The following is a 115,343-nucleotide window of genomic DNA, read 5'->3' as shown; positions in this document are numbered from 1 at the left end:
GTGGAACTGGCGGAGCTGGCGCAACTGGCGAAGGCGCGCCAGATGCTGGAGCAATTGGCCGGGCTGATGTCGGGCACCACCAGCGTTCCGGTGGCCGAGGAGGAGATGACACCGGTCAGCCTGCCGTCCACGGAGCTTCCCTAGCCGCGATGGGTGGGGTGGGCGTACTGCCCGCCGCACCTCCACCACCTGCACCCAATAGGACTCATACCAGCGGGCGCGCCCCAGCTCCTGGGCCAGGGAGTGCTCGGCGTCGCTGCGCCGCGGCGGTTCAGCGGCGGTCGGCAAAACCGCTCGGCGGCCCACCGTGATACTGGTGCCACAGGCGCCGCAGCTGCCGCGCCGATTCATAACCCACCGCCTCCGCCACCTGGTCCACTGTCCTGTCCCCCTCGCGCAGCAGCTGTTCCGCGTGGGCCAGCCGCACCTGCTGCAGATAGCGCTTCAGTGACAACCCCAACTGCTCCCTGAACAGGCGCGACAGGTGCCGGGGACTCAGGTGTACTTCGCCGGCCAGTGCCTGCACCGTCCAGGGGTGCCCGGGACTCTGCAGTATCCGGTCCTGCAGCTGGTGCAGGCGCTGGTTGGCGTGATTGCGGTGCTGCAGCCTGATATCCAGCTGCGGGTCGCTGCCGCTGCGGCGGTGATAGAGCACCAGGTCGCGGGCCACCGCATTGGCCGCCCCGTAGCCCCAGTGCTTCGCCACCAGATGCAGGCACAAATCCATGCCCGAGGCGATGCCGGCGCTGGTCCACAGGTTGCCGGCGCGGGTAAACAGGCAGTTTTCCTTTACCTGCGCCCGCGGCGCCAGTCTGCGCAGCTCGCCAAGCAGCTGGTGGTGGGTGGTGCAGCTGTGACCGTCGAGCAGGCCGGCGTGCGCGGCCAGCAGGGCGCCGGAGCAGATGCAGGCGGTCAGGTCGGACTGGGGCTGCACCCGCGCCAGCCAGCGCGCCAGTTCCCGGCCGGTGTCGCTGTGCAGCAGCTCGGTGGACCGGTGGCAGCCGATGACCAGCAGCCAGCTGTGTGGCGGCAGCGCCTGCGGCAGTGCCTCCAACTGGTGCAGCGGCAGTCCCTGGGCCGCACACACCTGGCTGGAACCGGAGATATAGTGGGGCCGCGCGGTTCCCAGGCTCGGGTGTGTCAGTACCTGCGCCGGTCCGGCCAGGTCCAGCAGGTGCACTCCGGGCGGCACCAGGAACCACAGGTGCTCAGGTCGTGGCGGCGGCGAAGTCCGCCACTCGGGCAATGCGGGCAAAGCGGTTCTCCAGTACCAGTTCGGTTTTCAGCTTGATGGTGTCGGCATCGAAGACGGCGCCGCTGCCCTGGTGGTGCATGGTGAAGGTGTGGGTGGCGTCGGTGACGAATATCACCTCGAAACCCAGGTCGCTGGCCACGCGGGCGGTGGTCTCGCAGCACTGTTCCGTGCGCAGGCCGGCGATCACCAGCTGCTCTATGCCCCGGTCCCGCAGCCACTGGTGCAGGCCGCTGTCGGTCAGGGCGTTGTGCACCCGCTTGCGGAATTCCGCATCCCCCTCCCGCCTGTCCACGCCCGCCATGGTTTTGACCAGCGGCCCGGCCGGGTCGAAGGGACTGTCGGCGCGCTCGTGCAGTATGTGTACCACCTGCCAGCCCTGCGCGCGGGCGCAACCGATCAGCAGGTTGAGTCGCTCCAGGTAGCTGTCGAAGCCGGTATCGTCCCAGTAGGGCATGTGCCGGAAGGAGTCCTGGACGTCGATGACCAATAGGGCTGTTTGTGCCATTGCTGCTCTCCTGTGTCAATTGAGGACAGGATCGTATCTATCTGTATTGGCGGTGAGAGTGGTGTTAGCGGGCGTGAAGCGGGTATTTCCGGACATGTGCGCCGTGCGCAGACAAAAAAGGCCGCCGGATTGCTCCGGCGGCCTTTTGGGCTGGGCGACACTGGGGCCGCCCCTGGAGTCGGTGGATTGTTACCAGCGGCGAACCGGGCCGGTATCCACGTGTACAAAGCCGCTCTTGGGGTAGTAACCCACACCACCAGCCTTCAGGTTGATGGCAGCCTGGCGCAGCTTGGAGGTGCTGATACCCGGGAAGCGGATATCCAGCGCCATGCCGCGGGTGTGGTAGCTGCGGCGGGCTACGCCGCGACCGGCTGCGCGCAGCTTGGCATTGGTCTTGGGTGAACGGTAACCGGAGATGATCTCGATCTCGCCGTTAAAGTTCAACTTTTCCTTCAGCTTGTACACAATATCGAACAGCTTAGGGTCCATGCGCGTCACTTCGTTGGCGCGGTGGTCGCGCAGCAGGCGGTTAAATTGTTTCAGGCCGCTGCTGTCGTAGCTGCCACCGGTCCAGTAGGCGGTATTCAGCCTCTCCCCGGTGTGCAGGTTGCGCATTTTCAAAGTGCGGGCGCTGCCCACTTTTGCGAATGTCGGCCCGGCGCTGACCGCCGCAGCTGTTGCGCAGGCCACTGCCAGGAATCGACGTCTGGATGAATTCTTCATACCTGTTTCCGCCTCGTCGTGTATCTCTCTTTATTCGCCCTTGTGGCTTTCGGTGCCACTGGGTACGGGATGCAATGTACAAAAAATAACCGATGGTTACAAACTGATCTCTGCTAATGAGTAAATGATCGTAGGGGAGTACTGGTACTTTGTTTCTCCATACACTAGGCGGGATACCGATTCACGGTTTCTGCCGTAACCAATGGGGGAAAAATTCGCGACAGCGTTGTCATGAGAAAGGAAATGCTGAAAAAAAATTTTTTTGTGACCGATCGGTGCTGTTTGGGGTTCGAAAATGGGCGGGGGTTCAGATCGGCACTAAACCAGTATCGCGACAGCTTCTGGGGCCGGGCGTGCTAGTTGGCCTCGCCGGCGGTGTCGCGATGGTAGATGTCGCGGCGGAATTGGGCCCGCCCGGCGCCATCCACCCAGGCGGTGATATAGGTGATGAAGAGGCGCGGCGGCTTCTCCACCTTGATATTGACTGTTTCGTCACCAGTGGTCGCCTGGGCGATACGGGTTCTGTCCCAGCCCTGGGCGCCCAGCAGCGCATACGCCAGCTCTTCCGGCCGCTCCAGCCGGATGCAGCCGTGGCTGAAGGCGCGCTCCCGGCTTTCGAACAGGCTCTGGGCCTGGGTGTCGTGCAGGAATATGGCCTGGTTGTTGGGGATTACGAACTTGACCCGCCCCAGAGAGTTGCCGGGGCCGCTGACCTGGCGCAGGGTGGCGTCGCCGTGGGCGGCTCGCGTCAGTCCGTCCTCGGAGATGGGTGAGGTGTCGCCGCTGCGGTAGTTGATCACCCGGTAGCCGCGCCTGTGCATGGCCTCTGGGTTGTTGCGCGCCTTGGGCAGCAGTTCCGTCAGCAGTATGCTGCGGGGCACCGTCCAGGTGGGGTTGAAGACGATATTGGTGATGCGGCTCTTCAGGGGCGGGGTGCGGCTGCTGGTCTTGCCTACCACGGTTTTCATGCTCAGTGTCACCAGTCCCCGGTCCACCAACTGCAACCGGTAGTCGGGCACATTGATCAGTATATAGCGCCCACCCGCGGGGACCGCCAGCTTGTCCCAGCGAGAGGCATTGAGTTCCAGCTGGCGCGCGCGCTCTGCCGGCGGCACCGCCAGTTCCGCCAGGGTACTGGCATCGGCGACGCCGCTGGGCGCCAGGCCGTGGCGGCGCTGGTAGTTCTCCAGTGCCCACTGCAGGGCGCCGTCGAATCTCTTCGGATCCAGGTTGGTGGCGGGCAGGGGGCCGGGCAGGCCGCGATAGTCCCCGTAGAGCTCGAGTAGCCGGCGCAGTTGGATCACCCGCTCGCCTCTGTCTCCAGGCTGCAGGAGATCGCCGCCGTCCACCGGCTGCCACTGCTCTGCCAGCCGACGGTAGCGCTCCGCCTCGCTGCGCAGCTGCTCGCCGGCCCGGGCCGGGTCCAGGGCGGGCACCGGCTCGCTTGCCGCGGTGCGCGCGGCGGCACAGGTGAGCGGGGCGGACACCGCCAGGGCTAGCAGCAGCGCCAGCCACAGACCCACGCTGCGGCCGGTCCCGGGGGCGGCCCTGAAACCGGCATGGTCGTTTGCCATGGTTTACTCCGGCTGCTGGTTATCATTGTGCTGTGCATGCTTCTCTGCGTCCTCTGGGGTGTCGCGGCCGTAGATATCCGGGCGGAACTGCAGCAGCCCCTCTTCATCCACCCAGGCGGTCCAGTAGGCGATATAGACAGGAATGGGATTTTCCAGCTCCACCCCCCGGGTGCGGCTGCTCCCGAGGGCGCGCTCTATGCGCGCGTCGCTCCAGTTGTTTTGCTGCGCCAGCATCATGCGGGCGAATTCCAGCGGCTTCTCCAGACGGATACAGCCGTGGCTGAAGGCGCGCTGGCTGCGCTTGAACAGGTGCTTGCTGTTGGTGTCGTGCAGGAATATGGCCTCGCGGTTGGGGATCACGAACTTGACCCGCCCCAGGGCATTGCCCGGCCCGCCCTTCTGTTGCAGCGTCACCTTGCCGCGGCGCACGCCGGCGACATTGCCCCGGGTAAAGGGCACGGCGCGGCCGCTGTGGTTGACCAGGCGGTAGCCCTTGGCGCTGAGCCTGGCGCTGCCCTTGGGCAGCAACTCGCGCAGGGCGATGTTGGGCGGCACCCGCCAGACGGGGTTGAACACCAGGCGGGTCATGCGCGTGGCCAGTTGCGGCGTCTTGTGCTTGGGTTTGCCCACCACCACGCGCATGCGGAACTGTTCCTGTTCACCGTCGACCAGGCGCAGGCTGAAGTCGGGGATATTGACCAGGATATAGCGCGGCCCCAGTTCCTTCGGCATCTGCTGCCAGCGCTGGAGGTTGGCGGCCAGGGTCTGTGCGCGCTCCGCCGGGCTCACGTTCAGGCGCGCGCGGGTGCGCTCGTCCACCAGTCCGTCCTCCTTGAGGCCGTGGCGGCGCTGGAAGCGGCGCACCGCGGCCGCGAGCCTCTCGTCATACTCGTCCGCGGCGGTGTTTCCCTCCGTGTGGTCCTCCAGGTGGTAGTCGCCGTACTGCATCAGCAGGCCGCGCAGCTCCGTCACGCGGGGATCGCGCATTCCCGGCGCCAGCGTCTGCCCGGCACTGAGTGGCTGCCAGCGGTCGTCCCCGGCCAGGGCGCGGTACCGGGCCAGTTCCTCGAGCATTAGCGCATACTGGCGACCGTAAGGTGTATATGGGTTACTGATGTCTATCTCGGTGAGCGCTGGCGCGGGGGGCTCCGCGTTGGCCTGGGGCAGCTCCAGGGCCAGGGAAAGCGCCAGTGTCAGCGCCAGGGCACTGCAGTGGCGGGCGGCGCTGTGGTGAGAAGAGTCGCGAAGCTGATTGCCAACACCCATGGGTCACCCCTGTAAGCCGGACGATTCGCCTGCTCACATTGGTAACCTGTGGGGGGAGTGGGTCGAAATACCTTTAGGGAATATTGGTGGCCGGTGGTTAGCGGTCAGTGGTGGCGGAGCATCAATCACCGACCACTGACCACCGGGCACTCACCACTGATTGGCGGAGAGACCGTCCTTGCCGTAGATATCGTCGCGGAAGTTGAGGCGCCCCTGGCCGTCCACCCAGGCGGTCCAGTAGGTGATGTAAACCTTGACCTTCTGCGCCAGCCTGACCTCGGTGGTCTCGTCGCCGGTGGTCAACTGGTCGATGCGCCACTGGTCCCAGTCGCCCTCGGGCCGCAGCAGCGCCTCGGCCAGGTGGCGGGGCTTCTCCAGGCGCACACAGCCGTGGCTGTAGTCGCGGTCGGTCAGGGTGAACAGGCTGCGGGCGCGGGTGTCGTGCAGGTAGACATCGTGCTTGTTGGGAATCTCGAACTTCACCCGGCCGAGGATATTGTCCTCGCCGCCCAGCTGGCGCATCAGGTAGGAACCGGCGCCGGCCGCGGACAGGTTTTTCGGGGTCAGGGGCAGGTGCTCGCCGCTGCCGCTGACCACCCGGTAGCCCATGTTCTCCATGCCTTGGGGATTGGCTCGCGCCTTGGGCAGCAGTTCGTTCACCAGGATGCTGCGCGGCACCGTCCAGGTGGGATTGAAAATCACCTTGCTGACGCGGGTGGTGATCTCAGGCGTCTCATGAATCTTCTTGCCCACCACCACGTTCATCGACAGCTTGACCCTGTCGTCTTCCACATAGTGCAGCTTGTACTCGGGCACGTTGACCTGGATAAAGCGGCTCCCCAGGTTCGCCGGCAGCTGCTCGCGGCGGCGGATATTGGTCTCCACTATCTGCGCCCGCGCGGCCGGGGACAGGTTCAGGCGCTTGCGGGTCTCGCGGCCGACGATGCCGTCCTGCTTGAGGCCGTGGCGCTGCTGGAAGCGCAGTACCGCCTCGTGCAGGCGCCGGTCGAACCTGTCGCTGTTGGCTTCGCCGCCATAGCTGTAGTAGTCGCCGTAGAGGGCCAGCATATTGCGCAGCAGGGCCACGTGGGGGTGGCGCGCGCCTATGGTCATTGCCGGTCCCGGGGGGAGGGGGCGCCAGCGGCCGCTGGCGGAGATGCCGCGCAGGCGCGCCAGTTCGTCGCGCAGGGCCGAGGCGTCACCGCCGTAGGGGGTGTTCTCCTCGATATAGGGGCCTTCGCTGTTCTCGGGCACCCGGCCTATCGGCGGCAGGCCGCCCTGGCTTCCGTCGACCTGGTTGGTGTAATTGCGGGTGCTGTAGGAGCGATTGTTGTAGCTGCGACTGCCCCAGGTCGAATAGTGGCGCGAGCGGTCGGTGCTGTAATCGCGCTCGCGGTTGTTGTAATAGCGCTGGCGGCTGTAGTCGCGCGCGTAATAGCCACTGCTGCGGCTGTCGGCGGCATCTCTGCCGCGGTTGTAGCCGCGGAAGTACTGGCGCCCGCTGAGGTTGGGGGATGTCTGCCGCGGCGCACTGAAGCGGGCCAGGCGGAAGCCGCCGTCGATGTGATAGACGGGGGTGATGTCCCGCGGCGGGCGGCTCTTGGGGTTGAGCTTGTCCAACTGGGTGTCCTGGGCGTAGGACACGAAGGCATCGGTCAACAGCACGTCGAGTACTGCGGCCATCTGCAGCCGCTGCGGGGTGTCGCGCAGGGTGCGGTCGAAATAGCCCAGGTGGTAGCGGTAGTCCACCATGCTGCTGGGGTTGCCGGAACTGGCTGCGGTGAGCTGCTTGAGCAGGTCGTTTGCGGTGTCGCTGAGGCTGTAGTTGTCGAACCACAGCAGCCGATAGTCGGTGCGCTGGTAGATGCGGCGGACGGCAGCGGGGTTGAAAATGGGGTCCTGTGCCGGCCAGGCGTCGGGATTCTCCTCCAGCCAGTGCACCAGGTGCGGGCGCACGGCATTTTCCGGCAGCACCGGCACCGTCTCCCGATTGGCGGCGAAGGCGTAGTAAAGGGCAAAGACGCACAGGCTGCCGAGGGTCAGCAGCGGCAGCGGTGATTTGCGTGTGCGGCGCTCTGGGTTGAAATACGACATGGTACCTCAGCGATACTGCAGGGCCCGGTTTGCGGTCTGCGAGCCGGACGCCAGATCGTTCATACCTTCCCAACCTGCGGCGGACCGATCCTGTTGTTCGTCGATATGTACCGACGGCCCGCCTGTGTCATGCGTCCCGCGCGACCTTCCTTTATGTAGGCCGTGGTTCGAGCCACATTGCGCGTAACTCAACCAAATTCAGCCTGTGGAAATAAGTATGGCAACAAATCCGGGATTTGCTTGGCGCTGGATTCATTTGACGCTATCGGGATTCGGGAAGAACACCGCAGCTCTGTGCGAAGGCCCTGATGCCGGGGGCCGTTCGGGAAAAGCGTCTGCGGCTGGTAGATAGACCGATGAGGCTGTTGAGCGAACGGTCCCCGGCAGCAGGGCCGCCCGGAGCGGGGCTAGTCGAGAGTGAAGTGACGCAGCGGTCCCGATGGCTCACCCTTGTCGTAGTTCTGTTCCCAGATCCGGCTGACGCCGCGGCTGTCGATGGCGATCAGGGTGCTGGCTCGGGTGCCGTAGCCGCCGGTCTCACCGCCGGCCGCGGTGGTGGGGAAGTCATCGCGTCTGTCTATCTGCACGAATACCGGCGACAGGGCCAGCTCCAGTTCCGGGCCCACCCCTGTGTCGGGCAGATCCTCCGGTCGCGCCGGGGTTCTGTCCCGCAGCAGCGCCAGGGCCGGGCGCACGAAATTGTCCTCGGTGATTTCGCCGCCCATGCGCTGCAGCAGCCCCCGCACACCGGCCCTGCCTTTCTCGACCTTGGGCCAGGGGGCGTCGGGGGCGCCGTTGGAGATGCCGTGCACGCCGTCCGTAAAGGAGAAAGGGCGGTGGCGGTTGCCGGCACAGACCAGTTCGCTGTCCGCTCCTAGCTGGAACATCAGGGTGTTGAAGCCACGGTAGCGCTGCTCATCCAGGCTCATCGCGAAGTCGCCCGGCGCTGTGTTGCCGCGCAGGAAATCCCGCGGTATATCGCCGCGGGACAGCGGATTGCGTGGGGTGGGCACCTGGGGTTCGCGGATATTGGTAACCGCTGCAGCGCGACCGCGGGCGATGCCGGCCCAAGTGCCGCCCCCCTGCAGGTCGCGCCCGGCCACCATCCCCCCTTCCTCCCAGGGGGCGGCCGGCACCGTGGGCCTGTCGTAGAACTCGTCGCGGTTGGCCAGCAGCAACAGCGGGTAGCGGGGGTGACAGCGATAGGCGAATAACAATAGGCACATGGTGGAAATGCGGAATGAGGACAAAACGGCAGGATAGCCGATTTGAGCAGCCGAAGGCTGCCCCGCAGGGGTGCAGCACAGGGATGTGCTGCGTTAATGCGGAATGGTAGCGGTGACAGTTAAGATTGTCCGCATTCATGAAGTGCGCCCCTGCGCTTCACCCGCTTCGCGGGCAGCCTTCGGCTGTGCAAATCTGCTCCCGGCAGATTTGTCCGCATTCCGCATTCCGCATTACTCTCCCCCTGTTTAGCTGGTAACATTTCGCCCAACTCAACGCACTTGCCAACAACTGTGAAGTTTCCATGATCCCCTACCCCGAAATCGACCCGGTGGCCGTGGCCATCGGTCCGCTGAAAGTGCACTGGTACGGTCTCATGTACCTGGCCGGCTTTGTCGCCGCCTGGTGGCTCGCGCTGAGGCGCGCAGCCAAGCCCTGGTCGCCGGTGATCAAGTCGGAAGTGGAGGACCTGATCCTCTACTGCGCCATCGGCGTCGTGGTGGGGGGGCGCCTCGGCTATATGTTCTTCTATAACTTCGGCGAGCTGCTGGCCGACCCGCTGTCCCTGTTCAAGGTGTGGGAGGGGGGCATGAGCTTCCACGGCGGCCTGATAGGCGTGATGCTGGCCGCGACCCTCTACGCCCGCAAGATAGGCACCACCTTCCCGGCCCTGATCGACTTTGTCGCGCCGCTGGTGCCAATCGGCCTCGGGCTCGGCCGCATCGGCAACTTTATTGGCCAGGAACTCTGGGGCCGCCCCACGGATGTGCCCTGGGGTATGGTGTTCCCGCGGGATCCGGAGCTGCTGGTGCGCCACCCTTCGCAGCTGTACCAGGCCTTCCTCGAGGGGCTGGTGCTGTTTGCGGTGCTGTGGTGGTTCTCCAGCAAGCCGCGCCCGCGCCTCGCCGTCGGCGGCCTCTTCCTGACCCTCTACGGAATCTTCCGCTTCTCGGTGGAGTTCGTGCGCGAACCCGACGCCCATATCGGTCTCGAGCTGTTCGGCTGGATGACCCGCGGCCAGGAGCTGAGCCTGCCAATGATCGCCGCCGGCATAGCCCTGCTGGTGTGGAGCTACCGCACCCAGCCGCTGCCGGAAGGCCGCACTCAGGCGAAAGGGGGAGCGCAGTAAATGAAGCAGTATCTCGACCTGATGCGCCATGTGCGCGATAACGGCACCCGCAAGAGCGACCGCACCGGCACCGGCACATTGAGCGTGTTCGGCTACCAGATGCGCTTCGACCTGGCCGAGGGCTTTCCGCTGATCACCACCAAGAAGTGCCACCTGCGCTCGATCATCCACGAACTGTTGTGGTTCCTGCGCGGCGACACCAATATCGCCTACCTGAAGGAGCACGGCGTGCGAATCTGGGATGAATGGGCCACCGGGGAGGGTGACCTGGGGCCTGTCTACGGTCGCCAGTGGCGCTCCTGGCCGGCGCCGGATGGCCGCCATATCGACCAGATAGCGCAGCTGCTCGAGCAGCTGAAGAGCCGCCCGGACTCCCGCCGCCTGATCGTCAGCGCCTGGAATCCGGCCGATCTGCCGGACGAGGGGGTGTCCCCGGCGGACAATGCCCGCGCCGGGCGCATGGCCCTGGCCCCCTGCCACGCGCTCTTCCAGTTCTACGTCGCAGACGGCAAGCTGTCCTGCCAGCTGTACCAGCGCAGCGCGGATATCTTTCTCGGCGTGCCCTTCAATATCGCCTCCTACAGCCTGCTGACGTTGATGATCGCGCAGGTGTGCGGCCTGGAGCCGGGGGAGTTTATCCACACCTTCGGCGACGCCCACCTCTATTCCAACCATATGGAGCAGGTGGAGGAGCAGTTGAGTCGCCGGCCGCTGCCGTTGCCGCAGATGCACCTCAACCCCGAAGTGACCGACCTCTTCGCCTTCCGCTTCGAGGACTTCGAACTGCGCGGCTATGAGGCGCATCCGCATATCCCGGCGCCGGTGGCGGTATAGTTGTGTGGCACCCGCGGCCCCATCCATAGGTATTAGGTATATAGATGAAGGTAACTACAGCCCCCTTTCCTGCTGCCAGTAAGAAAGTCCTAGGCGGCCCTGCTGCCGGTGGCCATTTGGGAAAAAGCCTCATCGGCAAACATTTCCCAAATGGCCCCCGGCATCAGGGCCTCAGCACCGGGCTCTGGCATTTTTACCCGGGTCCCCGGTCCCGAGGGGGTGAGTAGTTGCGATGAAGGACGTTCCAATCGCCCTGATCGCCGCCGTCGCCCGCAACGGCGCCATAGGTCGGGACAACGAGCTGCCCTGGCGCCTGTCCGGGGACCTGCAGTTCTTCAAGCGCACCACCCTCGGCAAGCCGGTGGTCATGGGGCGCAAGACCTTCGAGTCCATCGGCCGCCCCCTGCCCGGGCGCGACAATATTGTGATCAGCCGCAACCCCGACTGGCGCGCCGATGGGGTAAAGTCTGCGACGTCCCTGGAGCAGGCCCTGCAGATGGCCCGCCAGTCGGCCGCCGAGACCGGCGCCGGCGAGGTGATGGTGATCGGCGGGGCGCAGATCTACCGCCAGGCGATGCCGCGGGCGGCGCGCCTCTATATCACCGAGGTGGATGCCGAGGTGGAGGGGGATGCCTTCTTCCCGGTATTGGATGACTGCTGGCGCGAAAGTGGTCGCGAATGTTACCCGGTGTCCGACAGGGACGAATATAGCTACTGTTTAGTTCAGTATGACAGGTCAAAATAAAAACAACTTGATTAAAAGTTGATCATTCTGGTAAGTTTCACCACTGCTCACACAGGGAGCGCCGCCGCAAATGTGTGCATGTGACCCGGGTTTGTTACCCGGTTGTTACCTTGCTACCCATGCGGGCCGATACTGTCAATCGGCATTTGAATAATCAAATCGGCTGTTTACAATGTGCGGCTCTTAGCTGTCTTCACACCACTGTTTTTAAAACAAAAGGACACCGCGTTGTGGCAGCTAACTCATCGCGACCATGTTGTGAAATATTGAACCCACTGGGGGGTCTAATGAAAACCAAGCGATTCATGGCTGTGGCGCTGACCACTGCGCTCTCTGCCGGCGCGCTCTACGGCAGCGTAGCCACTGCGGATACTCTCGATAACGTCCTCGCCGTAGGCCAGCAGAAGACCACTGCTGCTCAGGCCTCTCAGAAGCGCATCGACAAGATTGCCGAAGAGACCAGCAGCCTGCTGCAGGATTTCAAGGTGGTAAACAAGGAAATCGAGGGGCTGCGCGTCTACAACCGCCAGCTCGAAAAGCAGCTGGCCAACCAGCTGGAAGTGATCAAGGAACTGGACGAGTCCATCGAAAACGTCACCGTGATCGAGCGCCAGATCCAGCCGCTGATCCTGCGTATGCTGGAAGGCCTGGAGCAGTTCGTCGAGCTGGATATGCCCTTCAAGATTGAAGAGCGCATGGCCAACCTCGAGGGCGTGAAGAACAATATGGACCGCTCCGATGTCACTGTTGCGGAGAAATTCCGCCAGGTACTGGAGCTGTACAACTTCGAAGCCGAGTACGCGCGCAAGATCGACAGCTACAGCGATACCCTGAACGTCAACGGTCAGGATCGCGAAGTCAACGTACTGCAGATCGGTCGTATCGCCCTGCTGGCGCAGACCACCGACTCCAAGATCTCCCTGGCCTACGACAAAGAGCAGAAGGCCTGGACCGAGATCGACGCCGGCGAATACCGCCGCGCCCTCATGAACGGCCTGAAAATTGCCAAGAAGCAGGCCACTACTGACATCATGACCATGCCGATTCCGGCTCCGGAGGCAGCGCAATGAAAACCTCTATCGCCAAACGCGTATTAGTTGCAGCAGCGGCTGGCCTGATCAGTGTCTCCGCCGTTGCCCAGGACAAGGCCTCTTCCCTGGACCAGCTGCTGAAGATGGTTCAGCAGTCCAAGATTGCCGAATCCAAGGAACACAAGCAGCGCGAAGCGGATTTCCGTCGCCAGAAGGCCAACCAGCAGGCCCTGCTGACCCAGGCCAAGAACACCCGCACCGCTGAAGAAGAGCGCTCCGCGCGCCTGGAAGCCAAGTACCAGGAGCAGGAAGTGATGGTTCAGCAGAAGCGCCAGCAGCTGGACGAGCGCATGGGCTCCCTGAAAGAGCTCTTTGGTCACATGAGCTCCACCGCCGCCGACCTGCGCGCCAATATCGACAGCTCCCTGGTGTCTGCCCAGTACCCGGGCCGCACCGAGTTTCTCGATCAGCTGCTCGCGAAAATGAGCTCCAATACCAAACTGCCGACCATCGAGGAAATCGAGCGTCTGTGGTACGAGATGCAGCGCGAGACCATCGAATCCGGCAAGGTAGTCAAGTTCAACACCACCGTGATCAAGCCCGACGGCGAGCAGGCCGAGCAGGAAGTGGTGCGTGTTGGTAACTTCAACATCGTTTCCAACGGCAAGTACCTGGAAATGAACGACGCCCATAAACTGGCCGAGCTGGTCCGCCAGCCCGACGGCAAGTACCTGAGCATGGCCGAGAACCTGCAGAGCGCCACTTCCGGCTTCAGTCCCTTCGGCGTCGACCCGACTGGCCCGACCGGCGGCTCCTACCTGAAGGCCATGATCAACAGCCCGAGCCTGGTCGAGCGCTGGCATCAGGGTGGCCCGGTGGGTTATATCATCACCGCCGTCGGTGTGGTCGCCATGCTGCTGGCCATCTTCCGCCTGATCGTGCTGTCCGGCGTAAGTGCCAAGGTCAACGCCCAACTGCGTTCTTCCTCTGCCAATACCAACAACCCGCTGGGTCGTGTACTGGCCGTTGCCGAAGAGAACAAGGGTGTGGACGGCGAAACCCTGGAGCTGAAGATGGAAGAGGCGGTGCTGAAAGAGCGCCCGGCCATCGAGTCCGGCCTGAACCTGCTGAAGATCATCGCCATGGTGGCCCCGCTGCTGGGTCTGCTGGGTACCGTGACCGGTATGATCCAGACCTTCCAGGCGATCACCATCTTCGGCGCCGGCGATCCGACAGCCATGGCGGGCGGTATCTCCGCTGCACTGGTAACCACAGTACTGGGTCTGTGTGTCGCCATCCCGACCGTACTGATGCACACCGTCGTGAACGGCCGCGCCAAGCGCATCCTGCACATCCTGGATGAGCAGAGCGCCGGTATCGTGGCGGAAAACACTGAGCGTAAATAACAGGAGGGCGGCAACATGCACGCATTGACTGACGCATGGGCCGCCGTCAACGCCTTTATGGCGTCGGGCGGGCCAGTACTGTTTCTGATCGCCGGCCTGACCTTCTTTATGTGGACGCTGATTTTTGAGCGGGTCTTCTACTTCCACAAATCGTTGAAGGAAGACGTTCAAGGTGCGGTGGACCAGTGGGAGGAGCGCTCCGAGCGCAAATCCTGGAATGCCCACCGCATTCGCGAAGCGCTGATTTCCCGGGTATCCGAGAAGATCCAGGACAATATGGACATGATCCAGGCCTGTGTGGCCCTGGCGCCCCTGTTCGGGCTGCTGGGCACCGTCTGGGGCATGATCAACGTGTTCGATGTTCTCGCGATTACCGGCGGCGGTGATGCCAAGCAGATGGCCAGCGGTGTCTCCATGGCGACTATCCCGACAATGGCGGGCATGGTTGCGGCACTGTCTGGCGTATTTGCCAACACCTACATCACCCGCAAGGCGCAGCGCGAAACCCAGCTGCTGGAAGACCATCTGACGATGGATCACTAAGGCACCACAGGCGGCAGATACAGCCTGGCTCTATTTGCCGCGAAGGTTTAGCCAAGCCAGAAACTTCCGCCGGGGCTCTCCGCGGCCCCGCCGAGAAAGTTGCTAAGAGAGTTGCTATGAGCAGAAATCAAAATACGGCAGAAGAAGAAGCAGGTGCTATCGACCTCACGCCCATGCTGGACGTGGTGTTCATCATGCTGATCTTCTTTATCGTCACCGCCACCTTTATCAAGGAACCAGGTGTCGATGTGTTGAAGCCGGAAGCGACACAGGCTGAACTCAAGACCACCTCTATTCTGGTAGCGATCAACGAAAACGACGAAATCTGGATTGCCAAGGAGAGAGTCGATGAGCGCCAGGTGAAACTCACCCTGGAGCGCCTCTACGCCGAAAACCCGAAAGGGTGGTTGGTAATTCAGCCCGATAAGGAAGCGAGTATCGAGAAGGTCGCCCTGATTGCGGACGCCGCCAGGAAGATTGGTATCGAGAAAGTTTCGGTCGCGACAGAAAAGAGTTAACAGCTATGAATCCGGTAAGACTATTAGGGGCGGGTACGCTGGCGGTAGCCACTACCTTCGGCCTCATCTTCACCATGCATCAGCTGATTGCGGCAAACCTTGGGGCTCCCGATGAGGAGGAGCGAATCAAGGTTGCCGATGTGGTGATGCCTGAGCAGAAGATCGAAACCCAATACGACACCAGCAAACCGGACAAGCCCGACGAGCCGGAAACCCCGCCGCCGGAAATGCCGGAGCCCGAATTCGACCAGCCGGACCTGGATGACGCCATCAGCATGTCCGCACCGCGTGCGAGTGCAGACCTGAAGATCGGTGGTCTGGGCGGAGCCTTCAGCGAGGGTGACTACCTGCCCATCGTGAAGGTGCAGCCGCAGTATCCGCGCCGCGCACTTCAGCGGGGCATCGAGGGCTATGTGATTGTCGAGTACACCGTGACCAAGAACGGTTCCGTGCGCGACCCGCGCGTGGTGGAGGCCTTCACCCTGGACGGCAACCCCACCAGCATCTTCAACTCTGCGGCGATCAAGTCCGCGTTGAAGTACAAGTACAAGCCGCGGGTGGTCGACGGCGAGGCGATCGAAGTACCTGGTGTGAAAACCAAGATCAGCTTCAACATGGCCAAGAACTAAAGAGGACGCAACTATGAATATGACGACCATGACGAAAGGTCTGTCCAAGTTCGTCTTGCGCAGCTCTTTGCGGACCGCGGTGGCGTTGCCCCTGGTATTGGCACCGGCGGTGAGTGTCACCGTGCTGGAAGCGGCCGGCGTCGAAGCGCCCTTCGCCAAGGCCGAGGCCCAGGAGAAGACACGTAAAGTGCCCGCGATGCGGGAGAATGTGTTCAAGAAGCTGGGCAAGGTGCAGGAGGCGGCCGACGCGCAGAACTGGAACGGAGCGCTGGCGGCGCTGCGGGAAATGGAAGCCGGCAAGAGCAATTACAACGGCTATGAAATAGCGCAGATGTACTATTTCTACGGCTTCGTCTACTACAGCATGGAGAAGTACCGGGAAGCGATCACCTACTACAAGAAGGTGCTGCAGCAGGGTGAAGCCAACCTGCCGGTGGCACTGGAAGTGGGTACGCTGCTGACCGTTGCCCAGCTGTATTTCGTGACCGAGGACTACGACCAGGCGATCAACTACCTGAACAAGTGGTTCGCCGCCGCCGACAAGGACCAGATCACTGCGGATTCCTACGCCCTGCGCGGCCAGGCCTATTACCAGAAGGGTGATAACGGCAGGGCGCTCTCGGACATCAACACCGCGGTGTCGATGTACGAGAAAGAGGGCAAGGTGCCGAAGGAGAACTGGTTCGGCCTGCAGCGTTTCCTCTACTATGAGAAGAATGATTACAAGAAGGTAACCAGTATTCTCGAGAAGCTGGTCAAGCACTACCCGAAAGGCGAGTACTACAAGCAGCTTGCGGGTATGTACGGCGAGCTGAAGCGCGAGAAAGACCAGCTGCACATGATGGAAGCGGCCTATATCGCCGGCGCCCTGCAGAAAGAGAAAGAGCTGCTGAATATGGCCTATCTCTTCATGGGGCACGAGGTACCCTACAAGGGCGCCAAGGTGATCAAGAAGGGGCTCGACGAGAAGAAGATCAAGCGCACCTCCAAGAATCTGGAAACCCTGGCCCAGGCGTACCAGATGGCCCAGGAGCTGCAGAAATCGATCCCCGAACTGGAAGCCGCAGCCCAGCTGTCCGACAAGGGTGATATCTATTCACGTCTGGCCGGCATTTACCTGGACCTGGACAAGAATGAGAAAGCCATCGAAATGGGCAGCAAGGCGCTGAAGAAAGGCGGCATCAAGCGCCCGGACCAGTTGTACATCGTCTTGGGTATGGCCAACACCAACCTGAAGAAGTACGACAGCGCACTGAAGCATCTCAAGGCAGCGAAAAAGGATAAGCGCTCCGAGAAGTTTGCCACCCAGTGGATTGCTTTCGTCGAGAGCGAGAAGAAGCGCGAGGAGCAGCTGGCAATTTAACGATTGCCACACTTCTCATCGAAAAGGCCGCACAGAAATGTGCGGCCTTTTTATTTGAACTCGGTTTTGATTAAAAAATGTACTTGCGATTGCGAATTATTTGCAAATTCGTATAAATCGACTAAATAGTAAAGGTAGCTGATCAGCTTTTTCCAACGCCGGCACCTGTCCCAATGAGGGGTGGGCTGCCGATTCGACACCCTAACAATAAACAGGAGAGGTGTTATGGATAGAGCTTATTCGCCACTTTCCACTACCTTGGCCAATCCCTTTGTTTTTTCCTTTCATCAACTTGCGCTCTACGGTCGCAGTTTCGTCTTGGCAGCGGCGATCACCGTGTTACTGGTGTTCGCCATGAGCCGCTTGATCGCCACCGATTACGTGGCGCCACCGCACGATCCACTGCCGAAGGTACAGGAGGTTGTGCTGCCGGAATTGAATCGCACGGAGGAGATAGTGCAGCCGCCGGTAAGGCCTGTGAATCCGCCGCCGCAACCGGTCGCACCGCCGATTGAAACCCGGGTGACGGAAGTGGACCCCACCATCACCATAGCGCCCCCCGCGCCCACCGACGATGGCGGGCCGACCATCAGCGTCAGCCGGGATCCGCTGCCCTTCTTCAAGCCGGCACCGAATTATCCCCGGGCAGCACTGCGGCGGGGCATCGAGGGCTATGTAGTGGTCGAGTTCACCATCACAAAAAACGGCAGCGTCCGGGATGTGCGCGCGGTGGCGGGCTACGACAGCGCCGGCAATCCAACGGATATCTTCAACCGCTCCGCGGTTGCGGCAGCGGCCAGGTTCAAATACCAGCCGCAGCTGGATGACGGCGTACCGGTGGAGCGCCACGGGGTGCGCAACCGGATCAGATATAAAATGGCGGATTAGTAGGCTGTAGGAGCGGTCCGGCCGGGAGCGGTCCGGCCGGGAGCGGCCCATGGCCGCGATCCATGTCCAGGAGTATTCGGGTAGCTCGATCGCGGCCATGGGCGGATGGCCGCCCCGCCGCTCCTACATTGAGTAAGGCTATTCATCGATCTCCCGCACCGCGCCCCTGTCGGCACTGGTGGCCAGCAGCGCATAGGCTTTCAGCGCCTTGCTCACCTTGCGCGGGCGCGCCTCGGCGGGTTTCCAGGCGTCCGCGCCTTTCGCTTGCATCGCCCCGCGGCGCAGTTGCAGCTCCTCGTCGCTGACAAGGACTTCGATTGTGCGCGCCGGTATGTCGATGCGGATGGTATCCCCGTTTTCAACCAGCCCTATGGCGCCGCCGGAAGCGGCCTCCGGGGACACGTGGCCGATGGACAGGCCGGATGTGCCGCCGGAGAAGCGCCCGTCGGTGATTAATGCGCAGGACTTGCCCAGCCCCTTGGACTTCAGGTAGCTGGTCGGGTAGAGCATCTCCTGCATCCCCGGCCCGCCCTTGGGGCCCTCGTAGCGCACTATCACCGCCTCACCGGCCTTCACCTGGCCGTCGAGGATATGCCGCACCGCGGCGTCCTGGCTCTCGACGATATGGGCCGGACCCTCGAATTTCCACAGCGCCTCGTCCACGCCGGAGGTCTTCACCACACAGCCGTTAGGGGCCAGGTTGCCGAAGAGTACCGCCAGGCCACCCTCGGCGGAGTAGGCGTGTTCCACCGAGCGGATACAGCCGTTCTCGCGGTCGCCGTCGAGGCTGGGCCAGCGGGTGTTCTGGCTGAAGGCGGTCTGCGTCGGAATACCGGCGGGGCCGGCGCGGAAGAAGTCGTGCACCGACGCGTCATCGGTGCGGCGGATATCCCACTGGCTCAGCGCTTCGAGCATGGAAGCGCTGTGCACCGTCGGCAGGGAGGCGTCCAGCAGGCCGGCCGCCTCCAGTTCGCCCAGGATCGCCATAACGCCGCCGGCGCGGTGCACGTCCTCGATATGGTATTTCTGCGTGTTCGGCGCCACCTTGCACAGCTGCGGAATTTTGCGGGACAGGCGGTCGATATCCGCCAGGGTGAAGTCCACCTCGCCTTCCTGGGCCGCGGCCAGCAGGTGCAGAATGGTGTTGGTCGATCCGCCCATGGCGATATCCAGGGCCATGGCGTTTTCGAAGGCGGCGCGGTTGGCGATGCTGCGCGGCAGTGCGCTGTCGTCGTCGCCTTCGTAGTAACGCTTGGCCAGGGCGACTATCTCGCGGCCGGCGCGCAGGAACAGCTGCTCGCGGTCCGCGTGGGTCGCCAGCAGGGTGCCGTTGCCGGGGAGGGACAGGCCCAGTGCCTCGGTCAGGCAGTTCATCGAGTTGGCGGTGAACATGCCGGAGCAGGAGCCGCAGGTGGGGCAGGCGGAGCGCTCGTATTCGGCCACCATCTCGTCGGAGGCGGAGTCGGTGGCGGCGATCACCATCGCATCGACGAGGTCCAGCTTGTGCTCGGCCAGCTTGGTCTTGCCCGCCTCCATGGGGCCCCCGGAGACGAAGATCACCGGGATATTCAGCCGCAGCGCCGCCATCAGCATTCCGGGAGTGATCTTGTCGCAGTTGGAAATGCACACCAGCGCATCGGCGCAGTGGGCGTTGACCATATACTCCACCGAGTCGGCGATGATCTCGCGGCTGGGCAGGCTGTAGAGCATGCCGTCGTGGCCCATGGCGATGCCGTCGTCCACGGCGATGGTGTTGAATTCCTTGGCCACGCCGCCGGCCCGCTCTACCTCCCGCGCCACTAACTGGCCCATATCCTTCAGGTGCACATGGCCGGGCACGAACTGGGTGAAGGAGTTGGCGATGGCAATGATCGGTTTCTGGAAGTCGTCGTCCTTCATACCGGTGGCCCGCCACAGGGCGCGGGCGCCGGCCATGTTGCGACCGGCAGTGGAGGTACGGGAGCGATACTGGGGCATGGCTTGAATCCGGCTGTACAAAATGGGAGCGACAGCTTAACAAAAAAAGCTTCTGGCAGGGATGGTTTCGCGCAGACCCTGTGGCCTGTGCACAGCTTTAGGATGGTTATCTTGCTGAACCGCTGGGGAGGAAAAACTATCCCGCCCAGCGGCCGCGGCTTGTGAGCTCCGAAACTTGAGTTATGAAGCAAGCCGCTTGCGCAGGACCCGCGAATTGCGCTGGATGTTGTACAGCGACTGCCGCGACGCCGGCAGGTCCGCCACCGCCACCTGGCCGAAGCCCTGTTCGATAAACCAGTGCTCCGTCTGGGTGGTCAGTACGTACAGCTCTTTCAGTCCCAACACACCGGCCTGGCGCTCCAGGTGGTGCAGCAGCTTGGCGCCGCGGCCGCCGCCGCGAAAATCCGGGTGGATGGCCACGCAGGCGATCTCTGCCGCGACCGCCTCTCCGCGTTCGTCCTGTATCGGGTAGAGGGCCGCGCAGGCCACCGGCGTGCCGTCCACCTCCACCAGGGTGAAGTGGTCTATCTCCGCCTCCAGTTTCTCCCGCGAGCGGCGCACCAGGATGCCTTGCTTCTCCAGCGGGCGGATCAGGCCGAGGATACCGCCCACATCCTCGATGCGCGCGCGGCGAATCACCTCGTAGCTGTCGCGGTAGATCATGGTGCCGGCGCCCTCGCGGCGGAACAGTTCCTGCACCAGGGCGCCGTCCTGGGCGTAGCTCAGCAGGTGGGTGCGGGTTGTGCCGGAATTGCAGGCGGCGATGGCACAGCGCAGCGCCTCGCTCTCCACCCGGTCGGCCATCTGTTCCGCCTGCACTATGCTGAGTTCATTCACTGTCTCGCCATCGACCAGAAGTTGCGGCGCCTCGCGAAACAGCACCAGCTTTTCCGCCCGCAGTGAGCGCGCCGCTTCAGTCGCCAGATCCAGGTAGTTCAGGTTGAAGAGTTCACCAGTGAGCGAGGTGCCCAGCGGCGACAGCAATACCAGTGCGCCCTGTTCCAATGCCCGTTCGATGGTGTTCACTTCCATGCGCCGCACCGAACCTGTCCAGCGCAGATCCACGCCGTTGAGTATGCCGATGGGACGCGCGGTAACGAAGTTGCCGGAGACCACTTTCAGTGCCGAGCGCGCCATGGGGGAGTCGGGCAACCCCTGGGAGAAGGCCGCCTCTATATCGAAGCGGAGCTTGCCCACCGCTGCCTTGATGACTTCCAGCGTCTCGCGGTCTGTCACGCGGGTGTTGCCGTGAAACTGGTTTTCGATACCGCGCTCGGCCAGGGCGCGATTCACCTGCGCGCGCGCGCCGTGCACCACCACCAGGCGCACGCCGAGACTGGCGAGCAGAGCCAGGTCGTGCACCAGGTTGCGGAAATTCGCGTGTTCCAGTGCATCGCCGGGAAGGCCGATCACCAGCGTGCGGCCGCGCAGGTCGTTGATATAGGGCGCGGCGTGGCGAAACCAGTTCAGGGAGGCGTTGTTGTCGCTCACTAACTTTATATTCCGTATATGTTCAGGCGTCTGTCGAATATACCGTAAATTGTCGAGGACTGGGGGCTGGCAATCGTAGGGTGCGCGTAGGTTGGGGTGAGCTTTGCGAACCCCAACATCGCCGCGACAACCGTTGGGCTTCGCTGCGCTCAGCTCAACCTGCGGACTGGCAGCCGTAGGGTGCGCCGCGCGCACCGAAAGCCTGGAACCCGCGCCGGCCCAGAGCGGTGCGCACGGCGCACCCTGCGGGAGGGAATGCGAAAAGAATCAGAGGCAGAATCTCGCGATTAGCCCGCGCAGCACTTCCACCATCGGCAGAATCCGCTCCTGACCGAGATATTCATCCGGCTGGTGCGCCTGGTCGATATCCCCCGGGCCCAGCACGATGGTGTCCATGCCCATACTCTTGAAGTAGGGGGCCTCTGTGGCGAAGGCGACGCTCTCGGCACTGTGTCCGGTGAGCCTCTCCGCCACTCTTACCAGCTCCGAATGGATGTCCTGCTCGAAGGCCTCGGTGCCGTGAAACAGCGGTGCGTACTCCAGTTTGATTTTTTCGTCCCCGACACAGGCGTGCAGGCGCCGGTCCAGTTCTGCGCGCAGATCGTCCAGCGCCATGCCGGGCAGCGGGCGCACGTCGAACTGCAGTTCGGTGAAGCCGCAGATGCGGTTGGGGTTGTCGCCGCCGTGAATACAGCCCAGGTTCATTGTCGGCACGGGTACCGCAAATCCGGGATTCCGGTAGCGCTCCTGCCATTCGCCGCGCAGCTTCAGCAGTTCACCGATGGCCTGATGCATCGCCTCCAGCGCATTGGCGCCCAGGGCCGGGTTGGAGGAGTGGCCTGACTGGCCGGTGATACGCACCGCCTCCATCATCGCGCCCTTGTGCATGCGAATCGGTTTCAGGCCGGTGGGCTCACCCACCACCGCGTAGCGGGCTTTGGGGCGGCCGGCTTTTACCAGGGCGCGGGCGCCAGCCATCGACGTCTCCTCGTCGGCGGTGGCCAGAATGATCAGCGGTTGCTGCAGAGGCCTGTCCACGAAGGACCTGGCCGCTTCTATGGCGATGGGGAAAAATCCCTTCATATCGGTGGCGCCGAGGCCGTAGAAGCGGTTGTCCCGATCGGCCAGTTTGAACGGGTCCGACTGCCAGAGACCCTCATCGTAGGGAACGGTATCCGTGTGCCCGGCCAGCACCAGGCCACCGTCCCCCTTACCTAAGGTAGCGATCATATTGGCCTTGTCCGGCCGGCCGTCGATCGGCATCAGTTCCACCGCGAAACCCAGTGTCTCCAGCCAGGCCGCGAGCAGCTCCACCACGCCGCGGTTGCCCATATCCAGCTTGGGGTCGGTGGCGCTGACGCTGGGGCAGGCCACCAGTTGCTGCAGCTGCTGTTTCAGGTCCGGTATCGCGCCGTTAGCCATGGTTTCTTCCCTGTCGTTTATTGCGCAGTTCGCTGATCACTACCGCCGCGACAATGATGCCGCCGCCCAGGGCGAGCCTGGGGAGGTCGGCGTCGCGGTTCCAGATTAACAGATTCACCAGCAGGCCCGCCGGAATCAGTGCGTTGTTCATTGCCGCCAGTGTGCCCGGCGATACCTGGGTTGCGCCCTTGTTCCAGAGGAAAAAGCCGAGGCCCGAGGCCACCAGTCCCAGCCACAGCAGCACGCCCCATTGCACTGTCGTCTGCGGGTACCGGGGTTTGCCGAGCCACAGCCAGGCGGTGACAGCCACAAGCAGGGCACCGAGAAAGAACCAGGCGAATGTCTGCCGCGCAGGCAGGGGCTGCTCGCGACGCATAAACTGTTTGTAGGCGACCTGGCCCGTGGCGAAGCAGAGGTTGGCGCCCTGTACGACTGCAAACCCGGTCCAGTAGTCTCCGTTCAACTGATCCCAGCGGATGACCGCCGCCCCCAGCACCGCCAGCGCGGCGACAAACAGGTTCCAGGGGGAGAAGCGCCCGGCCAGGAGGTCGTAGAGCAGGGAGATATACACCGGCGTGAAAATGGTAAACAGCAGCACCTCCGGCACGCTGAGCAGCAGGAACGACTGGTAGTAAAAGAGATACATCAGGCCCAGCTGTATCGCGCCTATGGTCATCAGCGTCAGTGCGGTGTGCACGTTACAGCGGCGCCACTGCAGCATGGGCAGGAACACCAGTGCCGCCAGCAGCACGCGGGTCAGGACGGAAAAATAGCTGTCCACCTGGCCGGCCAGGTAGACTCCGATCAGGCTGAAGGAGAAGGCCCAGAGCAGGGTGGTGAAAATCAGTAACGGCATTTATTCAGTGAATTATCAGTGGCCAGTGATCATTCCAAAGCGATAGCGCAACTGTGGGCGCGGCTGGCAAGGGTAACCGAGTTCAGCTTTAACGCCAGCAACGGCCCGGGCTCCGCTACCGACTGGCGCGGCCACGGCCGCGGCAGTGTCGAGGTGCGAGCGAATGGGGAACAGCTGCTGTTCCGCGAGGCGGCGCTCTTTACCCACAGCGACGGGCGCGGGGTGGAGCTGCAGAACAGCTATCGCTGGACGCTGCTGCGATCATCGCTGCGCCTCGAGCACCTGCGCCGCGACGCGCCGGTGCTGCTGTTCGAGTTGCAGCCGGTGACCGAGCACGGCTTTCGCCAGGCGGCGCCGCATATCTGTGGCGGAGACAAGTACACCGCCGAGCTGTTGCTGCACGATGGGGAAATAGAGCTGATCTGGCAGATTCGCGGGCCGCGCAAGAATGAGCGGCTGCACTATCACTATTGGTAATGCCTAGAGGGTGATCTGCCCGCGCAGGTAGGTCATCGCCCGGCCGCGCATCAATACCCGCTCGCCGGCCAGTTCACACTCCATCTCGCCACCGCGGGCGGAAATCTGCCGAGCATTCAGGCGGACCCTGTCCAGTTTTTCCGCCCAGTAGGGCGTGAGCAGGGTGTGCGCGGAGCCGGTCACAGGGTCCTCGTCGATACCGATGGCGGGCGCGAAGAAGCGGCTGACAAAGTCGCAGTCGAAACCGTCGCCGGGGGCGGTGCAGATGACGCCCCGATAGGGGAGCTGCGCGATGGCGCGGAAGTCCGGCTGCAGCTCCGCCACCACGGCCGCATCGGTGAACTCCAGTACCATCATGTCGCTGTTGCCCTCGCGGGCCAGCGCGCGCTGCGGCTCTGCGCCCAGGGCGACCCCGTATTCGGGCGCCAGTGGAATCTCCTCCGGCGACTGCGCCGGGAAGTCCATCTCGATCAGTTCCTCCGCGCGACGCACGCGCAGTTCGCCGCTCTGGGTAAAAAAGCGGATTACTTCCTCGCCGCAGTCCAGTTCCGTCCACATCAGGTGCGCCGTCGCCAGGGTGGCGTGGCCGCACAGGGGTACTTCCGCCGCGGGGGTGAACCAGCGCAGCTCGAAACCGCCGGCGGCGGGCACAGTAAAGGCGGTTTCGGCCAGATTGTTTTCCGCGGCGATCGCCTGCAGCAGCTCATCCGCCAGCCACTGCTGCAGCGGCACCAGCGCGGCGGGATTGCCGCCGAAGAGTTTGGAGGTGAAGGCGTCGGCCTGGTAAATGGGCAGTTGCATGGGAAATTCCTTTTCGCAGGGGAAACAAAAAAGGGGAAGCGCAGAAGGCTTCCCCTTTTTATCAGAGCGGATCGGTTGTGGCCAGCCGCCGTTAACCAAAAACGCCCTTGAAGAAAAAGAAGAACAGAATGGCGATACCGGCGCCGGCGGGCAGGGTGACCACCCAGGAAACGGCGATGGTGCTGATCATGCGCAGGTTCAGTGCGCCGATACCGCGCGCCAGGCCCACTCCCAGCACCGCGCCGACCAGGGTGTGGGTGGTGGAGATCGGCAGGCCGGTGCCGGAGGCCAGAACCACGGTGGAGGCGGCGCCCAGTTCGGCGGCGAAGCCGCGGCTCGGGGTCAACTCGGTGATCTTCCTGCCGATGGTGGCCATCACCTTGAATCCGTAGGTGGCGAGGCCGACGACGATACCCAGGCCGCCGAGCAGCAGAATCCAGGAGGGCATGGTGGCCTTGGCCACCACCGCGCCGCTCTGCACTGTGTTGACCACTGCCGCCAGCGGGCCGACGGCGTTGGCCACGTCGTTGGAACCGTGGGCGAAGGCCATGGCGCAGGCGGTGAAGATCATCAGTATCGCGAAGACCCGCTCCACATTGGCGAAGCGGTTGTCCTTCTCCCGCGCCGGGTCGCGCTTGATGCGCTTCAGCATGGCCATGCCGACAAACATCACCAGCAGTCCCACCAGCGCGGCTATGCCCGCGTCCTGCCAGAAGACCAGCTTGATATCCAGGTCCTTGAATACGTGTTTGAGGCCCTTGGTCAGGGTGACCATGGCGATCATCCAGCCCACCGCAAACATGTAGAAGGGGATGTAGCGCTTGGCGTTGGCGAAGGGATCCTCGGTGTTGAGGATCAGCCGCTGCACACTGCGGAACAACAGGAAGGAGATGACGCCGGCGAGCACCGGGGAGACCACCCAACTGGCGATGATTGAGCCCACCTTGCCCCAGGCCACCGCGTCCGTGGAGATGCCCACCGCGGAGAAACCGACGATGGCGCCGACGATGGAGTGGGTGGTGGATACCGGCCAGCCGAGGATACTGGCGATCATCAGCCAGGTGCCGGCAGCCAGCAGCGCCGACAGCATGCCGTAGACGAGCAGCTCGGGGTGCCCGGCGAAGACCTCGGAATCGATGATGCCCTTGCGAATGGTGGCGGTCACCTCGCCGCCGGCCAGATAGGCACCGGCGAACTCGAAAATCATGGCGATGAAGATCGCCTGGCGGATGGTCAGTGCGCGCGAGCCCACCGAGGTGCCCATGGCGTTGGCCACGTCGTTGGCGCCCACGCCCCAGGCCATAAAAAAGCCGAACACACAGGCCAGGATCAGCAGGATAGTGCCGTATTGACTGAGAATTTCCACGGTTAGCCCCCCTAACGCGCCAACAACAGCTGCAATCGGTTACCCACGCTGTGGGCGCGGTCGGCCAGGTCGCCGACCCATTCAATGACCCGGTAGAGGAACATCACGTCCACCGGCGGCAGGTCTTTTTCTATTTTGAACAGTGCCGCGCGTATCTCCACCTCCAGCTTGTCGGACTTGCGCTCCAGTTCGTCCAGCTCCTCGGTCATGCGTTGGGCGATATCCACCTCGCGCCCGGCGAAGCCGCTTTCCAGCAGTTCGTCCAGTTCGTTGATGGCACGCAGGGCCTGCTCGGACGTGGCCACGGCACTGTCGACGAAGGTCTTCATCAGCGGCTGCAGTGCTTCGGGGATCTGCATCTTGCGGCCTATGGCCAGGCCGGCGATATCCTGGGCGGTGTTGGCCACCTCGTCCTGGGCGTGCAGCAGTTCCAGTAGGTCGGTGCGGGACACCGGCATGAACAGGCTGTCCGGCAGGTGCAGGCGCAGGTCCTTCTTGAGGTCGTCGGCGCGGTTCTCACTGGCGGAGATGCGCTGCTGTATCTTCTCCGCCTCGGGCAGGTCGCCCCGCATCAGGGCCTCGAAGAAGGGGATCAAGTCCGCCGAGGCCTCGTGGGCCGTGGCCATATGCTTCTCGATCGGTTTGATCGGCGAGCGGCCAAACAGGTTGGCGATATTGGACAGGGGCATGATTAGCTCCTTTTTGGGTCCTAAAATGGGGCTCTGGGTTCGAAGTGGGCGGCATGTTACCCCAAGTCAATGCAATTTCGGTAATCTGGTGGGAATTGTGCACTGTCGCAGGTCGTCGATAGAGCTACAATGCGCCCTCGGGCATAAGAAAGAATAGGTGACGGGCTTCCCCAATGGCAGTGAGCAGAGCGGCGGACAGATTGCTGGATTTACCGGGATTGCTGGAGGACCTGGTGTCCCAGGGCTATGTGAGCCGCCTGGATGCCAACCGCCTGATCGGCACGCCGCGCACCGCCGAGCAGGCACAGATGCACCCCCTCTCCTATATCGCCAGCTGCGAACTGGAGAACCACAAGCGCCCGGGCAAGCTGCTGGATGCGGCCACCCTGACCCAGTGGCTGGCGGATACTTCCTCCCACGGCCTCTACCATATCGATCCCCTCAAGGTGAACGTGGGCGCGGTGACCGAGGTGATGAGCTTCCAGTTCGCCAAGCGCCACCAGATTCTCTGTGTAGAGGCGAGCCCGGAAATGCTGCTGGTGGCCACGGCCCAGCCCTATACGAGTGGTTGGGAGGAGCAACTGGAGCACACCAGCGGCCGCGCCGTGCAGCGGGTGGTGGCGGACCCGGCGGATATCCGGCGTTACTGTGTCGAGTTCTACTCCCTGGCCAACTCCATCTCCGGCGCCAGCGGCCTCAAGGGCAGTTCCGCCGCCGGCAACTTCGAACAACTGCTGGAACTGGGCAAGCTCAAGGACCCGGACGCCGACGACCAGCATATCGTCAATATCGTCGACTGGCTGCTGCAGCACGCCTTCGACCAGCGCGCCAGCGATATCCACATCGAGCCGCGCCGCGAGGTGGGGCGCATCCGCTTCCGCATCGACGGCGTGCTGCACCCGATCCACGAGCTGCCGGACCAGGTCAACGCCGCCGTCACCAGCCGCCTGAAGATCCTCGGGCGCATGAACGTGGCGGAGAAGCGCAAGCCCCAGGACGGCCGCATCAAGACCAAGCGCCCGGATGGCAGCGAGGTGGAACTGCGCCTGTCGACCCTGCCCACCGCCTTTGGCGAGAAGCTGGTGATGCGAATCTTCGACCCGGAGGTGCTGGCGCGCTCCTACGCCGACCTGGGTCTCGGCGGCGACGACCTGGCCCGCTGGCAGAAGATGCTGTCCCGTCCCAACGGCATAGTGCTGGTCACCGGCCCCACCGGCTCGGGCAAGACCACCACCCTCTATACCGGCCTCAAGCAGCTGGCCACCAGCGAGGTGAATGTCTCCACCATCGAGGACCCCATCGAAATGGTGGAGGAGAGTTTCAACCAGACCCAGGTGCAGCACTCCATCGGCCTGGACTTCGCCGCCGGCATCCGCACCCTGATGCGCCAGGACCCGGACATCATCATGGTGGGCGAGATCCGCGACCTGGAGACGGCGCAGATGGCGGTGCAGGCCGCGCTCACCGGCCACCTGGTGATCTCCACGCTGCACACCAACGACGCCCCCACCGCGGTCACGCGCCTGCTGGACCTGGGCCTGCCACACTATCTGCTCAAGTCGACGGTGCTCGGCGTCATGGCCCAGCGCCTGGTGCGCACCCTGTGCCCGGCCTGCAAGCGCAAGGACGGGGTCAGCGAGGAGGACTGGCAATCGCTGGTGCGCCCCTGGAAGGCGCCGCTGCCGGAGACCGTCTACCGCCCGGAGGGCTGCCTGGAATGTCGCAACACCGGCTACCGCGGCCGCCAGGGCATCTACGAGATACTGCCGTTCACCGAGTCGATCCAGGCGCTGGTGACCGCCGACTGCGACCTCCAGGCGCTGCGTCGCCAGGCGATGCGCGAGGGTATGAACAGCCTGCGCCTTTCCGGCGCGCGCAAGGTGGCCGCCGGTATCACCACTGTGGCCGAGGTGCTGCGGGTGGCGCCGCCGCCGGATATTGCGTTTTAAATAGCTCCCCTCTCCCGCTTGCGGGGGAGGGGCTGGGGGAGGGGGCAACTGCTGGGTAGCCACCAAGCCGGTTAGGTGGCGGCCCCGGCATCAGCGCCTTCGCATTGAACGTCAGTATTCTTCCCTGCCGCGATAGGAAGTCAAAAAATGCCACTAGGATTTGAATCCTGCCCACCACAGTTCCAGCAACAATTCGATGACCGGTGGAACCACTGGCGCGAATCCGCGGGCGACGAACTGGCCGCAAAAACCGAAGCGCTGTTAAAGGATGAATCCTCGCAACTGACCCTGGCGCGCAGCTTCGCCGGCTCCGATTTCTTCTACCGCCAGTGCTGCCACAATCCCGAACTGCTGCCGGAACTGCTGCAGAGCGAGGACCTGGGCCTCGCCACCATCGACACAAATCAATTCGACAGCGAGGAGGCCCTCGACCGGGCACTGCGCCGGCTCAGGAACCGCGTCACCGCCGAGGCCATCTACCGCGACTTCGCCGACCAGTGGGATATACCGCGGGTCTGCCTGCGCCTGACCGAGCTGGCGGAAACCTGCATCCGGGCCGCGCTCGCCTGGCACCACCGCGAACTGTCCGCCCGCTACGGCGAGCCGCGGGACGCCGACGGCAGTGCCCAGTCCCTGGTGGTGCTGGGCATGGGCAAACTGGGCGCCCGCGAGCTGAACCTGTCCTCGGACATCGACCTGATCTTCGCCTATCCGGAACCGGGCGAGACAGATGGCGACAACAGCATCGAAAACCAGAAATTCTTCCAGCGCCTCGGCCAGCGCCTGATCAAATCCCTGGATGCGATCACCGCCGACGGCTTCGTGTTCCGTGTCGATATGCGCCTGCGCCCTTACGGCGACAGCGGCCCACTGGTGAGCCACTTCGCGGCGCTGGAGGACTACTACCAGACCCAGGGCCGGGAGTGGGAGCGCTACGCGATGGTCAAAGCGCGCCCCGTGGCCGGCGACGAGGTCGCCGCCGCGGAACTGATGGAGCTGCTGCGGCCCTTTACCTACCGCCGCTATATCGACTTCAGTGCGATCGATGCGCTGCGCGAGATGAAGGCGCTGATCCAGCGCCAGGTGCGCGCCCGCGGTCTCAGCGACAATATCAAGCTGGGCCGCGGCGGCATCCGCGAAGTGGAGTTTATCGCCCAGGCCTTCCAGCTGATCCGCGGCGGCCGCGAGCCGGCCCTGCGCGAGCGCAACCTGCTGAAACTGTTGCCGCTGCTGGAGAGCGACGGCCATCTGAAGGCGGGCGTCGCCGGGCAGCTGGCGGACGCCTACCTGCTGCTGCGCAGGGTGGAGCACGCGCTGCAGGCGGAGCGCGACCGGCAGACGCAGACATTGCCGGCGGAGGGGGAGCGGCGGCAGAAGCTGGCCTTCGCCCTCGGCCGCGACGGCTGGGATCAGCTGTTGACGGAGCTGGCGGCGCAGCGCGCGGTGATCGAACGGGAGTTCGACGCGGTCATAGCGCCGCCGGAGGAGATAGCCGAGCCCAGCGCGGCGGAGGAGTGGGAGGGCCTCTGGGCCAGCTGCGTCGGGGAGCTCGCCGCGGAGGCCAACCTGCAGACCCTGGAAGCTTGCGGCTACGCGCCGGCACGGGAGGCGCTGGACCTGCTGGCGGACCTGCGCGGCGCCCCGCTGGTGGCAACCCTGCCCACAGCGGCGCGCGAGCGCCTGGACCAGTTTATGCCGCTGCTGCTGGCCGCCGCCGCGCAGGAAGAACCGCCGCTGCTGGCCCTGACAAGGGTGCTGCCGCTGGTGCGCGCGGTATTGCGCCGCAGCGCCTACCTGGTGCTGATCAACGAAAACCCGCCGGTGCTGAGCCAGCTGCTGCGCCTCTGCTCCGCCTCCCCCTGGATCGCCGGGCAGCTGGCGCGCCATCCGATACTGCTGGACGAGCTGCTGGACTCGCGCCGCCTGCTGGCGCCGGCCAGCGCCGCCGATATCGCCGACGAACTGCGCCGCGAACTGCTGCGGGTGGATCCCTCGGACCTGGAGGCGCAGATGGAGGCGCTGCGCCACTTCAAGCAGAGCCAGAGCCTGCGCATCGCCGCCCAGGAGGTCAGCGGCGCCCTGCCGCTGATGAAGGTCAGCGATTCCCTGACCTGGCTGGCGGAGGCGATACTGCAGCAGTCCCTGCAACTGGCCTGGGCGCAGCTGGCGGAAAAACACGGTCTGCCGGAGGGGGCCTCGGCGGAGGATATGCGCTTCGCGATCATCGCCTACGGCAAGCTCGGCGGCCTGGAGCTGGGGCACGGCTCCGACCTGGATATCGTCTTCGTGCACGACGCCGACCCGATGAAAAACACCGATGGCGAAGCCAGCATCGACAACCTGCGCTTCTACACCCGCCTGGCCCAGCGCCTGATCCATATTCTGCAGACCCGCACCCTGAGCGGCCCCCTCTACGAGGTGGACACGCGCCTGCGCCCGTCCGGCAACTCCGGCCTGCTGGTGACCTCGCTGGCCGCCTTCGAGAAGTACCAGCGCGAGAGCGCCTGGACCTGGGAGCACCAGGCCCTGGTGCGCGCACGGCCGGTGGCGGGAAGCGCACGGCTCAGCGCCGCCTTCGAGCAGCTGCGCCTGCAATTGCTCTGTGAGGCGCGGGACGAGAAAAAATTGCGCGGGGAAGTGGTCGCCATGCGCGACAAGATGCGCGCGCACCTGGATAAGAGCAACGATAAAAACTTCGACCTGAAGCAGGGGCCGGGCGGTATTGTCGATATCGAATTTATGGTTCAATATGCAGCACTGGCCTGGGCGCACAAAGCGCCGTCGATAGTGCGTTTCACCGACAATATCCGCATTCTCGAGAGTCTTAGCGACACGGGCCTGATGCCGGCCCACCAAGCCGAGCATCTGATCGACGCCTACAAAGCCTACCGATCTGAAGGTCATCGCCTGGCACTACAACAATTGCCGGGAGTGGTTAACGGTGACCAATTCACAGCGGAAAGAAAGACCGTTCAAACAAACTGGCAGCAATTACTCGGCTGAAGCCGGCGCAAGTGCCCGCGGCCAATCAAGGTTAAGCGCCCGCGGCCGACTAAGGTTAAGAGTGTGTTGCCTGATTAAACTGTTTTTCAGGATCTGTAGGAGTTTCCCCATGTCTTTTGCCGACCGCGACGGCGTTATCTGGTTTGACGGCGAGTTGGTTCCCTGGCGCGACGCGCGCGTTCACGTACTCACCCACACCCTGCACTATGGAATGGGCGTCTTCGAGGGCGTGCGCGCCTATCAAACGAAATCCGCCGCAGGCGCTCAGGCAGAGGGCGGCACCAGCATCTTCCGCCTGCAGGACCACACCCGGCGGCTGTTCCGTTCCGCCAAGATCATGAACATGCCCATGCCCTTCGACGCCGAGCAGCTGAACGAGGCCCAGAAGCTGGTGGTGCGCGAGAACAACCTGAGCGAGGCCTACCTGCGCCCCATGGCGTTCTACGGCTCCGAAGGCATGGGCCTGCGTGCCGACAGCCTGCAGACCCACGTGATCGTCGCCGCCTGGGAGTGGCCCAGCTATATGAGTCCGGAGGCGCGGGAGTTGGGGATCAAGGTGAACACCTCCTCCTACACCCGCCACCACGTGAACATCAGCATGTGCAAGGCCAAGGCCAACGGCAACTACATCAACTCGATGCTGGCCCTGCAGGAGGCGATCCGCAACGGCTGCGAGGAAGCGCTGCTGCTGGACCCGGAGGGCTATGTGGCCGAGGGCAGCGGCGAGAATATCTTTATCGTCAGCGACGGCGTCCTCTACACGCCGGAGCTCACCTCCTGCCTGGACGGCATCACCCGCAACTCGGTGATCGAGCTGGCGCGGGAGTGCGGCTACCAGGTGGTGGAGAAGCGCATCACCCGCGACGAGGTCTATATCGCCGACGAGGCCTTCTTCACCGGCACCGCCGCCGAGGTGCTGCCGATCCGCATGCTGGATGGCCGCACCATAGGCGCCGGCCGCCGCGGCCCCATCACTAGGCGGCTGCAGCAGCTCTACTTCGACGTGGTGCAGGGCAGGAGCCAGGCGCACCTGGGCTGGTTGAGCGACGTGGCCGAAGCCAGTCTCGGCGAAACGGGCCGCCTGGCGGCGGTCTAGCCCCCTCTCCCGGTGGCTGTTGCCGCCGGTGTGCAATCGCTCACATCGGCTTCAGCTGTCTGTAGAGCCGCCGATCATCTTCTCATAGAATGGCCGTCCTTCGGTCGCCGCTTCGCCGGCTATCGAAGGGCGGCTTTGTCCATTCGCCAATGCCCCGCCCAATGTTTCCATGCGTCGCTCCGATTTTGTCCAGAGGGGGCGGCGGTGGCCTATATATTGGGATTGTCTCCAGGGAGGAGTGCTGAACATCAAGGATAAAAAGTGCAAGCGTAGACATGGACGGCCGCGAAAGAGCGGAAAATCAACAGTTACTGGCCTCCCTTATGTTCCAACACTTCCTGAAAAAACGCCTGCAAAAACACGATGCCAGAAACAACCTGGCGCTCGAATCCATGGTGCGCGCACAGCTGTTGACGCAGCAGGCGCTGGCTGGAAGTGAGCCCGGTGTGGGCAATGATAAAGAGCACAACATCGTCGTATCCCTGACCTCCTTCGACAAGCGCATCGACGATGTCTACCTGACCATCGAGAGCCTGTTCCGGCAGTGGGTGAAAGCGGATGCGATCGTGCTGTGGCTGTCCACTGAGCATTTTCCCGGCAAGGTACTGCCGGAAAGCCTGGTCCGCCAGCAGCGACGGGGGCTGCAGGTCTTCTTTGTGGAGGACCTGGGGCCCTACACAAAATATTTCTACGCCTTCGACCGCTTTCCCGGCAGCCTGATCATCACCGTGGATGATGACACCCTTTACCCGCCGGACATGATCGACCAGCTCTATCGCGCTTACCTGCGGGAGCCCGCGCATATCCACTGCCTCCGGGCCCACAAAATGGTTCTAGATGGGCGGGGAGGCCTGTTGCCCTATCGCGACTGGCAGCTGGACTGGCGCTGGGGTGCCGGCGAGCCGGCACCCTGGCAACTGGTGTTTCCGACGGGCGTGGGCGGCGTGCTGTATTTCCCCGGCTCGCTGCACGAGGACGCCTTCGACAAGGAGAAATTCATGGCGCTCTGCCCGGGCGCGGACGATGTGTGGCTGAAGGCGATGAGCCTGTTGAAGGGGACCCCTTGCTCCAGGGTGGTGGACCCGCGCGACTGGACCCGGCGTTTTTTTACCGTCGGCGGTTCGCAGCTGGTGGCCCTGCAGGATGAGAACTGGGGGAAGCGCGGCGGCAACGATGCCAAGATCCGCGCAGTGTTCGACGAATACGGGCTCTGCGAACTACTGAAGTGATGCCCGACACGAGCGGCACTCAGTTAAGCGGCCAATAAACCTTTTCCTCGGCACAATGTAAGCCGGGTCGAAGCCCTTGACCTGGCGGTATTCCCTATACCTTCACCTGCGGCCGGCCGACGCAGTAGTACTCTATGCCGTCTCGCGCCAGCTGTTTCGGGTCGTACAGGTTGCGGCCGTCGAAGACGACCGGCTTCTTCAGGCCGGAGGTGACGGCCTTGACGTCTATGGCCTTGAACTGCTGCCACTCGGTGGCGACGATCAGGGCGTCGGCGCCGGCCAGGGCGCTCTCCTTGGTGCCGCACAGCTGCAAATCCTCACGCACGCCGTAGATGCGCTGGCACTCCTCCATCGCCTGCGGGTCGAACGCCTGCACCCTGGCGCCGCGCTGCCACAATGCCTCCATCAACACCCTGCTCGGCGCCTCGCGCATGTCGTCGGTGTTGGGCTTGAACGCCAGGCCCCAGAGGGCGAAGGTCCTGCCGCTGAGGTCCCCGCCGAAGTGCGTTTCTATCTTGTCCATCAGATAGTGCTTCTGTCGCTGGTTTCTCTGTTCCACCGACGCCAGTATTTCCGGGGCTATGTCCAGGTTGCTGGCGGTGGTAATCAGCGCCTTGACGTCCTTCGGGAAACAGGAGCCGCCGTAGCCGATACCGGCGTAGATGAACTGGTAGCCGATGCGCGGGTCCGAGCCTATGCCCTGGCGCACGTGTTCGATATCCGCGCCGACGCGATCGGCGATCTCCGCCATCTCGTTCATAAAGCTGATCTTGGTGGCCAGCATGCAGTTGGCTGCGTACTTGGTCAGCTCGGCGCTGCGCACATCCATGGCCATGATCTTTTCGTGGTTGCGGTTGAAGGGCGCGTACAGCTGGCGCAGCGCCTCCGCCGCCTCTGCGCTGTCGGTGCCGATGATGATCCGGTCCGGGCGCGTGCAGTCGGCGACCGCGGAGCCCTCCTTGAGGAATTCCGGGTTGGAGACCACGTGGAACGCCAGGTCTCCCTCGCCGCGCTCTTCCAGCTCGCCTTTGATGGTCTCGCGCACCTTGTCGGCGGTGCCCACCGGTACGGTGGACTTGTTGACGACGATCTTCGGCTCGCCCATATGCCCGGCGATGGTCCTGGCCACGGTCAGCACATGGCGCAGGTCCGCGGAGCCGTCCTCGTCCGGCGGCGTGCCCACGGCGATAAAGATGATCTCGCCGTGCTCCACGCCGGTTTTGGCGTCGGTGGTGAACTGCAGGTTTCGCGTGGACAGGTTGCGCTCCACCAGCGGTGTCAGGCCGGGCTCATAAATGGGGACCAGGCCCTTGTTGAGCGTCTCTATCTTGCCCTCATCGATATCGATACAGATGACCTTGTGGCCGGCTTCGGCCAGTACCGCCGCCTGAACCAGGCCCACATAGCCGGTGCCAAATACAGTTACATTCATTCGCTTGTCTCAACTCCAGTCGATGAGGTGATGGATCAATTGCCTTGCCTGGCGCCAAATCGCGGCAATTGTACCCGAGTTTGATGGAGATTCCCGAATGGCCCGGGCTTCAATTGCGCCGGGCAGCTGGGCTATGCTTCCACCCCTTCCCGATAGTTTGAGGCTATTTCCTTGCATTTGACGGTCTGGCGCTTCCTGGACGGCAACCGCGCCCACGAAAAGCAGAGTGCGGCGCTGGTGGCCGGCCTGCGCGGCAGCTTTGCCGGGCCTCTGGACGCCTTCGATATACCCCCTGCGATTTCAGCCTCCCGGTTGTTGCTCAGTGATCCACTGGAGCTGCGCGACCTGCCGCCGCCTGACTTTTTGGTCGGGGCCGGCAGCGGCAGCCGCTGGCCGATGCTGATGGCGCGCCGGCGCTACGGAGGCCGCGCGGTGCCGATCAACCTGCCGTTGCTGCCGTTTCGCTGGTTCGATTTCGCCATAGTGCCGGAGCACGACCGCCCACCACCGCTGGCCAATATCATCCTCAGCCAGGGTGCGCTGACCGAGCCGCTGCAACTGGACAGGATGCAGCCGGGACGTGGCTTGATACTGATCGGCGGGCCGAGCAGGCACTTTTCCTGGGATGCGCAGTCGCTGCAGCAAAAGGTGCAGCGACTGCTGGCGGAGCCGCTCGAATGGCATCTGTCCGACAGCCGCCGCACGCCGGCGGGAAGCCTGGAGTCGATCATCGGCGCGCAGCTTGTGCACTGGCGTGATTGTCCACCCGGATGGGTGCAGGAGCAGATGGCCGCCGCGGAGCAGATCTGGGTCACCGAGGACAGCATCTCCATGGTGTTCGAGTCGCTGCAGAGCCGCGCGCGGGTGGGCATCATCCGTGTACCGAGCAAGGGCCGCGCGAACAAGGTGCGCGCCGCGGTGCAGAGGCTGGTGGATCAGGGGCTGGTCACTGACCGGGTGGAGGAGGTGACCGCGCCCTTCGAGCCGACCCGCGAACCGCTCAACCAGTACCTGGTGTGCGCGCGGGCCCTGCTGCATCGCTGCGGCCTGCCGGTCCGCTGATTTCGAATCAGCGCGGACGCTTCAGCCCGCGCGCCTCAAATTTGCGCCAGGGCACCTTCTTGTCGGAGATCTCCCACTCCACCCGCAGCCACATGCGCTCGATGCGGCGGCGGATATAGCGTTCGGCAAAGTAGTTGGATATCTCCGGCAGCGGCAGGGCGGCGGCACTGCCGAGGCCGTCGATCAGGTAGAGTTCCAGCTGTCCGCGCTCCTCGCGTAGTACCAGGTTGTGCGCGATCAGGTTCTTGGTCAGTACCTTGTTTTCCAGAAGCCATTCGGCAAAGCGCTGCAGCGATGCGCGCACCTCGCGGTCCAGCCCGTGCCGGTTCAGGTATTGGCGCAGGGTCGGTGCCGGTTCTCCCTCACTATCGAGGATCATATCGGTGACAGCACCCGGCCCCAGGCTGGTCTCCCGAATGCCATACCAGCGCGGCAGGTGCCGCCACAGGGCCTCGCCTTGGTGATGCAGGGCGCGCTGGCTGTAGCCCTCCAGTTCGCGCAGGTTATCGTCGAAGCTGCCCTCGCCGCGCCAGCGCTTGTACCAGGGCGCGCGCGCGCGCAGCTCCGCGGTGCGCCCCGGGCGCATTACCTTGACGCACAGATTGGGATCCTGCGGGTGGCGAAAGCAGAGGCGGTTGCCGCCGCTGGCGAAGGGCTCGCTGTGGCTCAGGTCAATCACGGTGCGCCTCATGTAAATCACGGCGCGCCGCTCGCTCGGCGAGCAGCGACTGATAGATCTCAATGGTGTGTTTGGCCTGTCTCTCCAGGGTAAATTCCGCTGTGAGTTGCGCCTTTGCGCTGGGATTTTCCAGCAACCTGCACACCGTCTCGCAGAGGGCCTCCGGATCTGATTTGTCCACCAGCCCCGGGGGAAAGCAGGCGCGCAGGGATTCCGCCGGCCCGCCGATATCGTATCCGACCACCGGTGTGCCTATGGCCGCGGCCTCGATCACGGTGCGGCCGAAGGGCTCCGGGCGCTGGGACAGGTTGAACACCAGGGTAGACTGCCTGTACCAGTAGCGGATATCCGCGCGGTGGCCGACAAAAGTCACGTGATTCTCGATGCCGAGATTGTGCACCCGCTGCTTTAATTCTTCCTCGTAGTGCGCCTTGTCCGGCTCGCTGCCGCCGAGAATCACACCGTGGATATCCGCATATTTATCCGCGAGACGCGCCATCAGGTCGACAAAATCCTCCTGGCCCTTCCAGCGCGTCAGGCGTCCGGGCAGCAGCAGCCAGCGCTTGCCGCGCAGCTGCGGGAACTCGCCGCAGGTATTTTCCAGCCAGTTGTCCGGCAGCTGCAGTTCGGGATAAAACTCGCGCGTGTCCACGCCGCGGTAAACAATCTGCGGCGGCCTCTGCAAATCCTTCGGGTAATTTTCCAACAGGTAATCGCGCACGCACTCGGAAATCGCGATCACCTGCTCACCCTTCGCCATGATGGCGCTGTAGCGGTTGATCGAATAGAGACCGTGAGCGGTGCTGACCAGGCGCGGGCGCGTGGCCGCCGGCATTTTTCTCCAGGCCAGGTAAGTGAGCCAGGCCGGTACCCGCGAGCGCACGTGCACTATGTCCGCCTGCAATTCGCCCAGCAGTCTGCGCAGCGGGCGCACCTGCAACAGGCTGGTGAGGGATTTCTTGTGGATCGGCATGACGATATGCCGCGAGCCCTCGCACTCCAGCTGTGCGACCATGCGGCCGCCGCTGGAAATGACGATGGACTCGTGCCCGGCGGCGACCAGGGCGCGGGCAAAATCCACGGTGCCGCGCTCAACCCCGCCCGAGTTCAAGGCGGGCAGCAGTTGCACTACCTTCAAAGGCTCAACTCCGATTGCAGAAGTGGTAATTGTCCGGTCGATGGTATGATGGGCGATTCCCGGAAAGGGCGATCATTATAGGCAGCGGAGCCGCATCGCGTACAGGCGGCGCCTCCGCCGCTCTGGGCTGAAGGATTAATCGAGTTTAATTTCCCACCGATGCGCACTCTCTACACCTGGTTATTTCGTGCCGCCATTCCCCTTGCCCTGCTGCGTCTGTGGTGGCGCGGGCGGGACGACCCCGCCTATCGCAAGCGCTGGCGCGAGCGCTTTGGCCGTGTGCCTGCGCGGGCCCCGGGCTACCGCCGCCGCTGGTACGAGCGCTTTGGCGTGGTGCCGGCGCGGCAGAGCAAGGCGCCGCTGTTGTGGGTACACTCGGTATCCGTTGGGGAAACCCTGGCGGCGGTGCCGCTGATCAGGGAGCTGGTGGCGCGCCACGGCGACTGGCAGTGGCTGGTGACCACCACCACGCCCACCGGCTCCCAGCGGGTGCACGATGCACTGGAGCCGTTGCTGGGGGCGCGCCTGCTGCACTATTACCTGCCCTTCGATCTTCCCGAGTGCCTCACCCCGTTCCTCAATGCGCTGCGGCCGAACGCCCTGGTATCGATCGAAACCGAGCTGTGGCCAAACATGCTCGCCAGTTGCGCGGAGCGGGGAATCCCCACCCTGGTGGCCAACGCCCGCCTGAGTGAAAAATCTGCGAAAGGCTACGCCCGCTTTCCCGGCTTCAGTCGCTCCATGCTCGGTAACCTGACCCGCGTGGTGGCCCAGTACCCGGCGGACGCCGAGCGCTTCGTGTCCTTGGGCCTGCCGCCCGAGCGGGTGAGGGTGGCCGGCAATATCAAGTTCGACCTGCATATCGACAGCGGTATGGTCAGCGAGGCACAGGCGCTGGCCCACCAGTGGCGGGGGCCGGGGGAGCGGCCGATCTGGCTGGCCGCCAGTACCCACGCCGGGGAGGATGAAATCGTCCTGGACGCCTTCGAGACGTTGCGCCGGGAATTCCCCCAATTGCTATTGGTGCTGGTGCCGCGCCACCCGGAGCGCTTCGACGGCGTTGCGCGCCTGTGCCGCGAGCGCGGCTTCAAATTGTTGCGCCGCAGCGACGGCGGCCCGCCTGGCCCGGATTGCCAGATACTGCTCGGCGACACCATGGGCGAACTGCTGAAATTCTATGGCGCCTGTGACCTGGCCTTCGTGGGCGGCAGCCTCGTGCCGGTGGGTGGGCACAATATGATCGAGCCCGCCGCCTGGGGTGTGCCGGTTGTCTGCGGTCCCCACCTGCGCAACTTCTTAACCGTTTCCGGGCTGCTGAGGGATGCCGGCGCGATGAAAGTGGCGGAGGATACGGGGCAACTGGCGCGGCACTCGGCGGCATGGCTGCGCGATGAAAGTGCGCGCTGCACCGCCGGCGAGCGCGGGCGCGAGGTGGCGGAACAGAACAGCGGCGCCCTGGCGTGCCTGGTGGAGGAAATCGAGGACCTGATGTGCGGCGCCGCCAGCCGCTGAGTCCGTTGCGTAGCTTTTACTGTCAGGCACCGGTATATACAATAAATGATTTTCGCGCCGCAGGATTTTGGGGGCGGCGCCGAACAGCAGCGCGACGGGACGCGCGTGAGCAACACATTGAGAGATGTCGGTGCCATGCGCGCCGTCCCGTACCTGTATGACCAGACAGTTTGTAATCACCGGCTGCGGCCGCTCCGGCACCACCTATATCGCCGAGCTGCTGAGCCGGTTGGGCTGCACCTGCACCCACGAGAAGTTCTTTACCGGTAAGCGCCCCTCGCGCCTGGCCGAGTACCTGGCCCGCGCCGGCTGGCGGCCCCTGCAATGGCCCGCGCCGCCGTACGGCGAGGCGGCCTGGGAGGCGGCCCCGCTGCTGCCGCTGTTGCCGGACGACATCCTGGTGTTCCACCAGTTGCGCCACCCGCTGGAGTTTATCCGCTCGCGCCAGAAGAAGGGCTGGGTGCACGGCCGCCTGCGCCACCGCCACCTGCCGCAGCTTCCCCGCTACCGAAGGGAGAGCTTTGCCCGGCTGCCGCTCCCGCAACAGGTGGATCTGCTGGCGCGTTTCTGGATCGGCTGGAATGGGCTGGTCGAGTCCCGGGTGGGAGGGAGACCCTATCTGCGCTACCGCATGGAGGACTTCGATCTCGACCTGCTGCTGGAGATGCTCGCGCGCATCGAGTTCCCCTGTGATCCGGATGCCGTCGAGAGGGTGTTCGAGGAACTGCCCAGGAATGTCAACACCCGCGGCCGCAAGCGCAGCGATATCACCCTGGACCTGCTGCCGGACGCCACCCGCCGCGAGCTGGAACTGGCCGCCGCGCGCTATGGTTACGCTCTATAGCTCCGAGGTGGCCTTGCGCACGCCGCTGCGAATCTGCGTACTGAGCCTGCTGCCGGTATAGCGCCCCTTGCTGATATGGCGGATGCGGTAGACACCGGGAATGTCCACCGCCTCTCCCTGGGTGCCCAGCAGCCAGCGGAAGGCGCGATCCTCGTGGGCCTTGCACCATTTCTCCGCCGGCTTTTGATAGTAGTGCAGGCTGTCGCAGTAGCCGGCGGCCCGGGCGATATCGCCGTGGGTGATCTGCAGCGGGCCCGTGGCCCGGGTGCGGCGCTGCTCGACAAAGCGGGAATCGTCGATATCCACCACCCGCAGCTGCTCCGGATCGAAATTGAACATGGGGTCGTCGTCCGCCAGCAGGGTGGTGATGCGCTCGCTGGCCGGGAAGACCAGCGCATCCCTGCGCCCCTGTAGTGCGTCCGCGAGCCCGTCCAGGCAGCCCCGGCGGAACATCAGGTCGCAGTCGGTAAACCAGACCCAGTCCGCGCGGCTGTTCAGGGCCGCCTGGTTGCGGCCTATGGCGCGGCGGAACAGGGAGGCCTTTGGGAGTTCGCGCCAGTTCCAGGTGATGCCGGGAACCTGCTGACGGGAGAAGAAATCGAGCAGTGCGCGGGTGCGTGCGTCCTCGCCGTTGTAGTAGACGGTCATGGTGACCGTCGCCCTGGTCGGCGGATACAGCACCAGCGAACTCAACTGGTAGACCAGGAAGTGGGCGTACTGCCAACAGTGGCTGACGATCTCGATATCCAGCACGCCGGTGCGCGCCGCCCGCTCGCTCTCCGGCGGCAGCGGCTCCTGGAACAGGGAGGCAGGTACCCAGCCGCTGGCGGCCAGGCGCAGGAAGCGGCTGACCAGCGGGTCGTACCATTTCGAGAGGGGCTGGGAATTGTCCATAGGCGGGTGGCTAATGTCTCGGGGAGGTGCTTTTAGGCGCTTTCGGGCCGGTAGCCGGCGTCCAGCAGCTGCTGTATGCCGCAGGGCGTCTCGATGAGTCCTTCTTTTGCATGGCGGATACGCAGGGCCTTGTTGCGGGCCACTATGTCCCGGTCCGCGTAGCCGCGGGGGTGGTCCAGGTGCACACAGATCGCATCGTAGCGCACATGCCGCGGTACGATGCCGGCGTTGATCAGGCGCACGCCGAATTCGCGATCCAGTCCGCCCCAGGCCATGCGCTCGTCGAAGCCGTTCACCTTGAGGATGTCCTCCAGCCATACAGAGGCGTTGGAGCCCTTGAGGTTGCAGGCGGTGGGGGTGAGGCGGTTCAGCAGCGGGGCCCAGCGGGGGCTGGCGCGCAGCTTCATGGTCTTGCGTCGGCTCTTCAGGCCGTGCTCGCGCAGCCACGGTAGCTCGAAACAGCGGCCGCTCTCGATATCGTCGCGGGTGATCGCCTCGCTGGCGCTCATGGGAAGCTTGAAATAACTCCCGGACAGGAAGTGGCCCGGCTCGGCGCGGCGCTTGTGCACGGCGAGGAAATCTCGGCGCGGCACGCAGTCGCCGTCAGTGAAGACCACATAGTCGCCCCTGGCGTGGAGTACGGCCTTGTTCAGTATCCGGCACTTGCGGAAGCCGTCGTCCCGCTGCCAGACATGGCGAATATCGAGTCCCGTCTCGGCGCGCATGCGCCGGATCAGCTCGGCGGTCTCCGGGGTGGAACCGTCATCGGCGACGATGACTTCCAGCGGCAGTTCCGTCTGGCAGCTGTAGCCCCAGAGCACCTTTTCCAACCAGCGGGGGGAATTGTAGGTGGTCAGTATCAGGGACAGATTCATCAAACTAGATCAAACTCGGGGCTGCTGATTACTATACAATGGCGCGCCGCGCAGCAGGCCACGCGCTCCGGCGGCGAGCATATACCAACGACGGTCGGAAAGCGAACGCCCGGTACTTCCCCGGCAGGCCCGCCTGTGGGCAGCGGGCGCCGGGCCGGGAGTGCCCCGGGATCTGTTATGTTGCGGCAAACGCTGGAGACCCTGAGCAATGCATATCTTTGTCTTTTCCTACAATCGCGGCCCCTTCCTCGACAACTGTGTCCGTTCCATCGAAACCTGTGCTCCCGAGTGCCGGCTGACGGTGATCGACGACGGTAGCGATGACGAAGAGACGCGCGCAGTACTCAGGCGCATTGGCGAGCGTCACAGGGTCCTCTCCAAAACCGCCGACACCGGGCACAAGCTGGGCGGTCTCTACGCCAATATGCAGGCGGCCTACGACATGGCCGGTGAGGACGAGCTGATCTGCTTCCTGCAGGACGACACACAGATGGTGCGCCGGCTGACCCGGGACGATATCCGCGGCTTCCGGCAGTGTTTCGAAGCGGACCCTAAACTGGGGTTCATCTCCCCCGCCTTTGTGCGCGCCATCTCCCTGAGGCGCCCCGAGGACCGGGATTTCCGCTTCGACGAGCGCGCGGGCCTGTGGTTCTGGTACCCGAAAAAGCGCTCCACCGGAACCTGGTTTTCCGCACTCTTGATCGCCAGCACCAGGCGCCTGCGCGAGGTCGGCTGGCGCTTCGAGGTGGGGGAGTCGGTCAACAACCGCAAGGCGGCCGGCCTCTTCTGCCGTATGGGCCGGCTGCGCGCCCCCTTTGCCATGTGGCTGCCCAACGGACGGGCCTACCGGGGCAAGCAGAAATCCCTGGCCCTGCGCTATGGGGAGTGGCGGCGGCGCTGCGGTATCTATCCGCTGGAATTTATGGCCGAATCCACGGTTGAGGAGTTGCGCAGCGCTGAACCACCGCGACTGCCGGTAGCCGAGGAGCTGCTGCGGGTGCGGGGCGCTAACCTGGGAGAGCCCTGGAGCTACGACCCGATGCAGGGCGCGCCGCTGCTCAAGCTGCTGGACCGGCTGGAGCGCAAGCTGCGCGCGGGGCTCCCATGAGCCCGCTTGCAGCTTGTGACCCGGTACCTGCATCGAGTCTCTCCCTCTTTTACCATGTCAGTGGATGTCTTCCTGCGGCCCGGCAGGAATTGTCCCAGTGCTGAAACTGGCGTTAAAATGTACAACTATGCCCGCCATAGGCGCCTGGGCGCTTCTGTACGGTGCTTAAAAAACGATAAGATCGTGCGGTCGTGGCCGTGCGTCGGGATGCGTCTCCTCATGCAGGGGGGGGAGGTGGCATCGCCAGGGATGGCTTCCAAACAGATACAGATATAACAAGAGCGAAACTTTTAAACGAGGAAGCCGGGGTGGGGTATACAGAGTTGCAGCGCGGGAACGCGTGGTTTTGCTATAACGACGAACTGCTGGACCAGGATTGCAGCAGGCTGTTCGACAGTGAATGGCTGCAAGCCCGCGGTCGTGGTTGCCTGTCGGAGCGCGGCAAGGCACTGATGTTCGAAAGCCACGGCCTGGAGATGGTGCTCAAGTGTTACCGGCGCGGCGGCATGATCGGGCGTTTCGTGGAAAAGTCCTACCTGTTCGGCCGGCTGGAAACCACCCGTATGTGGCGGGAGTTCCAGCTGCTCAGGGAGATGCAGGCTATGGGATTGCCAGTGCCCAGGCCCGTGGCGGCACGCTGTGTCAGGAACTCGTCCCTGGCCTATAGCGGTGAATTGATTACCGAGAAAGTCGCCGATTCGAAAACCCTGGCCGAGACCCTCTGCGAGGCGCCGCTGGACGATGAAACCTGGACCAGGCTGGGAAAGCTGATCTCCCGCTTCCACCAGCGGAGTGTCTACCACGCGGATCTCAACGCCAACAATATCCTGTTGACTTCCAGCGGCCAGATTTACCTGATCGATTTCGACAAGAGCGAGATACGCTCCCGTCTCAGCAGTCGCGACGCCGCGGCCAATGTCCGCCGGCTGCGGCGGTCGCTGCTAAAACTGCAGGGCAGGCTGCCGGTGTTTCATTTTTCCCTGCACGACTGGCAGTCGCTCGAGAAGGGTTATGCAAAAGACCGTACCCGCTGGGATTTGCGCAGCGTGGCGGTGAGTTGAGCCCCGCGGTCAGGCTCCGTATCAAACCCCGTAATAGTCGCGATACCACTCCACAAATTTCGCAACCCCCGTCCTGATATCGGTATTGGCCCTGTACTGCAGGGCCTTTTCCAGGGGGCCCGTGTCCGCGTGGGTGTCCAGGATATCCCCTTCCTGTTGCGGCAGGTATTGCCTGACCGCCTCTATGCCGAGGCTCTCTTCCAGTGCGTCGATATACTCGCCGAGCGGCGCGGGAGAGCCGTTGCCGATATTGAAGATGCGAAACGGCGCATTGCTGCTGGCCGGGGACGGATTGTCGCTGGACCAGGACGGGTCGGGCGCTGCGATGTCGTCGCTGGCCCTGATCACGCCCGCTGCTATGTCATCGATATAGGTGAAGTCCCGGCTGTGGTGCCCGTTGTTGAAAACGGGAATGGGCTCCCCGGCCAGTATCAATCGGGTGAACTTGAACAGCGCCATGTCCGGACGCCCCCAGGGGCCGTATACAGTGAAAAAACGCAGACCGGTGGTCGGCAACCTGAACAGGTGGCTGTAGCTGTGGGCCATCAGCTCGTTGGCGCGCTTGGTGGCGGCATAGAACTGCAGCGGGTGGTCGGCGCCGTCAACTTCGCTGAACGGCATGCTGGTATTGGCCCCGTAGACACTGCTGGTGCTGGCGTAGCTCAGGTGGGCTGTCCCGGCGTAGCGGCAGGCCTCGAGTATGTTGGCGAAGCCGACGAGATTGCTCTCGGTGTAGGATGCCGGGTTTTCGATCGAGTGCCTGACACCCGCCTGCGCGGCCAGGTGAATGACCCGGTCAAACCGGTGGTTCCCAAAGCATTCATCGACAAAGAGTCTGTCGGCGATATTCCCCTTAAGGAATTCGTATTCCACGCCGCATTTACTGGCCGTCTGCTGGAGGACTGTCAGCCTGTCTTCCTTCAGGCTGGTCTCATAGTAGTCATTGATACTATCTATCCCTATGACACTGTCCCCGCGTTCCATCAGTCTCTTTGCGACGTGGAAGCCGATAAAGCCCGCGTTGCCCGTCACCAGACACTTCATTGGCTACCTCGATGCTATCTTGAGTTTGCTGGCTTGATTTGCCGATTCTGCTTTGCCGGACTCCGGGGGATCTGGCCCGCTGTGATGGTCCGGTGCGGCATTATACTCCACGCCGGATCATATTTTGACCACAAAAAGAAAGGGGCCGGCACTGTACAGTGCCGGCCCCTTGTACCTGTCTGGGCAGTTAAGGCTCTATTTGACCGGCGCGGGCGTGGCGCCGGCTTCCGCCACCCGGGTTACCGGCTGGGCCGGGTTCAGCCTGGCTTCCAACTGCTGCAGGTCGTCCGGTGCCAGCAGTCCCGCAACCCGCTTCAGGTTGAGGGTGTTGAGGATGTAGTCGTAGAGGGCGTTGGCGTAGTCGGTCTGGTTCTGGAACAGGGTGCGCTGGGCCAACAGCACGTCGACGATATTGCGCGTGCCCACCTCGTAGCCCGCCTGGGTCGCGTCCAGGGCGCTCTTGGCGGAGATCACCGCCTGCTCGCGGGCCCGTACCCGCGACACATCGGTCACTACCGCGCGGTGCAGCGTGCGGGTGTTTTGCACCGTATCGCGCTGGGCCAGGTTGCGCAGGTCCTCGGCCTGGAAGGCCAGGTTGCGCGCCTCGCGGCGGCTGGCGCTGAGGCGGCCGCCGGTGTAGAGGGGCATTTCCAGCCTGATGGCCGCTACCTTGGTCTCGATATCGTCGTCGACCGGGAAACTTTGCGTGCGGCCAATTGCGGTGGCAGTGGTGTCGCCTTCGCTGTAGTCCTTGCGGTAGCTCAGCGAGCCGGTCAGCGTCGGCAGATGCTCGCTGGCGGCGGCGCGGGCGCCGTAACGGGCCGCGTCGGCGGCCAGGCGCGCGGCCTTCAGGTCGAAGTTGTTGGCCAGTGCGAAGTCCACCCAGGCGGCGCGCTCCACCGGCTCCGGTGGCGCTACCTGGAAGTCTCCCTGCAGGGGCGCGACTGTGTCGTGGGGTGTGCCGGTGAGCACGGACAATGCGTCGAAGTTGCTCAGCAGATCGTCCTGGGCGGTCAGCCGGCGTGCAACGGCGCTGTCGTAGGCAGCCTGGGAATCGTAGACGTCGGTGATGGCCGTCAGGCCCACCTCGAAACGCTGCTGGGTCTGTTCCAGCTGCTTGGCCAGCGCCTTCTCCTCGGCGACGGCGGCTTCCAGCACGTCGTGGGCGCGCAGTACGTCAAAATAGGCGGTGGCCACCCGCAGCATCATCTCCTGCTGGTTGGCGCTGAACTCGGCGGTGGCCTGCTCACTGGTCTTCTTGCCCTGCTTGTAGCCGAACCAGGCCGGCAGGTCGAAAATGGCTTGGTCGAGGCGCGCGGAATAGACGCGATCGTCGGTGTCGGTATTGCCGCTCTGCTCGAACGGCCTCAGTTCACCGGTATCTTCATCGATCTGGGTGCGGATGGTATCGGAATTGATTTCGGTCTTGGCGGCCTCTGCGGAGACATTGATCTGCGGCAGCAGCGCCGAGCGCCCCAGGTTCTTCGCTTCCAGTCCGGCGTGATAGGCGGCGCGGTCGGCGGCCAGTTGCGGATCATTGTCCAGTGCCTGCAGGTAGACTTCCCAGAGGGTATCGGCCTGGGCCTGCACGGCGCCGAGGCCGAGTACGGCGGCGGCTATAAGTGTTTTCAGCGGGCGCAACTGGCGGCCTCGCGTTGCGGTGGATTCACTTCTTTTCATCTGTTTCAACTTCCTGTGGCGGGTGCGGTCTTAAAGCAAACAATGCTGCCAGTCTCCCCAATAGCAGTCGCGAGAGTGTACCCGCGGCCCGCGAGAGCGTCGAGGCGACGCCTGGGGCTTTTTGGTATATCTTCGTTAAACCGACGCGAATGTGCGGTTACTGGCAAGTTTCCGGCCATTTTGGGGAACAGCCGCTGCAGCTCCCGGATTGGGTCTCAGCGCGCTAATTCAATAGACGCAGTTGCGTCGAATTTGGATGCGGCAAACATTTCGCAGAATCAGGCAAGGATTCCCGGCGGATGCAAAAGGGGCAAATGCAAAACGGGCGAGACGAGGCACCGACATCCTGGCAGCGCGCCTGCCACGAGTGCGACCTGCTGTTGACCGGCGCCCTGGCACCGCCGGGGCAGAAGCTGGTGTGCCCGCGCTGCAACGCCACCCTGCACCGCAATGCAAAAAACAGCATTCGCCACACCGCGGCGCTGAGCCTAACCGGACTGCTGCTGTTTATTCCCTCGGCCTCCCTGCCGCTGCTGCATTTTTCCATCCTCGGCTTCGGGGCGGAAAACACCCTGCTGAACGGCGTCATGTCGCTGTTCGATGCCGGCTATATCTGGATGTCGTCACTGGTGCTCTTCTGCAGCGTGCTGGCGCCGCTGGGGAAATTCCTGCTGCTGGCATTCATCTGCTGGGGCAGTGCCTGGGCTTATCTCGACCGCCTGGTCGCAGCGGCGCTGCGCTGGTACCAGCACCTGAAGGAGTGGGGCATGCTGGATGTGTATATGCTCGGCATACTGGTGGCGCTGATCAAGATGAAAGATCTCGGCGAGATGGAAGTGGATACGGGGCTCTACTGCTTCGCCGCCATGATGCTGGTGGCCAACCTGACCACCTTGAGTTTCGATCCGCACGCGGTCTGGGCGCGCATGGCGCGGCGCCGGCAGCGCGCAGCCGGCACCGCAGCCTCCGGGGGACTGCGGTGAAGGGGCCGCAAAAGGCCCTGCAGCAGGGGCTCACCAGCTGCCTCTGCTGCCACCAACTGGTGCGGCTGCCGGCCTCCGGTCGCTGTAGCTGCCCCCGCTGTGGAGCCCGGGTGCACGGGCGTATCGATGGCAGCCTGATGCTGACCTGGGCCCTGACCATCACCGGCGCTCTGCTGTTGCTACCGGCCAATATCCTGCCGGTGATGACGGTGATCTATCTCGGCTCCGGCGAGCCGAGCACCATCATCAGCGGTGTGATGCAGCTGTATAGCGCCGGCCTGTGGGGCATTGCGCTGATCGTCTTCGTGGCCAGTATCGCGGTTCCGGTGATGAAGCTGGTGGGACTGACACTGCTGCTGGTACAGATACAGTTGCGCCTGCCGCTGATTCCGCTACAGGCGATGAAGCTCTATCGGGTGGTCTCCGGTATCGGCCGCTGGTCGCTGCTGGACCTGTTTATGATTTCCATCCTGGTGGCACTGGTGGATATGGGGGCCATCGCCCAGGTGGCCGCCGGCCCCGGCAGCACCGCTTTTGCCACGGTAGTGGTGATTACGATGCTGGCGGCGCGCAGTTTCGACCCTCGCCTGATCTGGGATCTGTACGACCGGCGCCAGTTGGATAACGACGACAAGGGAGTCGCCGGGAATGGCTGACGACGAGTCCCAGGCAAGCGCAAACTTTGGCAATGGTCCCCAGCAGGGGCTGACCCGGAGCAGCCGCGGCTTGCCGCTGGTGTGGATTCTGCCGCTGATCGCGGCCTTGATCGCCGTCTGGCTGGTGTACCGGGATTTTGTCCAGGGGGATATCCGCGCCAGCATCCTCTTTCACACCGGCGACGGCCTGGTGAAGGGCAAGACGGTGGTCAAATACTCCGGCGTGGACATCGGTGTCGTGCGGGATTTCAAGCTGGTGCCGGACGCCCCCGAACTGGACGGCGCCGACGGCGTGCTGGCAGAGGTGGACTTCAACCGCAGCGCCGAGCACCTGCTGGTGGAGGGCACCGACTTCTGGGTGGTGAAGCCGGAATTCACCATTACCGGCGTGCGTGGCCTGGAGACCCTGATATCCGGCAGCTACATCGCCCTGGAGCCGGGCAGCGGCGCGCGCAAGCGCCAGTTTACAGCCCTGGACAAGCCGCCGGCCATAGTGCGCGGCGAGGGCCTGCGGGTGGTGCTGAAGGCGCCGCGCCTGGGCTCCCTGAATCGCGGTTCGCCGGTCTACTACCGCCAGCTGCACGTTGGCCAGGTGGAGGACTACCGCCTGGGCAAGGACGATAACGGGGTGGAGATCGACCTGTTTATCCGCCGCGAATACGCCCACCTGGTGCACCGGGGCAGCCGCTTCTGGAACAGTTCCGGCGTCACCATCGAGGGGGATATCGGCGGCATCACCGTCGACATGGAGTCCCTCGCCGCGCTGGTGGCCGGCGGGGTCAGCTTCCACACCCCGGAGGAGCAGCGGCAGTCGCCGCTGGCGGTCAACGGCACCGAGTTCAAGCTGTACGAGAGCTTTTCCGCGGCGGAGGCGGGCATACGGGTGACGCTGAATTTCGATCGCGGCGTCAATGTCACCGCCGGCAGTACCCAGGTGTACTACCAGGGTATCCAGGTGGGGGAGGTGAGCGACGTCAAGGCCAACCGCCGGATAGACGGCATGGAAGTCAAGGTGCTGATGGACCCGATCACCGACGACCTGCTGACCGAGAACACCCGCTTCTGGCTGGCGCCGCCGACCCTGGATATTGCCAGCGGCCTCGGCGACCTGCTCAAGGGCAACCGCATCGAGGTGGACCTGCGCCGCGGCCAGCGCTCCCAGCGCACTTTCGACGCCCGCGCCTCGGCGCCGCCGATGGACCCGCGGGTGCCGGGTCTGCACCTGCGTCTGACCGCGCGGAGTCACGGCTCCCTGCAGCGCGGCGCCTCGGTCTATTACCGGCGTATCGAGGTCGGCGAGGTGCAGGGGATGGAGCTGCGCGAGGACGGCGACGGGGTCGAGGTGTACGTGGTGATAGAGCCACGCTACGCCCACCTGGTCAACAGGGAAACGCGTTTCTGGAATGTCAGCGGCCTGCGGGCCAGCGCCAGCCTGAACGGCATAGAGGTGGAAGCCGACTCGCTGCTGTCCGTGGTGCGCGGCGGCGTCGCCTTCGGCAGCCCCCCGTGGACGCGGGAGACGGCGGCCCCGGCCAAGGACGGTGACCGCTTCCCCCTCTACAGCAGCCGCGAAGCGGCCCTGGAAGAGGGAGTGACCATTCACATCTCGCTGCCGGATGCCGAGGGTCTCAGGGAGGGCGCGCCGCTGCGCTACAAGGGTATCCAGGTGGGCGAGATCACCCGCCTGCGCCTGGAGCGGGACCTGGGCGCCGTGCGCGCCCGCGCCAAACTGTACCACCGCGCCGAGCACTTCGCCCGCGAGGGCACCCGCATCTGGGTGGTTTCGCCACAGATCGGGATTGGCAAGGTATCCAACCTGGACACGCTGATCACCGGCCGCTACCTCGCCCTGGAGCCCGGCTCCGGCGGCGAGCAGACGGAATTCGTCGCCAGCCTGGAGCCGCCGCGGGAAGACCTGGCGGCTACCATGAGCCGCCCCGGCCTGACGGTGATTCTCGACGCGCCGCGGCGCGGTTCCCTGGTGGCCGGCAGCCCCGTCTACTACCGCCAGGTGCAGGTGGGCGAGGTGACCGGATTCGCGCTGGGGGAACTGGCGGACCGGGTTTATATCTATGTACATATCCAGCCCCGCTACCGTACCCTGGTGCGCGAACACACGGTATTCTGGAACGCCAGCGGCGTGGAGGTGAATTTCGGCCTCAAGACGGGCCTGACGGTCAACACCGAGTCCGCCCAGTCGCTGCTCGCCGGCGGCGTCGCCTTCGCCACACCGGAGGCGCCGGAGATGGGACTGGAGGTGGAGTCCGGCAGCCACTACCCGCTGTACCCGGAGGCCAAGCCGGAGTGGTTCCGCTGGAGTCCTAAAATAGAATTGTATGGCGCCGACGAGCCGGCCAAATAGTAAAAGGTAACTACTCACCCCTCGGGACTGGGAAAAGAATGCCAGAGCCCAATGTTCAGGCCCTGATGCCGGGGGGCCATTTGGGAAAAGTTTGCCGAGGAGGCTTTTCCCCCAAATGGCCACCGGTAGCAGGGCCGCCCAAGACTTCCTTACTGGCAACAAGGGGCGTGAACAGTTACGTAAAAAAGGAGTTGTTATGCGTATCGCGATCTTTGGTTTGCTCGGGCTGCTGCTCACCGCCTGCCAGGATGTCCAGGTGCAGCGGGTCCAGCCCGCCTCTGCGCCGGTGGCCTTTTCCTCCTACGCCTGGGGCCAGGCGGCGCTCACCGACGTGCCCGAGGCTTCGGCGCAGGTGGTGGAGCTGGATGAGGAGATGCGCGCGGCGGTCACCGCGGAGTTGCAGGCGCGCGGCTACCGCCAGGTTGACGACCTGGCGCGTGCGGATATGGTAGTGGAATACCATGTGGCGGTGGTGGAGGAGCACTTTTCCGGCGACCCCACGGATCCCAGCTGGGATGCGCAGTTCGACAACAACGCCCCCCAGGATGTGGTGGAACTGCCGGCGCGCACCGGCGCGCCGCGGGTGACTCTGAGCCTGGGCATAGGCCGTGCCGACAGCGCGCCCATATGGGGCGGCAGTGCCACCAAGCTGCTCACGCGCCCGGAGAGCGCCGAGGAGCGCCGGCGCGTGATCGGCACCGCCGTGCGGGATCTGTTAAAGGATCTGCCGGCGGCTTATTGAGAACAAAAAGGAAAAACCTCTACGGTACGGATGCCGGATCTTCGGAAATTCAGCATTAGGAGACAGGCATGAGTGCCATTTTGCGGACCGCCTTTATATCGCGTTGCTTGCGCCCGGGGCTGTTGGCCCTGACTGTGGTGTTACTGGCGGGCTGTGTGTCCGCGCCGCCGGTCGCGGTGGATTACGACCCCCAGGCGGACTTTTCCAGCCTGCACAGCTATTACCTGCTCGACCCCCTCGCCACCGGCCCCGTGTCTCCGCTGGAGATCAAGCGCGTGGGGCGGGCGGCGGACGATATGCTGCGCCAGCGCTATATGTCCGCGGACAGTCCCGAGAGCGCGGACTTCCTGGTGCGGGTGCAATTGAACTCGGTGGAGAAGGTCGCCGTCTACGACGACACCCTGGCCCTCTACGGCGGCTACCGCTATTGGGGCTTCGGCTGGCGCGTGCCGCTGCATGTGCGGCAGTACCGGGAGAACACCCTGGTGATGGATGTGATGTCGGCGGACAACTCGCTCCTGTGGAGTGGCAGTGTGCCCTCCGCCGCTGCCCGCTACCCGGATCCGGTACAGAACCAGCAGCAGTTGCGGGAGGAGATGGGGCTGTTGTTGAGCCGCTTTCCGCCCCGCTAGCTCGATTTCACCATCCCCCTGTAGGGGCGGCGGAGCGGATGGCCGCCCCGCCGCTTTCCCTATCGCCCCTTCGCCATCAACTGCTGATACAGCTCGACATAGGCGCCGACGATATGTGCCTTTGAGTAGCCCTTCGCATAAACCTCCGCGGCCCCCTCGATCAGGCTCCGGCGCAGCTCGGGATTTTCCAGTACCGACCCGATCGCCACTGCCAGCGCATCCGCATCGTCGATCGGCGTCAGCAGGCCGCTGAGCCCGTCGGTGATCGCCTCCCCGGGCCCCTGGGAATTGGTTGCGACTATCGGGCAGCGGTGCGCCCAGGATTCCATCACGATGGAGCCCAGCCCCTCGTGGCGCGACGGGCACACGAAGAGGTCGGCGGTGCGCATCAGCGCGGTGACGTCGGTGCGCCAGCCGAGAAAACGCACCCGCTCGTCCAGGCCCAGCCTGTGGCACAGGGCCTTCAGCTTTTTCTCCTCCGGGCCAGTGCCGGCGAGCCACAGGGTCGCATCGGGAATCTGCACCAGCGAGTGCAGCAGCACGTCGAAACCCTTGTTCACATGCAGGCGGCCGGCGGCCAGGATCAGCGGCCTGTCCGCGGGGGTGTTGAAACTGTCTCTGGGAATCGGCTCCACCGGGGTTTCATCGGCAAAATTGGGGATATGGAAGATCCGCTCTTTCGGGATGCCACCGTCGACCATGTGCCGGCAGATGCCCTTGCTGATACCGATCCAGTAATCCGCGTGGCGGTAGTACTTCAGGTTGTAGTAGTGCCCCAGGCGGTTCACCAGCAGATAGTCCCCGGAATGGGGAGTGATGATGCTGGCGCGGCCCATCCAGGTCATCACGATATCCGGCTGCCAGGCATCGAGTGCCTGCCGATAAATTTTCCGGCCGCGGAAATCCAGTTTTCCGCCGAACCTGAACCCCTCGGTTTCCACGCCGTTGCTGCGCAGCGCCTGCACGCGGTGATCGTGATTGCGGATAAACGCTTTCTCCTCGAGTTCCGGCCGCTCGTTGAGGCCGCTCACCAGGCGCACGAAGAAGTTTTCCGCTCCGCCGTGCTCGGCGCCGGCCAGCACCTGGGCCACTCGAATTGGGTCTCTATTCATATTGTCCAGAATAGTATGCAGATGATTTGGTGTACCCTACTTGAGGGTGCCGTCCAGCTCGATATCGCGCGCCCACACATAGTCGTGGCTGAAGGGCTGCAGGGTCGAGGCTTCGACGATGTACTGGGCGTAGAGTTTCGAATTCATCTCCGTGTGGAAAAAATCCCTTGCGCGCGCGGCCCAGGCGCGGCGCTTGGCGTCGTCGCGGTGGAATTCGCGGATCTTCGCCAACAGGTCCTCTTCGTCACCGAAGTAGACCGCGCTCTCCGCCGGCAGCAGTTCGTCGAAGTGCAGCTTGTCGCTGGTAAACTGCAGTATGCCGTTGCCGGCCAGCTGCGCCATGCGCGCGGAGGAATACCAGTAGTGGGTGTCCTGGCGGTTGAAGTTCAGGCCCATTTTCGTCTGTGCCAGCGCGCGGTCATAATCGCGGCCCCACACCGGTTTCTCGCCGAAGCTGCCGTAGGTCTTGAAATTCAGCTCGCCGCCGAGGGCATCCTTCAGGTTTTTGACCATTTGCAGGCGCTTGGTGAAGTTGTTGCTGTTACTGCAGAAGAGCAGGTCGATGGGCAGGTCGGTGCGCCGGGAGTTGTCCAGGTTCTCGATCGAGGGATCCACAGGGTTCGGCATATGGTAGACCCTTGCACCGATGCCTTCGAAGATCTTCAGTTCGCGCCGGCCGGTGGAGACGAAAATCGCATCGGCCACCTCGGCGCGGTGCTTGATGCGCTCCACATTGCTGGGCACGAACAGGGGGTCGTTGTTACAGTGGGCAATGACGCAGTTGGGCTGCTGTTGCCTGATCGCCTTCAGTGTGTCGTTGGTGATCATGTCGCAGTGGCCGGCGATCACCAGGTCCGGCTCGAAGGCCTCGACGGTCTCCAGCAGCCGGCGGTTGGCCTTGCCCATGCCCAGGTCGCGAATACCCAGCGGTGCCTCGAAGGCGGCCACGTCGCGGTCGCTGAAAACCTGGGTATAGTGGTCGTTCTTGATCAGGCCGAAGGTCAGCTTCTGCGCCCAGCTGACCCGGGTCTTGCCGTAGCGGCGCAGCTGCTGGTAGGCGATATTGAGCACTCTCATAGGGTGCGATCTCTGTACTTCCAGGGGAAAATGCGAAGGGAAAGGCGTGGCCATCTGGTCACAGATTTTTTCCAAGCGGCAAAGTATAACAGCTGCCCGGCGGCGAGATAGTCCGCCGCCGCAGTTCATGGAATGCGATAATGAAAGCGACTGACAGAAACACGGACCTGTCCCCCCAGTTTACCCGCGGCGCGGTGGATATCATTTCCCGCAAGGCGGTTTTTCAGGGGTTTTTCACCATGCTGCGCCTGCGCCTGCGCCACCGGCTGTTCCGCGGCGGCTGGAGCGGGGAATTCGAGCGCGAACTGTTCGTGCGCGATCCGGCGGTGGGAGTGCTGCTCTACGATCCGGTCAATGACCTGGTGGGCCTCACGGAGCAGTTCCGTGTCGGCGCCCTGGAGCGCCCCGGCGGTCCCTGGTGCCTGGAGGTGGTCGCGGGTATGGTAGAGGAGGGCGAGCCCCTCGAGGAAGTCGCCAGGCGCGAGGTGTACGAGGAGGCCGGCCTGCAGGTGGAGCGGCTGCACTTTATCCGCAGCTATATGCCCAGCCCCGGCGGCAGTTCCGAGCGGCTGCACCTCTACTGCGCCCTGGTGGACCTCAGCGATGCCGAGGGCCATTTCGGCCTGGAACACGAGAATGAGGATATTCGCCTGCGGGTGTTTCCGCTGCGGGCGGTACTGGAATCGATGGAGGAGAGCGGACCTGACGGCTGCCCGATCGACAACGCGGCCACCGTCATCTGCATGCAGTGGCTGCAGCTGAACCGGGAAAAACTTGCAAGGGACCGCATTTAGCAGCCTGTCGGGCTTAGGGCTGCTCTGCTGCGGAAAAGCCGGATTCGGCTCTTTTTGGCGCAACTCCTTGTTAAATAGCCCGCTATTCGCCTCGGATTTGCGCAAAAATAGCTCGAACCGGACTTTCCCTCGCGACGAACGCCTAAGTCCGACAGGCTGCTAGGCTAACCAGTCACCGAAGATTTCGTTCATTTGCCCGCGGGGCGTGCAAACTGAGATCTGAATCACGGCGACAATAGAATTGGAGTGTCGATAATGGCCCTACTGACCGAAACCGGGGCAGATGCCGGGCAAGAGGCAGATCTGTCGCGAAAAGACAGTCAAAAGCCTGTATATCGAGTGGATCTGCCGGCCTATCACGCCGACTGCGATGCCAACTACCTGCGCCTGTGCAAGCTGCTGCCGGAACTGGCCTGTAGGGACCACTGGCGCTACCAGATGCCCCACGGGGCCCTGGAGCTGTGCGTACTGGATAGATCCAGGTATACCACGGAGGTGTGCCTGAGCGCTGAGGCGCCCGCCGGCGAGCGACGCTGGATGACGCCGCCGCAGATTACGGTGCGCCTCTATCACGACGCGCGTATGGCGGAGGTGGTCGCGGTCGACGGGCGCGGGCCCGTGGGCGGCAATGGAGTGGATAATGCCTACCCCAACCCGCGCATGCAGCGCGCGGACGAGCGACAGCAGGCCAACCGTTTTCTCGGTGAATGGCTCGGCCACTGCCTGGCGAACGCCCGCGCGGAATTTGAATTGGTGCTGGACGGCCGGCAATTCTAGAATTGCCGGCTCGCACAGGGATGTGAATGACACGGATGTGAACGAAAGGTGAGCAAGTGAGTCGCGAGCGCAGAGAGTCAAGCGGGCCGGTACATCGCCTGGTTCAGTTTACCGACCCCCATATCGGCGGCCGGTCGGATTACCAGTTGCTGGGCCTGGACACCGGCCGCACTCTGGACGAGGTGCTGCGCGCGATCGCCCGCGATCAGGCCGGTGCGGAACTGGTGGTCATCACCGGCGACATCACTGCCAACGGCAGTGAGGCCGCCTACCGCCGCTTCCTGCACAAGATGCAGCCGGTACTTCCCCCCTGGTACTGGCTACCCGGCAACCACGACGACGCCGCGCGGATGAAGCAGCTGGCCCCGCGCCGCTCGGCAGAGATGGTTGCGCTGGGCAACTGGCGCCTGCTGTTGCTGGACACCAGCGTGGAGAACCAGATCTGCGGCGGCCTCAGCGACGCACAGCTGCAGCGACTGCAGCAGCTGCTGCAGGAATGCCACGAGCACCCGGTGATGATCCTGATGCACCACCAGCCAGTGCCCGTGGGCAGCGACTGGATCGACGGCCATATGCTGCGCGAGGGTGGCGAGCGTCTGCTGCAGATGGTCGGGAAGTCTGCGAACGTGAAGGCCCTGGTCTGGGGTCATGTGCACCAGCAGTTCGACAGTCAGCTCGAACGCACCGGCCTTGGAAGCCTGGGGCTGCACGCCACCCCTTCCACCTCGGTGCAGTTCACCCCCGGCAGCGGCCCCTTCTCGGTGGACGACGAGATGCCCGGCTACCGCTGGTTTGAGCTGAGCGACGACGGCAGCTACACCACCGGTGTGCAGCGGGTCACGGTGTCCGAATACAGCGTCGACCTGGCCTCGGGCGGTTACTGACCTGCTTTTTGGCCGCCGGTCGGCGGAAAGCCCCCGCCCGGCGCATTTCCCCTTTTTTAACCTGTCTTTCCTGACCGCCCGCCTTACAATGGAATTTCAATCTGGTTACAGGAAGTTGTAGATATGCGTAAGTTTTCCCTGCCGTTAGCTTTCTTTTCCCTGCTGTTGGTGGCCGCCTGTGCCCAGCAGCCGTCGGTAACCGGCCAGGCCCTGGTTGGCGGCGCCGCCGCCGATGGCCTGCAGCCCCGCGCGAGCGGGCTGGACGAGGTATCCGCGGCCTTCGCCTTCGACCTGAGCGGTGCCTCCGTCTATGTGGCGCCGGTGCGGATCGACTATACAAAGCGTTTCACTACGGGCCCGGGCACTCTGCGCGCGCGAGACTACGAGCTGGACCAAAAGGACCTGCAGAGACTGGATGAACTGATGGCGCAGACCTTCAGCGAAAAATTCCTCGCCCCGCGCGGAAGCCACCTGGTGGCAAACCCGGCCAAGGCGGATTACACGCTGCAGTTGAGCCTGGAAAAGTTCTCCCTCGCCGCGCCCCTGGACCCCACCGCCACCTGGGTTTGGCGTGTCTACACGGAGCAGAGTGCCTACGGCGTACTGGCCGGCACCCTCTACGACCGCGACGGCAACGCGGTGATGCGCTTCCGCGACAGGCGCGATATAGGCGGTGACTACGGCGGTTTCGCCACCGGCAACGTCGAGGTCTTCAACAGCGTCACCTTCTGGGGGGATATGAAAGTCGATATGCGCCGCGCCTTCTCCAGCCTGGACAAGTCCTTGCGCTAATATTTTCGGGGCTCGGGACTCGGGACTCGGGACTCGGGACTCGGGACTCGGGACTCGGGAATATAGCGCCCCTCCCCCGCTTGCGGGGGAGGGGCCGGGGGAGGGGGCAGGCCGCAGGCCCCTGCGACTCGCCAAACCATTCGCCACTCCGCAGGCCAAGGGCGCTATAATCCCCGCCCATGTCCCAAGCAGAACAACAAAACCGGCCGCTGCTGATCTACCTGCACGGCTTCCTGTCCTCGCCGCAGTCCTTCAAGTGCCAGCTGATGCGTGAGCGCCTGGCCGCGGACCATCCGCGCATCGTCTACTGCGCGCCGCAGATATCCCCCTATCCGGAGATCGCCAAACAGTCGCTGCTGACCCTGGTGGATAACTTCCTGCGCGAAGGCTGCGGCCCCATAGGCCTGCTGGGCAGCTCCATGGGCGGCTTCTGGGCCAGCTACCTGGCGGAGCGCTACCAGTTGCCCGCAGTGCTGGTGAATCCGGCGGTACACCCGGCGCGCTTTATGCCGGACTACCTGGGGCAGACACTGAAACCCCACAGCGGTGAACCCCAGGAATATCGCCTAACCCCGGCAGACGTTGATACCATGCGCCGACTGGAAGCCGAGCTGCGGCAGCCCCTGCGCGGCCGCTACTGGCTGCTGGCCCAGCGCGGCGACGAGACCCTCGACTGCCGCGAGGCGGAGGATCTCTACCGCGGCCAGCGCCAGACCATAGAGGACGGCGGCGATCACGGTTTCCAGGGCTTCGCGCGCTACTGCGAGCCGATTGTCGAATTTCTTTTTAACCCGTAGGAGCGGCGGGGCGGTCATCCGCCCATGGCCGCGATCGGAGTTCGGCAAGATCGATCGCGGCCATGGGCCGCTCCTACAGGAAAAAACAGAATTTACTAACGAGCAGTCAATAAGAATATGGCCAATTATTCCGCCGAAGATATCGAGGTACTCACGGGTCTGGACCCGGTGCGCAAGCGCCCCGGCATGTACACGGACACGGCGCGCCCCAACCACCTGGCGCAGGAAGTGATCGACAACAGTGTCGACGAGGCCCTCGCCGGCCACGCGAAGAAAATCGAAGTGGTGCTGCACAAGGACCACTCGCTGTCGGTCAGCGACGACGGCCGCGGCATGCCGGTGGATATCCACCCGGAGCAGGGCCGCCCCGGGGTGGAAGTGATCCTGTCCACCCTGCACGCCGGCGGCAAGTTCTCCAACAAGAACTACCAGTTCTCCGGTGGCCTGCACGGCGTCGGCGTGTCGGTGGTGAATGCCCTGTCCAGGGTGCTGGAAGTCACCATCCAGCGGGATGGAAAAATCCACCGCATCGGCTTCCAGAACGGCGACAAGGCCTCTGACCTGGAAGTGATAGGCGACTGCCCCAAGCGCACCACCGGTACCAGCGTGCGCTTCCTGCCGGACCCGAAATACTTCGACTCGGCCAAATTCTCGGTGCCGCGCCTGCGCCACCTGCTGCGGGCCAAGGCGGTGCTCTGCCCCGGCCTGACAGTGACCTTTATCAACGAGCAGGACGGCGAATCGGACCAGTGGTTCTATGAAGACGGCCTCAAGGACTATTTGGCAGGGGCTAACCAGGGCTGGGAAGTACTGCCAGCAGAACCCTTCGTGGGCAGCTTCGCCGCTTCCACCGAGGCCGCCGACTGGGCAGTGCAGTGGCTGCCGGAGGGCGGCGAGATCACCGCCGAGTCCTACGTAAACCTGATCCCCACCGCCCAGGGTGGCACCCATGTGAACGGCCTGCGCGCCGGCCTGCTGGAAGCGATGCGCGAATACTGCGAGATCCGCAACCTGTTGCCGCGGGGCATCAAGCTGGGGCCCGAGGATATCTGGGGCCAGTGCAGTTACGTATTGTCCGCCAAGCTGGCCGACCCGCAGTTTTCCGGCCAGACCAAGGAGCGCCTGTCCTCCCGCGAGGCGACGGCATTTATTTCCGGTGTGGCCAAGGACGCCTTCAGCCTGTGGCTGAACCAGCACACCGAGGAGGGCGACCGCCTCGCCGAGCTGTGCATCACCAATGCGCAGAAGCGCGTGCGCTCGGCCAAAAAAGTCGCGCGCAAGAAAGTCACCCAGGGCCCGGCCCTGCCGGGCAAGCTGGCGGACTGCGCCAGCGGCGACACGGCTAGAAGTGAACTTTTCCTGGTGGAGGGCGACTCCGCCGGAGGTTCCGCCAAGCAGGCCCGCGACCGCGAATTCCAGGCGATCATGCCGCTGCGCGGCAAGATCCTGAACACCTGGGAGGTGGATTCCGCCGAAATCCTCGCCAGCCAGGAGGTGCACGACATCGCCGTGGCCTTGGGCGTTGATCCGGGCAGCGACAACCTGGAGGGCCTGCGCTACAACAAGATCTGCATCCTCGCCGATGCCGACTCCGACGGCCTGCACATCGCCACCCTGCTGTGCGCCCTCTTCCTGCGCCACTTCCGCCCCCTGGTCACCAACGGCCATGTCTATGTCGCCATGCCGCCGCTGTTCCGCATCGATATCGGCAAGGACGTCTACTACGCGCTGGACGAAGCGGAAAAGCAGGGCATCCTCGACCGCATCGCCGCGGAGAACAAAAAGGGCAAGATCCAGGTCACCCGCTTCAAGGGCCTGGGGGAAATGAACCCGCTGCAGCTGCGCGAGACCACCATGGATCCGGATACTCGCCGGTTGGTGCAGCTGTACATTGATGCCGGGGATGACAGCAACCAGTTGCTGGATATGCTGCTGGCGAAGAAGCGTGCGGGGGATCGCAAGCAGTGGCTGGAGAGCAAGGGCAACCTTGCGGAAGTGAGCTGAATTGAATGACGAATGCGGACCCTTGAGGTCCGTTTTTTATTTGGCTAGCGACTGGTTCAACCGGCCGCAAGGGATCGGCCATTTTTTATAATGACATTCATGATTTTTGACCATTGACACATGGCTGACGCAGCTATGGCGTATTGCTGACGTATGAAAATGGACGGTTTCCCTTCAAATTTGTTCGGCAAACTTGAGTGGAGGCTGCACAGTGGAAATGAAGGTAGACAGAGAGCTGATCAAAGCTCAAAGATCCAAGCGCGCGTGGAGCCAGGGGCAGCTCGCGGATGCGGCGGGCCTGAGTCTCAGGACCATTCAGAGAATCGAAAAGGACGGCAATGCCTCTCTGGAGTCGGCCAAATCACTGGCGGCAGTCTTCGAAGTAGATGTTGAAGCCCTGCGCGGAAGGGAAAAAGCCAAGTGGCCGGTCAAGCGAACAGTTGCGGGAGCTTTCGCTGTCGTAGTTCTGGCTTTCAATGCTCTGCTGTTAATGCCCGCTACGGCAAAGCCGATCATGGTCGGACTGACTGTATCCTCCCAGGGAGAAGGTTTGGCGGATGTGCAGCTTTTGAACGAAGAGAACCGGGAAAGCGAAATGGTCGTCTCCGGCAGGTTGAAAGTCGTGCTGAAAGCAGTCGACGAAGGCGTTGCTGGTGTCAGGATATCCACGCATCTCTATGATCTTTCCGGTGGCAATGAAGTGTTGCTGGCCTCGCCGGCAGTCCTGACCAGGCACCAAGAGACGGCAGAAGTCCGCTTCTCCGGCTATAAGCTGTTGTTGACGCCATATCTGTAAGGCCAACTTCAACAGGAGGATAATCCGGCGGATAGACGGGACTCATCCGCCAATCAATCTCTGAATGCTGGAAAAGTCCAGCTCTTCATTGCCCGCCAGTAAGTGCAGCCCGTAGAGGTTGCGAGCCAATGAGCCCAGCGGTGTGTAGGATTTGCTGTTTGTAGCCGCCTGTTGGGCCAGTCCCAGATCCTTGCACATCAGCTTCACCATAAACCCGCCCTCGTAGTTGTTGCTGGCCGGCACATTGTCCATCACCCCCGGGTAGGGATTGTATTTCTCCAGCGACCAGTTGGCGCCGGAGCTTTTCAGCATGATCTCCGACAGAACCTTCGGGTCCAGGCCGTTGTCGACGCCCAGCTGCAACGCCTCGGCGGTGCCTATCATATGGATTGCGAGCAGCATGTTGTTGCACATCTTCGCGGTCTGTCCGGCGCCGGCGGGGCCGGCGTAAAAGACGTTGCTGCCCATATGCTGCAGCACTTCGCGTGCGACTTCCACATCGGCAGCCTCGCCGCCGCACATAAAACTCAGGGTGCCGGCGACGGCGCCGGCCACGCCACCGGAAACCGGTGCCTCTATTGCGCGCAGGCCGCGCTTGTGCGCTTCGGTGATCAGGCGCCTGGAACTGGATGCGGCGACGGTGGAGCAGTCGATGACCAGCGTCTTCCTGTCGATATGGTCCAGCAGCTTTTCGCCGTCGATATAGAGCGCCTCCACATCCTCGCCGTTCGGCAGCATGCTCAGTACAAAGTCGGCGCCGGCAATGGTTTCCAGCGGTGAGGCCGATTTTTTCACGCCATGACTGGAGGCCAGATCCAGTAACTCTGTCACCGGATCGAATCCTGCCACATCGAATCCCGCCTTGATCAGGTTGGCGGACATGGGCCCGCCCATATGGCCGAGGCCGAAAAAGGCCACTGACTTGTTCATATCCTTTCCCGCATTCGAAGTTCCGTGCCGTAGGGGCCTTCCTGTGACCGCCATGGATGGCGGGGTGCCGCCCAGCGGAAATGCAGATTTTGCAGGAGCAAAAATCTGCCAGGCGAATGGCTACGGAGCTCTGTTCTCTTTCGCCTGCAGGCAGGCTCCTACACATAGTCCTGTAGGATGGGCAAAGCGCAGCGTGCCCATCAAACCATGGCCGATGGAGACGCTGCGCTTTGCCCATCCTACAATTTTGGCGAGTACCGAGTACCGAGTACCGAGTACCGAGTACCGAGTACCGAGTACCGTTCATTTCAGGTGAATGGTCATATTCGGATGCTCCGCGTGCTCTATATCCGTATCGAACCAGCGCGCGGTCACCGTCTTGGTTTCCGTATAGAAGCGCACCGCCTGTTTGCCGTAGGCGTGCTGGTCGCCGTAGAAGGAGGCGCGCCAGCCGGTGAAGCTGAAAAACGGCAGCGGCACCGGGATCGGCACATTGATACCCACCTGGCCCACCAGAATGTCGTGCTGGTATTTGCGCGCGGCGGCGCCGCTGGCGGTGAAGATGGAGGTGCCGTTGCCGTAGGGGCAGTCGTTGATCAGCTGTATGGCATCCTCGAGGCTGTCGGCGTTCACCAGGCAGAGTACCGGGCCGAAGATCTCGTCCTTGTAGATGGACATCTCCGGAGTGACATCGGCGAACAGGGTGGGCCCGACCCAGTTGCCGTGCGGATAGCCCTCCACCTCGACGTCTGAGCCGTCCAGCAGGAGCTTTGCACCCTCCTCCTTGCCCTTGGCGATATAGCGCTTCACCCGCTCCTGCGCCGCGGGCGAGATCAGCGGGCCGAAGTCCGCCTTGGGATCCTTCCAGGGGCCGGGCCTGACCCTGGCCATGGTGTCGCGGATTTCCGCAATCCACTGCTGCGCCTCGCCCACCAGCACGACGACGGAAATCGCCATACAGCGCTGGCCGGCGGCGCCCACCGAGGAGCCGACGATATTGTTCAGCACCGCCTGCTTGTTCGCATCCGGCATCACCACCATATGGTTCTTGGCGCCGGCGAAGGCCTGCACCCGCTTCAGGTGTTCGGTGCCGGTGCGGTATATATGCTGGCCCACCGGCACCGAGCCGACAAAGGAGATGGCCTTGATATCCGGGTGCTTGAGCAGGAAGTCCACCTGCTCCCCGCCGCCGTGCACCACCTGCAGCAGGCCTCTGGGCGCGCCCGCCTCCTCGAACAGCTCCGCCAGTTTGCACGGCGTGATCGGGTCCTGTTCCGACGGCTTCAGCACGAAGGTGTTGCCGCAGGCAATGGCCATGGGGAACATCCACAGCGGGATCATGGCCGGGAAGTTGAACGGGGTGATGCCGGCGCAGACGCCCAGGGGCTGGGTGTAGGAGTAGCAGTCGATGCTCGATGCCACATTCTCCACCGTCTCCCCCATCATCAGCGCGGCGATATTGGCCGCCTGTTCCACCACTTCGATGCCGCGCCAGATATCGCCCTTGGCGTCCTCGAAGGTCTTGCCGGTTTCCTCGCAGAGGATTTCCGCCAGTTCCTCCTGGCGCTGCTTGAGCAGTTCCTGGTACCTGAGCATCAGCCGCGCCCGCGCCGGTACCGGTGTCTTGCGCCAGCTCTGGAAGGCGTCCCTGGCGGCATCCACCGCCCGCTGCAGTTCGTCCCCGGTGGTGTAGGGCGCCCGGGTCAGCACCTCGCCGGTGGCGGGGTTGGTCACGTCTAGCCACTCGTGGCTCTGGGACTGCACCCGGTCGCCGTTGATATATAGAGGGAGCTTGGCGGGAATCGTCTTGTCCATGCTTGTTCACCTAGCGTTCTGTGCACGGACAGTTTAGGCGCAAGCGCGGGCTGGAACAGAATAACGGCGCGCCTCTTTACAAGGTGCGCCGCTGTTACGAAGCGCGTTGCGGATTCCCTCCCGCTTTGCATTGGGCGCTAATGGACGTAGACCGGCCGCCGCTCCGCTGCGATCCGTATTCTTGGGTAGACATCTTATCTACCTCCCGACTGTCGTTGCAGTTTGCTTGCTAAGAGTTTCTCAACAGAAATTTTAATTCCACAGAGCCCGCGGCCACTTATTGTGGTCGTGACTCAATCTTATGGTCGTGGCCAGGGAGCCCCAACGGTTGCGGGGGTATTGAAGAAAACGGTTTAACCGGGTATCGCGCTAGAACGCCAGGGCATCTGCGGAAAATAAAACTATACAGTCGGGAACTCTATGTTATAGTGCCGGCGCTGATTCGAGATCAGCTGCGTCATCTGTAGGCCGGCGAGCCGTCGGCACCCCCCGGAATTTTTTCCCAAATTCTTCCCGGAACCCTCTACTGAATGCCGCACCATGCCGGTCTTGCCCCATAAATGGCACTGGCTATCAGACGGCGGCGCGAATCCTGACCAGGGATTCGCAAACTCCGAATTTTTCTTCGCGCCCGCAAGCGGGCGGAACTGTTTTTGATTGCGCCGGAAGCGCAACTCGAGGTTTTTCTATGTTGTTTGAAGATCTGGGCCTGGCCCAGGAAATTGCCCGCGCCGTAACCGAGCAGGGCTATACGAAACCCACCCCCATCCAGGCACAGGCCATCCCCGCGGTAATGAAGGGCGGCGATATCATGGCCGCGGCGCAGACCGGCACCGGCAAGACCGCCGGCTTTACCCTGCCGCTGCTGCACCGTTTGTCCAAGGGCGAGCCGGCGCGCAACAACCAGGTGCGCGCCCTGGTGCTGACGCCGACCCGCGAACTGGCGGCGCAGGTGTTCGACAATGTGCAGGGCTACGGCAAGTACCTGCCGCTGCGCCACGCAGTGGTCTTCGGCGGAGTGAAGATCAATCCGCAGATGATGCGCCTGCGCGGCGGCGCGGACATTCTCGTGGCCACCCCGGGCCGCCTGCTGGACCTGTACAACCAACGCGCCATCCGCTTCGACAAACTGGAAGCGCTGGTGCTGGATGAGGCCGACCGCATGCTGGACATGGGCTTTATCCACGATATCAAGCGCATCCTTAAAGTTCTGCCGGCAAAGCGCCAGAATCTGCTGTTCTCCGCGACTTTCTCCGCGGAGATTCGCCAGTTGGCCAAGGGCCTGGTCAACGATCCGGTAGAGATAGACGTAAGCCCGCGCAACACGACGACCGAGACGGTGCGGCAGAAGTTGCACCCGGTGGACAAGGCGCGCAAGCAGAAGCTGCTCAGCCACCTGATCCGCGAGAACAACTGGCACCAGGCGCTGGTGTTCAGCCGCACCAAGCACGGCGCCAACAAGCTGGTGAAGCAGCTGGAGGCGGACAATATCCGCGCTGCCGCGATTCACGGCAACAAGAGCCAGAATGCGCGCACAAAGGCATTGGCGGATTTCAAGAACGGCAAGGTGCAGATACTGGTGGCGACGGATATCGCCGCCCGCGGTATCGATATCGACCAGCTGCCCCAGGTGGTCAACTTCGACCTCCCCAATGTGCCCGAGGACTATGTGCACCGCATCGGCCGCACCGGCCGCGCGGGCAGCCAGGGCCAGGCGGTGTCCCTGGTGAGCGCGGACGAGTTCACGCAGCTGCGGGATATCGAGCGGCTGATCAAGAAAGCGGTGCCGCGGGAGGAGATTGAGGGCTTCGAGCCGAGCCATGCGCTGCCGGAGTCGGGCAACCCGGTACGCGGAGGCGGGCAGAAACGCAGCTCTGGTGGTCAGGGGCGTGGTAACGGTAGCCGCGGCAACGGCCAGGGGCGCGGGCAGAATCGCGGCGCCCAGGCAACCCGCGGTGACAGCCAACGGCCGCGCCGCCGCCGGCGCCCGGCGCGTAGCACCGAAACTGCCTGAGAACCCATCTCTCATTGACTCGTCATACCGGCGAAGAGCCTGTGCCGGACTTGATCTGGTCCCGGTATCCAGTTCGGGGCACCTGGGGTTCCGGCCTGCGCCGGAATGACGAGAAAGCTGTTCTGTAGGAGCGAACCTTGTGTTCGCCCCTACAGCCCCGCCGGCAGGCACACTGAGAAAATAAACTATCCTCGTTAATAGTTTATGTGCCCCTTGTCGCGCTTAGTGATAAGGAAGCGACGCCCTGTGCGAGGCCCTCCATGGTCGATGCCGGCGATGATCGAAGCCCCCCCGCGCCAAAGAACAGGCGAGGCCACTCGGCGGTGCTCGGCCTGCGCCCGAGGGAGTGGGCCGTGCTGGGCGTGGGGCTGCTCTTCCTGCTGCTTACCTTCGGGGTCTGGCACTGGCTCTACACCAGTGAGCAAACCAGTGCGCGGATCCAGTTCGAGCTGTCCGGTGAGCTGCTCATCGACGACGTCGGCCGCAGTTTCGAAACCCATATCACCCTGCTCGAGTTCTTCGGGGCTTTCTACGAGGCATCGGAGCTGGTCGAACGGCACGAATTCACCGGTTTCGCCGCCCCCATCCTGGATTCCTATCCCAGCCTGGAGGCGGTGTTTTGGGCCCCCAGAACCGCGGCGGGCGAGCGGGCAGCCCACGAAGCGATCGGCCGGCGGGAACTGCATGATCAATACCGGATCTGGCAGGCCCGCCCCGCGGACAAGGGCACTCCGCCAAACGGGCTTCAGGCCCACTTTCCGGTATTCTTCCTGGAAGCCGCACAGCCGGGACTCAGGGGATTGTTCGGACTGGACCTGGCATCCCTGCCGCCGGTTCGCCAGGCCATGGTCCGGGCCCGTGATACCGGCAGGCCCGCTACCACCCCCCCGTTCGCCCTGCCCGGCCTGGAAGACACGTCGGCACCGCGCATCCTGGCCGTCCTTGCCGTTTACGAGGGCCGTTCCGTCCCGGGTTCAGTCGGCGAACGGCGGCGGGACCTGACCGGGTTCGTCGCTGCCATTGTGCGCCTCGACGAGATTGTCGAGCGGGCACTGGTCCACCTCCCTGCCTGGCAGGTCGAGACCGCCCTCCTGGACGCCAGCGTCTCCCCGCCGGTCCCGGCGTACAGGTATGTCCCCGACGAAGCCGTCCAAAAAAACCGCCGGGGATTGCCCGGCTATGCCCGTCAGTTGACCGTTGCGGGACACCCCTGGCGGGTCGAGGTCAATGCGCTGGAACCCATCACTACCCGCGGGATACAGGGTGCCAATATCGTCATTGTCGCAGGCTTGTTCGCAACTTCCCTGATCGTCGCCTACCTGATGTTGCTGGCGCGACAGGCCAGCCGGGAGGAACGCCTCGTTGAAGAACGCACGGCCGACCTCCTGTCTGCCAATCAGCACCTCGAACGGCAAACCGCCGAACTGGTTGAGCTGGGAGAGGACCTGAGGAGCGCCAAGGAGCAGGCGGAGGCGGCGACCCGGGCCAAGAGCCAGTTCCTTGCCAACATGAGCCATGAAATCCGCACCCCCATGAACGGCATAATCGGCATGACCGAGCTGCTGATGGACACCAGGCTGGCGCCCCATCAGCGCGAGTACCTGCGGGTCATCGACCAGTCGGCGGACTCCCTGCTACGGCTCATCGACGACATCCTGGATTTCTCCAGGATCGAAGCAGGCAAGATCGAACTGGAGTCCACCCCCTTCGCGCTGCGCGACACCCTGGTGGACATGCTGCAAACCCTGGCGGTGAAGGCCGCCAACAAGGACCTGGAACTAGCCTACCACATACCGCCCACAGTGCCGGACCGGCTGCTGGGTGATCCTGGGCGGCTGCGGCAGGTGTTGCTGAACCTGGTGGGCAATGCCATCAAATTCACCGAGAAGGGCGAGGTGGTCGTGGACATTGCCGTCGAATCCCGGGACAGCGCGGGGGTGCGCCTGTGCTTTACCGTGCGCGACACCGGGCCGGGCATCTCCCGGGAGTTCCAGAAATCCATCTTCGAAGTCTTCGAGCAGGCCGGCGTCGGTGTCTCACGGCGCTACGGCGGCAGCGGTCTCGGCCTCAGCATAGCGGCCCATCTCGTCCAACTGATGGGCGGTGAGATCACTGTGGAAAGCGAGGAGGGCAGGGGTGCCACCTTCCGTTTCAGCCTGCCATTCCCGCTGGCAGCGGAGCGCGCAGACAGCGGCTTCGAACGGGGACCGGCCAGGCTCCACGGCCTGCGGGTGCTGGTGGTCGACGACAACCAGACCAACCGCACCATCCTCGAGGAGATGCTGCACAGCTGGCACATGGCGCCCACGGCGGTGGCCGGCGGCGCAGAAGCCCTGGCGGTACTGCAGCGGCCCGGCCAAAGTATCGCACTGGTGATCACCGATCTGCGGATGCCGGAAATGGACGGTATCGAGCTGGCGCGCCGTATCGGCGAGCTCGAACTGCCCCACCCGCCGGGGATCATCCTGCTGTCCTCCGCCGACACCAGCGGCAGCCGCGACCTGGACGCCGGCGGGAGGATAGCGGCCTGGCTCACCAAGCCGGTGCGCCAGTCCGCCCTGCTGAATGCCATCATCGAGGTCATGGGGCTGGCGGGCCGGGAGGAGCCCGAAGCGGCTCCGGCGGGCGCGGAAGCCGCCGGACTCCGGCCGCTGCGCATCCTGGTGGCCGAGGACAACAAGGTCAACCAGGCCGTCGCCAGCAAGAGCCTCGCCAAGCGGGGTCACCGGGTGACCCTGGCGGACGACGGCCGGCAGGCCGTGGTCGCCTGGGAATCCGGTGGCTTCGACCTGATACTGATGGACGTGGAGATGCCCGAAATGGATGGGTTGAGCGCCAGCCGCGAGATCCGCGCAAGGGAGCGGGGTACGGACCGCCATATTCCGATCATCGCCATGACCGCCCACGCCCTGGCGGGAGACCGGGAGCGCTGCCTGGCGGCGGGCATGGACGGCTACGTCGCCAAGCCGCTGCGGATCCGGGTGCTGGAGGAGGAAATCGCCAGGGTGATACCCGGCGCCGCCGAGGGGCCCGGGCCGGGGAGGCCGCCGCGAAACGGGAGTGCCCGATGAACGCCTCTGGATGGCAAAAAGCGCTGGCCGATCTGGACGGCGACGAGGAGATACTGCGCGACCTGGCGGAGGTCTTCCTCGCCGAAGTCGACGCCATGACGGCTGCCGTCCGCAGCGCCGTGGCGCGACGCGACGCTGCCGAACTGCGCCGCGCCGCTCACAGCCTGAAGGGTGCTGTTCGCGTGTTTCACGCCGGCCCCGCCACTGCCGCCGCACTGCATCTGGAAACCCTGGGCCGCGCCGCCGACTTCGGGGGCGCGGATCGGGCCCTGGCCGAACTGGAAGAGGAAGTCGGCCGCCTGTGCAGCGAGCTCAGGAATCACCTGCAAAACGATACGCCCCCGGCCAACTGACCCCGCGACAGCCGGCCGCGCCCGACACGGGAGGAACGAATCTTGAACACACGCCCTCTCAAGGTACTGCTGGTGGAAGACAACCCGGTTTACCAGCGCCTTATCGAAAAGCTGCTCGCCGGCAGCCAATATCCCACTTTCGACGTCACCAGCGTCGGCCGCCTGTCGGCCGCATTCGATAGCCTGGAGCGGCAGGTGTTCGACGTGGTGCTGCTCGACCTCCTGCTGCCGGACAGCGAGGCCCACGAAACCTTCTTCCGCCTGCGCAGCCGGGCACCGGACACCGCCATCGTCATCCAGACGGGGCACGACGACGTCGCCCTCGCCTCGAGGGCGGTGGAGGGCGGCGCCCAGGATTACCTGATCAAGGACCGCATCGGGCAGGTCAGCCTGGTGCGCTCTATCCGCTACGCCGTGGAGCGGATGCGGGCCCGCAGCGCGGAGTGGGCCTCCGGCCTGTTCCACCTCGCGCAGCAGCAGTTCCTCAAGGCCGCCTACCTTGTCGAGCTCGATGACAATGTGCGCCAGCGACTGCTGTTTCCCGAGCGGGCCCAGGTGGCGGCCCTGTCCTTCCGGCGCGACGAGCGCGGCCAGGTGGAAACCGTGTTCGGCTACCGGGTGCAGCACGTGCTGGCCATGGGACCCACCAAGGGAGGCATCCGCTACCACCAGTCGGTGGATTTGGGCGAGGTGGCGGCGCTGGCGATGTGGATGACCTGGAAGTGCGCCCTGATGCGCCTGCCCTTCGGCGGCGCCAAGGGCGGCATCCGCATCGACCCGCTGGACCTGTCGCGCACCGAGTTGCAGCGCCTGACGCGGCGCTACACCCTCTCGTTTATCGACATGATCGGTCCGGCCATGGACATCCCGGCCCCCGACATGGGCACCAACGAACAGGTGATGGCCTGGATCATGGACACCTACAGCCAGCGCGTCGGCTACACCGTGCCTGCGGTGGTCACTGGTAAACCGGTGGTGCTCGGCGGCTCCCAGGGGCGCACCGAAGCCACCGGGCGCGGCCTGGTGTATTGCATCGCCGAAGCCGCCCGCCACCTGGGGCTCGATCTCAGGCGGTGCACCGCGGCGGTCCAGGGGTTTGGCAACGTCGGCGCCCACGCCGCCCGCTTCCTGCGGGAAAGCGGTGTGCGCGTGATCGCCGTCAGCGATGTGAGCGCCGCAGTGCACAGTCCGATAGGGCTCGACATCGACAAGCTGGCCACCTACATCGCCAGTCACCGCTTTCTGAAGGGTTACCCCGGTGGCGAGCAGATCACCAACAGCCAACTGCTGGAACTGCCCTGCGACATCCTGGTGCTGGCGGCCCTGGAGAACCAAGTCACCAGCGACAACGCACAGCGCATCGATTGCAAGATACTCGCCGAGGGCGCCAACGGCCCCACCAGCCTGGAAGCCGACGAGGTACTGCGCGAAAAGGACATCTTCGTGCTGCCGGATATCCTCGCCAACGCGGGTGGTGTCACCGTCTCCTACTTCGAGTGGGTGCAGGGCATGCAGAACTTCATGTGGACGCTGGAGGAGGTCAACGACCGGCTCCACGAAATCATGACCGACGCCTTCCGCCGCACCCTGGCCCGGGCGGAAAAGGAGGGCACCGACCTGCGCACTGCCGCGCACATCGAGGCGCTCAGCCGGGTCAGGCAGGCGGAGCTGATGCGGGGGTTGTTTCCCTGAGGGAAAGAGCTGTGCGCGCCTGCGGCCCGCTTGTGGGAAAGGCGGATGCGTTGCGTTTACCCACGCTACGGCACTTAAGGCGTAGGTTGGGGTGAGTACAACGAACCCCAACGCAGAGTGCCGGCAGTTATGCAGGAGCGGTAGTGGTTACTGCCTCTGGTAATTGGCCATATAGTCCAGTGCCAGCTGGGTAATCGCCTCGGTGCCCACCTTCAGCGCGCTCTCGTCCACGTAGAAGCGCGGCGAGTGGTTGCTGGCGGCGGTGGCCGGGTCTGTGCCCGCCGGGGTCACGCCGAGGAAGTAGTAGAAACCGGGAACCTCCTGGGCGAAGTAGGAGAAGTCCTCGGCGCCGGTGATCTTCGGCACCTCTATCACGCGCTTGTCGCCGGCGGCGGCCTTGAGCACCGGCAGCACTTCTTCGGTCAGTGCCGGGTTGTTGACCGTCACCGGGTAGCCTTCGAGTATCTGCACCTTGGCCTCGGCACCGCTGCTTTCGGCGATCAGTTCCGCGGTGGTTTTCAGCTTCTCGAAAATCTGCCGGCGATTGTCCATATCGAAATTGCGTATTGTCCCGTTCAGGAAGACGCTGTCCGGAATGATATTGTTGCGCACGCCACCGTCTATCTTGCCGAAGGACACCACCGCCGGCTCCTTGGTGATGTCGATCTGGCGGCTGACGATGGTCTGGGTGCCCATCACTATCTGCGCCGCGGCGGTGATCGGGTCAACGCCGCCCCAGGGGCGCGAGCCGTGGGTCTGGCGGCCCTCGACGGTGATGCGGAACTCGTCGGAGCTCGCCATCAGCGGGCCGGAGCGGTAGCCGATCACGCCCACCGGCAGGCTGGAGGTCACGTGCTGGCCGAAGGCCACGTCCGGCTTGTATTTCTTGAACAGCCCCTCTTTCAACATCAGCTCGGCGCCGCCCTCCTCGCCGTCCGGGGCGCCCTCCTCGGCGGGCTGGAAGATAAACAGCACATTGCCGGCCAGCTCATCGCGCATGCCGGCGAGCACTTGCGCCGCGCCCATCAGCATGGCCACATGGGTGTCGTGGCCGCAGGCGTGCATCACGCCCACTTCCTCGCCGTTGTATTCGGTCTTCACCCTGGAGGCGAAGGGCAGGTCCACCTGCTCGGTGACCGGCAGCGCATCCATATCCGCGCGCAGCGCCACCGTCGGCCCCGGCTTGCCGCCCTTCAGCAGGCCGACGACGCCGGTGTGGGCCACGCCAGTCTCCACCTCGAGCCCCAAGGACTTCAGGTGCTTCTCGACATATTTGGCCGTTTCGAACTCGCGGTTGCCCAGCTCCGGGTGCTGGTGGATATGGCGGCGCCACTCGATCACCTTGGCCTGGGTGTTCTTCAGCAACTGGTCCGGATCGGCGGCTGTGGCCGGGGTGGCGCCCAGCAGCGTTGCGCCCATGGCGAGGGGCAGGGCGAAAGGCAGGAATACTTTTTTCACGGCTGTTTTCCTTGATTGTCATTATCGTCAGTGGATTCTAACGCTAGGGCACCCCTGAACAAATCCCTGCCGGGGCTCGACGGCTTGGCCCCTAATTGATCTTTTGAGGTTGATCAATTATTGTTCAATTCTTTACGTCAGGATTGCCTCCTTGTGCGCCGATGAGAGAAGCCAGCCCTAGAACACCGCCCGCTGACGAAGGTAACCGCCGTGGCCAGCATTGAATTCAAGCGGGTGGTGAAACGCTACGGGGACGACACTGCCACCGTTCCCGGGCTGGACCTGCAGATCCGCGACGGCGAGTTTATGGTGCTGGTGGGGCCGTCCGGCTGCGGCAAGTCCACCACCCTGCGCATGATCGCCGGACTGGAATCGGTCACCTCCGGGGAGCTGTGGATCGGCGACCGCCAGGTCAATGACCTGCCGCCGAAAGACCGCGACGTGGCCATGGTGTTCCAGAGCTACGCCCTCTACCCCCATATGACCGTGTTCGAGAACATGGCCTTCGGCCTGCGGGTGCGCAAACAGCCGCAGGCCCTGATCAGGACCAGGGTGGAGCAGGTCGCAGAGAGTCTCGGCCTCGGCGAACTGCTGGCGCGCAGGCCGGGCCAGCTGTCCGGCGGCCAGTGCCAGCGGGTGGCCCTGGGCAGGGCGATAGTGCGGGACCCGCAGGTGTTCCTGTTCGACGAACCCCTTTCCAACCTGGACGCGGAGCTGCGGGTGCAGATGCGTGGCAACCTCAGTCACCTGCACCGGGACTTCGCCACCACCTCCGTCTACGTGACCCACGACCAGGTGGAGGCCATGACCCTGGGGTCGCGCATCGCGATTCTGAACGGCGGTGAGCTGATGCAGGTGGGCACGCCGATGGAACTCTACGGCGATCCGGACAATGTGTTCGTGGCGGGCTTTATGGGCTCGCCGCCGATGAACATAGTGTCGGTGCAGAATTGCGGCACTGGCCTGAAAAACGCCCTGATCGATCTGCAACGCGACGGCCTCGAGGGCCTGTCGGACGAACTGCTGCTCGGCATTCGCCCGGAGAAGCTCTGCCACGCCGCCGCCGCGCCGGTGCACTGGCCGCGTATCCGCGCCGCGATCGAGATGGTCGAGACCCTGGGCGCGGAGATGCTGGTGCATCTGGGGCGGGGCAGTGAACGGATGATTGCGCGCTTGCCGGGTTTGCAAATGCTCACTCCGGGCGAATCCCTGGAGCTGGCCTTCGATCCCGATGCCATTTACCTGTTCGATGCCCGGAGTCGGCAGCGCATTCGCGAAACCCGCCCCGTCGCGGTGGCAGAATTGTGTTAAGAATCTCCCCCTGTAGGAGCGGCCCATGGCCGCGATTGTCTCTCTATATTCGCCGCGGCGCTGATCGCGGCCATGGGCGGATGGCCGCCCCGCCGCTCCTACAAGGTGCGCTTTTCCTGCTGCTGTGCCTGTGCGTGTCCAAATCCTTCGCCCGGGAGGAGCTGCTGCTCTGGCACGGCTACCGCGGCGCCGAGCGCCAGGCGCTGGAGCAGCTGCTGGGCGACTACAACCGCAGCCAGGCGGATGTGCGGGTCAAGGCGCTGGCAGTGCCCTTCGGCGGCTACGCCGACAAGCTCTCCGCGTCCCTGCCCCGGGGCCAGGGCCCGGACCTGTTTATCTTCGCCCACGACCGCATTGGCGGCTGGGCCAGCGCCGGCCACACCATTGCCCCCATCGACGCATTCGTGCGGCCGCAGGTATTGCAGCGCTTCCCGGACAACCTGCTCGACGCCATGCGCTATCGGGGCCAGCTCTACGGCCTGCCGTTCAATTTCAAGAGCACCGCGCTGATCTACAATCGCGCGTGGATAAAGAATCCCCCTGTCAGCAGCGACGAGATGATCGCGCTGGCCCGCGCCCACACCGACAGGAAACGGGGCCGCTTCGGCCTCGCCTACAGCTATACCGAGCCCTTCTTCCACGGCGCGCTGATGAACGCCTTCGGCCCCGGTCCATTTGACGAAAGTAACCGCCTGGCGCTGGACAGCGATGCCAATATCCGCTCGCTGCAACAGTTGGCGGACTGGGCCAGGAAGGACGCGGTGCTGCCGGAGGAACCCAACAGCACGCTGGTCACCAATCTGTTCAACCAGGGCCGCGCGGCCATGGTGATCAGCGGCCCTTGGATGCTGGGCGAGATAGCGCCGCATATCGACTACGGCGTGGCAACCCTGCCGCTGAACAGCGCCAGCGGCAGGCCCCTGGCACCCTGGGTGGCGGTGGAGGGGCTCTTCCTGTCGCCCTGGTCGAAACGCCAGGCCGCCGCCTATGAACTGATGGACTTCCTGACATCCCGGCAATCCGCCGAGACAATGGCCATGGCCGGCGGCCAGCTGCCGGCCAACCTGGCCGCCTTCGATCACCCGCGGGTGGCCGCCAATAAGACCGCCATGGCCTTTCGCCGCCAACTGAATACCGCCGTGCCGATCCCGAACCTGCCGGAAATGACCCTGCTGTGGGCGCCGCTGGAAAATGTGCTGAAAAAGGTGGTGAAAGGCGCGGCGCAACCGGCCGCGGAAATGCAGCGGCTGCAGCGCCAGCTGCAGCGGGATATAGCCGTGTTGCGCTCCGCACAACATAAAGAAGGGCAGGCCGCGGAGGCTTCCGCCTGGCTGTGGGCATTTTTTGTGGCACTGCTGATGGCCCTCGGCCTGTGGCTGGTCCGTGTGCGGGGCAGAATCCTTGCAGGCTGGCGTCGGCACAGGACCGCCTACATTTATGTCATGCCCGCGTTAGCGGGCATGACACTGCTGGTATTCTTCCCGCTCCTCTACGGCCTGCTGCTCTCTTTTACCGACACTTCGCTGCTGAACGAGAACACGCCCTTCGCCTCCCGCTGGCTGGGGCTGGACAACTACATCGGCATCCTCGGCGACTGGAACCTCTGGTACGGCGAAGGTGCCGAGCGCAGTATCAACTTCGATAACTTCTACTGGACCCTCTTGGTCACCATCTGCTGGACCGCCAGCAACGTACTTCTGTCCGTGGGCCTGGCACTGCTGCTGGCGCTGGCCCTGAACAGGCCGGTATTCGGCGGGGGGATTTTCCGCGTGCTGCTGATACTGCCCTGGGCGATTCCCAACTACATCACCGCGCTGGTGTGGAAGGGCATGTTCCACCCGCAGTTCGGGGTCATCAACCAGGCGCTGCAGATCTTCGGCTTTGCGCCTGTGGCCTGGTTCGACTCGGTGGGGGCCAGCTTCTTTACCGGCCTGGTCACCAATGTCTGGCTCAGTATCCCGTTCATGATGGTGGTGATCATCGGCGGCCTGCAGGCGATTCCGCGCGAACTCTACGAGGCGGCGAAGGTGGAGGGGGCCGGGCGCTGGTTCCGGTTCAGATCCATCACCCTGCCGCTGCTGAAACCGGTGCTGGTCCCGGCCATGATTCTGTCGGTGGTCTGGACCTTCAATATGTTCAATGTCATCTACCTGGTCAGCGACGGCGCGCCGGCGGGGGCCAACGATATCCTGATCACCAGGGCCTTCCGCATCGGCTTCGAGAAATACCAGTACGCCTACGCCGCCGCCTACTCGATGGTGATACTGGCGCTGCTGTTCTGCTACGCGCTGTGGCAGACGCGTATCTCCAGGACCCTGGAGGCGGTGCGATGAAGAGGATACTGAAAGACATTTGTTCCTGGCGCTTTGCGTTGCTGCTGTTTGCCAGCGCGGTGGTGATCTACCCGCTGCTATGGGTGGTCAGCCTGGCCTTCTCCGGCCAGCAGTCGCTGCAGCTGGTGGTGGATCCCCCGGATGCCGGCTTCTGGGGGCAACTGGCAGCGCTGGTGCCGCTGCCGCAGCAGTGGTCGCTGGACAACTTCCGCGCGGTGCTCACCGAGCAGCCGTTTATGCGCTGGCTGGTCAACAGCCTGGTGGTCGCGCTCAGCACCACCATCGTGGGCCTGTCCCTGTCCTGCACCGCCGCCTACGCCTTCTCCCGCTTCAGGTTCCCCGGCCGCGAGCGCGGCCTGATGCTGTTCCTGATCTCGCAGATGTTCCCGGCGGTGCTGATGCTGATACCGCTGTACGTGATAGTGGTGCAGTGGCTGGGGCTGGGCAATTCCTGGCTGGGGCTGGTGCTGGTCTATTCCATCACCGCATTGCCGTTCTGCGTGTGGATGCTGAAGGGCTACTTCGACACACTGCCCTACGAAATCGAGGAGTCGGCGCTGCTGGAGGGCGCCTCACGCTTGCAGATCTTCTACAAAATCATACTGCCGCTGGCGCGCCCGGCCATCGCAGTGACCGGGCTCTTCTCCTTCATGACCGCCTGGAACGAATTTATCCTCGCCTCCATCTTTATGGACGACGAATCCAGGTACACGGTGCCGGTGGGGCTGCGCTTCTTCGTCAGCGACTACGCCTCCGACTGGGGCTTCTTCGCCGCCGGTTCGATATTGGTTTCCATACCAGTGATACTGCTGTTCCTCGCCCTGCAGCGCTTCCTGGTTTCCGGCCTGTCCGCTGGGTCGGTCAAGGGCTGAAGCCATCCCTGGCTGGCTGCGCTTTCTTTAGAACTCAAGTTTCGGAGTTCACATCGAGGGCAGGCAGTCTCCGAGTGGCAATGTGCAAGGCCCTGCTGCCGGTGGCCACCTGACAAATATTTACCGATGAGGTTTTTTGTCAGGTGGCCACCGGCAGCAGGGCCGTTCGAAAGCGCCTCTCTTCGGGGCTGGCAATCCCTGTGAACTCCGAAACTTGAGTTTAGAAGGTGTAGTTCACCCCCGCGTTGACCGTGGTCCCCAGGCTCATGCTGTGGTAGCCGCCGTTGCTGTAGGTGAAGGCCTGGGCGCGGGCGGAGAAGTACTCCTCGTTGAGCAGGTTCTCGATACCGGCGAAGAAGCGCCAGTTATCCCGCTGGTAGTTGCCGCTCAGGTTGATCACGTCGTAGGCGCTGACCGGGGCGAAGGAGCCGCTCCAGTTGCCGTCCGCGTCCGGCTCGAAGCGCTTCCTGTCTCCCACGCGGTAGTAGGTCAGGGCCAGGCTGGCGTTGTCCAGCGGGCGCCAGTCCAGGTGGGCGACGAATTTGGGCGGCGAGATGATGCGCGCATCCAGGTATTCGTCGGTCTCCTCGTTCTTGCCCTCCACCCAGCTGTAGTTGGCGCCGGCGCTGAGGCGGTCGGAGATGCGGTAGTCGAGCGCGGCCTCGTAGCCCCAGATCTTGTGTGGGGCGCGCACCGGCTCGTAGACCCCGGTTGCCGGGTTGAGCCGGTTCGAGGTGCCCAGTTCCGAGGTGCTCTTGTAGGCGGCGATGCTGAAGTCGAAATCGTCGAAGTGGCTGTCCAGGCCGATTTCGTAGTTGTCGATGATGGACGCCTCCGTCTGGATCAGGGCGATATCGTTCACCGTGGCGGCGCGCAGCAGGCCGCCCATATCGGAGATGTCCGCGCCCTGGGAGTAGTTGGCGAAGGGGCTGAAGTGGTCGTTGATGTGGTAGCGCACTGCCAGGTTGTAGGTGGTGGCCTCGTAGCTGAGGGTATCCCCCTTCACGTCCATGGGTACGGAGCAGGTGTCGGTGTTGGCGCCGCGGCACAGCTTCAGGGTGCGGTAGTCATCCACCCGCAGGTCGATATTTTCCCGGCGCACGCCGGCCTTGAAGACCCAGTCGTTGTCCAGGATCCACTTGGTCTGCAGGTAGCCGGCCAGGCTGTCCATATCCATTTCCGGCACCCAGAGGCGGCCGTCCAGCAGCGGCTGGGAGGTGACGTCGTTGAGGGCGTCCAGGCCGTAGGTGAGGGTGCCGTCCAGGCGCTCCCAGCCCAGTTGGGTGTTGAAATTGAAGCGCAGGCCCTTTTTCTCCGACTTGATCATCGACTGACCGCCGGCGTAGCCCGCCTCCGGGTTGGAGAGGTCGACGGAGAAGAAGAACACATTCTCGATCTCCTGCCCATAGGCGTCGACGGTCATCTGGGTGTTGTCGGTCAGGCTCTCGTCCACGTACTTGAGCATCAGGTTGTGGTTGCCCCGGGGGCCCTGGGGATCGCCGGGGGCGTCCCCGCTGGCGGGCACGGCGTAGGTCTTGGTGTCCTCGTTGACCGAGCCCAGCACGTCCACCAGGTCGGCGTTCTGCTGGCCCTCGAAGTAGTTGTAGGTGAGCTGCAGGGATTTCCCGTCGTCCAGCCGGTAGCCCAGCTTGGTGAAGAAGTTCTGGGTCACGCTCTCGGACAGGCCGTAGAGAGTGCCCATGATGTCGCCCTCGCCGTCGCGCTCCACGCCGCGCTCGTCGCGGGAGGCGCTGGCCACGAAGCTGAACTGGTCGCGGGTGCCGCTGATCGAGCCCTGGGTGCGCAGGCTGGCGCTGTCCTCGAACTTGACCGCGCTGAAGCGGCTGGACACCGAGGCCTGGGCGGTGAGCTCGCTGTCCGAGGCGCTTCTGGTGATGTAGTTGATGATGCCGCCGGCGGCGCCGTTGCCGTAGATGGAGGTGGCGCCCTTGATCACCTCGATGCGCTCGATCACATCCGGGTCCAGGGTGCGGATACCCAGGCCGCCGTTGCGCAGCGGGGTGGACTGGGGCACGCCGTCGATCATCACCAGGGGCGCGCGGCCGCGCAATGTGGTGCCGAAGTTGCTGGTGGAGCTGTTGCCCGGTGCCAGGCCCGGCACCTGGATGGCCAGCAGGTTCTGCAGCTCGGCGCTGACCTGCAGCTGCCGCGCGATGGTCTCCCGGTCGATGACGGTGACCGAGACTGGGACCTCGTCGATGCTCTCGACAAAGCGGCTGCCGGTGACGATCACCTGCTCCATGTCCCGGTTGTCGGTTTCCCGGGCCTGGGCGGCGGTGCAGGCGACCGCGGCCACGGCCAGTGCCAGTGAGCGCATTTCCATGGTTATGTTCCGATTGATAGTGAAGGGAAGTCGTCGAGTGCGGAGGTACCGCGTGCGATGCGAATAATAACGATTATTGTTAAGTTTTGTAAATGTTCTTGCCGGAATTCCTGCCGTTTTCCCGTTCCAGTTTGCGCAAATCAAAGGTGGGACCGGGCCACCTTGCGCCGCTTTTTCAAGGTGGGACGACACCGGGCGGTCGCGCCGCGGACTATAGGCTGGCGCCAGATAGCGCTATCCTGTCGGTCCTCCCAGGGGGTACGCATCCCGCGCAAATAAAAAATAACGACGTGATGATGGGGGAGAGAACTCCATGAGCAATCAATTCGGATTTACGAAGAAGTCCATAGCTGTGGCCATTGCCTGCGCGCTCTCCGGTGTGCCCCTGGCGCAGGGCCAGGAGGATGCCGCGCTGGAAGAGGTGGTCGTCGTGGGTATCCGCGGCAGTCTGGCCAAGTCCATGGACGTCAAGCGCGATGCCCAGGGCGTGGTGGATGCCATCTCCGCCGAGGACATCGGCAAGATGCCGGACACCAACCTGGCGGAATCGCTGCAGCGGATCACCGGTGTGTCCATCGACCGGCAGAACGGCGAGGGCAGCCGGGTCACAGTGCGCGGCTTCGGGCCCGACTACAATCTGGTGACCCTGAACGGCCGGCAGATGCCGGCGGCCAACATAGACGCCACCTCCGCCTCTGCATCCCGCTCCTTCGATTTCGCCAACCTGGCCGCGGAGAGTGTCAGCGCGGTCGAGATCTACAAGACGGGCAAGGCCTCCCTGTCCACCGGCGGTATCGGCTCGGTGATCAATATCCGCACTGCGCGCCCGCTGGAGCAGGATGACATGGTGTTGAATCTCAGCGCCAAAACCATCAATGACACCTCCAATACCAATGGTGACGACTGGACTCCGGAGATGTCCGGCATCTTCAGCACCAAATTCGCTGACGATACCATCGGTGTCGCCGTGACCGGTTCCTTCTCCGAGCGGCACAGTGGCTACGGGAAGTCCGAGACCCCTTCCGGCTGGTATACGATTCCCGGCGGCCAGGGTGACTGGGGGTCCATTGCTCCCGACAACCCCAACTTTGAAAATGCGCCGCAGGAGGGAGACATCTATTCTGTTCCGCGCGGTATCGGCTACGCCTTCGGCGAAGTACAGCGCGAGCGCACCAATGTCCAGGTGACCCTGCAGTGGGCACCGGTGGACGACTTCGAGGCCACCCTCGACTACACCTACGCCGAGCAGGACGTAGAGCAGCAGTACAACGCCATGGGCGCCTGGTTCAATGGCATACCGGTATCCGGCTCCTTCACCGAGGGCTCCGGCAACGGCAGCGTGGTGGCACCGGTTGTCTACACCGATGCAACCGGCGCCGACGTCACCTTCAATGCCGGCGAATGGGGCTCTGTCAACGAGAATGACTCCGTGGGCCTGAATCTGGCCTGGAACCCCGGCGACCATTTGAACCTGGTCTTCGACTATCACACGTCCACCGCCGAGAACGGTGCCAAAGACGGCCGCGGCACCAACAACAATATCGCCGGTGTGCAGTTCAACCGCGCCGCCACCACGGTGAACTACGGCCACGACCTGCCCACCACCAGCTTCGAGTTCATCGATGGCCAGGGCTTCGACCCGGCGCAGATGCTGACTTCCGGCAACAGCTTCCGCAACAGCTACATGAAGCACGAGATCGAACAGGCCAGGTTTGACGGCACCTTCGAGTTCGATGCCGACGTGGTCAAGAGCATCGACTTTGGCCTGGCCTACACGGAGTCCACCAACCGCTCCGCCTATGCCCTCTCCGAGAATGCGACCTGGGGCGGTTACGGCGATCCGGCCGACTATCCGGACGATATTTTTGTTCGCAAGAGCATGGCCGGTGCGCTGGATCAGTTCGGCAGTGCCGACAGCCCAGAGATGACGCCCTACTACTACGCGGCGGACTTCGACGGCATGATCGACGCCATCTCCGCGATCGCCGCGGCGAATGGCGAGACCTTGAGCCCCTGCGGTACCGTGCTGTGCGTGGATGACAACTTCACCACCGACCGCACCGCCGTCGAACAGCAGCAGGCTGCCTACGCACAGGTGAACCTGTCCTGGGACGACGTTGCCATGCCGATGAATCTCGCCTTGGGCCTGCGTTACGAAGACACCGAGGTGGATGCCAAGGCGCTGGTGCCGCAATACGACAGCATCGTCTGGGTGGCCGCCAATGAATTCTATGCCCAGGAGAGTGGACTGGGTTACAGTGAGCAGAAGGGGGGGTACAGCAACCTGCTGCCCAACGTCGACTTTGATATCGCGCTGACCGACGACCTGGTTGCCAGGGCCTCCTTGAGCAAGAGCATCACGCGCCCGGGTTTTGGCGACATCCAGGGCGGGCAGACGATCAGTCCGCTGCTGCGATTCAATGGCGGTACAGCCTCCCGCGGTAACCCGGACCTGAAGCCCTTCGAGTCCACCAACTTTGATCTGTCTGTCGAGTGGTATTACGGCGACGGCAGCTATGTGTCCGCCGGTTATTACCGCAAGGACGTGGACAACTTCATCGGCCAGAGCTCATTCACCGAAACCACCTTCGACCTGGCGCACCCGGCGCAGGGCCCCCGCTATGAGGAGGCCGTGGCCGCGGTGGGTACTGACGACGCCGCCACTGTCCTCGCCTATATGCAGGAGCAGTACGGCACCGTGGTGGGCTCGGCGGCCGAAGGCGATGCTGCGGCAGAGTTCACGGTCATCGCCCCGGTCAACGAAAAGAGCGCCAAGATCGACGGTTTCGAGTTCGCGGTGCAGCATATGTTTGGCGACTCCGGTTTCGGCGGTATCGTGAACTTCACCACCGTCGATGGCGATATCGCCTACGACAACTTCAACACCAACAAGTGTGACGGCTGTGATAACCAGTTTGCGCTGCTGGGGTTGAGTGATTCCTTCAATATCGTCGGCTTCTACGACAAGAATGGACTCCAGGCCCGTATCGCCTACAACTGGCGGGACGACTTCCTGAACGCCACCTTCGACGGCGCCGGTGAGCGTAACCCGGTCTACACCGAGGCTTACGGGCAACTGGATGCGAACGTGAGTTACGAAATCCGGGATGACCTGTCCGTCTTTGTCGAGGGTATCAACCTCACCGACGAGACCCAGCGCCTGTACGGCCGCCATGAAAATATGATGATTGGCGCCATCCAGTCAGGGGCCCGGTATAACCTCGGTGTGCGTTACAGCTTCTGAGGTAACCACTGAGTGGCGGCCCGCCGCCACTCTTTCACTGCAGGGAAGCGGAGGCGTGCGCAGTCACGCCTTCCGCGTTTACGATGTCCTTGAAGTGGGAGGACTCCCCAATGAAACAGGCACCCCTATCCATCCTGGTGCTGGGCGGCGGTGCGGCCGGCTGGCTTACCGCGGCCGTGCTGGCGGCCGAGCACGGCCGTGCCCGGGGTGGGCAATGCGACATTGTTCTGGTGGAGTCACCGAATATTCCAACGGTGGGAGTCGGTGAGGGCACCTGGCCGTCCATGCGCGAGACCCTGCGGCGTATCGGGCTGAGCGAGAAGCGCCTGTTTGCCGAATGCGAGGCCTCCTTCAAGCAGGGCTCGCTCTTTGCCTCCTGGCGTTCCGCTGATCCCGCCGATCGCTATTACCACCCCTTCTCCCTTCCCCACGGCTACTTCGAGCAGGACCTGGCGCGCTTTAGCGGCGCCGACGGTTATGCCTATGCGGTGACGCCGCAAGCGGCCATCTGCGATGCCAACCTGGCGCCCAAGCAGTTGGCGACGCCGGACTACGCCGGGGTACTCAATTACGGCTATCACTTCGATGCGGCCAGGTTTGGCCTGTGTCTGCGCGACCACTGCACGCAACATCTCGGGGTGCGCCATGTGCAGGCGGATATCGCCGCTGTGGAGGCCACTGCCGACGGCGGCGTCGCGGCATTGAAAACGAGTGATGGCGAACGCCTGGACGCGGACCTGTATGTGGACTGCTCCGGCAGCGCCGCCCTGATCATCGGCGAACATCTACGGGTGCCCTGGATTGACAGATCGCCGGTGCTGTTCAACGACCGGGCCCTCGCGGTGCAGATACCCCATGCCACGCCGGAAGCGCCCATCGCCTCTGTCACCCGTGCCAGTGCGCGCGCCAATGGATGGATCTGGGATATCGGGCTGCCCACACGCCGCGGAATGGGCTATGTCTACTCCAGCCGGTTTGCCGATGCTGAAACGGTCGAGGCGGATCTGCGGCGTTTCCTGGGCAGTGAGCTTTCTGTGGAAAAAATTGCCGCGCTGGAGATTCGCCACCTCAGCTTCTCGCCGGGGCATCGGGCCGCGATGTGGCAGGGCAACTGTGTGGCGGTGGGCATGTCGGCCGGGTTTATAGAGCCGCTGGAGGCCTCTGCGCTGGCACTGATCGAGCAGGGGGCCGGCCTGATCCGGGATCTCCTGCCCGCCCATAGCGGGCAGATGCACATGGCGGCCAAGCGCTACAACCGGCAGATGCTGGAGCACTGGGACAACATCATCGATTTTCTGAAGCTCCACTACGTTTTATCCTCGCGCACGGATTCCGATTACTGGCGGGCCCACCGGCAACCGGAGACGGTGCCGGAGTCACTGCGGGAAAACCTGTCCCTGTGGCATCACCGGCCGCCCGCCAGGCAGGACTTTCCCCAGGCGCAGCCGCTGTTTCCACCGGCCAGTTACCGCTATGTACTGAATGGCATGGGGTACGAGTGCGACTGGGTTCGCGCACCGCTTAAAGACAGGGACTCCCGCCGGGCCGATGCCCTGATGGCTGAAGTCAGAAAACAGCTGGCCAGTTATCGCCAGGGGCTGCCCGGTAACCGCCAACTGATCGCACAGCTCCTTGCCGGCGGCCGATCCGGGGTATTTGAGAGATGAATTATCCGAAGTTTATTCCCCCGGTCGAGACGCGCAATGGCGTCGCTGTTGAAGATGTTGCCGCGGTCATCGCCGGGCGCACGGAGCCGCTGCTGATGAAAGGCATGGTGGCCGACTGGCCGCTGGTGGAGGCTGCTCGGGCGGGACGCTTGGGCGATTACCTGGCGCCCTTTGACCGGGGGCGACCACTGGTTGTGTTCCGGGCGGACCCCGACGCGCAGGGGCGTATTTTCTACAACGAGGCGATGGACGGTTTCAATTTCCGGCGGACCTCCGGCCGATTGCTAGAAACGCTGCGGGCGCTGGAAAACAACGCCTGTGGCGATGAATGCTGTTATGTCGGCTCGACACCGGTAGACCACCACCTGCCCGGAATGCGGGAACAGAACGACCTCCAATTGGCGGATTGCAGCCCGCTGGTATCGCTGTGGTTCGGGAACCGGACCCGCATCGCGGCCCACTTCGACCTGCCCGACAACCTGGCCTGTGTAGTGGCCGGGCGTCGCCGGTTTACGCTGTTTCCGCCGGAGCAGGTGAAAAACCTCTACCCCGGTCCGCTCGACTTCAACCCGGCCGGACAGGCGATCAGCATGGTCGACTTCTATGCGCCGGATCTCGATCGCTTCCCCCGCTACCGCGTAGCCCTGGATACGGCGCGGGTGGCGGAAATGGAAGCGGGGGACGTACTTTTCGTACCCAGCATGTGGTGGCACCAGGTCGAGGGGCTCGATGACCTCAACATGCTGGTGAACTATTGGTGGCGGTCCACGCCCGGCTGGTCCGGGCTGCCCCAGGATGCGCTGATGCACGCGCTGCTGTCCATCGGCGGCCTGCCCGAAAGCCAGCGCAGGGCCTGGGGCCAGTTGTTTGACCACTTTGTCGTAAACCGGGAGGCGGCCATCGAGCACCTTCCCCGGAACTGCCATGGCCTGCTGGGCGACCTGGATAGGGAGTCGGCCGGCCGGCTGAGAAAACTATTATTAGAAAAACTGCAGTGAATGCCCTGAGCCCAGGAACGGGCGCGACGATAGAGAGTGAGAGAGCCATGAGTCAGGCCATAAAGAAAATAGTGATCGCCGGTGGCGGCACGGCGGGCTGGATGGCCGCCGCGGCCCTGTCCAGGCTGATGGGCAATGAGCTCGAGATTACCCTGGTGGAGTCCGAGCAGATCGGAACCGTCGGGGTTGGCGAGGCCACCATTCCCACCCTGGTTTTTTTCCACCGACTGCTGGGGATAGACGAGGCCGAATTTCTTGCCGCCACGCAGGGCACCTACAAGCTCGGAATTCGCTTCGAGAACTGGCGCGATCTGGGCCGGGATTATCTACACGCATTCGGCGTCACCGGCAAGGATTGCTGGGCCTGTGGCTTCCAGCATTTCTGGTTGCGGGCCCGGGAGCTCGGTCTGGCCGGTGATTTCGGGGAGTACTGCCTGGAGCGGCGGGCCGCGGAAGCGAAGAAATTTTCCCACTTGCCCAACAACAGGCTGAATTACGCCTTCCACTTCGATGCCAGCCTGTATGCCAAATTCTTGCGCGGCTTCAGCGAGCGCCATGGGGCCAGGCGGGTGGAGGGCAAGATCGAACAAGTTGTGCTGCACCCGGACTCCGGCCATATCCGCGCACTCAAGCTGGATTCCGGCCGGGAGCTGGACGGGGATTTCTTTATCGACTGCACCGGAATGCGGGCGCTGCTGATCGAAAAGACGCTGCACACCGGCTTTGAGTCCTGGTCGCACTGGTTGCCCTGCGACAGCGCGGTCGCGGTGCAGACAGAGGCGCTGGCGCCCCCGGTTCCCTACACTCGCTCGATAGCCCGCGAGAGCGCCTGGCAGTGGCGCATTCCCCTGCAGCACCGTGTGGGGAACGGGCTTGTCTACGCCAGCAGCTACCAGGGTGACGAGTCGGCCCGCCAGCAGCTGATGGGGAATATCGACGGCGAGGCGTTGAACGATCCCAGGGTGATCAAGTTCCAGACCGGGCGCCGCCGCAAGCAGTGGCATAAAAACTGCCTGGCAGTGGGCTTGTCCAGCGGTTTCCTGGAGCCGCTGGAGTCCACCAGTATCCACCTTATCCAGCAGAACATCATGCGCTTTCTGCGGCTTTTCCCGCAGCGGGAGATTTGCCAGATCGAAGTCGACGAGTTCAACCGCCAGGCCGAGTTTGACATGGAGCGGATTCGCGACTTCATCATCCTGCATTACAAGGTCACGGAGCGGGAAGATACCGATTTCTGGCGTTACTGCCGCCAGATGAGCGTTCCCGACAGCTTGGCCGCGAAAATCGAAATGTTCCGTGAGACGGGCCATGTGCAGCGCGAGGGCAACGAGCTGTTCGTGGATTCCTGGCAGCAGGTGATGCTGGGGCAGGGGCTGATGCCAAAGCGCTACCACCCACTGGTGGCTACCATGCCCGAGGGGGAGCTCGCGGATTTTATCGGCCAGGTCAAGGCCGGCGTGGACAGTACCCTGGCCCGGCTCAAGGACCACAACACCTACCTGACCGGTTTCCTGTCCGGCGCCGCGACGCGAGCCGGCTGAGCGCCGCCGGCGCGCCAGAACCGATATGCCCCACCTTTGGACAGGCCTCAAAGTGGGGCGACGGACCCCCTCCTCCGCTGATACTTAAGGGTGCACACACAACAGCGACGACGGAGGAAAATCCTGTGCGCAAATACCTGAACAAGGCTGCCGCCGGTGCGATTGTCGCGCTGGTATCCGCCAGCGGCGGTACCGCCGCCGGGCTGGCGCAAGGCCCCGCCCCCGCCGCGACAACACCGGCGCTTCCCGGGCGCTGCCTCGAAACACCGCTGGACTCCGGCTACTGTCTGGTATGGCGGGACGAGTTTTCCGGCGATGGGATCGACAGCAGCAAATGGACTCACGAGCGCAACTGCTACGGCGGCGGCAACAACGAGGCCCAGTGCTATGTGGATTCGAAAGGGAATTCTTGGGTCGCGGACGGCCTGTTGCATATCCGCGCCATCCGCGAAGAGGCGGTGGGTCCGGCACTGATGGATGACGACCCGGCTTACGATCCGGATGACACCAGCGGCAGCGGCACCTACACCTCGGCGCGATTGCGCAGCAAGGGCCTCGGCGACTGGAAATACGGCCGCTTCGAGATGCGCGCAAAGCTGCCCCGGGGGCAGGGCACCTGGCCGGCATTCTGGATGCTGCCAACAGACTGGGCCTACGGCGGCTGGCCGCTGTCCGGTGAAATCGACATCCTCGAAGCGGTCAACCTGAAAGTGGGCGGCGAAGACAGGATACACGGCACTCTGCACTACGGCGGTGCCTCGCCCGACAATGTCCACTCCGGCGAGGCCTACCGACTGCCCGACGGCCGCAGTCCGGCAGACGGTTTTCACCAGTACGCCGTCGAGTGGGAAGAGGGCGAGATCCGCTGGTACCTGGACGGCGACCACTATGCCACTCAGACCAGCGACGGTTGGTACACAAGCGCGGCGCTGGAAAATCCCCATGCACCCTTCGACCGGGCCTTCCACTTGATACTCAATCTGGCGGTGGGCGGCGACTGGGCCGGCAGGGTCAACGACACCGGTATCGACGAGAGCGCCTTCCCGCAGCAGTTCCAGATCGACTATGTGCGGGTCTATCAGTGCACCGGGGATTTCGACAGAGGCAGGGGCTGCGCCAGTACCGATGGCAACTTTGTCGGCAACCCCGGGCACAAGCCGCCGCAATCCCCCGCCGCGGCCGATGTGACGGTGACCCGTTAGCGACTTGCGCCTCCACGAAGGAGTCCCATTTTGCGCAAACAGGGGCGCGACAAGGTGGACTGCACCACATTGCCGCGCCCATCCAAAGTGGGACGACCCGCACAGGGCACGGCGGTACAAACCACACGGATGGTTTGTAGAACAATAACTGGAGTCACTGGGAATGAAACGGAAACTGGTGTTGGGTGCCGTTGCGGCGCTCGCTTTCGGTGGGCTGGGTGCCTGCGGGGACAAGGCGGCCGCGCCGGCCGGCGCGGGTAAAACCGGCGGTGCAGCAGCCGAAGGCGCGAGGCTGGAATGGCCGGCGCTGCAAAGCCGCCTGCCCGCGAACCCCGAGTTGGAAAAGAAAATCGACACGCTGCTCGCGCGCATGTCGCTGGAAGAAAAGGTCGGCCAGCTGTTCCAGGCGGAGCTGCGCTCCGTCACGCCGCAGGACGTGCGCGACTATCACCTTGGGGCCATTCTGAACGGCGGCGGCGCCTTCCCGAACAACAACAAACACTCCGCCGCCGGCGATTGGGTCGCCGTGGCGGACGCCTTCTATTGGGCCTCGATGGACACCAGCGACGGCGGCGTCGCCATTCCGGTCATCTGGGGCACGGACGCAGTGCACGGACACAACAATGTCATAGGCGCAACCCTGTTTCCGCACAATATCGCCCTGGGGGCCACGCGCAACCCGGAGCTGATACGCAAGATTGGCGCGGCGACCGCGGCGGAGGTGGCGGCCACCGGTATCGACTGGAATTTCTCCCCGACCCTGGCGGTGGCCCGCGACGACCGCTGGGGCCGCACCTATGAATCCTACTCCGAGGATCCGGCGGTGGTGAAAAGCTACGGCGGCTCCATGGTGGAGGGGCTGCAGGGCGACCCGCGGGGCGACGATTTCCTGTCCGCCGCACGCGTCATCGCCACCGCCAAACACTTTATCGCCGACGGCGGCACCCGCGACGGCGTCGACCGCGGCGATGCGGATGTCAGTGAGCGGGAACTGCTGGAAATCCACGCACCGGGCTATTTCAGCGCAATCGAGGCCGGCGTGCAGACCGTGATGGCTTCATTCAGCAGCTGGCAGGGCGAAAAAATGCACGGCCACGAGTACCTGCTCACCGATGTGTTGAAGGGGCGCCTGGGGTTCGATGGCTTCGTGATCGGCGACTGGAACGGCCACCAGTTCGTCAGCGGCTGCAGCAACTTGAGCTGCCCGCAGGCCATCAACGCCGGCGTGGACATGTTCATGGCGTCGGACGCCAACTGGAAGCAGCTCTACGCGAACACCCTGTCCCAGGCGAAGGACGGCACCATCTCCAGTGAGCGCCTGAACGACGCGGTGCGCCGCATCCTGCGGGTGAAACTGCGCGCGGGCCTGTTCGACAAGGGGGCGCCCTCCGAGCGCGCGCTGGCCGGCGACGAGTCGGTGATCGGCGCGCCGGAACACCGCGCCCTGGCCCGCCAGGCGGTGCGCGAATCCCTGGTGCTGCTGAAAAACAAGGGGCAGCTGCTGCCGCTGGCGCGCGACCAGCGCGTGCTGGTGGCCGGTGACGGCGCCGACAATATCGGCAAGCAGGCCGGCGGCTGGAGTATCAGCTGGCAGGGCACCGGCAACCAGAACAGCGATTTTCCCGGGGCCACTTCCATCTATGCGGGCATAGCGGAGGTGGTTGAGTCCGCCGGCGGCGAAGCGCTGCTGAGTGAAGACGGCAGCTTCGGGGAAAAGCCCGATGTGGCCATCGTCGTCTTCGGCGAGGACCCCTACGCGGAAATGCAGGGGGATATCGCCGATCTCGCCTACCCGGGCGAGCGGGACCTGGCGCTGCTGAAAAAGCTGCAGCAACAGGGGATTCCGGTGGTATCGCTGTTTGTCACCGGGCGCCCGCTGTGGGTCAACCGCGAGATCAATGCCTCCGATGCCTTTGTGGTGATCTGGCAACCGGGCACCGAGGGCGCCGGCGTGGCCGATGTGATTTTCCGCGATGCCGAGGGCGGGGTGAACTACGATTTCGTCGGCAAGTTGCCGTTCAGCTGGCCGGAAAACGCCGTGCCGGCGCCGCGCAACGTCGCCGGCGGAGGACGGGCGCCGGAAAACTACAGCGCCCAGTTCCCCTACGGCTACGGCCTGCACTACGGCGAGCAGGGCATTGCCGCGGCCGCACTGCCGGAGGACAGCGGCCTGCGCGCGCGGGACATCGCCGGCGCCCTTCGGGTCTTCGAGGGGCGGGCGCTGGATCCGTGGCGCCTGGAGGTGATCGACAGTGAAAACAATCGCCTGGCCGTCACCAGCAGCATCACCGAGGCGGCCGGCATCCGCGTGCAGGCGGTGGACCGCAAGGTACAGGAGGACAGCCGCCGCCTGCAGTGGGAGGGGAGGGGCCCGGCCAGCGTGGGCTTCTTCGCCAACCGGCGCACGGACCTGAGCGGCTACCTGAACGCCGGCGGCGCGCTGGTATTCGACCTGAAAATCGACAAGGTCCCCTCCAGCGAGGTGGTAATCGGCATGGACTGCGGCACCGAATGTCTGGCACAGCAGGCGATCACCGATCTGCTGCGCGAGGCGGAGCCGGGCCGCTGGCGCACCGTCTCCATCGCCCTGCAGTGCCTGGCTGAGAAGGGTGCGCAGATGGATATGGTACTGTCGCCCTTCCTTATGTCCACCGACGGCGAGATGGATGTCTCGGTGAACAGTGTCCGCGTGGCCGCCGATGTGGAGGCGGATATTCACTGCGGTTAGTGGAAAAGACGGAAAGCAGCCCCGCTCGCCCGAGGTGAGCGGGGTTTTTATTTGCAGAGTTTATTGCGCGCCGGTCGCCGCCTCTTTCTTCTGCTGTTGCTTGCGGTATTCAGTCGGCGACATGCCCACCAGCCGGCTGAAGAAGCGGTGGAAGGCGGACTTGCTGTTGAAGCCGGATTCCATCAGTACGTCCAGCACCGTCATATCCGCCCTGGCCGGATCCGCCAGCAGCGCCTTGGCCTCCTCCACCCGGTAGGAGTTGATGAACTCAAAGAAGTTGGTGCCAAAGTGCTTGTTGATCACCGCCGATACTTCTTTTGCCGGCATGTCGAGGCGATTGGAAAACTGTTCCAGGTTCAGGTTTTTCTTAAGGTAAAGTTTTTCCATTTCCATCGCCTGGCGCACTTTGCTTATGGCGCTCTCGGACGGTTCCTCCTCACTGGCCTCGCGGCTCTGTTGCGGCTGGGTGGCCAGCAGTTTGTGGGCGTAGCTCAGGCTGTAGGCGAAGAAGGCGTTGATCAGGATAAAGGTCACGTAATTGTCGGCGATACCGAGCAGGTCCGCGGTTTCCACCGAAGTGTATTTGGCCAGAATGTGCACCAGCAGGGTCCAGGCCCAGCTGATCAGCACGCCGTAGGTGAGAATATTCAACCAGTGCAGCTCGGTGGTGGAGAAGTGGGAGTACTCGTCCTCCAGTTCCGCGCGGTAGCGGTGCAGCAGCAGCACCGCGGCCACGGCATAGGCGAGCGGCACCGCAGTGGACAAGTCCCACACCAGGTTTACTGCCAGCTCGGGGAAGTCCGGGCTGTCGATGGCGATGCGGCGCAGGTCGTCGCTGCTGAGGCCGAATACAAAAATACACAGCGCCAGCGCCAGCGCCGGAACCAGATGCAGCGCGTGGCGCGACTGCAGCCGCAGGTTCTGCTGCGTGAGCGCGGATACGTAGAGATAGATGGCCGGGCCCTTCAGCATCAGCGCCCCTAACAGGAAATAGGGGAGCATTTGTTGTTCGAACAGTGGCGCCAGCTCGAACTGGTCGTTCCACAGGATCAGGGTACAGGCGGAGGCGGTGGCCACAATCAGCAGGAAGGCGGTCAGCAGCAGGCCGTAGTTGCGTTCGCGGATCGGCAGCACCTGCTGGAAGATCGACAACAGCAGGCACTCGGCCGCAGTCATCAGCAGCACCACGTCGTGGATATTGAAGATATAGGCTTTCATCGTCGCACCGGGACATCGGTTTTTATAGGAGTTATGAACGGGGAGTATACCCGAATCCGCTCGGGCGGGGCGGCCATGGCGATGGTCCCCGCTTGCCGGTGGCAAGGTGGTACGCCCGGGTCGCGCCCCACTTTGTGGGAAGGGCCAAAGTGGGGCGACGGGGAGGTCGCGCAGCGGGATCATGCGCGGCTGAGCAGTCCGAAAACCGAGCAGTCCCCGACAACAATAAATTCAAGGCGAACACAGCGATGAAACTTCTCAGCAAAACCTTCTGGCTGGGTGCGGCGCTCTCAGGCGTTGCGGCCGCGCCCCTGGCCGAGGCGGCCTTTACCAGCTACGGCGCCGGCAATATCAGCGACACCATCAACCCGGCCGGCTACGGCTGCGTGATCGATCATGGCACTTGGATCCACAACGCCGGCGTGGTGGAGCCGGGCGTCAGCTCCTGCGACCCGATCGGCGCGCCGACGCCGCGCTATCCGCAGCTGGTGGCGCCGGCGAGTCAAAAGCCCACCATGACCCACCGCTGGTGGGGCTCGGTGTCTTTCCTCGGCGAGATGACCGTGGGCGACTCCGCGGACGCGGCCTACATCACTCCGGACCCGGTCACCGCGCGCATCAGCAATCGCGGCGCGCGTATACTGTCGATTCCCGCCGGTATCCAGACCTCGGGCAACGAGAGCAGCTACCAGATTCCCGATCCCTTCAGCGAGGTGTTTGACGGCATAGCCGTGGGCAACTCCGCCTACGGCAATATGGAGGCCTACCTGAAGGACTACAGCGACGGCTCGGTGGCCGTGCAGTGGCGCAGCGGCTCGCTGCCGGTGATGGAGGCCACCTTCGTCTACGGCTCGCCCTATGTGTATTTCGCCGCGCTGCAGGGCCAGCTGGTGCTGCGCACCAAGGCCGCCGACGGTCCGGAGAAGGGCCTGTTCCACAGCGACGGCAACAGCCTGGGTGTGTGGACCGATGTGGCCGGCGTGCGCAATCACTTCCTGGCGGTCGGCGACGGTAGTACCCACTTCAACAATTCCAACGGCTCCGAGATCACCGTCTCAGGCAGCAGCACGCTGACCGTTGCCTGGCTGCCGGACGCGGGCGCCGGCACCATCCAGACCTTCGCCCAGTACGCCCAGCAGCCGGTGGACGAGGTGTTTATCGATTATTCGGTCAACCGCGGCAACAATTCGGTGACCGTCTCCCACCAGTACCGCCATCAGGGCGCGCCGGTAAATACCCTCGCCGGGCTGATGCCGCTGCAGTGGAAAAACTCCGCCCAGCCGCTGTCCGGCTACAGGGCGCGCAGCGCCCGCGGCGTGGTGCAGTTTGCGGCCACCAGCCAGTTCAGTTACCAGCTGCCGTTTGTCGGCCTGCTGCCTTACTTCCCCGAGGGCATCGGCGACTACGATTCCAACCAGCTGCAGCAACTGGTGCAGGAGTTTATCGACGGCGGCAACTGGAACCCCCACACCGACACCTACTGGTCGGGCAAGAACTACGGCAAAGTGGCGGAGCTGGCGGCCATAGCGCGCAGCAACGGCATGAGCGCCCAGGCGGACCAGCTGATCAACTGGCTGAAGGCGGAGCTGGAAGACTGGTTCCGCGCGAACACCAGCGGGTCCCTGGATATCAACAAATACTTCGTCTACGACGAAAACTGGAACACCCTGCTTGGCTTCGACGAGTCCTTCGGTGCCCAGCAGCAGTTGAACGACCATCACTTCCACTATGGCTACTTCGTGCGCGCGGCGGCGGAGATCTGCCGCGTGGATCCCGGCTGGTGTTCGCCCTCCGCCTGGGGACCCATGGTGGAACTGCTGATCCGCGACTACGCCGGCGGCCGCAACGATCCCATGTTCCCCTACTTGCGCAACTTCGATCCGGCCAACGGCTTCTCCTGGGCCTCCGGCCACGCCAATTTCGTGCTCGGCAACAACAACGAGTCTACCTCGGAAGCCGCCAACGCCTACGGCGCAATCGTGCTGTACGGCCTGATCACCGGCAACGACGCACTGGTGGACCGCGGCATCTACCTGCACGCCTCCTCCACCGCCGCCTACTGGGAGTACTGGAACAACCTGGACCGCTACCGCGGCCTCGGCGGCGACTACGACAACTTCCTGCCCGACTACACCCGCATGACCACCTCGATCATCTGGGGCAACGGCCATGTGTTTTCCACCTGGTTCAGCGGCGCCTACGCGCATATCCTCGGTATCCAGGGGCTGCCGCTCAGCCCGCTGGTGCTGCATATAGGCCAGCACCCGGACTACCTGTCGGACTATGTGACCCTGGGTATGAGCGAATCCTCCAACGGTAAGCCCTCCGGCCTGGGGGAGGGCCAGTGGCGCGACGTATGGTGGAATATCTGGGCCATGACCGACGGCCAGGCGGCAGTGAGCGATTTCAACACGATGAACTTCAACTATACGCCGGAGGCGGGCGAGACCAAGGCGCACACCTATCACTGGATCCACACCTACAAGCAGCTGGGTCACCTGGCCAGTGGCGACGGTATGCTGAGCGCGGACTACCCGGCAGCGCTGGCGTTCGACAACAATGGCCGGAAAACCTACCTGGCCTACAACTTCGGAAGCAGCGCGCGCACGGTCAACTTCTCCGACGGCACCAGCTTCAGCGTGCCCGCCGGGCAGATGTCGGTCAACGGCTCGAGCCAGCAACCGCCGCCGGCATTCGACCTGACCGTCCAGGCCGAGGACTACTCGGCCATGGCCGGCGTGCAGACAGAGGCCACAACGGACAGCGGCGGCGGCCTGAACGTGGGCTGGATAGACGCCGGCGACTGGATGGCCTATGCCAATGTGCAGATTCCCGAGGCCGGCAGCTACCGCATCGAATACCGCGTGGCCAGCGCATCCAGCGGCGGCCGCCTGTCCCTGGACAAGGACGCGGGCCAGGTATTGCTGGGCGAAGTGGATATCCCGGTAACCGGCGGCTGGCAGAACTGGACCACGGTACAGCACACGGTGGAATTGCCGGCGGGAAGCTACCAGTTGGGGATTTTTGCGGTGCAGGGGGGGTGGAATATCAACTGGTTCCGCGTCGTAAAAATATGAAAACCCCAAGAATCGTCATTCCGGCGCAGAGCCTGTACCGGGCTTGATCCGGTACCGGAATCCAGGGGCAGGTTCCCTGGACGCCGGCGTGACGACAGTAGTTATTAAAGTATTTCCAAAGTTATAAAAACGTGGTGAGAGAAATGCAGTTAGCAGCAATCGACATTCTGATCTTCGCCGTCTACGTGGCCGCTCTGGTCACCATCGGCTATCTGGTCTCCCGCGAGAAATCCGGCCACCAGAAAAACACCCAGGACTACTTCCTCGCCGGCAAGGGCCTGCCCTGGTGGGCGGTGGGGGCCTCGTTGATTGCGGCCAATATCTCCGCCGAACAGATCATCGGCATGTCCGGTTCCGGCTATGCGATAGGCCTGGCGATTGCCTCCTACGAGTGGATGGCGGCCATCACCCTCATTTTGGTAGGCAAATATTTCCTGCCGGTGTTCGTGCGCAAGAAAATCTACACCATGCCGCAGTTCCTGGAACAGCGCTACGACCACCGGGTGAAGGTGGTGCTGGCGATCTTCTGGCTGGGTGTCTACACATTCGTGAACCTGACCGCGGTGCTGTGGCTGGGGGCACTGGCGATCAATGCCATCGCCGGTGTCGAGCTGTTGTTCGGCCTGCTGTTCCTCGGTCTCTTCTCCGCGGCCTACTCCCTCTACGGCGGCCTCAAGGCGGTGGCGCTGACCGACATCATCCAGGTGGTGCTGCTGGTGTTCGGCGGCCTGCTGCTGTCCTACCTGGCCCTGGACCTGATCGCGGACGGCAATGGCCCCATTGCCGGCTTCGCCGAGCTGACCCGGCTGGCGCCGGAGAAGTTCGACATGATCCTGTCGAAGGACAACCCCCACTATGCCAGCCTGCCGGGCCTGTCCGTGCTGGTGGGCGGCATGTGGGTGATGAACTTCTCCTACTGGGGCTTCAACCAGTACATAGTGCAGCGGGCCCTGGCGGCCAAGAGCGTGGAGGAGGGCCAGAAGGGCATCGCCTTCGCCGCCTACCTGAAGCTGCTGATGCCGATCATCGTCGTGTTGCCGGGCATCGCCGCGGCGGTGCTGCTCCCGGACCTGTCGCGCCCGGACCAGGCCTACCCGGAGCTGATGAACCTGATGCCGGTGGGCTTCAAGGGGCTGGTATTCGCGGCGCTGGTGGCTGCCATCGTCTCGTCGCTGGCATCGATGACCAACAGCATTGCCACCATCTTTACGATGGATATCTACTCCCGCTACCAGCCGCAAAAGAGCGAGCGTCACTATGTCACCGTGGGCCGGGTCGCCAGCCTGGTGTCCCTGGTACTGGCGATGCTCTGCGCCCAGCCATTGCTGGGCCAGTTCGAGCAGGCCTTCCAGTACATCCAGGAGTTCACCGGCTTCTTCACCCCGGGCATCGTGGTGCTCTTCGTGCTCGGCGTCTTCTGGCCCCGCGCCACCGCCAACTCCGCGCTGGCCGCCGCCATTGCCTCGGCGCTGCTGTCGCTGGCGCTGAAGCTGTGGTGGCCGGAACTGCCGTTTATCGACCGGGTCGGCCTGGTGTTCCTGTGCTGCAGCGCGCTGGCGGTGGTGGTGTCGCTCATGCAGGGGCGCGGCCAGGCGGTGCTCACCGCCGCCGGCGGCGCAGTGGCCCTGCGCGAGATCAACTTCTCCACCAGCCAGGGCTTCAACCTGGCTGCGCTGGGGGTCACCCTGGTACTGGCGGCCCTCTACGCCACCTGGTGGTAAGACTTCTCTCGGGCGAACCCTGGGTTTGCCTCTCTCTCCTGGCCGGCCGCTGCGCCGGCCTTTTTTTGATACCTACTCGCCGGGATCACGGCAGTGGCGCCTTGTCCTCCCCTGGGACCAGGGTGGGGGAAATATCGCGGTGGGATAGGGCTGGTTTTATTTTGCCCAACACCGTACCTTATACCGCCGTTTTTTGGGGTCTGGAACAGGGATAAAGATGACAAGTATCGTAGCGGATATCGGCGGCACCAATGCCCGCTTCGCCATCGCCAAGCCTGTGGCGGGTGGCTACCAGCTGGAATCACTGAAAGTGGTGGACTGCAGACGCTTTGGCGGTTTCGACGCGGCACTGCGCCACTGGCTGGAAGAACTGGAACAGCCGCGGCCGCAGAAGGCCTGCATAGCCGCGGCGGGGCCGCTGGAAAAGACCGCGAGTGGCAGCAGTGTCTATATGACCAACCTGGGCTGGACCATTACCACCCAATCCCTGCAGCAGGAGTTCGGCTTCCCCCGGCTGGAGCTGATCAACGACTTCGCCGCCCTGGCGATGTCCCTGCCGCGGCTGACCGCGGATGACTACCAGGTCCTGCGGGACAAACCGCGGCTACCGGATGCGGCCATGGTGGTACTGGGCCCGGGCACCGGCCTGGGGGTGGCCGGCCTGGGGGTCGACAATGGCCACTACCACGTGCTGGCCGGCGAGGGCGGTCACGCCAACCTGGGCGCCTCCAGCGAACGCGAGTTGCAGCTGCTGCAGATACTGATGCGCGAGCAGTGCCCGGTGTTCAACGAGTGGGTGCTGTCCGGCAGCGGCCTGGTGAACCTGTACCGGGCGGTGTGCGCACTGAACGGTCGCGAGCCCGAGGACCTGACCCCGCCGGACGTCAGCGCCCGCGGCCTGGACGGCTCGGACCCCCTGTGCCGGGAGACGCTGCTGGACTTCCTCAACTTCCTCGGCAGCGCCGCCGGCGACGCGGCCCTGTACCTGGGCGCCCGCGGTGGCGTATTCATCGGTGGTGGTATACTGCCCCGGATCGCCGAGCTGCTGCCGGAGAGCGACTTCGAGCAGCGCTTCCTGAACAAGGGCAGGGTGGAGAAGTGGATGGAGACAGTCCCCCTCTACGCCCTCAACGCCGGCTACCAGGCCCTGATCGGCGCCGCCGCGCACCTGGAAGACTGAAGCCGGGAAATTGAAAACTTAAGCAAAAACAAAGAGTTACGGTGTTTTAAGGCGCCCATTCTGCGGGCGTTACAGATTCTCCCACCTCCTCCCCCCTCGGGGGAGGATGTTATGGATGAGGGGCGGGCCTAGGATGCAAGGTCTCACCATAACGATAAAACCTGGGAGAAGATGATGAGTCTATCCAACAAGAGTAAAGGGGCCTTTCGACCCACTTTGCTGTCCGCCGCCATCGCGGCTTCTGTGACTGCTTCTTTTGGTGTGTATGCGCAGGAGAGCCAGGATGCGTCACTCGAAGAGATAACGGTTACCGGTTTTCGCAAGAGTGTGATGGACTCCATCGGCACCAAGCGCGACGCCAAGGCCGTAGTCGAGGCCATCTCCGCTGAAGACATCGGCAAGCTGCCGGATTCCTCCATCGCCGAATCCATCGCCCGCCTGCCGGGCCTGGCCGCCCAGCGTTTGGATGGCCGCTCCAGCCGCGTCACCATCCGTGGCTTCGGTGAGAACGAGAGCGCCACTACCTTCAACGGCCGCGAACAGGTGTCCATCGGCGACAACCGCGGCGTTGAGTTCGACCTCTACCCGTCCGAGATCATGAGCGGCGTCACCGTCTATAAGACCCCGACGGCTGATCTCGAGGCCGAGGGCATCGCCGGCGTGATCGACATGCAGACCGTCAAGCCGCTGGAGCGCGGCGAGCGCGTGGTCAAGATCAACACCCAGTACGAGATGACCAGCTTCGACAAGCTGAACCCCGATGGCGAGGACTCCGGCCACCGCGCCACCATTTCCTATATCGACCAGTTCGCCGACGACACCATCGGTGTGGCCTTTGCCTACAACACCATGAGCTCGCCGAACCAGGAGGAGCGCTGGAATGCCTGGGGTTACCCAGAAATCTTTGTCGACCCTAATGGTAACTTTACCACTAGCGACAAGACTGAAATCAAAAACGATGCTGGTGAGGTGATAGAAGTCATACCCCATGACTCCACCGGAGCTAGCATGCTCGGTGGCGCCAAGCCGTTCGTGCGCTCTTCCGTACTGGAACGTGACAGCGCCATGCTGGTGGTAGAGGCCAGGCCCACAGAAAAGCTGCACACCACCTTCGACGCCCTGTACGTGGATTTCTCCGATGAGAAAATTCTGCGCGGCATCGAAGTGCCGTTCGCGTGGGGCCAGGGGGCCTTCGAGCCCGTCGGGGATGCCACCAATGGCTTTTTCACTAGCGGCACCACCGACGGCCAGCGTGTCGTTGTCCGCAACGATATGGAAAACCGCGACGCCAAGATGCAGTCATTCGGCTTCAATGCCGAGTATGATGTCAATGACGACCTGCAATTTGAATTCGATGCCAGCCACTCTAAGGTGGAGCGCGAGATCTGGAGCTTCGAGAGCTACGCAGGTACCGGTCGCGGCGACAACGGGGGAGTGGCTGAGACTCTGGGTTACACCCTCAATTCCGGTAATGCCGGAGCTACCTTCAGCCACGAATTGGACTACAGCGACTGGGACCTGATTCAGCTGGGCGGCCCCCTTTCCTGGGGCTGGAGTGATGCGCTCAACAGCAAGTATGCCAGCGGTGACGATTCGCTGTTGGGTACAGCACAGGACGGCTTTATCAATGCGCCGGAGATTGACGACGAGCTGAGCTCGCTGAAGCTGGCTGCGACTCAGATGGTCAATGCCGGTATCGTCAACGAGATCAGCTACGGTATTTCCTATCGCGACCGCGAGAAGAGCAAGCGCTCCCAGGGTTACTACATGACCTTGAATGCTTTTCCGGGAACTCTGGAGGTGCCGGAGGAGTACCGCCTGGGCTCTGTCTCCCTCGACTTTATCGGTATGGGTGACATGATCGCCTATGACTCCGCGGCTCTGCTGGCGGACGGTTACTACGAACTGACCGATGAAGCCCTGACCGATATTAAGCACCTGACCAAGTCCTACTCTGTCGGTGAGCAGGTTACTGCCGCATTTGCTCAGGCCGGTTTTGAGACCGAAGTCGCTGGTATGGCACTAACCGGTAACGCGGGTCTGCGCTACGTGTACACCGAAGTAGACACCAAAGGTCACGCCGGGAAGATTGAAAACGGGGAAGTGGTTGCCGAGGCATCCGATGCCAAGCACGACTATGGCCACCTGCTGCCGAGCCTGAACTTGTCCCTGGCCCTGGATGAACAGCAGACAGTTCGTTTCGGTGCCGCCAAGACCATTTCTCGCGCACGTATGGATGAGATGAACTCCTCCGTAAGCTTCGAGTTTTCGTCTACACAGGACGCTAATGGCAATAACTTTAGTATCAGCGGGGGCAATCCCTACCTGGAGCCGAAGGAAGCCATTGGCGTAGATCTTTCCTATGAGAACTACTTCAGCGAAGAGGGTTACTTCTCCGTTGCGCTGTTCTGGAAGGACCTGGATTCCTGGCACTTCGACGACAACTACGAGGTGGATCTCTCCGAGGTACTGGATCTGAGTTCAGTGGAAATACCTGACGGTGTTAATACCACAGCGACCCGCTATAGTAAGGTCAATGGCGGTGGCGGCACCCTGCAGGGCTACGAAGTATCCGTTGCGCTGCCGTTCAACATGTTCCACGAGAGCTTGGACGGTTTTGGTCTGTTGGCCAGCCATACCGGTGTCAGCTCAAACATCGAGGACCAGAACGGTAACGACTACGAGCTGCCGGGCCTGTCCGACAAGATTGATACCCTGACCTTCTACTACGACAACCACGGCTTCTCGGCGCGCGCCAGCATGCGCAAGCGCTCCGACTTCAAGGGAGAAGTCTACGGTATCGGCTTCGATACCGTGCAGGTTGACGTAGTGGGTGAGACTCTTGTCGACGCCCAGATCGGTTACGACTTCAGCGACGCAGGCATCAGCGGCCTGGAAGGCCTGTCCGTATTCCTGCAGGGTGTGAACCTGACCGACGAACCGTTCACTACCCTGAGTGGAGACAACTCGCTGCAGGTTCGCGACTACCAGAGCTACGGCAAGACCTACCTGTTGGGGTTCAGCTACGAATTCTGATTTTCAATAGTTAGTCTCACAGGTAAAGGCCCTTGTAATCCCGTATTGCAAGGGTCTTTTTTTTATTCGTTTCCGCTTTGTTGTCAGGTGTTTCAAGTGAGCGACAGCAGTATCAAAAAACTCGTTATTCTGGGCGGTGGCACCGCCGGCTGGATGACCGCATCCCTGATGGCCAAGGTACTCGGCAAGGTGGTCGATATTGCGCTGGTGGAGTCGGACAAGATCGGCACCGTCGGCGTGGGCGAAGCCACAATTCCACCGATTATCAACTTCAACCGCGGACTGGGCCTGGACGAGCGGGAATTCCTGCAGGCCACCAAGGGCACCATCAAACTGGGCATCCAGTTTGAGAACTGGTTGCAAAAAGGCGACAGCTATATGCACGCCTTTGGCAATATCGGCAAGAATTTCCCTTTCTGCGACTTTTACCATATCTGGCTCAAAAACCGCCTGAACGGTGGCACATCAAGTCTGTGGGATTACTCCCTCAACTACCAGGCGGCTATCAAAAACAAGTTCGCCCCATTGGCACAGATCAGGGGCACCAATCTGCCCGGGCTGTCTTACGCCTACCATTTCGATGCGGGACTCTACGCGCAATTTCTGCGCCGCTACAGCGAGAGCAGAGGTGTTCAACGCATAGAGGGTAGGGTGCAGGAAGTTAAAACCCACTCCGATAGCGGTTATATCAAGGCGCTACTGCTGGAAAACGGCAAAAAGGTTGAAGGCGATCTCTTCGTGGACTGTACCGGCATGGCGGCGCTGCTGATAGAAAAGACATTGGGAATCGGATATGAAGACTGGTCCCAGTGGCTGCCCTGCGACAGGGCCATGGCCGTGCCCAGTACCGCGACAAAGCCTTTAGTGCCCTATACCCGCTCCATCGCCAACGAAGCCGGCTGGCAGTGGCGCATCCCCCTGCAGCATCGCACCGGCAACGGCATGGTCTATTCCAGCAGGCACTGGAGTGACGACCAGGCTTGCGAGGCACTGATGAACAATCTGGACGGCGAGGCACTGACGGAGCCCAGGATTATTCCCTTCCGCACCGGCCGCAGGCTCCAGCCGTGGCATAAGAACGTGGTCAGCATCGGCCTGTCGAGTGGATTCCTGGAGCCCCTGGAATCCACCAGCATTCACATGATCCAGTCCGCCGCCACCCGCCTGCTCAAGGTGTTTCCGCACCGCGGCATCAAAGAGCAGGAAGTGGCCGAGTACAACCGCCAGTCCCGGGTGGAAATCGAGCGCATCCGCGATTTCATCATCCTGCACTACAAGGCCAACCAGCGCCGCGACAGCGATTTTTGGCGTGATTGCGAGAACATGGTTGTCCCCGACTCCTTGGCGGAGAAGATGGAGCTCTTCCGCAGCAGCGGCAAGATATTCCGCGACTACGACGACCTGTTTACCGAAGTGGCCTGGCAGCAGGTGATGATCGGTCAGGGTATTGTCCCCGAAGATTATCATCCGGCTGCGGACTCGCTGTCGGAAGCGCAAATGTCTGACCTGATGGAGAGTCTGAAGACTCTGATCAACGGCACCGTACAGGGCCTGCCCGAGCATGAGCAGTTTTTACCGATAGTGGATTAACGACCGGAGATGGATGAAGTGGATTCCCAGGTTCAGGAATTGCCGATCAAGATCTTTCTGCATTATCTCGGCAACCTGCAGTCCTTGGTAGAGCGGGTCGGGGGCATCGACATAGCATCAGAGAAGCTATTGCAGCTTCGTCTGGTGCCGGATATGTTCCCTCTGGTTCAGCAGATTACGACTACCGTAAACTTTTCATTGAAAGCGCTTCGCCCCTTGGCGGAAACCGGGATCCCGGAATTGGGCGACGCAGAAAACTTCTATCTGGGTTAGATTTCGATGGATTCCGAAGCCACCCTCCGGTGTTGGCCTTACCAGACAGTATCGACCAAACCACTGGAAATCAGGTTCCGATCCGCCGTAACCAGCCGGGCATTGTGGATAATCGAGGTTGCCGCGATGATGCGGTCTGCTGGGTCGCTGTTGATTTCTGAAGTGAAATTGACGGACAGTTCGGCAATTTCAGGCGTTATCGCCTTTACCGCGATATTTCTCGACTGAAGAAACAGGTTGACGAATATCGAGGGCGTGGTGTCGATCTCAATGCGCTTCTTCTTTATCAGCATCGAGATCTCCCAGATTGAGATATCGGAAATGACTAGGGCGTTGTGCTTGTCGGCGTTTTCTATGGCCTTCGCCGCCTTTCTGCTCAATTCTTCGGGGGCCAGGGCATCCCAAAGAATCGCACAGGTGTCCAGCAATATCACGACAAGGCTTCCCAGTTGGCGCCGGTAGGGGTTATGACATCGTGGATTCTTGCAGTTTTTGCCAGATCCTTCAGTTGCTTGCGGGCTTGTGCTTTGAGGTCAGCCGGAGCGGAAATGGTTGCCAGCAATTTACCACTCGAAGTTACGCAAATTTCTTCCCCGGCATTGGCCATCTCAAGGTATTTCAATAAATTAGCGCGGAATTCGCTGATGTTGACTTTCAGCATATGGGCGGCCTGAGTTGTACATTCGACATGTACAACTATAGGCGGGCAACCCTGCTGGCGCAAGGGCCAAATTTGAGCCGTTCTCCTGGCGACTGTTGAACTGACCGAGGGGATCTGCGGCTAATTCGGTTTGCCGCTGAGCCAGCCCGACAGTGGCTTTCCAGCTGATAATCAGTGATGAATATGGCAGGGTCAAGTTGTTGCGGAAGTCAAGAACTCTGATTTCGCGGTTGACTTGACGGGCCGAAAAGCCCCTGCAGATTTTCCCGCCGGGGGCTTTGTTTCGGAAGGGGATTACTGGGTAATATTCATAGCCTGGTATGTGCCATAACTAATTGCCGGGATGCCGTGGCCATCGGTATCGATAAGGTGCAGGCTGTTTGGGGTGATTGTTCCGAGTAGCGTCGGCGAGCTGGAAACAACTTCACCAGAGTCCGGGTCTACAGTCAGCACAAGGCTGGTATCCCGACTGGATGTGAGGCCTGAACTGACTCCGAGTACCAGGTTCTTGGGCCCCTGTCCGTAGTTCTCCACTGCAATCGAGGTTGCAATGCCGTCTACCGGAAAGCGGGACCTCAGACTCAGGTCGTGGTTGTATACAAAAACGTCCGGCTCGAAAAAGTCGTCGCTACTGGCAATGATCTCTTGTAAGTCGTCGCCGTCCACATCGGCAACGGCGATATCCACCAGGTAGGAAAACTCCGTTGAATGAGATTCCGTATAGTTTGCACCATCTGCCGAGAGTACGCTGATGTGATGGCTGCCTGCGGCTACTACCTCCGGTACGCCATCGCCGTTGAGGTCGCTTACGGCGATACTCCTGCCGCTTGCGCCACCGCTGCCGGCCGCGTCGGCGACGCTCCATAGAAGCGTGGAGTGAAGGATATCGTAGGCAAGCGCCGTGCCGTCCTCCAGTGTGACCGCAAGATCCTCATGGCCGTCGTCGTTCAGGTCTCCCATGGCGATGCCTCTGCCGGGGGATGCCGGCTCGGGCGCTTTCCACAACAGCGTACCATCGGGCGCATAAGCAGCTATGCGGGGAGACCGGCTGTCCCGGAACGCCACGACAAGCTCGTCGAGGTTGTCCTTGTTGTAGTCCGCTGCGGTCAGTACATAGGCACTTTGGAATCCGTTGTCCAGCTCGCTGGTGGGCTGCAAGACACCGGAAACCGGATCCAGTACCAGGGCCATGGAGCCACCCTGTATGCTGTCGCCAACGCTCGGTGTTGCGAAAACTACTTTGGTGCTATTGCCGTCCGGTCTGTATGCCAGTCCTCCTGAAAAGGGGGTGCCTAGCTGGTCCGGCCCTTCTGTCATCCACTCGACCTCAACTTCCGGCGTCAAGTGTGCGATAACAAGCGCATCGGTTCCGGTAGAGTCGACATTCGTTCCCCAAATGATTTCCCGGGTGCCATCGCTATCGAGATCCCCTGTTGCGATGCTCGAGGTTCCACTCCCTTGGGAGTCGATACTCCAGGTCTGCTCAAGCGCCACTTCCGGTTCAGTGACCAGTTTATGTCCGGTTAAACTTCCCCATTGTGCATTCCCTACAATAATCTCCGATTGGCCATCACTATTCGTGTCCGCGGTAATGACATTGGCGATGTCGGCGGTATAGGGAAATTCCTTTGCCGCCAGTAGCGATTTGTTGTTTGCATCAAAAACCATGAGGAAATCAGCGTAATCTATACTGACAATTTCATCTACGCCGTTTCCATCCAGGTCTCCTGTAGCCACCCGATTACCAAATCCATCCCCGTAAGCCCACTTGTTGTACAGCCCTTCGCCATTGATGCCGAAGACATATCCATTGGAGGTGACAACCTCCAGCGTATTATCGAGATCGACATTGCCCACATCCATGGATGTGCCCAGGTTCAGGATGCCAGAACTCCATTTGCTCTCCAGGGTTTTGGCATCCAGCACCTGGATCATGAATTCCGCATCATAGGAATAACCATTTTGGATCAGCAGAGCGATTTCCAGATTACTATCCTGATTAAGGTCGGCGGTACGTATTGCCGTAATTGCTCTTCCCTCGGTTTTGTATTGGTCAACAATTTCCCGGTTTGCTCCATCAAGCACCAGTAGCCTGGCTTTACCTTCGTTGCCGGTACCCCTATCAACGGCGACGAGGAATTCGGATGCGCCGTCACTGTCAATATCTTCCGCCCAAATTGCAGAAATCTTCTCGCTGTCGCTCCCTGCTGCGAAAGGGTAGAACCAGGTCTGCACATACCTTTCGCCGTTGTACGCCATGGTATAGAGACGCTGAAAACCGTCCGTTATCAACAGTTCATTGCTTTCATCTCCATCAAAATCGCCGACGACAATGCCTTCACTATGTTCCGGAACTACGAGGCCGCTCCGGGCTAAGGGTAGCTTTCTGTCAGGGTCTACTACACGGATGGTGCCGGCGGTTGTTGCACCGGCTTCGCCGTCGCTGGCTTCCAGTTTCCAATTGAAATTTGTTTCCTGCACAAACAATGGACCGCTGGGGGTCCAGGTCACATTGCCGTTTTGGTCAACGGCCATTCCGTTGGGTTGAGCCAGGAACTGGAATTTTATCGGGTCATCGTCCGGGTCTTCCACAAGGATTTGGAAGCTCAGCTTCTCGCCGTAGGAAGCAACTTCGGGCACATTGAGTGCCGTAGCCTCTGGCGGTCTGTTGAGAATAGTGATGTCGATGGTTTTAGTTGCCGCTTCGCTGCCGTCGGATACGCTAAGGGTGAGAGTTACGGTATCGCCTTTGGCGAAGTGATCGCTGGATAGTTGGGCAGATGCTTCTCCGGGGATGTCGTTGTCGTTGACACTCCATTGAAAGTCGATTGTCAGGTCGTCGCCGTCCGGATCGCTGGTGTCGTACTGGACGCTTAGGTCGGTATCGCCGTAGGCTTCGGCGGGACTGATTTCCAGCTCGTGGATCGCCGGGGGAGAGTTAGCGGTACCGCCAGAGCTGCTGCTCCCACTGGAACCACCATCGGAGGAGCTGCCGCCCCCGCCGCAGGCGGCGAGTGAGAAGGCGAGGAGCGCAGTCAACAGGCGGCGAATGGGGGAGGCTGTTGGAGTCATGGGGATTCCCTCCAGATCTTATTGGTCTTGTTTGTACCCATGAGCCGGCGAGCACCCCGGGAGCCCGCCAGCTTATTGCGTTACCGGGTGGTGGTGAAGGCATTACACACCATCACATCCACCTCCAACGACCCAATCACCCGCTCCGCCGTATTCCCCCGCAACAGCGAGCCGGTCTCACCATATTGGTTCAGGGTGCCCATCACCACCAGGTCCGCGTCGATCTCCTTCGCCACCTCGGCCACCACCTCGTTGGTATAACCCCGCTTGACGTGGATGCGGCTGGTGGGCACGCCGGTCTTATCCGCCAGTTTGGCCAGGGCGCCGCGGTCCGGGTAGCGCATGGAGTCCAGGAAGGCGTTCACCAGGTGCAGTTCGGCGCCGTAGACGTTGGCGATGTAGTTGGCGCGCTCGGTGATCTGGCGGTTGAGCTGGCGCTGCTGGCTTGTCTGGGCCTGGTAGTTGACCGTGGCCAGCACCACCTTGCGCTCGCTCTTGGCGCCTGGGCGGATCAGCGCCACCGGGCATTTTGCCCCCTTCAATACCTGCCACTTGGATTCGGCAAAGGTGAAGCGGCGGCTGCTTTTGGCGTGCACTGGCAGGTACACCATTTCCGCGCCGTAGCGCTTGGATTCCTGGATGATGGCTTCCTGCCAGTCGCTGGTCCAGCTGACGATCAGTTCGTATTGCAGGCCGGCCTCTTCCGCCGGTTTGCGGATCTGGTCGCGGAACCAGAATTCATCGCGGAAGAGATGGTCGTTCACCGCGCGGGTGTCCACCGCTTCGCCGTCCACGGCCACGAAGATGATGAGCTTGGGCTGCGGGTTGCGCAGCCTGGCGGTGGTGAGTACCCGCTCCAGGGCAACGTGGTTATCGTCGTTGGGGTCTACCACCACGAAGATGGTTTTTTGCTCGGCTTGCATTTTTCTCTCCTCGGCTGGGCTCTCTTTTGGGGAAATATTTCCCCGTTTCGAGCGACATTTTTCCGAGCCGCACAGGCCGCGCATACCCCCTCGGCCGGTGCAGACCGGCTGGTCGGAGAGATTACCACATTCGCGCTATTCGGTTGCTTGCAAGGGTATCTTTTCCAGCTCCGCTTTCAGCTCCCGCAGCTTCTCCTTCACCCGCGTTGCGTTATCCGGCCCCATGCGGATCATCAGCTTGTGCAGCCCCGGCAGTTTCTCCAGCTTGGGGTCGGCGAACTTGTAGTAGACGGACGGGCGCACCAGTTGGATGGGCTCGTCGACCTCTGGTGCCGCCAGTACCTGGTCTATGGCCTCCAGTACCTCCTGGTGGAAGTTCTTGTTCCTGATGCCCAGTTCGCCGTAGGCCTGGGCCAGGCGGGGGTACCAGTAGCGGTAGATCTCCACGGCGGCTTCCGTGTCCATCATCGCGAAGAGGCGCACCGGCTGGTCGTAGCGGTGGTAGTTGTCCGCGGAGAGCCGCATGCCGGTGGCCCCCGCCTCGGTGACGAGGAGCGGCCCCTTGATGGTTTTCAGCGGGCGGTGCTTGTGGATCAGCTCGCCGCGGGAGCCGGCGTTGACCGCGGCAACCCATTTGCGCACCACCTCGTCGGGCACCAGCCACCTGGCCAGGGCGCCGTCCGCGGCCAGGCTCATCAGGTCCTTGTAGGCGGCATCGTCGCTTTCGTTCAATGGCGGGGGAGGGCCCTTCTCCGGCTCGGGGGCGGGCGCCGGCTCCGGGGGCGGTGGCGCCTCGATTTCGGGCATGGGTTCGGGGGTGGGTTCGGGCTCTTCTACCACCGGCGGCACCGGGGTCTCGGCCCTGTCGCGGAACAAAAACCAGTAGGCCCCCGCCGCCAGTACGGCGACCACGACCAGGCCGATGATCCAACCCTGACTCGACTGGTGATCCGACATTCCCTGCCTCCTGTAGCTGCGGTTTGACTATTGGACCGCGACGGCGGTTGGCGGTTTCCAGCGGGCCCGCGCGATCCTCAGCAGCTACATTACTCTGCGTCGGGACGGGTCGCAAAGTTTTCAGCCTACGCCCCCGAACGGGAGGATGCGGGAATCGGTGCGGACATTACAGTAACCTGACTATTCTGCGATCGATGATCCCACCGGGATATATAAAGAGGGATAACAATGAAAAGACTCGCCAGTCTCCTCGCCGCGCTGCTTCTGGGAAGCAGCGGCTGCACCGCCGACACCCCCGAACGGGCGGGTAGCATCGACCCCTTCTGGAACAACGCCACCATCTATTTCATGCTGCCGGACCGTTTCGAGAACGGCAATCCGGACAACGATCTGTCCTACGGCCGCAAGAGGGACGCCGCCCACCTGCGCGGTTTCGCTGGCGGCGACCTGCGCGGTGTGATCGACAGGCTGGAGGCGGGCTACTTCAACGAACTGGGTGTGGATGCCATCTGGATGTCACCGGTGGTGGAGCAGATACACGGCAGTACCGACGAGGGCACAGGGGGCACCTACGCCTTCCACGGCTACTGGCCCAGGGACTGGACTGCGGTGGACGCCAACTTCGGCAGCGAGGAGGAGCTGGCGCGCCTGATCGGGATAGCGCACGGCAAGGGTATACGCGTCCTGATGGATGTGATCATCAACCATACCGGCCCCGTGACGGAGCGGGATCCGCTGTGGCCGTCCGACTGGGTGCGCTCCGCACCGGCCTGCGATTGGTCCGGTTTTGCCGGCAATGTCCGCTGTACTCTGGTGGAGAACCTGCCGGACATACTCACCGAGAGCGAGAAGCCCGTCGAGCTGCCGCCGCTGCTGGTCGACAAGTGGAAGAGGGAAGGCCGGCTGGAACAGGAACAGGAGGAACTGGATGCCTTCTTCGCGCGCACCGGCTACCCGCGAGCGCCCAAGTACTACATCGTCAAGTGGCTCACCGACTGGGTGCGGGAATACGGCGTGGATGGCTTCCGCGTGGACACCGCCAAGCATGTGGAGCCCGAGACCTGGGCGGTACTGAAAAAAGAAGCCGCCCTGGCACTGGCGGAATGGAAGGCGAAAAACCCCGCTGAGAAAGTCGATGACCGCGACTTCTTTATGGTCGGCGAGGTATACCATTTCGGGGTCAACGATTTCGGTTCCACCAAGGGCCGCGCCTACGACTACGGCGACGAGCAGGTCGATTTCTTCGACTACGGCTTCGACAGCCTGATTAACTTCGGCTTTGCCCAGCATGCCAAACAGTCGCCAGAGGAAATTTTCTCCAGCTATTCCGCGGCGCTGAACGAAGGCCCGCTTGCCGGGCTGGGTGTGCTCAACTACCTGGGTTCCCACGACGACCACCACTCCTTCGACCGCGAGCGCAAGCAGGTGAAGAGCGCGGCGACCAAGCTGATGCTGGCCCCGGGCGCGGCGCAGATATACTACGGCGACGAGCTGGCAAGGCCGATGATCGACGAGCGCGCCGATGGCGATGCCTCCATGCGCACGCCGATGAACTGGGGTGACCTGGAAAAGGCCGAAACCCGCGAGATCCTCGCCCACTGGCAGAAGCTGGGCCAGTTCCGCCAGGCGCACCCGGCGGTGGGCGCCGGCGTGCACAGGAAACTGCAGGACAAGCCCTACACCTTCTCCCGCACCCTCGAGGGCGAGCAGCCGGTGCTGGTCTCCCTCGGCACCGGGATCGGCAAAAAGTCCCTGCCGGTACAGGGTGTCTTTGCCGACGGCACCCTGGTGAAGGATTTCTATTCCGGCCGGGAAGCGGTGGTCCAGGGTGGCCTGATTGAATTCGACACAGAGTTCGATCTGCTGTTACTGGCGCAGGGTACTGACAGTCCCTGATCCTTCTCTATTTATTTCTCCACTTCCTCTCTTATTTCTCTCTCGTCTGCTTCTCCCGCCGCCGCGTGCGGCGGGTTTTTTTACCCAAGATTCCAACCGCCTGGCGCGCCAGCCATTTGCTGAGCAGCGGCAATATAGTGATTTATGCGACCAAATGGCCAGATGGATCACGATTTTACCGGAACTCCCGAGCCAAAACCCAAAGGGACAGGCGTCACTCCATAGCGGCGGCTACGCTTGGAATTGCTATACGCGGCTGTAGTGGAATCAAACAATAAAAGGAACAGCGAGTGGAGGCGGCATGTTGCGGCACCGGAAAAAAAATAAGCAAAGCAGGGTGATGAGGGTCTCCCCGCGGGCGCGGCTGCTGGCCGGTCTCTGCCTCGCACTGCTCGCCGCCGGTGCCAGCGCCGGCCTGCTGGGGAGTCTCCTCAACAAGGTGAAAGTCGAAGTCAACCTCGGCCAGCTGCTCAATGTGAGCCTCGACGACACCGTGCTCAACCTCCAGCTCCTGGGCCTGGTGGAACTGGAGATAGACGGCAATCAGGTGCTCGCCCTGCTCTCCCTGGAGAACGGTGTAGAGGCCGACTTACTGCTTACCTTCGACGAGGTCGAGGACCTGACCGAGGACAGCATCGGCCTGTCCGTAGCGCAGCTGAACCCGATGGACCCGCTATTGCTGCGGCGCCTGCCGGCCGGTGTGCAGCTGCCGCCGCAGGGGGCCTTTCCGATGCTGATCAGCATAGAGCCGCCCGCCGCCGAAAACCTGAGCTTCGACAACACGGTGGAACTGGAGCTGCACACCCACAACCTGGAGTACACGCCGGGCACCAGGCTGCGCCTTTTCGCCGCGTCCAATGGCGGGGATTTTCGCGATATCACCACCTATGTGGGCGAGGGCAGCTACCGCTGCCGCGGCAGCCGCGGCAAATTCTCCGAATTCCTGGTGGCGCTGGACACGCGCGATACGCAGACGGTGATCGCGGACAAATTCAATTACCTGCAGTCCCGCCTGTATGACTTCCGCGGCGAGATGTCCGCTTCCGCCTACTGGACCCTGTTCATCAAAATCGTCAGCGCGCGCAGCGCCTGGTACTTCGGCGACAAGGCATTCGCCGTGGAACAGCTGGAATCCGCCCTGGAAACCATCGACGAGAAGAGCGGTACCGAGATCCCCAACGACTGGAGCGCAAGCGAGCAGACGGACAATGCGGCCGGCGAACTGGCCGCGGCAATTCACACCCTGATCTTCAGCCTGCAATTGCCGTAGGGTGCGCCATGCGAGAAGCGAATATGCCTGAAAACGCCGCCGCCCCCTCCGAACTTCCCCCGCCGGCCGGCAAGGCAAGTCGCGCGCTGGTGCTGCTGTTTGTCGCCCTGGCCGCCGTGGTCAGCCTCGCGCTGCTGGGATCGCGCCAGCCCACACAGACGGGGCGCGAAGCCGCGGGCGCGGTACACTCACTGGCGGTACTGCCGGTGCAGCTGTCCGGCCTGCCGGCAGAGGCCGGCTGGATTACCGGCGGCGGGCAGCTGCTCCTGAACCAGGCGCTCCAGGACCTGCAGGAAATCCGCCTGCTGGAGACGGAGGATATCGACAGGGCCTTGGGAATTTTCCAGCAGGAATTCCCCAGCGCCGAGGACCGGCAGACCCAAAAAATCGCCCGCCTGATGGGCGCCGACTACCTGCTCTCCACCCTCATCACCCCGGCGGGAGATGAATACCGGGTGCGGCTCAAACTGCTCAGCCTGCACGCCGACAACCGCGATGCGCAAACCCTCGCCGACAAGCTGCTGGAGCCGAAGGCACTGCCCCGTTTCTTCCAGGGGGCCCAGCCCCTGGTGCGCGACGCGCTGAGAATCGATGGTGTGGCCACAGTGGAAACGCCCCTGTGGAGCCTGGATGCCGAGCGCTATACGCGCGCCAGGGAGGCCTATGCCCTGGGGCAGCTGCAGGAGGCCGGGAGGCTGCTCGACGAGCTGCTGCGCTCGCAACCGGGCTATGCCCCCGGCTGGTTGCTGCAGGCCCGGGTGCGGATGGCTGCAAACCAGGCCGAGCAGGCCGAAGCCAGCCTGCGCGAGGCCATAGCGGCGAGCCGCACCGGCTCACTGGTTTTCTTTCAGGCCCAGGCGCTGTCCGCCGAGTGGGCCGGCGACACCGGGGCGGCGGAAATATTCCTGCGCCGCCTGATCGCCGCCTTCCCCAATCACACTGCCGCGCGCATGGACCTGGCCGCACTGCTGATGGATCAGGGACTCTTCGAGCCGGCCCAACTGGAACTGCAGGCGGTGGTGGAGCTGGACCCGCAGCACCCGCGCGCCTGGCTGGAACTGGCCAAGGCCGCGATTGTTTCCGGCAATGCCCAGCGCGCCGTGGACGAGTACCTGGTGGAAGCCCTGGACGCCTACAGCCGCCTGCAGAATCTCAGCGGCCGCGGCGATGTGCTGAATGCCTTCGGTGTGGCCTACCAGCGCCTGGGTCAGTGGCGGCAGGCCCGGGATTACTACAGGCAGGGCCTGGAGCTGCGCCGGTCCGAGGGCGACAGGCGCGGCCAGGTGATCAGCCTCGGCAACCTGGCCGCCCTGCACAGCATGCGCGGTGAGGCCGCCGCGGCGGAGGACAGGCTGCGCGAGGCTCTCGAGGTGGCGCAGGGGCTGGAGGACGGCAAGGCCGAGAGCGAAATCTACAACCAGATGGGCCTGCTGGCGGAGGAGCGGGGAAATTACCGGGATGCCCTGCTCCACTACCGCGAGGCACTGGCCATTCGCATGCGCCTGGACGACGTCTGGCTGCGCGCGGAGAGCCAGAACAATGTGGGATTCATCTATTTCCTGAGGTCGGATTTCGACCACGCCATGGTCTACTGGAACAGCGCCCGGGAGAATTTTGCCGCGGCGCAGGACGCTCTGGGTGAAGTCCAGGTGCAGCAGAATGTCGCCCAACTGGAAATGCAGCGGGGCAACTGGCCCGAGGCCTTCCGGGCGCTGCGGGCCGGGGAGAAGCTGGCCAAGGCGGAGCAGCTGCCGAGTGAGGAGATGGTCATCCGCGCCTACCTGGGCCGCCTCGCATTCCTGCAGGGGCGCTTCAAGACCGCCGCTGAGAGCTGGGACACGGCCTTTGAATTCGTGCGTGAACGGGGCGACATGCGCGGCACCGTGGAATTCGGCCTCTGGCGGGCCGAGCTGTCCCTCGCCCTGGGCCAGCTACAGCGGGCCGCGAGACAGCTGACCGAACTCGGCGACACACTGGCGGAACACGGCAGCCCGGAGCAGCGGGTGACCGCAAAACTGCTGCAACTGCAGTTGGCGATGGAAAATGAAGAGCGGCAGCGCGCCGAGGCGATTTTCGGGGATATGGCCCCACTGCTCGGTGAAGAGGTGCCGCGGAGCCTGCAGCTGCGCGCTGAGGTGGCCGCGGCGCAGCTGGGGTTGCGGGAACCGGCGGAACTGGAGCGGGCCCAGTGGGCGGATCACCCGGTGGAGTGGCTGCAGTGGCTGGAAGTGCAGTCCGTGGGCCAGAGCGCCCGGGGCGACTGGGCGGGGCTGCAGCAGAGCCTGGCCACTGCCAAACCGCTGCTGAAAAAAGTGGATGGCTACTGGCGCGGTTACATCTTCGACCACCTGAATTTCCAGCTGTCCCGGCACCGGGGCAGGGCGGACATTGCCGCGCGGGCCAGCGCCAACCGCGCCTACACCAACCTGCTCAGCCAGATCGCCGACGAGGACAGGGCGGCCTTCCGCGCCCGCAACCCCATGCCGCACGAGCTGGCGATGAATATCAACTGATAATGCCGGGACTCGGGACTCGGGACTCGGGACTTGGGACTTGGGGGGCTTGGGGGGCTTGGGACTTGGAACTCGGAATCTGCGTTGTAGGAGATGTAATAAAGCGGCGAGGCATTGATCTAGCTTTGGAAGGGGTCAGTCCCCTAATCTGGTTGAGATTGAATCACAAGGTCGCTAAGCGCCTTAAACCAGAAGGGGACTGACATGAACAACTGTGGCATTGATCTGGCAAGCAAATCAAGCAGCATCTGCATCACTGACAATAAGGGCAAGGTTCTACGGGAGAGGGAAGTACCCACCGAGACGGGGGACTTCGCCAAGGCGCTGAGTGGTTTTGGGCGGCTGCAGGTAATTCTGGAAGCGAGCCCGCTGGCGGAGATGGCCGCACGGATCGTCGAGGAGCTGGGGCATGAGCCGGTGATCATCGACCCCCGGCTGGCCAAGAACCTGATGAAGGCGAAAAAGAAGACTGACCGGCGGGACGCCCGCACCCTGGCCGAGATAGGGCGCAGCGGCTGGTTCAACCCAGTGCATCGCAAGAGCGCGGAAGCGCGGGAACTACG

General features: G+C 63.2%; 89 protein-coding genes (1 of these 89 running past the window's edge). 56 read left to right on the top strand and 33 right to left on the bottom strand.

Annotated features, from left to right (window positions below; translation table 11 throughout):
* Positions 1 to 144, top strand: partial view of an imelysin family protein gene (locus AC6R19_RS05510; protein WP_500578711.1) — the final stretch only. It extends 1,026 nt beyond the left edge of the window; only the last 144 of its 1,170 coding nucleotides appear in the window; its start codon lies beyond the left edge, outside the window; the stop codon is at positions 142 to 144.
* 127 nt (positions 145 to 271) lie between these two features.
* On the opposite strand, the gene AC6R19_RS05505 is transcribed toward AC6R19_RS05510, so the two are convergent.
* The 7 genes from AC6R19_RS05505 to AC6R19_RS05475 all read right to left on the bottom strand — a co-directional run bounded on the left by AC6R19_RS05505 (position 272) and on the right by AC6R19_RS05475 (position 8,643).
* Positions 272 to 1,255 carry a GlxA family transcriptional regulator gene (locus tag AC6R19_RS05505; RefSeq protein ID WP_500578710.1) on the bottom strand — a complete coding sequence of 328 codons (984 nt, stop codon included), beginning with the start codon at positions 1,253 to 1,255 and terminating at the stop codon, positions 272 to 274.
* A complete protein-coding gene (locus AC6R19_RS05500; RefSeq protein WP_500578709.1) occupies positions 1,209 to 1,760 on the bottom strand; it encodes an isochorismatase family protein in 552 nt (183 codons plus the stop codon). Before AC6R19_RS05500 ends, AC6R19_RS05505 begins: the two co-directional genes overlap by 47 nt.
* 189 nt (positions 1,761 to 1,949) lie before the next feature.
* Positions 1,950 to 2,483, bottom strand: coding sequence for a peptidoglycan L,D-endopeptidase MepK (mepK, locus tag AC6R19_RS05495; protein ID WP_500578707.1), 534 nt, complete (start codon positions 2,481 to 2,483; stop codon positions 1,950 to 1,952).
* Positions 2,484 to 2,839: 356 nt separating this feature from the next.
* On the bottom strand, positions 2,840 to 4,057 hold the full coding sequence (locus AC6R19_RS05490) for a L,D-transpeptidase family protein (RefSeq protein ID WP_500578705.1): 1,218 nt from the start codon (positions 4,055 to 4,057) through the stop codon (positions 2,840 to 2,842).
* A 3-nt stretch (positions 4,058 to 4,060) separates the two neighbouring features.
* Entirely contained in the window at positions 4,061 to 5,323 is a 1,263-nt protein-coding gene (locus tag AC6R19_RS05485) for a L,D-transpeptidase family protein (protein WP_500578704.1), read from the bottom strand.
* A 150-nt stretch (positions 5,324 to 5,473) separates the two neighbouring features.
* On the bottom strand, positions 5,474 to 7,417 hold the full coding sequence (locus AC6R19_RS05480) for a L,D-transpeptidase family protein (RefSeq protein WP_500578702.1): 1,944 nt from the start codon (positions 7,415 to 7,417) through the stop codon (positions 5,474 to 5,476).
* Positions 7,418 to 7,824: 407 nt separating this feature from the next.
* Positions 7,825 to 8,643, bottom strand: coding sequence for an NRDE family protein (locus AC6R19_RS05475; RefSeq protein WP_500578701.1), 819 nt, complete (start codon positions 8,641 to 8,643; stop codon positions 7,825 to 7,827).
* A 302-nt stretch (positions 8,644 to 8,945) separates the two neighbouring features.
* On the opposite strand from AC6R19_RS05475, the gene lgt reads away from it, so the two are divergent.
* The 10 genes from lgt (at position 8,946) to AC6R19_RS05425 (ending at position 17,727) form a co-directional block, all read left to right on the top strand.
* Complete coding sequence (gene lgt, locus AC6R19_RS05470; RefSeq protein ID WP_500578700.1) at positions 8,946 to 9,770, top strand: prolipoprotein diacylglyceryl transferase; 825 nt, start codon at positions 8,946 to 8,948, stop codon at positions 9,768 to 9,770.
* Positions 9,771 to 10,604 carry a thymidylate synthase gene (locus AC6R19_RS05465; protein ID WP_500578699.1) on the top strand — a complete coding sequence of 278 codons (834 nt, stop codon included), beginning with the start codon at positions 9,771 to 9,773 and terminating at the stop codon, positions 10,602 to 10,604. It begins immediately after the preceding gene.
* 232 nt (positions 10,605 to 10,836) lie between these two features.
* Positions 10,837 to 11,349: a dihydrofolate reductase gene (locus AC6R19_RS05460; protein ID WP_500578698.1), complete on the top strand. Its 513-nt coding sequence runs from the start codon at positions 10,837 to 10,839 to the stop codon at positions 11,347 to 11,349.
* A gap of 287 nt (positions 11,350 to 11,636) precedes the next feature.
* Positions 11,637 to 12,419, top strand: a complete 783-nt coding sequence (locus tag AC6R19_RS05455) for a DUF3450 domain-containing protein (protein WP_500578696.1) — start codon at positions 11,637 to 11,639, stop codon at positions 12,417 to 12,419.
* Positions 12,416 to 13,786, top strand: coding sequence for a MotA/TolQ/ExbB proton channel family protein (locus AC6R19_RS05450; protein WP_500578695.1), 1,371 nt, complete (start codon positions 12,416 to 12,418; stop codon positions 13,784 to 13,786). Before AC6R19_RS05455 ends, AC6R19_RS05450 begins: the two co-directional genes overlap by 4 nt.
* A 15-nt stretch (positions 13,787 to 13,801) precedes the next feature.
* Positions 13,802 to 14,329, top strand: coding sequence for a MotA/TolQ/ExbB proton channel family protein (locus AC6R19_RS05445; RefSeq protein WP_500578694.1), 528 nt, complete (start codon positions 13,802 to 13,804; stop codon positions 14,327 to 14,329).
* A 116-nt stretch (positions 14,330 to 14,445) separates the two neighbouring features.
* On the top strand, positions 14,446 to 14,847 hold the full coding sequence (locus AC6R19_RS05440; RefSeq protein WP_500578693.1) for an ExbD/TolR family protein: 402 nt from the start codon (positions 14,446 to 14,448) through the stop codon (positions 14,845 to 14,847).
* Between the two features lie 5 nt (positions 14,848 to 14,852).
* Positions 14,853 to 15,476 carry an energy transducer TonB gene (locus tag AC6R19_RS05435; RefSeq protein WP_500578692.1) on the top strand — a complete coding sequence of 208 codons (624 nt, stop codon included), beginning with the start codon at positions 14,853 to 14,855 and terminating at the stop codon, positions 15,474 to 15,476.
* 13 nt (positions 15,477 to 15,489) lie between these two features.
* Positions 15,490 to 16,839, top strand: a complete 1,350-nt coding sequence (locus AC6R19_RS05430; RefSeq protein WP_500578691.1) for a tetratricopeptide repeat protein — start codon at positions 15,490 to 15,492, stop codon at positions 16,837 to 16,839.
* Between the two features lie 225 nt (positions 16,840 to 17,064).
* The gene (locus AC6R19_RS05425; RefSeq protein WP_500578689.1) at positions 17,065 to 17,727 is read left to right on the top strand and encodes an energy transducer TonB; all 663 of its coding nucleotides are present in this window, start codon (positions 17,065 to 17,067) and stop codon (positions 17,725 to 17,727) included.
* Positions 17,728 to 17,865: 138 nt separating this feature from the next.
* On the opposite strand, the gene ilvD is transcribed toward AC6R19_RS05425, so the two are convergent.
* The 4 genes from ilvD to AC6R19_RS05405 all read right to left on the bottom strand — a co-directional run bounded on the left by ilvD (position 17,866) and on the right by AC6R19_RS05405 (position 23,473).
* Positions 17,866 to 19,704 (bottom strand): dihydroxy-acid dehydratase, encoded by a 1,839-nt coding sequence (ilvD, locus tag AC6R19_RS05420; protein WP_500578688.1) that lies wholly within the window; start codon positions 19,702 to 19,704, stop codon positions 17,866 to 17,868.
* Between the two features lie 180 nt (positions 19,705 to 19,884).
* Positions 19,885 to 21,195: an amino-acid N-acetyltransferase gene (gene argA / locus AC6R19_RS05415; RefSeq protein WP_500578687.1), complete on the bottom strand. Its 1,311-nt coding sequence runs from the start codon at positions 21,193 to 21,195 to the stop codon at positions 19,885 to 19,887.
* Positions 21,196 to 21,462: 267 nt separating this feature from the next.
* Positions 21,463 to 22,617: an acetylornithine deacetylase gene (gene argE, locus AC6R19_RS05410; RefSeq protein WP_500578686.1), complete on the bottom strand. Its 1,155-nt coding sequence runs from the start codon at positions 22,615 to 22,617 to the stop codon at positions 21,463 to 21,465.
* Positions 22,610 to 23,473 carry a carboxylate/amino acid/amine transporter gene (locus AC6R19_RS05405; protein ID WP_500578685.1) on the bottom strand — a complete coding sequence of 288 codons (864 nt, stop codon included), beginning with the start codon at positions 23,471 to 23,473 and terminating at the stop codon, positions 22,610 to 22,612. Before AC6R19_RS05405 ends, argE begins: the two co-directional genes overlap by 8 nt.
* An 18-nt stretch (positions 23,474 to 23,491) precedes the next feature.
* On the opposite strand from AC6R19_RS05405, the gene AC6R19_RS05400 reads away from it, so the two are divergent.
* Positions 23,492 to 23,950 (top strand): DUF6314 family protein, encoded by a 459-nt coding sequence (locus AC6R19_RS05400; RefSeq protein WP_500578684.1) that lies wholly within the window; start codon positions 23,492 to 23,494, stop codon positions 23,948 to 23,950.
* Between the two features lie 3 nt (positions 23,951 to 23,953).
* Here the strand turns inward: AC6R19_RS05400 and AC6R19_RS05395 are convergent, their stop codons facing one another.
* The 3 genes from AC6R19_RS05395 to AC6R19_RS05385 form a co-directional block, all read right to left on the bottom strand.
* Positions 23,954 to 24,751: a PhzF family phenazine biosynthesis protein gene (locus tag AC6R19_RS05395; protein WP_500578683.1), complete on the bottom strand. Its 798-nt coding sequence runs from the start codon at positions 24,749 to 24,751 to the stop codon at positions 23,954 to 23,956.
* Positions 24,752 to 24,842: 91 nt separating this feature from the next.
* Positions 24,843 to 26,117 (bottom strand): inorganic phosphate transporter, encoded by a 1,275-nt coding sequence (locus tag AC6R19_RS05390; protein ID WP_500578682.1) that lies wholly within the window; start codon positions 26,115 to 26,117, stop codon positions 24,843 to 24,845.
* An 11-nt stretch (positions 26,118 to 26,128) separates the two neighbouring features.
* Complete coding sequence (locus AC6R19_RS05385) at positions 26,129 to 26,806, bottom strand: TIGR00153 family protein (protein WP_500578681.1); 678 nt, start codon at positions 26,804 to 26,806, stop codon at positions 26,129 to 26,131.
* Between the two features lie 173 nt (positions 26,807 to 26,979).
* On the opposite strand from AC6R19_RS05385, the gene tfpB reads away from it, so the two are divergent.
* The 4 genes from tfpB to AC6R19_RS05365 all read left to right on the top strand — a co-directional run bounded on the left by tfpB (position 26,980) and on the right by AC6R19_RS05365 (position 34,083).
* Positions 26,980 to 28,755, top strand: coding sequence for a type IV pilus assembly ATPase TfpB (tfpB, locus tag AC6R19_RS05380; RefSeq protein WP_500578680.1), 1,776 nt, complete (start codon positions 26,980 to 26,982; stop codon positions 28,753 to 28,755).
* Between the two features lie 147 nt (positions 28,756 to 28,902).
* Complete coding sequence (glnE, locus tag AC6R19_RS05375; protein ID WP_500578679.1) at positions 28,903 to 31,758, top strand: bifunctional [glutamate--ammonia ligase]-adenylyl-L-tyrosine phosphorylase/[glutamate--ammonia-ligase] adenylyltransferase; 2,856 nt, start codon at positions 28,903 to 28,905, stop codon at positions 31,756 to 31,758.
* A gap of 109 nt (positions 31,759 to 31,867) precedes the next feature.
* Positions 31,868 to 32,854 carry a branched-chain amino acid transaminase gene (locus AC6R19_RS05370; protein ID WP_500578678.1) on the top strand — a complete coding sequence of 329 codons (987 nt, stop codon included), beginning with the start codon at positions 31,868 to 31,870 and terminating at the stop codon, positions 32,852 to 32,854.
* Positions 32,855 to 33,177: 323 nt separating this feature from the next.
* Positions 33,178 to 34,083 (top strand): glycosyltransferase family A protein, encoded by a 906-nt coding sequence (locus AC6R19_RS05365; RefSeq protein WP_500578677.1) that lies wholly within the window; start codon positions 33,178 to 33,180, stop codon positions 34,081 to 34,083.
* A gap of 94 nt (positions 34,084 to 34,177) precedes the next feature.
* Here AC6R19_RS05365 and AC6R19_RS05360 read toward each other — a convergent pair whose 3' ends face one another.
* Entirely contained in the window at positions 34,178 to 35,515 is a 1,338-nt protein-coding gene (locus AC6R19_RS05360) for a UDP-glucose dehydrogenase family protein (protein WP_500578675.1), read from the bottom strand.
* 171 nt (positions 35,516 to 35,686) lie between these two features.
* Here AC6R19_RS05360 and AC6R19_RS05355 point away from each other — a divergent pair, with 171 nt between their 5' ends.
* Complete coding sequence (locus tag AC6R19_RS05355) at positions 35,687 to 36,577, top strand: ELM1/GtrOC1 family putative glycosyltransferase (protein ID WP_500578674.1); 891 nt, start codon at positions 35,687 to 35,689, stop codon at positions 36,575 to 36,577.
* A 7-nt stretch (positions 36,578 to 36,584) separates the two neighbouring features.
* Here the strand turns inward: AC6R19_RS05355 and AC6R19_RS05350 are convergent, their stop codons facing one another.
* Positions 36,585 to 37,256: a YrbL family protein gene (locus AC6R19_RS05350; RefSeq protein WP_500578673.1), complete on the bottom strand. Its 672-nt coding sequence runs from the start codon at positions 37,254 to 37,256 to the stop codon at positions 36,585 to 36,587.
* The gene (locus AC6R19_RS05345) at positions 37,249 to 38,385 is read right to left on the bottom strand and encodes a glycosyltransferase family 4 protein (RefSeq protein ID WP_500578807.1); all 1,137 of its coding nucleotides are present in this window, start codon (positions 38,383 to 38,385) and stop codon (positions 37,249 to 37,251) included. Before AC6R19_RS05345 ends, AC6R19_RS05350 begins: the two co-directional genes overlap by 8 nt.
* A gap of 168 nt (positions 38,386 to 38,553) precedes the next feature.
* Between AC6R19_RS05345 and waaA the strand changes: the two genes are divergently transcribed.
* Together waaA and AC6R19_RS05335 are read left to right on the top strand one after the other, a co-directional pair.
* Positions 38,554 to 39,906: a lipid IV(A) 3-deoxy-D-manno-octulosonic acid transferase gene (waaA, locus tag AC6R19_RS05340; protein WP_500578672.1), complete on the top strand. Its 1,353-nt coding sequence runs from the start codon at positions 38,554 to 38,556 to the stop codon at positions 39,904 to 39,906.
* 157 nt (positions 39,907 to 40,063) lie between these two features.
* Positions 40,064 to 40,750, top strand: a complete 687-nt coding sequence (locus tag AC6R19_RS05335; protein ID WP_500578670.1) for a hypothetical protein — start codon at positions 40,064 to 40,066, stop codon at positions 40,748 to 40,750.
* On the opposite strand, the gene AC6R19_RS05330 is transcribed toward AC6R19_RS05335, so the two are convergent.
* Positions 40,745 to 41,644, bottom strand: a complete 900-nt coding sequence (locus AC6R19_RS05330) for a glycosyltransferase family A protein (RefSeq protein WP_500578669.1) — start codon at positions 41,642 to 41,644, stop codon at positions 40,745 to 40,747. The genes AC6R19_RS05335 and AC6R19_RS05330 overlap by 6 nt on opposite strands.
* A gap of 32 nt (positions 41,645 to 41,676) precedes the next feature.
* Complete coding sequence (locus AC6R19_RS05325) at positions 41,677 to 42,519, bottom strand: glycosyltransferase family 2 protein (protein WP_500578667.1); 843 nt, start codon at positions 42,517 to 42,519, stop codon at positions 41,677 to 41,679.
* A 208-nt stretch (positions 42,520 to 42,727) separates the two neighbouring features.
* Here AC6R19_RS05325 and AC6R19_RS05320 point away from each other — a divergent pair, with 208 nt between their 5' ends.
* A complete protein-coding gene (locus AC6R19_RS05320) occupies positions 42,728 to 43,627 on the top strand; it encodes a glycosyltransferase family A protein (protein ID WP_500578666.1) in 900 nt (299 codons plus the stop codon).
* Between the two features lie 308 nt (positions 43,628 to 43,935).
* Positions 43,936 to 44,688, top strand: a complete 753-nt coding sequence (locus AC6R19_RS05315) for a 3-deoxy-D-manno-octulosonic acid kinase (protein WP_500578665.1) — start codon at positions 43,936 to 43,938, stop codon at positions 44,686 to 44,688.
* A gap of 21 nt (positions 44,689 to 44,709) precedes the next feature.
* Here the strand turns inward: AC6R19_RS05315 and AC6R19_RS05310 are convergent, their stop codons facing one another.
* Both AC6R19_RS05310 and AC6R19_RS05305 read right to left on the bottom strand, forming a co-directional pair.
* Entirely contained in the window at positions 44,710 to 45,732 is a 1,023-nt protein-coding gene (locus tag AC6R19_RS05310) for an NAD-dependent epimerase (RefSeq protein ID WP_500578663.1), read from the bottom strand.
* A gap of 195 nt (positions 45,733 to 45,927) precedes the next feature.
* Positions 45,928 to 47,412 (bottom strand): TolC family outer membrane protein, encoded by a 1,485-nt coding sequence (locus AC6R19_RS05305; RefSeq protein ID WP_500578662.1) that lies wholly within the window; start codon positions 47,410 to 47,412, stop codon positions 45,928 to 45,930.
* 314 nt (positions 47,413 to 47,726) lie between these two features.
* Here AC6R19_RS05305 and AC6R19_RS05300 point away from each other — a divergent pair, with 314 nt between their 5' ends.
* The 5 genes from AC6R19_RS05300 to AC6R19_RS05280 all read left to right on the top strand — a co-directional run bounded on the left by AC6R19_RS05300 (position 47,727) and on the right by AC6R19_RS05280 (position 52,787).
* On the top strand, positions 47,727 to 48,395 hold the full coding sequence (locus AC6R19_RS05300; protein WP_500578660.1) for a paraquat-inducible protein A: 669 nt from the start codon (positions 47,727 to 47,729) through the stop codon (positions 48,393 to 48,395).
* The gene (locus tag AC6R19_RS05295; RefSeq protein ID WP_500578658.1) at positions 48,392 to 49,051 is read left to right on the top strand and encodes a paraquat-inducible protein A; all 660 of its coding nucleotides are present in this window, start codon (positions 48,392 to 48,394) and stop codon (positions 49,049 to 49,051) included. The genes AC6R19_RS05300 and AC6R19_RS05295 overlap by 4 nt, the downstream gene beginning before the upstream one ends.
* Entirely contained in the window at positions 49,044 to 51,413 is a 2,370-nt protein-coding gene (locus AC6R19_RS05290; protein ID WP_500578657.1) for a PqiB family protein, read from the top strand. Before AC6R19_RS05295 ends, AC6R19_RS05290 begins: the two co-directional genes overlap by 8 nt.
* A gap of 196 nt (positions 51,414 to 51,609) precedes the next feature.
* Complete coding sequence (locus tag AC6R19_RS05285; protein WP_500578656.1) at positions 51,610 to 52,155, top strand: DUF4136 domain-containing protein; 546 nt, start codon at positions 51,610 to 51,612, stop codon at positions 52,153 to 52,155.
* 68 nt (positions 52,156 to 52,223) lie between these two features.
* The gene (locus AC6R19_RS05280; protein ID WP_500578655.1) at positions 52,224 to 52,787 is read left to right on the top strand and encodes a DUF4136 domain-containing protein; all 564 of its coding nucleotides are present in this window, start codon (positions 52,224 to 52,226) and stop codon (positions 52,785 to 52,787) included.
* Between the two features lie 59 nt (positions 52,788 to 52,846).
* On the opposite strand, the gene AC6R19_RS05275 is transcribed toward AC6R19_RS05280, so the two are convergent.
* Both AC6R19_RS05275 and AC6R19_RS05270 read right to left on the bottom strand, forming a co-directional pair.
* Entirely contained in the window at positions 52,847 to 53,899 is a 1,053-nt protein-coding gene (locus tag AC6R19_RS05275) for a glycosyltransferase (protein ID WP_500578654.1), read from the bottom strand.
* Between the two features lie 36 nt (positions 53,900 to 53,935).
* On the bottom strand, positions 53,936 to 54,976 hold the full coding sequence (locus AC6R19_RS05270; protein WP_500578652.1) for a glycosyltransferase family protein: 1,041 nt from the start codon (positions 54,974 to 54,976) through the stop codon (positions 53,936 to 53,938).
* A gap of 140 nt (positions 54,977 to 55,116) precedes the next feature.
* Between AC6R19_RS05270 and AC6R19_RS05265 the strand changes: the two genes are divergently transcribed.
* From AC6R19_RS05265 to AC6R19_RS05235, 7 genes are all read left to right on the top strand, one after another.
* Complete coding sequence (locus tag AC6R19_RS05265; RefSeq protein WP_500578651.1) at positions 55,117 to 55,770, top strand: NUDIX domain-containing protein; 654 nt, start codon at positions 55,117 to 55,119, stop codon at positions 55,768 to 55,770.
* Positions 55,771 to 56,025: 255 nt separating this feature from the next.
* On the top strand, positions 56,026 to 56,547 hold the full coding sequence (locus AC6R19_RS05260; RefSeq protein ID WP_500578650.1) for a DUF1249 domain-containing protein: 522 nt from the start codon (positions 56,026 to 56,028) through the stop codon (positions 56,545 to 56,547).
* 56 nt (positions 56,548 to 56,603) lie between these two features.
* Complete coding sequence (locus tag AC6R19_RS05255) at positions 56,604 to 57,431, top strand: metallophosphoesterase (protein ID WP_500578648.1); 828 nt, start codon at positions 56,604 to 56,606, stop codon at positions 57,429 to 57,431.
* Positions 57,432 to 57,554: 123 nt separating this feature from the next.
* Positions 57,555 to 58,223, top strand: a complete 669-nt coding sequence (locus AC6R19_RS05250) for a hypothetical protein (protein ID WP_500578647.1) — start codon at positions 57,555 to 57,557, stop codon at positions 58,221 to 58,223.
* A gap of 179 nt (positions 58,224 to 58,402) precedes the next feature.
* Positions 58,403 to 59,020 (top strand): YqiA/YcfP family alpha/beta fold hydrolase, encoded by a 618-nt coding sequence (locus tag AC6R19_RS05245; RefSeq protein ID WP_500578646.1) that lies wholly within the window; start codon positions 58,403 to 58,405, stop codon positions 59,018 to 59,020.
* A gap of 117 nt (positions 59,021 to 59,137) precedes the next feature.
* Positions 59,138 to 61,024 (top strand): DNA topoisomerase IV subunit B, encoded by a 1,887-nt coding sequence (gene parE, locus AC6R19_RS05240; RefSeq protein WP_500578645.1) that lies wholly within the window; start codon positions 59,138 to 59,140, stop codon positions 61,022 to 61,024.
* Positions 61,025 to 61,241: 217 nt separating this feature from the next.
* Entirely contained in the window at positions 61,242 to 61,820 is a 579-nt protein-coding gene (locus AC6R19_RS05235) for a helix-turn-helix transcriptional regulator (protein WP_500578805.1), read from the top strand.
* A 42-nt stretch (positions 61,821 to 61,862) separates the two neighbouring features.
* Here the strand turns inward: AC6R19_RS05235 and mmsB are convergent, their stop codons facing one another.
* Together mmsB and AC6R19_RS05225 are read right to left on the bottom strand one after the other, a co-directional pair.
* Positions 61,863 to 62,750, bottom strand: a complete 888-nt coding sequence (gene mmsB, locus AC6R19_RS05230; protein ID WP_500578643.1) for a 3-hydroxyisobutyrate dehydrogenase — start codon at positions 62,748 to 62,750, stop codon at positions 61,863 to 61,865.
* A 303-nt stretch (positions 62,751 to 63,053) separates the two neighbouring features.
* Positions 63,054 to 64,565, bottom strand: coding sequence for a CoA-acylating methylmalonate-semialdehyde dehydrogenase (locus AC6R19_RS05225; protein ID WP_500578642.1), 1,512 nt, complete (start codon positions 64,563 to 64,565; stop codon positions 63,054 to 63,056).
* A 688-nt stretch (positions 64,566 to 65,253) separates the two neighbouring features.
* On the opposite strand from AC6R19_RS05225, the gene AC6R19_RS05220 reads away from it, so the two are divergent.
* The 4 genes from AC6R19_RS05220 to AC6R19_RS05205 all read left to right on the top strand — a co-directional run bounded on the left by AC6R19_RS05220 (position 65,254) and on the right by AC6R19_RS05205 (position 71,695).
* Positions 65,254 to 66,579, top strand: coding sequence for a DEAD/DEAH box helicase (locus AC6R19_RS05220; RefSeq protein ID WP_500578641.1), 1,326 nt, complete (start codon positions 65,254 to 65,256; stop codon positions 66,577 to 66,579).
* A 353-nt stretch (positions 66,580 to 66,932) separates the two neighbouring features.
* Positions 66,933 to 69,650 carry a CHASE domain-containing hybrid sensor histidine kinase/response regulator family protein gene (locus tag AC6R19_RS05215; RefSeq protein ID WP_500578639.1) on the top strand — a complete coding sequence of 906 codons (2,718 nt, stop codon included), beginning with the start codon at positions 66,933 to 66,935 and terminating at the stop codon, positions 69,648 to 69,650.
* Positions 69,647 to 70,003 (top strand): Hpt domain-containing protein, encoded by a 357-nt coding sequence (locus AC6R19_RS05210; RefSeq protein WP_500578637.1) that lies wholly within the window; start codon positions 69,647 to 69,649, stop codon positions 70,001 to 70,003. The genes AC6R19_RS05215 and AC6R19_RS05210 overlap by 4 nt, the downstream gene beginning before the upstream one ends.
* Before the next feature lie 42 nt (positions 70,004 to 70,045).
* A complete protein-coding gene (locus AC6R19_RS05205; RefSeq protein ID WP_500578635.1) occupies positions 70,046 to 71,695 on the top strand; it encodes a Glu/Leu/Phe/Val family dehydrogenase in 1,650 nt (549 codons plus the stop codon).
* A 147-nt stretch (positions 71,696 to 71,842) separates the two neighbouring features.
* On the opposite strand, the gene AC6R19_RS05200 is transcribed toward AC6R19_RS05205, so the two are convergent.
* Positions 71,843 to 73,153, bottom strand: coding sequence for a M20 family metallopeptidase (locus tag AC6R19_RS05200; RefSeq protein WP_500578634.1), 1,311 nt, complete (start codon positions 73,151 to 73,153; stop codon positions 71,843 to 71,845).
* Positions 73,154 to 73,363: 210 nt separating this feature from the next.
* On the opposite strand from AC6R19_RS05200, the gene AC6R19_RS05195 reads away from it, so the two are divergent.
* From AC6R19_RS05195 to AC6R19_RS05185, 3 genes are all read left to right on the top strand, one after another.
* Entirely contained in the window at positions 73,364 to 74,464 is a 1,101-nt protein-coding gene (locus tag AC6R19_RS05195; RefSeq protein WP_500578632.1) for an ABC transporter ATP-binding protein, read from the top strand.
* 134 nt (positions 74,465 to 74,598) lie between these two features.
* Entirely contained in the window at positions 74,599 to 76,797 is a 2,199-nt protein-coding gene (locus tag AC6R19_RS05190) for an extracellular solute-binding protein (RefSeq protein WP_500578630.1), read from the top strand.
* Positions 76,794 to 77,669 carry a sugar ABC transporter permease gene (locus tag AC6R19_RS05185; protein ID WP_500578629.1) on the top strand — a complete coding sequence of 292 codons (876 nt, stop codon included), beginning with the start codon at positions 76,794 to 76,796 and terminating at the stop codon, positions 77,667 to 77,669. Before AC6R19_RS05190 ends, AC6R19_RS05185 begins: the two co-directional genes overlap by 4 nt.
* Positions 77,670 to 77,889: 220 nt before the next feature.
* Here the strand turns inward: AC6R19_RS05185 and AC6R19_RS05180 are convergent, their stop codons facing one another.
* Positions 77,890 to 80,013 (bottom strand): TonB-dependent receptor, encoded by a 2,124-nt coding sequence (locus tag AC6R19_RS05180; RefSeq protein WP_500578628.1) that lies wholly within the window; start codon positions 80,011 to 80,013, stop codon positions 77,890 to 77,892.
* A gap of 313 nt (positions 80,014 to 80,326) precedes the next feature.
* On the opposite strand from AC6R19_RS05180, the gene AC6R19_RS05175 reads away from it, so the two are divergent.
* The 6 genes from AC6R19_RS05175 to AC6R19_RS05150 all read left to right on the top strand — a co-directional run bounded on the left by AC6R19_RS05175 (position 80,327) and on the right by AC6R19_RS05150 (position 91,393).
* Positions 80,327 to 83,257 (top strand): TonB-dependent receptor, encoded by a 2,931-nt coding sequence (locus AC6R19_RS05175; RefSeq protein ID WP_500578626.1) that lies wholly within the window; start codon positions 80,327 to 80,329, stop codon positions 83,255 to 83,257.
* A gap of 110 nt (positions 83,258 to 83,367) precedes the next feature.
* On the top strand, positions 83,368 to 84,924 hold the full coding sequence (locus tag AC6R19_RS05170) for a tryptophan halogenase family protein (RefSeq protein WP_500578624.1): 1,557 nt from the start codon (positions 83,368 to 83,370) through the stop codon (positions 84,922 to 84,924).
* Entirely contained in the window at positions 84,921 to 85,922 is a 1,002-nt protein-coding gene (locus AC6R19_RS05165) for a cupin-like domain-containing protein (protein ID WP_500578622.1), read from the top strand. Before AC6R19_RS05170 ends, AC6R19_RS05165 begins: the two co-directional genes overlap by 4 nt.
* A 47-nt stretch (positions 85,923 to 85,969) precedes the next feature.
* Positions 85,970 to 87,463: a tryptophan halogenase family protein gene (locus AC6R19_RS05160; RefSeq protein WP_500578620.1), complete on the top strand. Its 1,494-nt coding sequence runs from the start codon at positions 85,970 to 85,972 to the stop codon at positions 87,461 to 87,463.
* Between the two features lie 125 nt (positions 87,464 to 87,588).
* Positions 87,589 to 88,665, top strand: coding sequence for a glycoside hydrolase family 16 protein (locus AC6R19_RS05155; protein WP_500578619.1), 1,077 nt, complete (start codon positions 87,589 to 87,591; stop codon positions 88,663 to 88,665).
* Positions 88,666 to 88,828: 163 nt separating this feature from the next.
* The gene (locus tag AC6R19_RS05150) at positions 88,829 to 91,393 is read left to right on the top strand and encodes a glycoside hydrolase family 3 protein (RefSeq protein ID WP_500578618.1); all 2,565 of its coding nucleotides are present in this window, start codon (positions 88,829 to 88,831) and stop codon (positions 91,391 to 91,393) included.
* A gap of 60 nt (positions 91,394 to 91,453) precedes the next feature.
* Here the strand turns inward: AC6R19_RS05150 and AC6R19_RS05145 are convergent, their stop codons facing one another.
* Positions 91,454 to 92,611 (bottom strand): helix-turn-helix domain-containing protein, encoded by a 1,158-nt coding sequence (locus AC6R19_RS05145; RefSeq protein WP_500578617.1) that lies wholly within the window; start codon positions 92,609 to 92,611, stop codon positions 91,454 to 91,456.
* Between the two features lie 248 nt (positions 92,612 to 92,859).
* Here AC6R19_RS05145 and AC6R19_RS05140 point away from each other — a divergent pair, with 248 nt between their 5' ends.
* From AC6R19_RS05140 to AC6R19_RS05115, 6 genes are all read left to right on the top strand, one after another.
* On the top strand, positions 92,860 to 95,688 hold the full coding sequence (locus AC6R19_RS05140; RefSeq protein ID WP_500578616.1) for a glycosyl hydrolase: 2,829 nt from the start codon (positions 92,860 to 92,862) through the stop codon (positions 95,686 to 95,688).
* A 143-nt stretch (positions 95,689 to 95,831) separates the two neighbouring features.
* Complete coding sequence (locus AC6R19_RS05135) at positions 95,832 to 97,409, top strand: sodium:solute symporter family transporter (RefSeq protein WP_500578614.1); 1,578 nt, start codon at positions 95,832 to 95,834, stop codon at positions 97,407 to 97,409.
* Positions 97,410 to 97,626: 217 nt separating this feature from the next.
* On the top strand, positions 97,627 to 98,589 hold the full coding sequence (gene glk, locus AC6R19_RS05130) for a glucokinase (RefSeq protein ID WP_500578613.1): 963 nt from the start codon (positions 97,627 to 97,629) through the stop codon (positions 98,587 to 98,589).
* 243 nt (positions 98,590 to 98,832) lie between these two features.
* Positions 98,833 to 101,625 carry a TonB-dependent receptor gene (locus AC6R19_RS05125; protein WP_500578612.1) on the top strand — a complete coding sequence of 931 codons (2,793 nt, stop codon included), beginning with the start codon at positions 98,833 to 98,835 and terminating at the stop codon, positions 101,623 to 101,625.
* 96 nt (positions 101,626 to 101,721) lie between these two features.
* Positions 101,722 to 103,215: a tryptophan halogenase family protein gene (locus tag AC6R19_RS05120; RefSeq protein ID WP_500578610.1), complete on the top strand. Its 1,494-nt coding sequence runs from the start codon at positions 101,722 to 101,724 to the stop codon at positions 103,213 to 103,215.
* A gap of 9 nt (positions 103,216 to 103,224) precedes the next feature.
* Positions 103,225 to 103,488: a DUF1993 family protein gene (locus AC6R19_RS05115; RefSeq protein ID WP_500578609.1), complete on the top strand. Its 264-nt coding sequence runs from the start codon at positions 103,225 to 103,227 to the stop codon at positions 103,486 to 103,488.
* Positions 103,489 to 103,526: 38 nt separating this feature from the next.
* On the opposite strand, the gene AC6R19_RS05110 is transcribed toward AC6R19_RS05115, so the two are convergent.
* The 5 genes from AC6R19_RS05110 to AC6R19_RS05090 all read right to left on the bottom strand — a co-directional run bounded on the left by AC6R19_RS05110 (position 103,527) and on the right by AC6R19_RS05090 (position 109,101).
* Positions 103,527 to 103,922 carry a type II toxin-antitoxin system VapC family toxin gene (locus AC6R19_RS05110; RefSeq protein ID WP_500578608.1) on the bottom strand — a complete coding sequence of 132 codons (396 nt, stop codon included), beginning with the start codon at positions 103,920 to 103,922 and terminating at the stop codon, positions 103,527 to 103,529.
* Entirely contained in the window at positions 103,919 to 104,149 is a 231-nt protein-coding gene (locus AC6R19_RS05105; protein ID WP_500578606.1) for a type II toxin-antitoxin system Phd/YefM family antitoxin, read from the bottom strand. The genes AC6R19_RS05110 and AC6R19_RS05105 overlap by 4 nt, the downstream gene beginning before the upstream one ends.
* 294 nt (positions 104,150 to 104,443) lie before the next feature.
* Complete coding sequence (locus tag AC6R19_RS05100; protein WP_500578605.1) at positions 104,444 to 107,221, bottom strand: FG-GAP repeat domain-containing protein; 2,778 nt, start codon at positions 107,219 to 107,221, stop codon at positions 104,444 to 104,446.
* A gap of 80 nt (positions 107,222 to 107,301) precedes the next feature.
* The gene (locus AC6R19_RS05095) at positions 107,302 to 108,144 is read right to left on the bottom strand and encodes a universal stress protein (protein WP_500578604.1); all 843 of its coding nucleotides are present in this window, start codon (positions 108,142 to 108,144) and stop codon (positions 107,302 to 107,304) included.
* Between the two features lie 135 nt (positions 108,145 to 108,279).
* Positions 108,280 to 109,101, bottom strand: a complete 822-nt coding sequence (locus tag AC6R19_RS05090) for a DUF3014 domain-containing protein (RefSeq protein WP_500578602.1) — start codon at positions 109,099 to 109,101, stop codon at positions 108,280 to 108,282.
* 228 nt (positions 109,102 to 109,329) lie between these two features.
* Here AC6R19_RS05090 and AC6R19_RS05085 point away from each other — a divergent pair, with 228 nt between their 5' ends.
* The 4 genes from AC6R19_RS05085 to AC6R19_RS05070 form a co-directional block, all read left to right on the top strand.
* Positions 109,330 to 110,997, top strand: coding sequence for an alpha-amylase family glycosyl hydrolase (locus AC6R19_RS05085; RefSeq protein ID WP_500578601.1), 1,668 nt, complete (start codon positions 109,330 to 109,332; stop codon positions 110,995 to 110,997).
* Between the two features lie 340 nt (positions 110,998 to 111,337).
* A complete protein-coding gene (locus AC6R19_RS05080; protein WP_500578803.1) occupies positions 111,338 to 112,267 on the top strand; it encodes a DUF6689 family protein in 930 nt (309 codons plus the stop codon).
* Between the two features lie 23 nt (positions 112,268 to 112,290).
* Positions 112,291 to 114,780, top strand: coding sequence for a tetratricopeptide repeat protein (locus tag AC6R19_RS05075; protein ID WP_500578600.1), 2,490 nt, complete (start codon positions 112,291 to 112,293; stop codon positions 114,778 to 114,780).
* A gap of 204 nt (positions 114,781 to 114,984) precedes the next feature.
* Positions 114,985 to 115,343: IS110 family transposase (locus tag AC6R19_RS05070; RefSeq protein WP_500578599.1), on the top strand; the 359-nt coding region annotated here is incomplete at its 3' end.

It is taken from the genome of Microbulbifer sp. SE14, from assembly GCF_059834885.1.
The sequence above is the reverse complement of the archived record's forward strand: the minus strand, read 5'-3'. Positions and strand labels throughout refer to the sequence as shown.

What these genes read in the sequence shown, in the direction of transcription:
- AC6R19_RS05460 (WP_500578698.1), top strand. Translation starts at nt 10,837, where the DNA reads ATGAAGGACGTTCCAATCGCCCTGATCGCCGCCGTCGCCCGCAACGGC.
- AC6R19_RS05260 (WP_500578650.1), top strand. Translation starts at nt 56,026, where the DNA reads ATGGCCCTACTGACCGAAACCGGGGCAGATGCCGGGCAAGAGGCAGAT.
- AC6R19_RS05450 (WP_500578695.1), top strand. Translation starts at nt 12,416, where the DNA reads ATGAAAACCTCTATCGCCAAACGCGTATTAGTTGCAGCAGCGGCTGGC.
- AC6R19_RS05225 (WP_500578642.1), bottom strand. Translation starts at nt 64,565, where the DNA reads ATGGACAAGACGATTCCCGCCAAGCTCCCTCTATATATCAACGGCGAC.
- AC6R19_RS05270 (WP_500578652.1), bottom strand. Translation starts at nt 54,976, where the DNA reads ATGAGAGTGCTCAATATCGCCTACCAGCAGCTGCGCCGCTACGGCAAG.
- AC6R19_RS05330 (WP_500578669.1), bottom strand. Translation starts at nt 41,644, where the DNA reads ATGGACAATTCCCAGCCCCTCTCGAAATGGTACGACCCGCTGGTCAGC.
- AC6R19_RS05275 (WP_500578654.1), bottom strand. Translation starts at nt 53,899, where the DNA reads ATGAATAGAGACCCAATTCGAGTGGCCCAGGTGCTGGCCGGCGCCGAG.
- glnE (WP_500578679.1), top strand. Translation starts at nt 28,903, where the DNA reads ATGCCACTAGGATTTGAATCCTGCCCACCACAGTTCCAGCAACAATTC.
- AC6R19_RS05280 (WP_500578655.1), top strand. Translation starts at nt 52,224, where the DNA reads ATGAGTGCCATTTTGCGGACCGCCTTTATATCGCGTTGCTTGCGCCCG.
- argE (WP_500578686.1), bottom strand. Translation starts at nt 22,617, where the DNA reads ATGGCTAACGGCGCGATACCGGACCTGAAACAGCAGCTGCAGCAACTG.
- AC6R19_RS05250 (WP_500578647.1), top strand. Translation starts at nt 57,555, where the DNA reads ATGCGTAAGTTTTCCCTGCCGTTAGCTTTCTTTTCCCTGCTGTTGGTG.
- AC6R19_RS05095 (WP_500578604.1), bottom strand. Translation starts at nt 108,144, where the DNA reads ATGCAAGCCGAGCAAAAAACCATCTTCGTGGTGGTAGACCCCAACGAC.
- AC6R19_RS05080 (WP_500578803.1), top strand. Translation starts at nt 111,338, where the DNA reads ATGAGGGTCTCCCCGCGGGCGCGGCTGCTGGCCGGTCTCTGCCTCGCA.
- AC6R19_RS05465 (WP_500578699.1), top strand. Translation starts at nt 9,771, where the DNA reads ATGAAGCAGTATCTCGACCTGATGCGCCATGTGCGCGATAACGGCACC.
- AC6R19_RS05425 (WP_500578689.1), top strand. Translation starts at nt 17,065, where the DNA reads ATGGATAGAGCTTATTCGCCACTTTCCACTACCTTGGCCAATCCCTTT.
- AC6R19_RS05185 (WP_500578629.1), top strand. Translation starts at nt 76,794, where the DNA reads ATGAAGAGGATACTGAAAGACATTTGTTCCTGGCGCTTTGCGTTGCTG.
- AC6R19_RS05115 (WP_500578609.1), top strand. Translation starts at nt 103,225, where the DNA reads ATGGATGAAGTGGATTCCCAGGTTCAGGAATTGCCGATCAAGATCTTT.
- AC6R19_RS05160 (WP_500578620.1), top strand. Translation starts at nt 85,970, where the DNA reads ATGAGTCAGGCCATAAAGAAAATAGTGATCGCCGGTGGCGGCACGGCG.
- AC6R19_RS05325 (WP_500578667.1), bottom strand. Translation starts at nt 42,519, where the DNA reads ATGAATCTGTCCCTGATACTGACCACCTACAATTCCCCCCGCTGGTTG.
- AC6R19_RS05300 (WP_500578660.1), top strand. Translation starts at nt 47,727, where the DNA reads ATGCAAAACGGGCGAGACGAGGCACCGACATCCTGGCAGCGCGCCTGC.
- AC6R19_RS05440 (WP_500578693.1), top strand. Translation starts at nt 14,446, where the DNA reads ATGAGCAGAAATCAAAATACGGCAGAAGAAGAAGCAGGTGCTATCGAC.
- AC6R19_RS05235 (WP_500578805.1), top strand. Translation starts at nt 61,242, where the DNA reads ATGAAGGTAGACAGAGAGCTGATCAAAGCTCAAAGATCCAAGCGCGCG.
- AC6R19_RS05475 (WP_500578701.1), bottom strand. Translation starts at nt 8,643, where the DNA reads ATGTGCCTATTGTTATTCGCCTATCGCTGTCACCCCCGCTACCCGCTG.
- AC6R19_RS05100 (WP_500578605.1), bottom strand. Translation starts at nt 107,221, where the DNA reads ATGACTCCAACAGCCTCCCCCATTCGCCGCCTGTTGACTGCGCTCCTC.
- AC6R19_RS05145 (WP_500578617.1), bottom strand. Translation starts at nt 92,611, where the DNA reads ATGAAAGCCTATATCTTCAATATCCACGACGTGGTGCTGCTGATGACT.
- AC6R19_RS05180 (WP_500578628.1), bottom strand. Translation starts at nt 80,013, where the DNA reads ATGGAAATGCGCTCACTGGCACTGGCCGTGGCCGCGGTCGCCTGCACC.
- AC6R19_RS05490 (WP_500578705.1), bottom strand. Translation starts at nt 4,057, where the DNA reads ATGGCAAACGACCATGCCGGTTTCAGGGCCGCCCCCGGGACCGGCCGC.
- AC6R19_RS05105 (WP_500578606.1), bottom strand. Translation starts at nt 104,149, where the DNA reads ATGCTGAAAGTCAACATCAGCGAATTCCGCGCTAATTTATTGAAATAC.
- AC6R19_RS05455 (WP_500578696.1), top strand. Translation starts at nt 11,637, where the DNA reads ATGAAAACCAAGCGATTCATGGCTGTGGCGCTGACCACTGCGCTCTCT.
- parE (WP_500578645.1), top strand. Translation starts at nt 59,138, where the DNA reads ATGGCCAATTATTCCGCCGAAGATATCGAGGTACTCACGGGTCTGGAC.
- AC6R19_RS05360 (WP_500578675.1), bottom strand. Translation starts at nt 35,515, where the DNA reads ATGAATGTAACTGTATTTGGCACCGGCTATGTGGGCCTGGTTCAGGCG.
- AC6R19_RS05480 (WP_500578702.1), bottom strand. Translation starts at nt 7,417, where the DNA reads ATGTCGTATTTCAACCCAGAGCGCCGCACACGCAAATCACCGCTGCCG.
- AC6R19_RS05285 (WP_500578656.1), top strand. Translation starts at nt 51,610, where the DNA reads ATGCGTATCGCGATCTTTGGTTTGCTCGGGCTGCTGCTCACCGCCTGC.
- AC6R19_RS05320 (WP_500578666.1), top strand. Translation starts at nt 42,728, where the DNA reads ATGCATATCTTTGTCTTTTCCTACAATCGCGGCCCCTTCCTCGACAAC.
- AC6R19_RS05165 (WP_500578622.1), top strand. Translation starts at nt 84,921, where the DNA reads ATGAATTATCCGAAGTTTATTCCCCCGGTCGAGACGCGCAATGGCGTC.
- AC6R19_RS05310 (WP_500578663.1), bottom strand. Translation starts at nt 45,732, where the DNA reads ATGAAGTGTCTGGTGACGGGCAACGCGGGCTTTATCGGCTTCCACGTC.
- AC6R19_RS05305 (WP_500578662.1), bottom strand. Translation starts at nt 47,412, where the DNA reads ATGAAAAGAAGTGAATCCACCGCAACGCGAGGCCGCCAGTTGCGCCCG.
- AC6R19_RS05090 (WP_500578602.1), bottom strand. Translation starts at nt 109,101, where the DNA reads ATGTCGGATCACCAGTCGAGTCAGGGTTGGATCATCGGCCTGGTCGTG.
- AC6R19_RS05140 (WP_500578616.1), top strand. Translation starts at nt 92,860, where the DNA reads ATGAAACTTCTCAGCAAAACCTTCTGGCTGGGTGCGGCGCTCTCAGGC.
- AC6R19_RS05370 (WP_500578678.1), top strand. Translation starts at nt 31,868, where the DNA reads ATGTCTTTTGCCGACCGCGACGGCGTTATCTGGTTTGACGGCGAGTTG.
- AC6R19_RS05085 (WP_500578601.1), top strand. Translation starts at nt 109,330, where the DNA reads ATGAAAAGACTCGCCAGTCTCCTCGCCGCGCTGCTTCTGGGAAGCAGC.
- AC6R19_RS05150 (WP_500578618.1), top strand. Translation starts at nt 88,829, where the DNA reads ATGAAACGGAAACTGGTGTTGGGTGCCGTTGCGGCGCTCGCTTTCGGT.
- AC6R19_RS05385 (WP_500578681.1), bottom strand. Translation starts at nt 26,806, where the DNA reads ATGCCCCTGTCCAATATCGCCAACCTGTTTGGCCGCTCGCCGATCAAA.
- AC6R19_RS05500 (WP_500578709.1), bottom strand. Translation starts at nt 1,760, where the DNA reads ATGGCACAAACAGCCCTATTGGTCATCGACGTCCAGGACTCCTTCCGG.
- mmsB (WP_500578643.1), bottom strand. Translation starts at nt 62,750, where the DNA reads ATGAACAAGTCAGTGGCCTTTTTCGGCCTCGGCCATATGGGCGGGCCC.
- AC6R19_RS05220 (WP_500578641.1), top strand. Translation starts at nt 65,254, where the DNA reads ATGTTGTTTGAAGATCTGGGCCTGGCCCAGGAAATTGCCCGCGCCGTA.
- AC6R19_RS05335 (WP_500578670.1), top strand. Translation starts at nt 40,064, where the DNA reads ATGACCAGACAGTTTGTAATCACCGGCTGCGGCCGCTCCGGCACCACC.
- AC6R19_RS05365 (WP_500578677.1), top strand. Translation starts at nt 33,178, where the DNA reads ATGTTCCAACACTTCCTGAAAAAACGCCTGCAAAAACACGATGCCAGA.
- tfpB (WP_500578680.1), top strand. Translation starts at nt 26,980, where the DNA reads ATGGCAGTGAGCAGAGCGGCGGACAGATTGCTGGATTTACCGGGATTG.
- AC6R19_RS05175 (WP_500578626.1), top strand. Translation starts at nt 80,327, where the DNA reads ATGAGCAATCAATTCGGATTTACGAAGAAGTCCATAGCTGTGGCCATT.
- AC6R19_RS05445 (WP_500578694.1), top strand. Translation starts at nt 13,802, where the DNA reads ATGCACGCATTGACTGACGCATGGGCCGCCGTCAACGCCTTTATGGCG.
- glk (WP_500578613.1), top strand. Translation starts at nt 97,627, where the DNA reads ATGACAAGTATCGTAGCGGATATCGGCGGCACCAATGCCCGCTTCGCC.
- lgt (WP_500578700.1), top strand. Translation starts at nt 8,946, where the DNA reads ATGATCCCCTACCCCGAAATCGACCCGGTGGCCGTGGCCATCGGTCCG.
- AC6R19_RS05135 (WP_500578614.1), top strand. Translation starts at nt 95,832, where the DNA reads ATGCAGTTAGCAGCAATCGACATTCTGATCTTCGCCGTCTACGTGGCC.
- AC6R19_RS05290 (WP_500578657.1), top strand. Translation starts at nt 49,044, where the DNA reads ATGGCTGACGACGAGTCCCAGGCAAGCGCAAACTTTGGCAATGGTCCC.
- AC6R19_RS05245 (WP_500578646.1), top strand. Translation starts at nt 58,403, where the DNA reads ATGTCCCAAGCAGAACAACAAAACCGGCCGCTGCTGATCTACCTGCAC.
- mepK (WP_500578707.1), bottom strand. Translation starts at nt 2,483, where the DNA reads ATGAAGAATTCATCCAGACGTCGATTCCTGGCAGTGGCCTGCGCAACA.
- waaA (WP_500578672.1), top strand. Translation starts at nt 38,554, where the DNA reads ATGCGCACTCTCTACACCTGGTTATTTCGTGCCGCCATTCCCCTTGCC.
- AC6R19_RS05170 (WP_500578624.1), top strand. Translation starts at nt 83,368, where the DNA reads ATGAAACAGGCACCCCTATCCATCCTGGTGCTGGGCGGCGGTGCGGCC.
- AC6R19_RS05265 (WP_500578651.1), top strand. Translation starts at nt 55,117, where the DNA reads ATGAAAGCGACTGACAGAAACACGGACCTGTCCCCCCAGTTTACCCGC.
- AC6R19_RS05405 (WP_500578685.1), bottom strand. Translation starts at nt 23,473, where the DNA reads ATGCCGTTACTGATTTTCACCACCCTGCTCTGGGCCTTCTCCTTCAGC.
- AC6R19_RS05395 (WP_500578683.1), bottom strand. Translation starts at nt 24,751, where the DNA reads ATGCAACTGCCCATTTACCAGGCCGACGCCTTCACCTCCAAACTCTTC.
- AC6R19_RS05075 (WP_500578600.1), top strand. Translation starts at nt 112,291, where the DNA reads ATGCCTGAAAACGCCGCCGCCCCCTCCGAACTTCCCCCGCCGGCCGGC.
- ilvD (WP_500578688.1), bottom strand. Translation starts at nt 19,704, where the DNA reads ATGCCCCAGTATCGCTCCCGTACCTCCACTGCCGGTCGCAACATGGCC.
- AC6R19_RS05435 (WP_500578692.1), top strand. Translation starts at nt 14,853, where the DNA reads ATGAATCCGGTAAGACTATTAGGGGCGGGTACGCTGGCGGTAGCCACT.
- AC6R19_RS05430 (WP_500578691.1), top strand. Translation starts at nt 15,490, where the DNA reads ATGAATATGACGACCATGACGAAAGGTCTGTCCAAGTTCGTCTTGCGC.
- AC6R19_RS05210 (WP_500578637.1), top strand. Translation starts at nt 69,647, where the DNA reads ATGAACGCCTCTGGATGGCAAAAAGCGCTGGCCGATCTGGACGGCGAC.
- AC6R19_RS05485 (WP_500578704.1), bottom strand. Translation starts at nt 5,323, where the DNA reads ATGGGTGTTGGCAATCAGCTTCGCGACTCTTCTCACCACAGCGCCGCC.